The organism is Tardiphaga sp. P9-11, assembly GCF_008329525.1.
Classification (GTDB): domain Bacteria; phylum Pseudomonadota; class Alphaproteobacteria; order Rhizobiales; family Xanthobacteraceae; genus Tardiphaga.
This window is the reverse complement of the sequence record NZ_NPKQ01000002.1, coordinates 114,126-226,182: the sequence shown is the minus strand read 5'-3', so window position 1 is coordinate 226,182 and position 112,057 is coordinate 114,126. Positions and strand designations below refer to the sequence as shown.

At 61.6% G+C, this 112,057-nt stretch carries 111 protein-coding genes and 3 tRNA genes (2 of these 114 only partly in view); 78 read left to right on the top strand and 36 right to left on the bottom strand.

Translation table 11 applies throughout. From position 1 onward, the window contains the following. A protein-coding gene (locus CIW50_RS07375; RefSeq protein ID WP_149530631.1) for a GumC family protein crosses the window boundary here: on the top strand, positions 1–1,735 show its 3' portion. It extends 578 nt beyond the left edge of the window; 1,735 of the gene's 2,313 nt are visible here — the last part of the coding sequence; the start codon falls outside the window, past its left edge; its stop codon occupies positions 1,733–1,735. 75 nt (positions 1,736–1,810) lie between these two features. Here the strand turns inward: CIW50_RS07375 and CIW50_RS07370 are convergent, their stop codons facing one another. Next, the gene (locus CIW50_RS07370; protein ID WP_149530630.1) at positions 1,811–2,992 is read right to left on the bottom strand and encodes a GNAT family N-acetyltransferase; all 1,182 of its coding nucleotides are present in this window, start codon (positions 2,990–2,992) and stop codon (positions 1,811–1,813) included. Between the two features lie 127 nt (positions 2,993–3,119). Here CIW50_RS07370 and CIW50_RS07365 point away from each other — a divergent pair, with 127 nt between their 5' ends. Then, positions 3,120–4,157, top strand: a complete 1,038-nt coding sequence (locus CIW50_RS07365) for a polysaccharide deacetylase family protein (protein WP_149530629.1) — start codon at positions 3,120–3,122, stop codon at positions 4,155–4,157. On the opposite strand, the gene CIW50_RS07360 is transcribed toward CIW50_RS07365, so the two are convergent. Then, positions 4,154–4,378, bottom strand: coding sequence for a DUF2842 domain-containing protein (locus CIW50_RS07360; protein ID WP_149530628.1), 225 nt, complete (start codon positions 4,376–4,378; stop codon positions 4,154–4,156). The genes CIW50_RS07365 and CIW50_RS07360 overlap by 4 nt on opposite strands. Before the next feature lie 152 nt (positions 4,379–4,530). On the opposite strand from CIW50_RS07360, the gene CIW50_RS07355 reads away from it, so the two are divergent. Beyond that, complete coding sequence (locus CIW50_RS07355; protein WP_149530627.1) at positions 4,531–5,622, top strand: COX15/CtaA family protein; 1,092 nt, start codon at positions 4,531–4,533, stop codon at positions 5,620–5,622. A 119-nt stretch (positions 5,623–5,741) separates the two neighbouring features. Further along, positions 5,742–6,551, top strand: coding sequence for an FTR1 family iron permease (locus CIW50_RS07350; protein WP_149530626.1), 810 nt, complete (start codon positions 5,742–5,744; stop codon positions 6,549–6,551). Positions 6,552–6,570: 19 nt separating this feature from the next. Here the strand turns inward: CIW50_RS07350 and CIW50_RS07345 are convergent, their stop codons facing one another. From CIW50_RS07345 to CIW50_RS07335, 3 genes are all read right to left on the bottom strand, one after another. Beyond that, entirely contained in the window at positions 6,571–7,851 is a 1,281-nt protein-coding gene (locus CIW50_RS07345; RefSeq protein ID WP_149530625.1) for an O-acetylhomoserine aminocarboxypropyltransferase, read from the bottom strand. Between the two features lie 149 nt (positions 7,852–8,000). Next, positions 8,001–8,597: a CoA-binding protein gene (locus CIW50_RS07340; protein ID WP_149530624.1), complete on the bottom strand. Its 597-nt coding sequence runs from the start codon at positions 8,595–8,597 to the stop codon at positions 8,001–8,003. Positions 8,598–8,602: 5 nt separating this feature from the next. Further along, on the bottom strand, positions 8,603–9,424 hold the full coding sequence (locus CIW50_RS07335; protein WP_246664190.1) for an enoyl-CoA hydratase: 822 nt from the start codon (positions 9,422–9,424) through the stop codon (positions 8,603–8,605). A gap of 76 nt (positions 9,425–9,500) precedes the next feature. Between CIW50_RS07335 and CIW50_RS07330 the strand changes: the two genes are divergently transcribed. From CIW50_RS07330 to CIW50_RS07305, 6 genes are all read left to right on the top strand, one after another. Further along, a complete protein-coding gene (locus CIW50_RS07330; protein ID WP_149530622.1) occupies positions 9,501–9,932 on the top strand; it encodes a PaaI family thioesterase in 432 nt (143 codons plus the stop codon). Between the two features lie 151 nt (positions 9,933–10,083). Next, complete coding sequence (gene rplM / locus CIW50_RS07325) at positions 10,084–10,548, top strand: 50S ribosomal protein L13 (RefSeq protein WP_089264586.1); 465 nt, start codon at positions 10,084–10,086, stop codon at positions 10,546–10,548. After that, on the top strand, positions 10,548–11,024 hold the full coding sequence (rpsI, locus tag CIW50_RS07320) for a 30S ribosomal protein S9 (RefSeq protein ID WP_116664178.1): 477 nt from the start codon (positions 10,548–10,550) through the stop codon (positions 11,022–11,024). Before rplM ends, rpsI begins: the two co-directional genes overlap by 1 nt. A 245-nt stretch (positions 11,025–11,269) precedes the next feature. Continuing rightward, complete coding sequence (locus CIW50_RS07315; RefSeq protein WP_149530621.1) at positions 11,270–12,520, top strand: GGDEF domain-containing protein; 1,251 nt, start codon at positions 11,270–11,272, stop codon at positions 12,518–12,520. A gap of 75 nt (positions 12,521–12,595) precedes the next feature. Beyond that, positions 12,596–12,793: a hypothetical protein gene (locus tag CIW50_RS07310; protein ID WP_246664189.1), complete on the top strand. Its 198-nt coding sequence runs from the start codon at positions 12,596–12,598 to the stop codon at positions 12,791–12,793. Between the two features lie 77 nt (positions 12,794–12,870). Continuing rightward, positions 12,871–13,167 (top strand): antibiotic biosynthesis monooxygenase family protein, encoded by a 297-nt coding sequence (locus CIW50_RS07305; RefSeq protein ID WP_092142187.1) that lies wholly within the window; start codon positions 12,871–12,873, stop codon positions 13,165–13,167. Between the two features lie 44 nt (positions 13,168–13,211). Here CIW50_RS07305 and CIW50_RS07300 read toward each other — a convergent pair whose 3' ends face one another. Next, the gene (locus CIW50_RS07300) at positions 13,212–14,357 is read right to left on the bottom strand and encodes an AI-2E family transporter (RefSeq protein ID WP_149530619.1); all 1,146 of its coding nucleotides are present in this window, start codon (positions 14,355–14,357) and stop codon (positions 13,212–13,214) included. Positions 14,358–14,477: 120 nt separating this feature from the next. Here CIW50_RS07300 and CIW50_RS07295 point away from each other — a divergent pair, with 120 nt between their 5' ends. After that, positions 14,478–15,164 carry a hypothetical protein gene (locus CIW50_RS07295; protein WP_149530618.1) on the top strand — a complete coding sequence of 229 codons (687 nt, stop codon included), beginning with the start codon at positions 14,478–14,480 and terminating at the stop codon, positions 15,162–15,164. Positions 15,165–15,243: 79 nt separating this feature from the next. Here CIW50_RS07295 and glnA read toward each other — a convergent pair whose 3' ends face one another. Together glnA and CIW50_RS07285 are read right to left on the bottom strand one after the other, a co-directional pair. Next, entirely contained in the window at positions 15,244–16,653 is a 1,410-nt protein-coding gene (glnA, locus tag CIW50_RS07290; RefSeq protein ID WP_149530617.1) for a type I glutamate--ammonia ligase, read from the bottom strand. Positions 16,654–16,841: 188 nt separating this feature from the next. Next, positions 16,842–17,180 (bottom strand): P-II family nitrogen regulator, encoded by a 339-nt coding sequence (locus CIW50_RS07285; protein WP_143573288.1) that lies wholly within the window; start codon positions 17,178–17,180, stop codon positions 16,842–16,844. Here CIW50_RS07285 and CIW50_RS28955 point away from each other — a divergent pair. Both CIW50_RS28955 and CIW50_RS07280 read left to right on the top strand, forming a co-directional pair. After that, the gene (locus CIW50_RS28955) at positions 17,158–17,460 is read left to right on the top strand and encodes a hypothetical protein (RefSeq protein WP_172980254.1); all 303 of its coding nucleotides are present in this window, start codon (positions 17,158–17,160) and stop codon (positions 17,458–17,460) included. The genes CIW50_RS07285 and CIW50_RS28955 overlap by 23 nt on opposite strands. Positions 17,461–17,623: 163 nt before the next feature. Beyond that, entirely contained in the window at positions 17,624–19,120 is a 1,497-nt protein-coding gene (locus tag CIW50_RS07280) for an NAD(P)H-hydrate dehydratase (RefSeq protein WP_149530616.1), read from the top strand. Positions 19,121–19,135: 15 nt separating this feature from the next. Here the strand turns inward: CIW50_RS07280 and CIW50_RS07275 are convergent, their stop codons facing one another. Further along, positions 19,136–20,452: a multicopper oxidase family protein gene (locus CIW50_RS07275; protein ID WP_149530615.1), complete on the bottom strand. Its 1,317-nt coding sequence runs from the start codon at positions 20,450–20,452 to the stop codon at positions 19,136–19,138. A gap of 666 nt (positions 20,453–21,118) precedes the next feature. Continuing rightward, a tRNA-Leu gene (locus tag CIW50_RS07270) sits at positions 21,119–21,203 on the bottom strand. A 421-nt stretch (positions 21,204–21,624) separates the two neighbouring features. On the opposite strand from CIW50_RS07270, the gene tig reads away from it, so the two are divergent. The 7 genes from tig to CIW50_RS07235 all read left to right on the top strand — a co-directional run bounded on the left by tig (position 21,625) and on the right by CIW50_RS07235 (position 29,345). Beyond that, positions 21,625–22,983 (top strand): trigger factor, encoded by a 1,359-nt coding sequence (gene tig, locus CIW50_RS07265; RefSeq protein WP_149530614.1) that lies wholly within the window; start codon positions 21,625–21,627, stop codon positions 22,981–22,983. A gap of 310 nt (positions 22,984–23,293) precedes the next feature. Further along, positions 23,294–23,929 (top strand): ATP-dependent Clp protease proteolytic subunit, encoded by a 636-nt coding sequence (locus tag CIW50_RS07260; RefSeq protein WP_149530613.1) that lies wholly within the window; start codon positions 23,294–23,296, stop codon positions 23,927–23,929. Positions 23,930–24,374: 445 nt separating this feature from the next. Continuing rightward, entirely contained in the window at positions 24,375–25,649 is a 1,275-nt protein-coding gene (gene clpX / locus CIW50_RS07255; RefSeq protein ID WP_149530612.1) for an ATP-dependent Clp protease ATP-binding subunit ClpX, read from the top strand. A 307-nt stretch (positions 25,650–25,956) separates the two neighbouring features. Continuing rightward, positions 25,957–28,383, top strand: a complete 2,427-nt coding sequence (gene lon / locus CIW50_RS07250) for an endopeptidase La (RefSeq protein WP_149530611.1) — start codon at positions 25,957–25,959, stop codon at positions 28,381–28,383. Between the two features lie 127 nt (positions 28,384–28,510). Beyond that, positions 28,511–28,765, top strand: a complete 255-nt coding sequence (locus CIW50_RS07245; protein WP_149530610.1) for a hypothetical protein — start codon at positions 28,511–28,513, stop codon at positions 28,763–28,765. 21 nt (positions 28,766–28,786) lie between these two features. Next, positions 28,787–29,203 carry a GFA family protein gene (locus CIW50_RS07240; RefSeq protein WP_149530609.1) on the top strand — a complete coding sequence of 139 codons (417 nt, stop codon included), beginning with the start codon at positions 28,787–28,789 and terminating at the stop codon, positions 29,201–29,203. 65 nt (positions 29,204–29,268) lie between these two features. Continuing rightward, a tRNA-Val gene (locus CIW50_RS07235) sits at positions 29,269–29,345 on the top strand. Positions 29,346–29,377: 32 nt separating this feature from the next. On the opposite strand, the gene CIW50_RS07230 is transcribed toward CIW50_RS07235, so the two are convergent. The 7 genes from CIW50_RS07230 to CIW50_RS07200 form a co-directional block, all read right to left on the bottom strand. Then, positions 29,378–29,563 carry a hypothetical protein gene (locus tag CIW50_RS07230; protein WP_089264572.1) on the bottom strand — a complete coding sequence of 62 codons (186 nt, stop codon included), beginning with the start codon at positions 29,561–29,563 and terminating at the stop codon, positions 29,378–29,380. After that, entirely contained in the window at positions 29,563–30,177 is a 615-nt protein-coding gene (locus tag CIW50_RS07225) for an acyl-homoserine-lactone synthase (RefSeq protein WP_172980253.1), read from the bottom strand. Before CIW50_RS07225 ends, CIW50_RS07230 begins: the two co-directional genes overlap by 1 nt. Before the next feature lie 82 nt (positions 30,178–30,259). Next, positions 30,260–30,994 (bottom strand): helix-turn-helix transcriptional regulator, encoded by a 735-nt coding sequence (locus tag CIW50_RS07220; RefSeq protein WP_149530607.1) that lies wholly within the window; start codon positions 30,992–30,994, stop codon positions 30,260–30,262. A 230-nt stretch (positions 30,995–31,224) separates the two neighbouring features. Further along, the gene (locus tag CIW50_RS07215; RefSeq protein ID WP_149530606.1) at positions 31,225–32,907 is read right to left on the bottom strand and encodes a saccharopine dehydrogenase family protein; all 1,683 of its coding nucleotides are present in this window, start codon (positions 32,905–32,907) and stop codon (positions 31,225–31,227) included. Continuing rightward, positions 32,894–34,147, bottom strand: coding sequence for an FAD-dependent oxidoreductase (locus CIW50_RS07210; RefSeq protein ID WP_149530605.1), 1,254 nt, complete (start codon positions 34,145–34,147; stop codon positions 32,894–32,896). Before CIW50_RS07210 ends, CIW50_RS07215 begins: the two co-directional genes overlap by 14 nt. Before the next feature lie 53 nt (positions 34,148–34,200). Beyond that, on the bottom strand, positions 34,201–35,460 hold the full coding sequence (gene pepT / locus CIW50_RS07205) for a peptidase T (RefSeq protein ID WP_149530604.1): 1,260 nt from the start codon (positions 35,458–35,460) through the stop codon (positions 34,201–34,203). Between the two features lie 96 nt (positions 35,461–35,556). After that, on the bottom strand, positions 35,557–35,877 hold the full coding sequence (locus tag CIW50_RS07200; protein WP_149530603.1) for an HU family DNA-binding protein: 321 nt from the start codon (positions 35,875–35,877) through the stop codon (positions 35,557–35,559). Positions 35,878–36,132: 255 nt separating this feature from the next. Between CIW50_RS07200 and CIW50_RS07195 the strand changes: the two genes are divergently transcribed. Next, positions 36,133–36,209, top strand: a tRNA-Asp gene (locus tag CIW50_RS07195). A gap of 109 nt (positions 36,210–36,318) precedes the next feature. Here CIW50_RS07195 and CIW50_RS29480 read toward each other — a convergent pair. After that, the gene (locus CIW50_RS29480) at positions 36,319–36,579 is read right to left on the bottom strand and encodes a DUF3072 domain-containing protein (RefSeq protein ID WP_246664188.1); all 261 of its coding nucleotides are present in this window, start codon (positions 36,577–36,579) and stop codon (positions 36,319–36,321) included. A 73-nt stretch (positions 36,580–36,652) separates the two neighbouring features. Here CIW50_RS29480 and CIW50_RS07185 point away from each other — a divergent pair, with 73 nt between their 5' ends. The 26 genes from CIW50_RS07185 (at position 36,653) to CIW50_RS07060 (ending at position 60,607) form a co-directional block, all read left to right on the top strand. Then, positions 36,653–36,844, top strand: a complete 192-nt coding sequence (locus tag CIW50_RS07185; RefSeq protein WP_172980252.1) for a hypothetical protein — start codon at positions 36,653–36,655, stop codon at positions 36,842–36,844. After that, positions 36,832–37,041: a hypothetical protein gene (locus tag CIW50_RS07180; RefSeq protein WP_149530601.1), complete on the top strand. Its 210-nt coding sequence runs from the start codon at positions 36,832–36,834 to the stop codon at positions 37,039–37,041. Before CIW50_RS07185 ends, CIW50_RS07180 begins: the two co-directional genes overlap by 13 nt. Before the next feature lie 231 nt (positions 37,042–37,272). After that, on the top strand, positions 37,273–37,638 hold the full coding sequence (locus tag CIW50_RS07175; protein ID WP_092142237.1) for an NADH-quinone oxidoreductase subunit A: 366 nt from the start codon (positions 37,273–37,275) through the stop codon (positions 37,636–37,638). Beyond that, positions 37,629–38,216: a NuoB/complex I 20 kDa subunit family protein gene (locus CIW50_RS07170; RefSeq protein ID WP_089264564.1), complete on the top strand. Its 588-nt coding sequence runs from the start codon at positions 37,629–37,631 to the stop codon at positions 38,214–38,216. The genes CIW50_RS07175 and CIW50_RS07170 overlap by 10 nt, the downstream gene beginning before the upstream one ends. A 41-nt stretch (positions 38,217–38,257) precedes the next feature. Then, positions 38,258–38,872, top strand: a complete 615-nt coding sequence (locus tag CIW50_RS07165; RefSeq protein ID WP_149530600.1) for an NADH-quinone oxidoreductase subunit C — start codon at positions 38,258–38,260, stop codon at positions 38,870–38,872. After that, entirely contained in the window at positions 38,869–40,062 is a 1,194-nt protein-coding gene (locus tag CIW50_RS07160; protein WP_149530599.1) for an NADH-quinone oxidoreductase subunit D, read from the top strand. Before CIW50_RS07165 ends, CIW50_RS07160 begins: the two co-directional genes overlap by 4 nt. Next, positions 40,059–41,024, top strand: a complete 966-nt coding sequence (locus CIW50_RS07155; RefSeq protein ID WP_246664187.1) for an FkbM family methyltransferase — start codon at positions 40,059–40,061, stop codon at positions 41,022–41,024. Before CIW50_RS07160 ends, CIW50_RS07155 begins: the two co-directional genes overlap by 4 nt. Before the next feature lie 10 nt (positions 41,025–41,034). Continuing rightward, positions 41,035–41,823: an NADH-quinone oxidoreductase subunit NuoE gene (gene nuoE, locus CIW50_RS07150; RefSeq protein WP_149530598.1), complete on the top strand. Its 789-nt coding sequence runs from the start codon at positions 41,035–41,037 to the stop codon at positions 41,821–41,823. Next, positions 41,820–42,035, top strand: coding sequence for a hypothetical protein (locus tag CIW50_RS07145; protein ID WP_149530597.1), 216 nt, complete (start codon positions 41,820–41,822; stop codon positions 42,033–42,035). Before nuoE ends, CIW50_RS07145 begins: the two co-directional genes overlap by 4 nt. An 11-nt stretch (positions 42,036–42,046) precedes the next feature. After that, positions 42,047–43,372: an NADH-quinone oxidoreductase subunit NuoF gene (gene nuoF / locus CIW50_RS07140; protein WP_068730888.1), complete on the top strand. Its 1,326-nt coding sequence runs from the start codon at positions 42,047–42,049 to the stop codon at positions 43,370–43,372. 11 nt (positions 43,373–43,383) lie between these two features. Further along, a complete protein-coding gene (gene nuoG / locus CIW50_RS07135; protein WP_149531541.1) occupies positions 43,384–45,453 on the top strand; it encodes an NADH-quinone oxidoreductase subunit NuoG in 2,070 nt (689 codons plus the stop codon). Between the two features lie 4 nt (positions 45,454–45,457). After that, on the top strand, positions 45,458–46,483 hold the full coding sequence (nuoH, locus tag CIW50_RS07130) for an NADH-quinone oxidoreductase subunit NuoH (protein WP_089264558.1): 1,026 nt from the start codon (positions 45,458–45,460) through the stop codon (positions 46,481–46,483). Between the two features lie 7 nt (positions 46,484–46,490). Next, a complete protein-coding gene (gene nuoI, locus CIW50_RS07125; RefSeq protein WP_089264557.1) occupies positions 46,491–46,979 on the top strand; it encodes an NADH-quinone oxidoreductase subunit NuoI in 489 nt (162 codons plus the stop codon). Positions 46,980–46,988: 9 nt separating this feature from the next. Next, complete coding sequence (locus tag CIW50_RS07120; protein ID WP_068730884.1) at positions 46,989–47,627, top strand: NADH-quinone oxidoreductase subunit J; 639 nt, start codon at positions 46,989–46,991, stop codon at positions 47,625–47,627. Next, positions 47,624–47,932 carry an NADH-quinone oxidoreductase subunit NuoK gene (gene nuoK, locus CIW50_RS07115; RefSeq protein WP_149530596.1) on the top strand — a complete coding sequence of 103 codons (309 nt, stop codon included), beginning with the start codon at positions 47,624–47,626 and terminating at the stop codon, positions 47,930–47,932. The genes CIW50_RS07120 and nuoK overlap by 4 nt, the downstream gene beginning before the upstream one ends. Positions 47,933–47,939: 7 nt before the next feature. After that, the gene (gene nuoL / locus CIW50_RS07110) at positions 47,940–50,018 is read left to right on the top strand and encodes an NADH-quinone oxidoreductase subunit L (protein ID WP_149530595.1); all 2,079 of its coding nucleotides are present in this window, start codon (positions 47,940–47,942) and stop codon (positions 50,016–50,018) included. A 14-nt stretch (positions 50,019–50,032) separates the two neighbouring features. Next, positions 50,033–51,538, top strand: a complete 1,506-nt coding sequence (locus tag CIW50_RS07105; protein ID WP_502707388.1) for an NADH-quinone oxidoreductase subunit M — start codon at positions 50,033–50,035, stop codon at positions 51,536–51,538. Positions 51,539–51,563: 25 nt separating this feature from the next. Next, complete coding sequence (gene nuoN, locus CIW50_RS07100) at positions 51,564–53,000, top strand: NADH-quinone oxidoreductase subunit NuoN (RefSeq protein ID WP_149530593.1); 1,437 nt, start codon at positions 51,564–51,566, stop codon at positions 52,998–53,000. Continuing rightward, the gene (locus CIW50_RS07095; protein ID WP_149530592.1) at positions 53,001–53,819 is read left to right on the top strand and encodes a biotin--[acetyl-CoA-carboxylase] ligase; all 819 of its coding nucleotides are present in this window, start codon (positions 53,001–53,003) and stop codon (positions 53,817–53,819) included. It begins immediately after the preceding gene. Next, positions 53,816–55,480, top strand: a complete 1,665-nt coding sequence (locus tag CIW50_RS07090) for a ribonuclease J (protein ID WP_149530591.1) — start codon at positions 53,816–53,818, stop codon at positions 55,478–55,480. The genes CIW50_RS07095 and CIW50_RS07090 overlap by 4 nt, the downstream gene beginning before the upstream one ends. 30 nt (positions 55,481–55,510) lie before the next feature. Continuing rightward, complete coding sequence (gene mce, locus CIW50_RS07085; protein ID WP_149530590.1) at positions 55,511–55,915, top strand: methylmalonyl-CoA epimerase; 405 nt, start codon at positions 55,511–55,513, stop codon at positions 55,913–55,915. A gap of 7 nt (positions 55,916–55,922) precedes the next feature. After that, positions 55,923–56,198, top strand: coding sequence for a DUF1467 family protein (locus tag CIW50_RS07080; RefSeq protein ID WP_149530589.1), 276 nt, complete (start codon positions 55,923–55,925; stop codon positions 56,196–56,198). A 55-nt stretch (positions 56,199–56,253) separates the two neighbouring features. Further along, positions 56,254–56,634, top strand: coding sequence for a hypothetical protein (locus tag CIW50_RS07075; protein ID WP_149530588.1), 381 nt, complete (start codon positions 56,254–56,256; stop codon positions 56,632–56,634). 588 nt (positions 56,635–57,222) lie between these two features. Next, a complete protein-coding gene (gene proS, locus CIW50_RS07070) occupies positions 57,223–58,542 on the top strand; it encodes a proline--tRNA ligase (protein WP_149530587.1) in 1,320 nt (439 codons plus the stop codon). Between the two features lie 76 nt (positions 58,543–58,618). After that, positions 58,619–59,899: a lipoprotein-releasing ABC transporter permease subunit gene (locus CIW50_RS07065; RefSeq protein ID WP_149530586.1), complete on the top strand. Its 1,281-nt coding sequence runs from the start codon at positions 58,619–58,621 to the stop codon at positions 59,897–59,899. A 9-nt stretch (positions 59,900–59,908) separates the two neighbouring features. Continuing rightward, positions 59,909–60,607, top strand: coding sequence for an ABC transporter ATP-binding protein (locus CIW50_RS07060; protein ID WP_116664266.1), 699 nt, complete (start codon positions 59,909–59,911; stop codon positions 60,605–60,607). A 59-nt stretch (positions 60,608–60,666) separates the two neighbouring features. On the opposite strand, the gene CIW50_RS07055 is transcribed toward CIW50_RS07060, so the two are convergent. Further along, on the bottom strand, positions 60,667–60,966 hold the full coding sequence (locus CIW50_RS07055) for a DUF3551 domain-containing protein (protein WP_149530585.1): 300 nt from the start codon (positions 60,964–60,966) through the stop codon (positions 60,667–60,669). Positions 60,967–61,598: 632 nt separating this feature from the next. Here CIW50_RS07055 and dnaE point away from each other — a divergent pair. The 12 genes from dnaE (at position 61,599) to fabZ (ending at position 77,131) form a co-directional block, all read left to right on the top strand. Next, positions 61,599–65,081, top strand: a complete 3,483-nt coding sequence (dnaE, locus tag CIW50_RS07050) for a DNA polymerase III subunit alpha (RefSeq protein ID WP_149530584.1) — start codon at positions 61,599–61,601, stop codon at positions 65,079–65,081. Positions 65,082–65,283: 202 nt separating this feature from the next. Next, a complete protein-coding gene (locus CIW50_RS07045; RefSeq protein ID WP_149530583.1) occupies positions 65,284–66,276 on the top strand; it encodes a 30S ribosomal protein S2 in 993 nt (330 codons plus the stop codon). A gap of 198 nt (positions 66,277–66,474) precedes the next feature. Next, on the top strand, positions 66,475–67,398 hold the full coding sequence (tsf, locus tag CIW50_RS07040; RefSeq protein WP_149530582.1) for a translation elongation factor Ts: 924 nt from the start codon (positions 66,475–66,477) through the stop codon (positions 67,396–67,398). Between the two features lie 84 nt (positions 67,399–67,482). Beyond that, positions 67,483–68,199, top strand: coding sequence for a UMP kinase (pyrH, locus tag CIW50_RS07035; protein WP_149530581.1), 717 nt, complete (start codon positions 67,483–67,485; stop codon positions 68,197–68,199). Between the two features lie 71 nt (positions 68,200–68,270). Continuing rightward, the gene (frr, locus tag CIW50_RS07030; RefSeq protein ID WP_502707474.1) at positions 68,271–68,828 is read left to right on the top strand and encodes a ribosome recycling factor; all 558 of its coding nucleotides are present in this window, start codon (positions 68,271–68,273) and stop codon (positions 68,826–68,828) included. Positions 68,829–68,919: 91 nt separating this feature from the next. Further along, positions 68,920–69,675, top strand: a complete 756-nt coding sequence (locus CIW50_RS07025) for an isoprenyl transferase (protein WP_149530579.1) — start codon at positions 68,920–68,922, stop codon at positions 69,673–69,675. A 77-nt stretch (positions 69,676–69,752) separates the two neighbouring features. Further along, a complete protein-coding gene (locus CIW50_RS07020; RefSeq protein WP_149531540.1) occupies positions 69,753–70,403 on the top strand; it encodes a phosphatidate cytidylyltransferase in 651 nt (216 codons plus the stop codon). Positions 70,404–70,407: 4 nt separating this feature from the next. Further along, positions 70,408–71,631: a 1-deoxy-D-xylulose-5-phosphate reductoisomerase gene (dxr, locus tag CIW50_RS07015; protein WP_149530578.1), complete on the top strand. Its 1,224-nt coding sequence runs from the start codon at positions 70,408–70,410 to the stop codon at positions 71,629–71,631. Positions 71,632–71,674: 43 nt separating this feature from the next. Further along, positions 71,675–72,826 carry an RIP metalloprotease RseP gene (gene rseP, locus CIW50_RS07010; RefSeq protein ID WP_149530577.1) on the top strand — a complete coding sequence of 384 codons (1,152 nt, stop codon included), beginning with the start codon at positions 71,675–71,677 and terminating at the stop codon, positions 72,824–72,826. Positions 72,827–72,999: 173 nt separating this feature from the next. After that, the gene (bamA, locus tag CIW50_RS07005) at positions 73,000–75,537 is read left to right on the top strand and encodes an outer membrane protein assembly factor BamA (RefSeq protein ID WP_149530576.1); all 2,538 of its coding nucleotides are present in this window, start codon (positions 73,000–73,002) and stop codon (positions 75,535–75,537) included. Between the two features lie 32 nt (positions 75,538–75,569). Beyond that, the gene (gene lpxD, locus CIW50_RS07000) at positions 75,570–76,655 is read left to right on the top strand and encodes a UDP-3-O-(3-hydroxymyristoyl)glucosamine N-acyltransferase (protein WP_149530575.1); all 1,086 of its coding nucleotides are present in this window, start codon (positions 75,570–75,572) and stop codon (positions 76,653–76,655) included. Beyond that, positions 76,652–77,131, top strand: a complete 480-nt coding sequence (gene fabZ, locus CIW50_RS06995) for a 3-hydroxyacyl-ACP dehydratase FabZ (protein WP_149530574.1) — start codon at positions 76,652–76,654, stop codon at positions 77,129–77,131. The genes lpxD and fabZ overlap by 4 nt, the downstream gene beginning before the upstream one ends. Positions 77,132–77,160: 29 nt before the next feature. On the opposite strand, the gene CIW50_RS06990 is transcribed toward fabZ, so the two are convergent. From CIW50_RS06990 to CIW50_RS06975, 4 genes are all read right to left on the bottom strand, one after another. Next, entirely contained in the window at positions 77,161–77,985 is an 825-nt protein-coding gene (locus CIW50_RS06990) for a hypothetical protein (RefSeq protein WP_149530573.1), read from the bottom strand. A gap of 151 nt (positions 77,986–78,136) precedes the next feature. Continuing rightward, the gene (locus tag CIW50_RS06985; protein WP_149530572.1) at positions 78,137–78,901 is read right to left on the bottom strand and encodes a RhiA family protein; all 765 of its coding nucleotides are present in this window, start codon (positions 78,899–78,901) and stop codon (positions 78,137–78,139) included. Between the two features lie 8 nt (positions 78,902–78,909). Next, on the bottom strand, positions 78,910–79,152 hold the full coding sequence (locus CIW50_RS06980; RefSeq protein WP_246664186.1) for a response regulator transcription factor: 243 nt from the start codon (positions 79,150–79,152) through the stop codon (positions 78,910–78,912). After that, positions 79,149–79,421: a response regulator transcription factor gene (locus tag CIW50_RS06975; protein ID WP_149530570.1), complete on the bottom strand. Its 273-nt coding sequence runs from the start codon at positions 79,419–79,421 to the stop codon at positions 79,149–79,151. The genes CIW50_RS06980 and CIW50_RS06975 overlap by 4 nt, the downstream gene beginning before the upstream one ends. A 156-nt stretch (positions 79,422–79,577) precedes the next feature. Between CIW50_RS06975 and lpxA the strand changes: the two genes are divergently transcribed. The 3 genes from lpxA to lpxB are packed head-to-tail and all read left to right on the top strand — an operon-like array spanning position 79,578 to position 82,437. Then, positions 79,578–80,381 (top strand): acyl-ACP--UDP-N-acetylglucosamine O-acyltransferase, encoded by an 804-nt coding sequence (lpxA, locus tag CIW50_RS06970; RefSeq protein WP_149530569.1) that lies wholly within the window; start codon positions 79,578–79,580, stop codon positions 80,379–80,381. Positions 80,382–80,404: 23 nt separating this feature from the next. After that, positions 80,405–81,286, top strand: coding sequence for an LpxI family protein (locus tag CIW50_RS06965; RefSeq protein WP_149530568.1), 882 nt, complete (start codon positions 80,405–80,407; stop codon positions 81,284–81,286). Further along, a complete protein-coding gene (gene lpxB / locus CIW50_RS06960; RefSeq protein WP_149530567.1) occupies positions 81,283–82,437 on the top strand; it encodes a lipid-A-disaccharide synthase in 1,155 nt (384 codons plus the stop codon). The genes CIW50_RS06965 and lpxB overlap by 4 nt, the downstream gene beginning before the upstream one ends. A gap of 90 nt (positions 82,438–82,527) precedes the next feature. Here lpxB and gltA read toward each other — a convergent pair whose 3' ends face one another. After that, complete coding sequence (gene gltA, locus CIW50_RS06955; protein WP_149530566.1) at positions 82,528–83,832, bottom strand: citrate synthase; 1,305 nt, start codon at positions 83,830–83,832, stop codon at positions 82,528–82,530. Positions 83,833–83,986: 154 nt separating this feature from the next. Next, positions 83,987–85,411, bottom strand: a complete 1,425-nt coding sequence (gene gltX, locus CIW50_RS06950; protein ID WP_149530565.1) for a glutamate--tRNA ligase — start codon at positions 85,409–85,411, stop codon at positions 83,987–83,989. 199 nt (positions 85,412–85,610) lie between these two features. Here gltX and CIW50_RS06945 point away from each other — a divergent pair, with 199 nt between their 5' ends. Beyond that, positions 85,611–87,281: a glutamine--tRNA ligase/YqeY domain fusion protein gene (locus CIW50_RS06945; RefSeq protein ID WP_149530564.1), complete on the top strand. Its 1,671-nt coding sequence runs from the start codon at positions 85,611–85,613 to the stop codon at positions 87,279–87,281. Positions 87,282–87,378: 97 nt separating this feature from the next. Then, positions 87,379–89,661 carry a ComEC/Rec2 family competence protein gene (locus CIW50_RS06940; protein WP_149530563.1) on the top strand — a complete coding sequence of 761 codons (2,283 nt, stop codon included), beginning with the start codon at positions 87,379–87,381 and terminating at the stop codon, positions 89,659–89,661. Positions 89,662–89,679: 18 nt separating this feature from the next. On the opposite strand, the gene lexA is transcribed toward CIW50_RS06940, so the two are convergent. The 4 genes from lexA to CIW50_RS06920 form a co-directional block, all read right to left on the bottom strand. Further along, entirely contained in the window at positions 89,680–90,402 is a 723-nt protein-coding gene (gene lexA / locus CIW50_RS06935) for a transcriptional repressor LexA (protein ID WP_149530562.1), read from the bottom strand. Between the two features lie 312 nt (positions 90,403–90,714). Then, positions 90,715–91,290 (bottom strand): GNAT family N-acetyltransferase, encoded by a 576-nt coding sequence (locus CIW50_RS06930; RefSeq protein WP_283808827.1) that lies wholly within the window; start codon positions 91,288–91,290, stop codon positions 90,715–90,717. 21 nt (positions 91,291–91,311) lie between these two features. Beyond that, positions 91,312–93,669, bottom strand: a complete 2,358-nt coding sequence (locus CIW50_RS06925) for an Orn/Lys/Arg family decarboxylase (protein ID WP_149530561.1) — start codon at positions 93,667–93,669, stop codon at positions 91,312–91,314. A 158-nt stretch (positions 93,670–93,827) separates the two neighbouring features. Further along, positions 93,828–95,036, bottom strand: coding sequence for a molybdopterin molybdotransferase MoeA (locus tag CIW50_RS06920; RefSeq protein WP_149530560.1), 1,209 nt, complete (start codon positions 95,034–95,036; stop codon positions 93,828–93,830). Between the two features lie 109 nt (positions 95,037–95,145). Here CIW50_RS06920 and CIW50_RS06915 point away from each other — a divergent pair, with 109 nt between their 5' ends. The 3 genes from CIW50_RS06915 to CIW50_RS06905 all read left to right on the top strand — a co-directional run bounded on the left by CIW50_RS06915 (position 95,146) and on the right by CIW50_RS06905 (position 96,405). After that, complete coding sequence (locus CIW50_RS06915; RefSeq protein ID WP_149530559.1) at positions 95,146–95,430, top strand: hypothetical protein; 285 nt, start codon at positions 95,146–95,148, stop codon at positions 95,428–95,430. Positions 95,431–95,493: 63 nt separating this feature from the next. After that, positions 95,494–95,676 (top strand): CbtB domain-containing protein, encoded by a 183-nt coding sequence (locus CIW50_RS06910; protein ID WP_089264725.1) that lies wholly within the window; start codon positions 95,494–95,496, stop codon positions 95,674–95,676. Positions 95,677–95,679: 3 nt separating this feature from the next. Then, the gene (locus CIW50_RS06905) at positions 95,680–96,405 is read left to right on the top strand and encodes a CbtA family protein (RefSeq protein WP_149530558.1); all 726 of its coding nucleotides are present in this window, start codon (positions 95,680–95,682) and stop codon (positions 96,403–96,405) included. Here the strand turns inward: CIW50_RS06905 and CIW50_RS06900 are convergent. Together CIW50_RS06900 and CIW50_RS06895 are read right to left on the bottom strand one after the other, a co-directional pair. Further along, a complete protein-coding gene (locus CIW50_RS06900) occupies positions 96,402–97,022 on the bottom strand; it encodes an HAD-IA family hydrolase (RefSeq protein WP_149530557.1) in 621 nt (206 codons plus the stop codon). The two genes, CIW50_RS06905 and CIW50_RS06900, sit on opposite strands and share 4 nt — an antisense overlap. Positions 97,023–97,267: 245 nt before the next feature. Continuing rightward, a complete protein-coding gene (locus tag CIW50_RS06895) occupies positions 97,268–97,816 on the bottom strand; it encodes a MarR family winged helix-turn-helix transcriptional regulator (RefSeq protein ID WP_149530556.1) in 549 nt (182 codons plus the stop codon). Between the two features lie 226 nt (positions 97,817–98,042). Between CIW50_RS06895 and CIW50_RS06890 the strand changes: the two genes are divergently transcribed. From CIW50_RS06890 to CIW50_RS06875, 5 genes are all read left to right on the top strand, one after another. After that, the gene (locus CIW50_RS06890; RefSeq protein ID WP_246664236.1) at positions 98,043–99,191 is read left to right on the top strand and encodes a cytochrome P450; all 1,149 of its coding nucleotides are present in this window, start codon (positions 98,043–98,045) and stop codon (positions 99,189–99,191) included. 7 nt (positions 99,192–99,198) lie between these two features. Beyond that, the gene (locus CIW50_RS06885; protein ID WP_149530554.1) at positions 99,199–99,522 is read left to right on the top strand and encodes a 2Fe-2S iron-sulfur cluster-binding protein; all 324 of its coding nucleotides are present in this window, start codon (positions 99,199–99,201) and stop codon (positions 99,520–99,522) included. Positions 99,523–99,588: 66 nt separating this feature from the next. Beyond that, positions 99,589–100,803, top strand: coding sequence for an ABC transporter substrate-binding protein (locus tag CIW50_RS06880; protein ID WP_149530553.1), 1,215 nt, complete (start codon positions 99,589–99,591; stop codon positions 100,801–100,803). 175 nt (positions 100,804–100,978) lie between these two features. Further along, a complete protein-coding gene (locus CIW50_RS28950) occupies positions 100,979–101,152 on the top strand; it encodes a hypothetical protein (protein WP_172980251.1) in 174 nt (57 codons plus the stop codon). A 452-nt stretch (positions 101,153–101,604) separates the two neighbouring features. Next, entirely contained in the window at positions 101,605–101,760 is a 156-nt protein-coding gene (locus CIW50_RS06875) for a Flp family type IVb pilin (RefSeq protein WP_149530552.1), read from the top strand. 7 nt (positions 101,761–101,767) lie between these two features. Here CIW50_RS06875 and moaC read toward each other — a convergent pair whose 3' ends face one another. The 4 genes from moaC to CIW50_RS06855 form a co-directional block, all read right to left on the bottom strand. Then, positions 101,768–102,292: a cyclic pyranopterin monophosphate synthase MoaC gene (gene moaC / locus CIW50_RS06870; protein ID WP_149530551.1), complete on the bottom strand. Its 525-nt coding sequence runs from the start codon at positions 102,290–102,292 to the stop codon at positions 101,768–101,770. Positions 102,293–102,294: 2 nt separating this feature from the next. Then, entirely contained in the window at positions 102,295–103,101 is an 807-nt protein-coding gene (gene trpC, locus CIW50_RS06865) for an indole-3-glycerol phosphate synthase TrpC (protein WP_149530550.1), read from the bottom strand. A 7-nt stretch (positions 103,102–103,108) separates the two neighbouring features. Further along, positions 103,109–104,128: an anthranilate phosphoribosyltransferase gene (gene trpD / locus CIW50_RS06860; protein WP_149530549.1), complete on the bottom strand. Its 1,020-nt coding sequence runs from the start codon at positions 104,126–104,128 to the stop codon at positions 103,109–103,111. Between the two features lie 114 nt (positions 104,129–104,242). Next, complete coding sequence (locus CIW50_RS06855) at positions 104,243–106,156, bottom strand: peptidylprolyl isomerase (protein WP_149530548.1); 1,914 nt, start codon at positions 106,154–106,156, stop codon at positions 104,243–104,245. Between the two features lie 234 nt (positions 106,157–106,390). Here CIW50_RS06855 and CIW50_RS06850 point away from each other — a divergent pair, with 234 nt between their 5' ends. From CIW50_RS06850 to pyrG, 5 genes are all read left to right on the top strand, one after another. Further along, complete coding sequence (locus tag CIW50_RS06850; protein ID WP_149530547.1) at positions 106,391–106,720, top strand: PepSY domain-containing protein; 330 nt, start codon at positions 106,391–106,393, stop codon at positions 106,718–106,720. A 16-nt stretch (positions 106,721–106,736) separates the two neighbouring features. Continuing rightward, complete coding sequence (locus CIW50_RS06845) at positions 106,737–107,324, top strand: general stress protein (protein WP_149530546.1); 588 nt, start codon at positions 106,737–106,739, stop codon at positions 107,322–107,324. A 55-nt stretch (positions 107,325–107,379) separates the two neighbouring features. Further along, on the top strand, positions 107,380–108,153 hold the full coding sequence (tpiA, locus tag CIW50_RS06840) for a triose-phosphate isomerase (RefSeq protein WP_149530545.1): 774 nt from the start codon (positions 107,380–107,382) through the stop codon (positions 108,151–108,153). Between the two features lie 153 nt (positions 108,154–108,306). Continuing rightward, positions 108,307–108,687, top strand: a complete 381-nt coding sequence (gene secG / locus CIW50_RS06835; RefSeq protein ID WP_149530544.1) for a preprotein translocase subunit SecG — start codon at positions 108,307–108,309, stop codon at positions 108,685–108,687. Positions 108,688–108,853: 166 nt separating this feature from the next. After that, entirely contained in the window at positions 108,854–110,485 is a 1,632-nt protein-coding gene (gene pyrG, locus CIW50_RS06830; protein WP_149530543.1) for a CTP synthase, read from the top strand. Positions 110,486–110,561: 76 nt separating this feature from the next. Here the strand turns inward: pyrG and CIW50_RS06825 are convergent, their stop codons facing one another. Next, positions 110,562–111,755: a serine hydrolase domain-containing protein gene (locus CIW50_RS06825; RefSeq protein WP_197738353.1), complete on the bottom strand. Its 1,194-nt coding sequence runs from the start codon at positions 111,753–111,755 to the stop codon at positions 110,562–110,564. A gap of 255 nt (positions 111,756–112,010) precedes the next feature. Between CIW50_RS06825 and CIW50_RS06820 the strand changes: the two genes are divergently transcribed. Continuing rightward, positions 112,011–112,057, top strand: partial view of a histone deacetylase family protein gene (locus CIW50_RS06820; protein ID WP_149530541.1) — the 5' portion only. The gene runs 1,000 nt beyond the window's last position; only the first 47 of its 1,047 coding nucleotides appear in the window; its start codon is at positions 112,011–112,013; the stop codon falls past the right edge of the window.

Below are 112,057 nucleotides of genomic sequence, written 5' to 3'. Positions count from 1 at the left end.
CGAGCGTCTGACAGCCTATGCGGTCGATAAGTCGCGCGTCATTGTCGTCGAATTCCAGTCGCGCGATCCCGAGCTTGCGGCCCGCGTCGCAAATTCAGTCGCTGATGGCTATCTGGTGATGCAGCAGAACGCACGGCAGAATCAGGCCAGATCGGCAGGGCAGTGGCTGTCCGGCGAGATCGACGACCTGCGCAAGAAGGTCAATGATGCTGAATCGCGCGCCGAGGATTTTCGCTCCAAGTCGAGCCTGTTCATCGGCACCAACAACACGTCGCTGTCGAACCAGCAGCTCGGCGAGATCAACAGCCAGCTCAACAATGCGCGGTCGCTGAAGTCTGACGCTGAATCCAAGGCGCGGCTGATCAAGGACATGTTGCAGACCGGCAAGCCGATCGAATTCTCGGAAGTGCTGAATTCCGACCTGATCCGCCGGCTCTCCGAACAGCGCGTCACGTTGCGCGCGCAGCTCGCCGAGCAGTCCTCGACGCTGCTCGACAATCACCCGCGCATCAAGGAGCTGCGGGCGCAGCTCGGCGATCTCGACAAACAATTGCGCGACGAGGCCGCCAAGCTGTCGCGCATCTTCGAGAACGATGCCCGCATTGCCAGCGGTCGTGTCGATGGCCTCACCAACAATCTTGAGCAGCTCAAGCGCCAGGCTTCCTCCAGCAACGGTCAGGACGTGCAGCTGCGCGCGCTGGAACGCGAAGCCAAGGCGCAGCGCGATCTCCTGGAATCTTATCTGGCGAAATATCGCGAGGCGACAACGCGCGAGAACATCGAGGCGGCGCCGACCGATGGTCGCATCATCTCCCGCGCCATCGTCTCCAACACGCCGGCCTATCCGAAGAAGCTGCCGATCGTGCTGATCGCGACACTGGCGACGCTGATGCTCACGGCCGGCGGCATCGTAACCAGCGAGCTGCTGCGCATGACCGCGCCGCGTGGCGCGGCGCCGTTGATGCCGACCGCGCAGGCCCGCGTGACCGAACCGGTGTTCAAGCCGTTCGTGCATGACGTACCTGCGCCCGAGCCGAAGGCGGTTACCGCGCCCCCCATCGTGCCTGAGTCGGCTCCCGTTGCCGCGCCGCAGCCTGTGGTGCGCGACAGCCATCCCGAACTGGCTGCTGGTGTCAGCGAAATCGAGCAGCTTGCGCAGGAGTTTCGTGCGGCTGGCAAATCGGCGCGGAAGATCACGATTCTCGGCACGGGCCATGATGACAACATCGCGCTGACCGCGCTGACGCTGTCACGCATCCTGTCGCGCGACGCGAAGGTGGTGCTGGTTGATCTGGCCTCATCGTCGCCGACGCTGGAAGCCGTGTCGAACGATCCGCGTGCACCCGGATTGGCCGAGCTGATGCTGGGCGAGGCGTCGTTCGGGCAGGTCATCACCAGGGACCGGATGTCGGGCCTTCATATGGTGGCCGCGGGCCGTGCCGGTGCAGATCGTTCGCTGTTGCAGTCTCCGCGTCTGACCATGGCGCTTGATGCGCTGCTGCGCGTCTATGATCACGTGCTGCTGGATGCTGGCACGGCCGCCGATCTGCCGGCGGGACTTCTGACCGATCAGGCCCGCGCCGTGGTGGTGCCGGAAGTCACCATGAGCATGGAAGCGCGCGAGTTGATGGCCGAACAGCTCAAGGCCGTCGGCTTCGCCGATGTGAAGATGTTGCGCTCAGCGCCGCCGGCCAACGATCCGATTGGACCGGGCGGTCACGTGTTTGCGGCGTGATGCTTGCTTACCTCGCCCCGCCTAGCGAAGCTTCGCTTCGCCGGGCGGGGAGAGGTAAAGAAGGAGCCGTGTTCTCTAGCGCTGAAACGCGTGGCGCAGCATCTGCGCCATCTGCAGCAGAGCGGGGGTCTGCTTCACCAGCCGCTTGGCATGGGCGAAGGACGACAGCCCCATGGCGCCGAGCTTGCCGCGTGTGGTGAGCGGCACAAAACTGTCGAAGATCGGCTCGTCATCCTTGCAGAACATCCGCTTGTAGTCGTCGCCGCCGATGCCGAGATCCAGCGAGGTCACGCCGCGCTCGGCATAGGCATCGATGATGGTGCGCATCAGAATCAGGCCGGGGCTGTATTTGGCATTCTCCGACATAGTGTAAGTGTTGAACATCATCGAGAAGCGGCTGTCATCGGCGACACCGGCGAACATCGCGATCACTTCCTCGTCGCATGCGAGCGCGTGGACATCGATGGTGTAACCATCCGCGCGGGGCGTCGCGCAGGCCTGGCGGATGAAGGCCTCGACACCGGGCTCGGCGAATACGTTGGGCAGGTTCTGTTCGGCCATGCGCAGCGGCTTGATGGCGAAGAAGGCGTCGAGCACGCGCGTGACCTCGGCCTCCGTCTTCGCGTGCATGTAGCGATAGCCGGCAAGATTTCGGTACTTGCCTTCCTTGGTCTTCAGGCGCTTGCGGAACGAATTGCTGATGCGATCTGTCGCCGCTTCGCCGGGCACCATCTTCAGCACCGGGCAATCATTGGTCGAGGCCTGGCTTGGCAGCAGCGCGAGCGGATTGTCGATGCCAATCCAGCTTTTGGGCTGACGTACCAGCGCGAGGACGTCGACGGTTTCGCTGTGCTGCTGGATGCCGTGCAGCAGCGCGTCGATATCTGCCTTTGTCGCCTGCGCTGCGAAGTCGCGCCGGAACAGCGGCATGTTGAAGGTGACGTGCTTGCCGCCGAGATAGCCGGCAACGCGCATGCCGTTCTCGCGGCTGACGGCGAGCGGCAGCAGCAGCAATGGCTGTTGCGCAGCGTCATAGGCGACGACGATGAACGGCCGCAGGCCTTCCTGTGCGCCGATATGGGTCTGCCAGGCCGACTGGAAATCGAAGCGCTGATAGGGCGTGGAGAGCTGTTCGGACGTCTCAAGGCTGCGCCAGATGGCTTCGGCGGCGCTGAAATCGCTGATCACATCGACGCGTGCGATGCGGCTCGCAGCTGCCATCGCCACAGGTGTTTCCATCACAGCAGCCATGGTCATCGCGAGCCTGTTTCAGATTTTGTTTAGATTTTCAGGTTTGGGGCGACCTTTGCAAAGAAATGTCAACAAACAGTAATGACAATAGGTGACTGGCGAGGGGCATGATGCCGCTTTGGGGGAATCTGCGGTGTCATACAGGACTGGTTGGCGCGCGGCTCTTGCCTTCGAACTGACCTATCTCAGCGGCACGCACCGTCTGCTGGAAGGCACGTATGGTGGCGCCGGTATCATTCTCAAATTCGAACGCGTGCGGCCGCCGCGGCAGGACGCATTTCAGCCGTTGAAATCCCACGAGATCACGCCGGGTTTTCTCGACCGCGCCATTCGGGCGCTGAAGCGTTGGCCGGTCGATATCGTCGGCATCGACGAGGCCTGTCGCCGTGCCAGTGCGCCGCGAGAAGGATTGCGCTTCGTCGCGCTGACGTTCGATGGCGGCACGCGCGACTTCATCGATTTCGCCTATCCGCTTCTGGCCGCGCATGAGGTGCCGTTCACGCTCTATCTGCCGAGCGCATTTGCCGATGGGCTTGGCGCCATGTGGTGGCTGGCGCTGGAGCAGGCGATCGCGACGCATGACCGCATCAGCCTGATGATCGATCACCGGCAGCGGCATTTCGAAACGGCTTCATCCGTCGACAAGTATCGCGCCTATTACTACCTCGACAGTTGGATGCGGATACTGCCGCCGCATGAACTGGCTGTCGCGACCGACGATCTCTGCAAGCGCTACTCGGTCGATCTCGCGTCGCTGTCACGCCATGCGGCGTTGAGTTGGGACGACGTGGCGACTTTCGTGTCGAACCCACGAGCGACCGTCGGCAGCAGCACCGTGAATTATCCGGCGCTTGCTAATCTCGGCGATAACGCGGCGTTGCGCGAGATCGCCATGGGGCGGGCCGTGACGCAGGCGGCACTGCCTTACGCGCCGCGCCATTTCGCTTTTCCGTTCGGCGATGAGAGATCGTTCGACCAGCGTCACATCGCGATGGCGGGGGAGGCTGGCTTCGCCAGCGCCGTGACGTCGATCCCTGGTGTCATCAGGCCCGACAGTGGATCGGATATCCATGCGCTGCCGCGGCTGGCCTGGGACGGCCGGCGGACGTCGCTGCGCGCCTTGCGGGTGATGGTGTCGGGCTTGATGCTCGGCGCGGGGGCGCGGCGCTAGCCGGCCTCGGGATCCACGGGATCGGCTTTGCCCATCCAGCTGATGATCGGCATCGCTGGCAGCACCCAGCCGAGACCGGCGATCACGTAAAAGGCGGCCTGCAGCCAGCCATTATTGGCCAGCCACGGCGTCTGCGCCACGGTCATGCCGAGCAGCGACCACATCACCACGAGGATCAGCAAAAAGATGGTTCCGAAGAATTTGCGCGTGCGGATGGTCATGACGGAAATGTGCGGTCCAAAGTCGGTTTGGCATCGGGTTGGGCAAAGTACCCAACTTTGCAGGCCTTTGCGGGCGGACTATAAGGGGCTCGAAATTTCATTCAAAGCGCTGATTTTGGCGCTGATTTCGCGGCTGTTCCCGAGACCTTTCAATGACCGCTCCGTCCCAAACCCGCCACAAGGAATTACGCCCGGTGCGCTGGTGGCTGATTGCCGTCGCCGCGATGATCGTGGCGATGGTATTGGTCGGCGGCGCGACGCGGCTGACCGAGTCCGGCCTGTCGATCGTGGAGTGGAAGCCGGTCACCGGCGCGATCCCGCCGCTGGATGAAACGCACTGGATCGCGGCCTTCGAGGCCTACAAGCAGATCCCGCAATATCGCGAACTCAACGCGGGCATGACGCTTCATGAGTTCAAGACCATCTTCTGGTGGGAATGGAGCCATCGCCTGCTCGGTCGCGTGATCGGCATGGTGTTCCTGCTGCCGTTCCTCTGGTTTCTATGGCGCGGCATCCTCACCTCGGAGCTGAAGAAGCGGCTGTGGGTGATCTTCGGGCTTGGCGGCCTGCAGGGCGCGGTGGGCTGGTGGATGGTGGCGTCAGGCCTGACCAAGCGCGTCGAGGTCTCGCAATATCGTCTCGCTGCGCATCTGATGCTGGCGCTGATCATCTTCGCCGCTATCGTCTGGACGCTGCGGCGGCTGAGCGATCGCGCGCCGGTCCTCGCAGCCAGCCGGCTGCGCGTGACGAGTTGGGTGCTGCTGGGGCTGACCTTCCTGCAGCTCTATTTCGGTGCGCTGGTCGCGGGACTTCGCGCCGGCCGTGTTTTCAACACCTGGCCGGAGATCGATGGCGCGCTGATCCCGTCTGCGTCGCGGCTGTTCTTCGAGGACCCGTGGTGGCGCAACATGTTCGACAACACGCTGACGGTTCAGTTCCAGCATCGCATGACCGCCTATGCGCTGTTCGCACTGGCGATCTGGCATGTGGTTGACGCGATCCGCGCGCGGGCAGGGACCGCTGTCGTTAACGGCGCGCTGTGGCTGGCGGCATCGATCGCGGTGCAGGCAGCACTCGGCATTCTCACGCTGCTGCATCAGGTGCCGATCGATCTGGCGCTGAGCCATCAGGCGGTGGCGATCGTGGTTTTGACGCTGGCAATCCTGCAAGTGGAGCGGATGAAGCCGCACGGGGCGGCGTTGACGGAACGTCAACTCGATCTCGCTGTCGGCAAGGCCGCCTGACGGCCGGGCGTCATTGACTAGAACGATTGTAACGGAGTTGACGCAGTCGTGTGGCTGTGCCGCTTTCGCTCATGCGCAGCGCGCAATAGATACGGCACACCGCCACACGGGATTGGGTCATGTCGTCCGTACTCATTCAGGCTGCCGTTATTCTGCTACGCGAGGGCCTCGAGGCCATGCTCGTGATCGCGGCACTGGCCGGCTACCTCAGAAAATCCGGCGGCAGCCACCGCGTGACCGCGCTCTATCTGGGCGCGCTGGCGGCGATCCTCGCCAGCCTGATCGCGGCCTGGGCGTTCGCGGTGTTCAATTCCGGCGACCACAGCGACGTTTTCGAGGGCATCGTCATCCTGTTTGCCGCGGGCCTGATGCTCTATGTTAGCGGCTGGCTGATGGTGAAGCAGGATCCGCGCGGCTGGCAGGACTATCTGGGGGCGAAAGCGGATCACGCGCTTGCGCAGGATACCGGCCTTGCCGTCGCGATGCTGGCGTTTCTCGCAGTGTTTCGTGAAGGCGCCGAGACCGTGCTGTTCATCAACACGCTTGCCACCACCGAAGGCGGCTGGAGCGTCGGGCTGTTCGGCGGTCTGGCGGCGGCGACAGCGGGTCTGGTTGTGCTGTTCTATTTCATCAATATGATCGCCCAGCGTATCCCGCTGCGGCCGTTGTTCATCATCACCTCGGCCTTCCTGTTCGTGATGGGCATCAAGTTCATCGGCGAAGCCATCCAGGAATTCCAGGAGCAGGCGATGATCCCGGTCACCGACGCGCCGGGCGGCGCATTCCTCACGGCAATCGGTTTCAATCCGACGCTGGAAGCGCTGTCGATCCAGTTGCTGGTGGTGCTATTCGCGCTGGCGACCTATTCGGTGTTCCAGCGTAATGCGCGTTTGATTCGCGAAGCGAAGGCGATGCGCGCCAAAGCGTGAGCGCGCATCGCAGTCCGGCTTACGCGTTCAGCGCCTGTTCGAGATCCGCGATCAGATCTTCCTTGTCCTCGATGCCAACAGACAGACGCACCACGTCCGGTCCGGCGCCGGAGCGCGTCTTGGCTTCGTCGTCGAGCTGGCTGTGCGTGGTCGAAGCCGGGTGGATCACCAGCGAACGGGTGTCGCCGACATTGGCGAGATGCGAGAACAGTTTCAGATTCGACACCAGGTTGACGCCGGCGTCGTAGCCGCCCTTCAGACTGAAGGTGAACACGGCGCCCGCGCCCTTCGGCGCATATTTGCGCGCGAGAGCATGATAGCGGTTATCCGACAATCCCGAATAATTCACCGCCGCCACTTTCGGATGTGCCGAAAGCCATTCGGCGACCGCCTTGGCATTGTCGCTGTGGCGCTGCATGCGCAGCGGCAGCGTTTCGATGCCGGTCTGGATCAGGAATGCGTTGAACGGCGACAGCGCCGGGCCGAGATCGCGCAGGCCGAGTACGCGGCAGGCGATGGCGAAAGCGAAGTTGCCAAACGTCTCTTGCAGCTTGATGCCGTGATATTCCGGGCGTGGTTCTGACAGCACCGGATATTTGCCGTCCTTCGACCAGTCGAAGGTACCGGCATCCACGATGATGCCGCCGAGCGAATTGCCGTGGCCGCCGAGAAACTTGGTCAACGAATGCACGACGATGTCGGCGCCGTGATCGATCGGCTTGATCAGGTATGGCGTTGCCAGTGTGTTATCGACGATCAACGGCACGCCGGCCTTGCGGGCTACGGCCGCGACTGCCTCGATGTCGGTGATCGAGCCCGCAGGATTGGCTATGGATTCGATGAAGATCGCCTTGGTCTTGTTCGTTACCGCGCGCTCGAACGACGGGATATCATCCGGATCGGCCCACACCACGTTCCAGCCGAAGCTCCTGAAGGCATGGCTGAACTGGTTGATAGAACCGCCATAAAGTTTGCGCGAGGCGATGAATTCGTCGCCGGGCTGCAGCAGCTGCTGAAACGCCACCAGCTGCGCGGCATGGCCGGACGCGACGGCGAGCGCCGCGGTGCCGCCTTCCAGCGCTGCGACACGCTCTTCAAGCACCGCCGTGGTCGGGTTGGTGATGCGCGTGTAGATGTTGCCGAAAGATTGCAGGCCGAACAGCGAGGCGGCGTGATCCGCGTCATTGAAGACGAATGAGGTGGTCTGATAGATCGGCGTCGCGCGTGCGCCGGTGGTCGGGTCGGGCTGCGCGCCGGCATGGACGGCGAGGGTGCCGAAGCCTGGAATACGATCGTTCATCATCACTCCCTGTCGAATAGTCGGTTTGTTGGCGCCAACCTGATCGGGCGCGGCGCTGCCGTCAAGGCGAGGCGACATTGTGCGCAGACTTCGCAACAGTCATGCTGCGCTGTGTCATTTCAAAGGAAATAAAATCGCGAAACGCACCGTCAGGCGGTGTCGTTCTTGTCCTTGTTATTTTGCTGCGCAACGCGATCGGCCGCAGCGGTGCTGCCACCGCCGACACTGCTGCGATTGAGCGACAACCGCATGCCCTGGGTCGGGATCGGCGCGCGCTTGGAACTGAGCGTGCGCGAATTGACACCCATCCACTGGATCTCGGATGACAGCCGGCCATATTCGATCTTGGGGCAGCGGTTCATCACAACCTTGATGCCCGCGGCTTCAAGCCTGGCGGCGGCCTCATCATGGCGCACGCCGAGCTGCATCCAGGCCACCTTGGGCAGCGGATTGAGCGTCAGTATGATGTCGACGATCGACATGACATGCTCGGCGCTGCGGAAGATGTCGACCATGTCGATCGGGCGACCGATCTCCTGCAGCGAGGCGACGAACGGCTTGTTGAGCAGGCTCTTGCCGACCTGGCCCGGATTGATCGGAATCATGTCGTAGCCGCGCTCGGCGAGATACTTGAACACGAAATAGCTCGGCCGCACGTTTTGCGGCGAGGCGCCGACCATCGCGACGGTTTTGACGGTATTGAGGATCTCGCGGATATAGGCGTCGTTATAGCTGTCGTGGTTCATTTCAATTACCGGTCTTCCCACTTCGGCTCGCGCTTTGCGATGAACGCGCCGATCCCTTCTTCGGCGTCGCGCGCCATCATGTTCTCGGTCATTACTTCGGCGGCGAAGCGATAGGCATCCGCGAGGTTCATCTCGGCCTGGCGATAGAACGCTTCCTTGCCGATCCTGACCGTATGCGCCGACTTGCGCGCGACCTGCTGCGCCAGCGCGATGGCAGCATCGCGTTCGGTGTCGGCAGATACCACGCGGTTGACCAAGCCGATTTCGCGGGCGCGTTCGGCGGAGATGGGCTCGCCGGTCAGCAGCATTTCCATCGCCTGTTTGCGCGTGACGTTGCGCGACAGCGCCACCATGGGCGTCGAACAGAACAGGCCGATGTCGACGCCGGGCGTCGCGAATGTTGCATGGTCGGAGGCGATGGCGAGATCGCAACTCGCCACGAGCTGGCAGCCTGCGGCTGTGGCGACGCCTTGCACGGCGGCGATCACCGGCTTCGGCAGCCGCACGACGGCCTGCATCATGGAGCTGCAGATCGCCATCATATGTGCGAAGTAGGCGCGACCGCGGTCAGCATCGGCGCGGCGGGCAGTCAGTTCTTTCAGGTCATGCCCGGCGGAGAATACCGAGCCGTTGGCGGCGATCACCACGGCGCGCACGGCATTGTCTTGGGCAATGTCATCGAGGGCAGCGTGCAACTCGCCGATCAGGCCCTCGGAGAGGCTGTTGCGGGCGGCGGGACGATTCAGCGTCAATACGCCGATGTTGCCGACCGTTTCACGCAGAAGAATGGATGGCTGCGCTGTTTCCGCGCGTGCTGGTTGAACCATGACTTGAGATTCCATCGCTGGGCAGGACCGTCACCATATTGTAACAGGACGGCACAAGCGAGAGCAGGGTGGAGACATGACGACTGCGAAAATGAGTGTGGCCGAACTCGAGTCGTTCCTGAAACGTGAGTTCCCGCAGGCCTTTGGCGCCGGCGATATCGCGATTGAAAGCGCTGATGGTACCACGTGCCTGCTGCGCCAGACCTATGGCGAGCGCATGCTGCGGCCGGGCGGCACGGTGTCGGGTCCGACGCTGATGGCTCTGGCCGATTTCGCCATGTATGTCGTGCTGCTGTCGGCGATCGGCCCCGTGGGCCTCGCGGTGACGACCAGCCTGAACATCAATTTCCTGCGCAAGGGTCTGCCCGGACAAGATGTCTTGGCAGCCGCCAAGCTGCTGAAGCTCGGAAAACGCCTCGCGGTGGGCGAAGTGACCCTGTTATCAGGCACTTCGGCCGATCCGATCGCCCATGTGACGTCAACCTACTCCATTCCGAACGTTGAGTAATTACAAGGGTATTATAGAACCATAATTATAATGCGATGATTTAACTGGATAATTCTGTCGTATTTGGCATTGACGGAATCCGGTTGTCTATCTAGAAACGCCCTCAGTTCGGCGGATCACCGCCGATATCCCCTTTTCATGGATATTCACAATGAAGACGTTTTCGGCAAAGCCCGCCGAGATCACGAAGAAGTGGATCGTCATCGACGCCACTGGTCTCGTGGTGGGCCGGCTGGCCACGCTGGTCGCAATGCGGCTGCGCGGCAAGCACCTCCCGACCTACACCCCGCATGTTGATTGCGGCGACCATGTCATCATCGTCAACGCGGACAAGGTGGTTTTCACCGGCCGCAAGCGCGACGACAAGGTCTACTATCACCACACCGGCTTCATCGGCGGCATCAAGGAACGTACTGCGAAGTCGATCCTCGAAGGTCGTTTCCCGGAGCGCGTTGTCGAGAAGGCTGTTGAGCGCATGATCCCACGCGGCCCGCTCGGTCGCGTCCAGTTCGGCAATCTGCGTGTTTATGCCGGTGCAGAGCACCCGCACGAGGCCCAGCAGCCGGAAGCATTCGACGTCGGCGCTTTGAACCGCAAGAACAAGAGGGCCGCATAATGTCGGATACCATGCAGTCTCTCGATCAGCTGTCGTCGCTGAAGGTGTCGGCTCCCGACGCGCCGAAGTATGTGAAGAAGATCGACAAGCAGGGCCGCGCCTATGCGACCGGCAAGCGTAAGGACGCTGTCGCCCGCGTCTGGATCAAGCCGGGCGCCGGCAAGGTCGTGGTCAACACCCGTGAAGTCGAAGTGTACTTCGCTCGTCCGGTGCTGCGCATGCTCATCCAGCAGCCGCTGGTCGCTGCAGCTCGCGCTGGCCAGTATGACGTGATCTGCACCGTTGCCGGTGGCGGTCTGTCGGGCCAGGCCGGTGCCGTGCGTCACGGCATCTCCAAGGCTCTGACCAACTTCGAGCCGGATCTGCGCGGCGTCCTCAAGAAGGGCGGCTTCCTGACCCGTGACTCGCGTGTCGTCGAGCGCAAGAAGTACGGCAAGGCGAAAGCCCGCAAGTCCTTCCAGTTCTCGAAGCGCTAATTTTTGCTTCGATAAAATTTGCCGCAAATGCGGTGAATACAATTTTGAAAAGGGCGCCTTCGGGCGCCCTTTTTGCGTTCCGATCTACCGTCGAATGCTGACAGATTGACGCAGTTTTTCGAGAAAACTTGTGCCGGCGCGCAAACGGATTTCCAATCGGTACACTCCTATGTTCGATGATGGCGAAGAGGCCAGTCCGAATCATGATGGTTCGGAAATCTCGCAACAATTGCCGGTGCTCGAATATGTCGCTCGATTCTTCCACGCTCTATCTGGTCGCGACCCTGGTCGCAGCGATGTTGGGCGGGATGCTGCTGTTCTTCGGACGACAGGAAAAGATTGCGGCCCTCAACTGGTGGGGGCTGGCTTACCTGCTCGGCGCCGTGTCGGTGGCATTGTGGACACTTGCCTCGTCGCTGCTGGGTGACGTGCTGTCGCTGGCGTTCAATGCCGTGGGCTTCGTGGCCTGCGGCATGGTGTGGAACGCTGCGCGGGTGTTCCACGGCCGCAGCCCGAGCTGGGCCGGCCTGTTTCTCGGCGCTGTCGTCTGGATCGCTGTCATCTTCAGTCTACCGGCTGAGGCGGCGTCACTGCGTATGACCGTCGGAGCCGGCATCGTCGCCCTCTATGCGATGCTGACGGCCCATGAATTGTGGAACGAGCGTCGCAAGGCCGTGCAACGCCGCTGGCCGACCATCGTGGTGCCTCTGCTGCACGGTTTCGTGCTGATGTTACCGATCCTGCTCGGCGATCTCTTGCATGGCGATCACCCCAATTTCGGCAGCAGCATCTGGGTTACGGCCTTTGCCGTCGAGCTTGTGCTCTATGCCGTGGGCACGGTGTTCCTGATCTTCATGCTGGTCTCCGAGCGGGCGGTCACGGCGCATAAGGTCGCGGCATCCTGCGACCCGCTCACCGGCCTTTTCAATCGCCGCGGCTTCTCCGAGGCTACAGCGCGGATGATCGAGCGCGAGGCGAAGGCCGGACGGCCGATCACGGTGATGATCTTCGACATCGATCACTTCAAGTCGATCAACGATCGCTTCGGCCATCCTGCCGGTGACGAGGTGCTGAAGCTGTTCGCCACGGTCATCACGCACACGCTGCGGATCACCGATCTGTCGGGTCGCATCGGCGGCGAGGAGTTTGCGGCGATGTTGCCCTGTAGCCTGGACGAGGCGATGCAAGCGGCAGAGCGCGTGCGCGAAGCCTTTGCGACCTGCGGCATCGAGGTCGATGAAGCGCCGGTGGCAACCACCGTGAGCATTGGCGTCGCCGGCGGACCGGCCGGCACTGAACTCGACGTGCTGCTCGCGGCGGCGGACACTGCGCTGTACCAGGCCAAGCGCAGCGGACGTAACCGCGTGCAGGCGGCGGAAGAAGAACCGCTGTCGCTGGAGCAGGGGCGCCGCGCTGCGGCAGTCGGACAGGCGGCTAAAGCCAAGCCAAACGTGGTACGGGCTGCCGTCACCATGACGGCGAGTGGTGTGCGGTAAAGAATCCGTTTACCATTCGATCCCTATGGTCATCGCATGATGATCTCGCGTGACTCTACCCCGAATACAGCTCTGATGTCGCTCGAAGCGGCCGCCGCTTCGGCTCGTGCCGGCTTTGGCTGCATGTTTTCGAGTTCCGCCGAATACGAGACCGCGCTGATTACCGAGCGCCGTGCGCAGGGGCGCTATGGCGCACAGCGCAGCAAGCTGCCCGTCATCGCTTTCATCGGCTGCTGCGTCATGGTCGTCGGCACGGTTTTGCTGTTCGCCTGATCACGTTTTGCGCCGCCTTCACCGACCCCCGACTTTGCGGTAAAGACACCGACCGCAAAACAAAGGGTCGGGAAACCATGATCACTGAAATCGCACAGATCGACGTCAAGCCGGGCACCGAGAAGGATTTCGAGGCCGCCGTTGCCAAGGCCAAGCCGCTGTTCCTCCGCGCCAAGGGCGGCAAGGGTTTTGAGCTGCACAAGTCGGTCGAGATGCCGTCGCGCTATCGTCTCGTCGCCAAGTGGGAAACGCTCGAAAACCACACCGTCGATTTCCGCGGTTCGCCCGATTTTGCCGAATGGCGCGCGCTGGTGGGTCCGTATTTCGAAACACCACCTTATGTCGAGCACACCGAGACTGTGCTGACCACCTGAGTTCGCTTAGCAGTAGGGCGGATCAGGCGAAGCCGTAATCCGTCCTACGCCGCCGTCGCCTTATCCGGTGTGGAGGCTTCGTCCTCTTCGCGCATGAAGTCGATGACGACCTTGACGATCGCCAGCACCGGTAGCGCCAGCGCGAGGCCCCAGACGCCGAACACCACGCCGAGCAGGATCTGGAACGCGAACAGCGTGGCGGGCGGAATATCCAGCGCCTGCCGCTGCAGGATTGGCGTCAGAATGTAGCTCTCCAGCGCATGCACACCCATGAACAGCGCAAAGGCCGACGCGGCGGCGATCCAGCCCGAGGCGAGGCTGGCAAGCACGACGATCAACCCGCCGAGCAGGGCGCCGACGGTGGGAATGAAGGCGAGCAGGCCGGCCTGAACGCCGAGAATGAAGGCGCTGGGAATTCCGATCAGCTTCAGCCCGATCCAGGTGATGGCGCCGACCACCACCATGGTGAGCATCTGCGCGATCAGCCAGCGCTGCAGTGTGTCGCTGATGCGATCGACGATGACCGTCATCGGCCCGCGATGTTTCCGCGGCGTCAGGTGCAAGAGCCCCTTGCGGTAGACGCTGGGCTGCGCGGCAAACGTTAGTCCCAAGAACAGCACGATGAAGAAGTTGCCGACCGCACCGACGGTGCCGAGCAGGATCTTCAGTGTCTGGCTGACAATAGCGCCGCCTGATGATGCGATGGCGCCGGCGCTCGGAAGACCGCTGCTGGATTTCGGCGTCGAGGTGGCTGGCGACGTGCCGGGCTCGGCGGGCGTATCCGACGTGATGCTGTTGAAATCGAAATAGCTGGTGTCGACGCCGTGCTGCTCGAGATAGGTCTTTACGTTGACGACCTGTGACTTGAGGGTGCCGGACAGCGTCTTGGCCTGATTGGCGATGGTCGCGCCACCCAGATACATCACGCCCACCAGCATCGCGGCGAGCACGATGCAGATCATTGCAAGCCGCATGGGATGCGGGCCGCCCATGAAGCGCCCGAATAATTCCGTCAGCGCATTGAGCGCCACGCCGAGCAGGACGCCTGCGAAGATCAGGAATAGCGTTCCCGAGAAGTACCAGGCGAAGCCTATGAAGATTGCAAAACTGACGGTGGCAATGCCGCCGACTGTGATCGCCCAAGTCAGATCGCTGCGCGTTGGGGCACTATTATCTGCGCTCAAGGTCAATCCTTTTCGTCAATCAATGATCCACTGTTTCTTCAAACGCAGCGGGGATCAAGACATATCGCGGGCTGTTTGACGCTGCAGCCGACATGGTGCATGGGCCATGAGGGAGACAAAACAAAAATGAACATCGTCAAATGGGTCGGGCCGCTCGGGCTGCTCGCTGCCCTGGTGATCGGCGACCAGATCCGGATCAACCGGCCGGCGCACAAATATCGCCTCGCCGTGGAGGTCGAGACGCCGGAGGGCGTGAAGTCCGCATCAGGCATCGTCTCCGTGCATCCCTATCGGGGCTACCAGCCGAGTGGCAAGGTAACGTCACGGGGCGAGGCGGTGGTCCTCGATCTCGGTGGCGGCAGGAACCTCGCCGCACTGATGCTGCACGACGACAAGGGCAGTGCCGATTTCGACGGCGCCAATTTCGTGGCGATGCGGGCCTATCAGGCCGCCGGACGCAAGATCGCGTTTCGTGACGTCAGCAGTCAGACCGGCGCTGTTCCGGTCACCGGCGAACTGATACCGGTGCTGGCCAGTTTCACAGACCTCCGGGATGCATCGACGGCGCGGCGGCTGCAACCGGACGATCTGTCGCCTCTCGGTGCTGGCACGCGGCTGCGCGGCGTCACGGTCGAGGCGGTGCCGAATGGTCTGTGGCCGATCGATTTCGGCGGAAGTCTCGGCGAGCCCGTCACGCGCGGTGTCACCGTGAAGCTGCCGTGGGCCGCCAGCGAAGGCGAGGCAGCCAGGGCGCTTGCGGCGATTGGCTTCCCGAACACGCCTGAACCGGCAATGGCTCTGGCCCGGAAATAGGTGCCAGGAGAGGCGCAAAGAAAAAAGGCGCCCCGTTGCCGGAGCGCCCTGATCGTTCGAACTGCGATCCCTGAGGGGATTACAGCGAGTAGTACATGTCGAATTCGACCGGGTGCGGCGTCATTTCGAAACGCATCACTTCGGTCATCTTCAGTTCGATATAGGAGTCGATGAAGTCGTCATCGAACACGCCGCCGTTCTTGAGGAAGCCGCGATCCTTGTCGAGGTTCTCGAGGGCTTCGCGGAGCGAACCGCACACCGTCGGGATCGACTTCAGCTCTTCCTTCGGCAGATCGTAGAGGTCCTTGTCCATCGCCGGACCCGGATCGATCTTGTTCTTGATGCCGTCGAGACCGGCCATCAGCATTGCCGCGAAAGCGAGATACGGATTGGCCATCGGATCCGGGAAGCGGACTTCGACGCGCTTGGCCTTCGGGTTGGTGGTGTAGGGGATGCGGCAGGAGGCCGAACGGTTGCGCGCGGAGTAGGCGAGCAGCACCGGGGCTTCGTATCCGGGGACCAGACGCTTGTAGGAGTTGGTCGACGGGTTGGTGAAAGCGTTGATCGCCTTGGCGTGCTTGATGATGCCGCCGATGTAATGGAGGCAGGTCTCGGAGAGGTCGGCATATTTGTTGCCGGCGAAGGTCGGCTTGCCGTCCTTCCAGATCGACTGGTGCACATGCATGCCCGAGCCGTTGTCGCCAAAAACGGGTTTCGGCATGAAGGTGGCGGTCTTGCCGTAGATGTGGGCGACCTGATGGATGCAATACTTATAGATCTGCATCTGGTCGGCCATGTAGGTTAGCGTGTCGAACTTCATGCCGAGTTCGTGCTGGGCCGACGCCACTTCGTGGTGATGCTTCTCGACCTTGACGCCCATGCGCGCCATGGCGCCGAGCATTTCCGAGCGCATGTCCTGCACCGAGTCCTGCGGCGGGACGGGGAAGTAACCGCCCTTGGTGCGGATGCGGTGGCCGAGATTGCCGCCTTCATATTCGGTGCCGGAGTTGGTCGGCAATTCGGACGAGTCGAGCTTGAAGCCGGTGTTGTACGGGTCGCTCGAGAAGCGCACGTCGTCGAACACGAAGAATTCGGCTTCAGGGCCGACGAACACGGTGTCGCCGACGCCCATGGACTTGACCATGGCTTCGGCCTTCTTGGCGATGCCGCGTGGGTCGCGGTTATAGGGCTCGCCGGTGGAGGGCTCGAGAATGTCGCAGGTGATGACCATCGTGGTCTCTGCGAAGAACGGGTCGATCGTCGCCGTTGCCGGATCGAGCATCAGCGTCATGTCGGACTCGTTGATCGCCTTCCAGCCCGCGATCGAGGAACCGTCGAACATGGTGCCTTCGGCAAACATCTCTTCATCGACCATCGAGACGTCGAAGGTCACGTGCTGCCACTTGCCGCGGGGATCGGTGAAACGCAGGTCGACGTACTTGACGTCATTGTCCTTGATGGACTGCAGGACTTCTTTGGCGGTCGTCATGGGGCTCCCTACCTTTATTTGCGGGCCGATTTCCGGGACGTAACAATCTGTCGTGACGATCAGGTCACAACGGCATGTTTTCAACAAGACAAACCGTCAACAAGAGAAGGCTGCCGAAGCAGCCTTTTTGGTGACGCCTTGAAGCGTTGAATGTCGGATAGCACCCGGCTTGGAGAGCGTCCAGTCCGTCAGATAGCGTCGAGTCCGGACTCACCGGTACGGATGCGCACGGCTTCCTCGATATTCGACACAAAGATCTTACCGTCGCCGATGCGGCCGGTTTGTGCGGCGCGACGGATGGCATCGATCGCCTTTTCGACCAGATCGTCGGAGATCACGATCTCGATCTTCACCTTGGGTAGAAAGTCGACAATGTATTCAGCGCCGCGATAAAGTTCGGCGTGGCCCTTCTGACGGCCGAAGCCCTTGGCTTCCGTAACCGTAATGCCCTGCAATCCGACTTCCTGAAGAGCCTCTTTCACCTCGTCCAGCTTGAAGGGCTTGATGATGGCTTCGATCTTTTTCACTGAACGTCTCCCCGGCACTTCCAATCAGGCCGCAAGTTATTTGCCTCAAGTGGCTTTGAACATTGCGCGTTTCGCGCACATTGTTCGATACCCAATTTCGGGCGTTATTGCGCTGCCGCCACGCCACATCGAGGAAATCTCGCCCGATGCGGTAGACGGTCGGCCACCCCTGTCTCTTAAACAGGTGTCTTTGCAACATTTGCCGGTGAGCGCGACGGACCCGAAGCTGGCTTCCCTAAAAGCAGGGTCCGTGCCAAGTTCGCTCCTCGGCTATTTTTGAAGCATTATCAGGTTATTACATCGCACCTGACGAGGTTCGCATCAAGAGTATTCGACTACTTTTGCCTACATAGTGATCAAAGTGATCGCGCGATGTGCAGTTTTACTCTGCTGCGTTCGCGTGTGACGCGAGTGCCTTCCAAAAAGGCGTAGTGAGAAGCGAGATGGATATTCTAACGACCGATGAGATGGCGCGCGCCGATCAACTCACGATTGCGGCGGGCACGCCAGGCTTCAAGCTCATGCGCGCCGCCGGACGGGCGGTGGCAGATGTGGCGGGCGAGTTGGCTGAGGAGGGGGCGATCCTGATCGTGGCCGGGCGCGGCAACAATGGCGGCGATGGTTTTGTCGCGGCGGCCGAACTCGCGGCGCAGGGGCGGGACGTTTCGGTGATCCTGCTGTGCGACCGGGCGACGCTGAAGGGCGACGCGGCGTTGGCTGCCAAGGGGTGGAAGGGCGAGGTGCTGCCTTGCGATCCCTCGCTGATCGGTCAGCCGGCTTTGATCATCGACGCGTTGTTCGGCGCCGGGCTCAATCGTCCGGTCAAGGGCGATCCGCTGATCATGATCGACGCCATCAACGCGGCCGGCGTGCCCGTACTGGCTGTTGATCTGCCGAGCGGTATCAACGGCGATTCAGGCGCCGTGATGGGCGGCGCTATCAGGGCGACCGAGACCGTGACGTTCTTCAGGCCCAAGCCGGGCCATCTGCTGGTGCCAGGCCGGGTGCATTGTGGCCGGCTGCGGGTGATCGACATCGGCATCGACGAGGATGTGCTGGGTGAAATCCGTCCACAGACCTCCGAGAATAACCCCGACCTCTGGGCCGACGCCTTTCCGGTGCCGAAGATCAACAGCCACAAATTCTCGCGCGGCCACGCCGTGGTTGTCTCCGGCGACATCGCCTCTACGGGCGCGGCCCGGCTGTCCGCCCGGGCTGCTTTGCGCGGCGGGGCAGGCCTAGTGACGGTGGCGTCGCCACGCGATGCGCTGCCCGTCAATGCCACAGCGCTGACCGCGGTGATGGTGCGCCCGGTGGATACGATTGCGGAGTTCGTGGGACTGATCGGCGGCAAGGTGTCGGCTTGTGTGATCGGGCCGGGGGCTGGTGTAGGCGAGCGGACGCGAGCTTTCGTGGAGGCGGTCCTGGCTGCGAAGCGACATGCGGTGCTCGATGCAGATGCGCTGACCAGCTTCGCCGAGGCGCCCCAACGGCTGTTCGGTCTGATCAAGGCCAGCCCGGAATCCGGTACTGTATTGACGCCTCATGAAGGTGAATTTTCACGCATCTTCAGCAAGGTGGATCAGGAACATCCAGCAGTGTCTAAACTTGAGCGCGTTCGTCTGGCGGCGAAAAAGTCCGGCGCTATCGTACTGTTGAAAGGGCCGGATACGGTCGTGGCATCGCCGGATGGCCGGGCCGCCATATCGGCCAATGCGCCGCCATGGCTGGCGACCGCCGGGTCCGGCGACGTGCTGGCCGGCATTATCGGCGCGCTGCTGGCGCAAGGCGTTCCGGCCTATGAGGCAGCTTGTATGGGCGTCTGGATGCATGGCGAGGCCGGCAGCGAGGCCGGGCCAGGGCTGATCGCCGAGGATCTGACCGAAGTGCTGCCAGCGGTGTTCCGTCGGCTCTATGACCAGCTCGGTATCCAGTACTGAGCTGCGTCGGCGGTCTCAGTCGACGCTGTACCAGCGGACCTGCCGTGGCGCGGCCCAGTCGGCCACGAAGGCCTCCATCAGCCAGCGCCCGATATGATTGGCGGCAAAGGCGATGCGCTGGGTCTGGCCGACGTCGAGCGCGAGCGTGTCGAGCCAGAACGGCTTCCAGCCGTCGTCAAGCCGATCAAGCAGGCGGACGTGATGGCCGTGAATCTGGAACACGACGGGGCTGGTGGCCCGGTTGGTCAGCGTCAGCACCACGGTCCGGCCGGGCTTGGTCCGGAAGGCCGGCGGCGTGCTGGCGGACAGATCGGCCGGCTTGACCCATTCGGGGCTGACGGCGCTCAGGGCCATATCGACGCGTAGCGCGCCCTTGAGATCGAGCTGAGCTGGCAAACCGTTGGAGGGCAACGGCGCGGCGGCCGGCAGGGGCATGGCCCGTAGCGGCGGGTCGTTGGACATTTTGATCTGGCCGATCGGCCGAGCGGCCTTGCCGTCGTGGAGCAGGATTGCCGAGGTCGATCCCGCCGGCCTGACGGCATCGACGAAGACGTCGACCCGGGTTCCGGGTGCCAGCACCACCTGATTGTTACGGGTTGGGAACGGCTCCGAGGGCTGACCGTCGATGGCCATCACGCGGACCTCATGGTCGTCGAATTTCAGAGCAACCACATTGCGTTGGCAGCCATTGATGAGACGGAGTCTGAGCCGCTCATTGACCCGGGCCGACAGCTCCAGCGTGGATTTCCGGTTGATCAGGAATAGCGCGGTCGCGTCTTTCGGATCGCTGCCGGGGGCGAGCAGACTGCCGTCCGGCTTGAGGCGGAAGTCCTCGATCAGCAGCACCTCGTCACGGTCCACCTCGACCGGATCGCTCTCCTGGACGACCAGGCTGCGGACCTGGGACGGCAGCGTCTGACCGTCGCCGAGCAGGCGCATGTCCAGATACGACGTTCCAGCGTTGTGCATCTGCAGCTTGAACGCGTCCTTGCCGCCGGCCGCGACCGGCCTGCGGTCAAGCAGTGGCCCAATACCGGACACGCCGTTAATGCCTCGGCAGTTCAGCGCGATAGGGGCAGGCAGCTGATTGGCGAGTTGAACTGTGATCTCGTCGCCGCGGTTGAAGCGCAGCGGACCCTTCTGGGCCGAATACAGCGTCCAGGCGTCGGTCGAGGCGCCGGGCTTCACTGTGAACGGGCCGGCCTTGGCTTGCAGTTCCAGCGCGGCGACGGCCTGGGCGAGGGTGGCCCGGGGCAGAATCGGAGCGATCAAGGCGCTCCCGGTGCCCGCGAGCAGGGTTCGGCGCGTGAGGGGGAGAAAGCGGTTCGTCATGTCCAAATCCCGACCATTTTGCCGCGCTAAAGTCCAGTTGGCGGGGCTGCGGCAAGTAAGCCGCTATGTGACCATTTTTTTGCTGCGAACCACGGTCCCCATGTTATAAGCCCGCCGCTCGCGACATCGCGGCCGGACATGATGTTTTAGCGGGCGTGGCGGAATTGGTAGACGCGCTGGATTTAGGTGTTAATGCCAAATTCTCCACATTTGGCAGATGAGAACGCCCCCGAAGCGAAATAGCCGAGAGCTAGGAACCACATCAGTAGATTAGTGATCCACTACGAGTGGCAGGAGCTTCTCTGGATAGTCGCCAGAGGTGACAAAACTCGGTGACAAAAGAACAAGCGCGGACTCGATAACACGATGACATCGGTCTTGGACGACTGGCACGGGCGTGACGGTAAGTGCATGGACTGCCGAACAGAGGTTACGTTCATAACGCCCGATGAGTATTACATGGTTCATGATGATCTTTGGTTGAGCGCAAATCCCACGGGCGACGGTAAACTCTGCGTAGGATGTTTCGAGGTCCGGATCGGTCGCAGGCTTGAGCCCAAGGACTTTATCGACGCTCCGGTCAATCGGCGGTTCGCCGCTATGTCCGATCGACTCAAATCTAGGGTCGTTGGATAGTCGTGCTGCCTGAAATGCACTGACTATTCATGGTGCCCGGCGAGGGACTCGAACCCCCACACCTTTCAGCGACGGTACCTAAAACCGTTGCGTCTACCAATTCCGCCAGCCGGGCACGCGGCATTCCGATACACAATTGAGCAGTGGATGTCTCGACATAATCCACTGTTCGTCGTATTGGCGTCACCGGGTGACAAATCAGGTGTGAAATGGGTGACATTTTGCACCTGATGGTGACAGTGCAGGTATCGCCGATCTAAATAAGCTCAGCGATTACGGGAGCTTAGGCGTCTCACGGTTTTGCGCCACGAGATTTAGGTTCCAGTGACGAAAGTTGTGGGGGTTCGAGTCCCTCCGCCCGCACCAAGCGCACATAGCGTTTGACCATGACGATTTCCGGACACGTTTCCGCGAAGGCAAGCCCTTCACGTGAATGGGTCCGCCGAACCATCGACGCAGGCTTTCCGGCCGCGCGTCGGACGAATTTTACAATGTCGGGCCCTCGAGCCGGACCAAGCGGGAAGAAGATTGACGCCATGCAGGTGAATGAAACCCTCTCCGAGGGATTGAAGCGCGAATTCTCGGTCAACGTGCCGGCTGCCGACATCGAAGCCAAGGTCGATGCGCGCCTCGATGACATGAAGGGCAAGGTCAAGCTCAACGGCTTCCGTCCGGGCAAGGTTCCCGTCGGTCACCTGAAGCGCCTCTATGGCCGTTCGGTCGCCGCCGAGACCGTCGATGAATTGATCCGCGACACCAACACGCAGATCTTCACCGAGCGTGGCTTCAAGCTCGCCTCCGAGCCGAAGATCACGATGCCGACCGAGCAGAAGGAAGTCGAAGACATCCTGTCGGGCAAGTCAGACTTGAATTACACCGTCGCCATCGAAGTCGTGCCGCCGATCGCGCTCGCTGACTTCAAGAGCTTCACCGTTGAGAAGCCGGTGGCCGAAGTGACCGATGCGGACGTCGATGAAGCGATCAAGCGCGTCGCCGACCAGAACCGTTCCTTCACCGAGAAGGCCGCTGGTGCCAAGGCCGAGACGGGTGACCGCGTCACCGTCGGCTTCAAGGGCACCATCGACGGCGTCGCTTTCGAAGGCGGCACCGGCGAGGATATCCCGGTTGCGATCGGCTCCAACACCTTCATCCCGGGCTTCGAGGAACAGCTGATCGGCATCGCTGCCGGCGAGACCCGCACCCTCAAGGTGTCGTTCCCGGTCAACTATGCGAGCGAGACGCTGGCCGGTAAGGCCGCCGAGTTCGAGACCACTGCGGCCAAGATCGAATCGCCGGTCGATACCGTGATCGACGACGAGTTCGCCAAGACCCTCGGCCTCGAGTCTCTCGACAAGCTGAAAGAAGCCGCGCGCGAGCGTCTGGTTGCCGAATTCGCCGGTGCGACCCGCCAGCGCGTCAAGCGCCTGCTGCTCGACCGTCTCGACGAGACCCACAAGTTCGATGCGCCTCCGTCGCTGGTCGACGAAGAGTTCAAGCTGATGTGGAATTCGATCCAGCAGGAGATGGCATCGTCGGGCAAGACCTTCGCCGACGAGGACACCACGGAAGAAGCCGCTCAGGAAGAGTACCGCAAGATCGCCGACCGCCGCGTGCGCCTCGGCCTCGTGCTCTCGGAGATCGGCGAGAAGAACAAGATCACCGTCAGCGATGACGAGGTCAGCCGTGCCGTGATCGAGCGCGCCCGCTCGATGCCGGGCCGCGAGAAGGAAGTGTGGGACTTTTACCGCAGCAATCCCAACGCGCTGGCCCAGCTTCGTGCACCGATCTACGAGGACAAGGTCGTCGACTTCATCCTCGAACTGGCCAATGTGACCGAGAAGAAGGTCTCCAAGGACGACCTCTACAAGGACGAAGATGAGAAGACCGCGGCCTGAGCCGCTTCTTCTTAGAAGACGTTAAAAGAAACGCCGGTTGGGTCCTCCAGCCGGCGTTTTGACGTTAAGGATACCGCTCGAAACAGGTTCCAAAAGGGCCTCAGCGCTTTGCGGTGGCCGTCCGAATCGGCTTGAACTGAGGTTCAGGGCGGCATGTGGACCGGTGGGCTTGTTGCCGCTCGATTGGCTCATATCTGTGGGCTCTGTTTGTTGTTCCTGCATCACGGGACGTTCGTCCTTTCCCGGCAAACCGTAACCGGTTCCAGTCTTGCCGATGGACGTGTGTCTCCTCCAACCTTTCGGGTGATCAATGCGCGATCCGGTAGAAACCTACATGAACCTCGTCCCGATGGTGGTCGAACAGACCAACCGCGGTGAACGGGCTTACGATATCTTTTCGCGCCTTCTGAAGGAGCGCATCATCTTCGTGACCGGTCCGGTCGAGGATGGCATGTCGACGCTCACCGTCGCCCAGCTTCTGTTTCTCGAAGCCGAGAATCCGAAGAAGGAAATCTCGATGTACATCAACTCGCCCGGTGGCGTGGTGACGTCGGGTCTGGCGATCTACGACACGATGCAGTTCATTCGTCCGCCGGTGTCGACTCTGTGCGTCGGTCAGGCCGCGTCGATGGGCTCGCTGTTGCTGACGGCTGGCGCAAAGGACATGCGCTTCGCGCTGCCGAACGCCCGCATCATGGTTCATCAGCCGTCAGGCGGCTTCCAGGGCCAGGCCACGGACATCCTGATCCATGCCAAGGAAGTCGAGAGCCTGAAGCGCCGGCTCAACGAGATCTATGTGAAGCACACGGGACGTCCTTACGAAGACATTCACAACGCGCTCGAGCGCGATAACTTCATGACGGCAGATCAGGCGAAGGATTTCGGGCTGATCGACAAGGTCATCGACAAGCGCGCTGAAGAATCGACCCCGACGAAGCCGGCCTAAACAAGGCCGTTTCGGCGAACATATCGAGACCGAGACAGACGGCGCCCGCGTGCCGCCTGTCCCAAGCCAGCCATATCGATCAAGTTATTCCCGAATTGGTACTATGTGCCGACGCCAGCAGACGCGAGAGTTCCGCTTTCGTGCTGGTCGGGTGGTGTCATTCACGCAACGTTCCCCAATTTTCGGGGTTCTCCCGCGCAAATGCCGCAAATCACGCTATTGTCACGCTCCAGGCGATGGAGCCGATTAGCGAATTCTTGATCATCGGCTGTCAGCATGGTTCGCTGATGCGGATCGGTTAGTATCGCGGGGATTCGAGTGAGCCGTGATTCGAGCGGCATTCTGGAACGAGGTCTTTTTTGGTACGGATTTTGCTCTATCTACGGGATACGTCCCGTAACTGGGCGACCGACAGACAAAGATCGAACGGCGGACGGAGATAGGAATGAGTAAGGTCGGTACCAGCGACTCCAAGAACACGCTGTATTGTTCGTTCTGCGGCAAGAGCCAGCACGAAGTTCGCAAACTGATCGCGGGTCCTACCGTCTTCATCTGCGACGAATGCGTTGAACTCTGCATGGACATCATCCGCGAGGAGAACAAGTCCTCGCTGGTCAAGTCGCGTGACGGCATTCCGACGCCGAAGGAAATCTGCAAGGTGCTCGATGACTACGTCATCGGTCAGTTCCATGCGAAGAAGGTTCTCTCGGTCGCGGTGCATAACCACTACAAGCGCCTCAACCACCAGACCAAGCACAACGACGTTGAGCTTGCGAAGTCGAACATCCTGCTGATCGGTCCGACCGGTTCGGGCAAGACGCTGCTCGCGCAGACGCTCGCCCGTATTCTGGACGTGCCGTTCACGATGGCCGATGCAACGACGCTGACCGAAGCCGGTTACGTCGGTGAGGACGTCGAGAACATCATCCTCAAGCTGCTGCAGGCTGCCGACTACAATGTCGAGCGTGCCCAGCGCGGCATCGTCTATATCGACGAAATCGACAAGATCTCGCGCAAGTCGGACAATCCGTCGATCACCCGTGACGTGTCGGGTGAGGGCGTGCAGCAGGCTCTGCTGAAGATCATGGAAGGCACCGTTGCCTCCGTGCCTCCGCAGGGCGGCCGCAAGCATCCGCAGCAGGAATTCCTGCAGGTGGATACGACGAACATCCTGTTCATCTGCGGCGGTGCGTTCTCGGGCCTCGAGAAGATCATCTCGTCGCGCGGGCGGACCACCTCGATCGGCTTCGCAGCGCAGGTTCTGGCACCCGAAGATCGCCGCACCGGTGAGATCTTCCGCCATGTCGAACCGGAAGATCTGCTGAAGTATGGTCTGATCCCCGAATTCGTCGGCCGTCTGCCAGTGGTCGCGACACTCGAGGATCTCGACGAGACCTCGCTGAAGAAGATCCTGGTCGAGCCGAAGAACGCGCTGGTCAAGCAGTACCAGCGTCTGTTCGAGATGGAGAACATCGAGCTGACCTTCGCCGACGAGGCGTTGGGTGCGGTGGCCCGCCGGGCTATCGAACGCAAGACCGGTGCACGTGGTCTGCGGTCGATCCTGGAGAGCATCCTGCTCGAAACCATGTTCGATCTGCCTGGTCTGGAAGGTGTCGAGGAAGTCGTCATCTCTAAGGAGGTTGTGGATGGGACGGCTCGCCCGCTCTACATCTACGCCGACCGTTCGGACCGGACTGCCGAGAGCAGCGCAAGCGCCTGATCCACGCGGCTTTCGGGCCCATCGACTTAAGTTCAATAGGCGGCTGCCGGTGATCGGCAGTCGCCTATTTTCTTGCTGCGACGCTCTGTAAACCGCCCTTGTTCATGGGTATTTCCGCGACTTGACACCCCCCGGGCCCATAGCCACCTAATGCTCTCGGCGAACACAAAATCTCCCTCAAGATTCGCCATAACGATCCGGACACGTAGAGCCTGAGACGGCCGAGCAAAGACGGAAAATCGGCACCTTGTGCGGTTGCGCCATCGGGCGGACTGCTTGCAAGGGGGCACAGCAAAAGGAATGGGCCATGACTGCCTCTAAACCCCGGCCAACCATTGTTCACGGCGAAAGCCACTCCTATCCGGTATTGCCACTGCGCGATATCGTCGTCTTCCCGCACATGATCGTGCCTCTCTTCGTCGGCCGCGAGAAATCGATCCGCGCGCTCGAAGAGGTGATGAAGAACGATGCTCTCATCATGCTCGCCACGCAGAAGAACGCGTCGGACGATGATCCAGCCCCGGACTCGATTTACGAGATCGGTACGCTCGCCAGCGTGCTGCAGCTTTTGAAGCTTCCCGACGGTACCGTGAAGGTGCTGGTGGAAGGCCTCGAGCGCGCCAAGGTCGAGAAGTATTCCGATCGCACCGAATATTATGAAGCGACGGCAGTCGCGCTGGCCGATACCGATGCGAAGAGCGTCGAGGCGGAAGCACTGTCGCGTTCGGTGGTCTCGGACTTCGAGAGCTATGTTAAGCTCAACAAGAAGATCTCCGCCGAAGTCGTCGGCGTCGTGCAGGCGATCACTGATTTCGCCAAGCTCGGCGATACTGTCGCGTCTCATCTCGCCGTCAAGATCGCGGATCGCCAGGGCATTCTGGAAACGCTGTCAGTCACCGCACGCCTGGAGAAGGTGCTCGGCCTGATGGAGAGCGAGATCTCGGTGCTGCAGGTCGAGAAGCGCATCCGCTCGCGCGTCAAGCGCCAGATGGAGAAGACGCAGCGTGAGTACTATCTCAACGAACAGATGAAGGCGATCCAGAAGGAGCTCGGCGACGACGAAGGTCGCGACGAACTGGCCGATATTGAAGAGAAGATCGCCAAGACCAAGCTGTCGAAGGAGGCCCGCGAGAAGGCGCAGCATGAGCTGAAGAAGCTGCGCCAGATGTCGCCGATGTCTGCGGAAGCGACCGTCGTGCGCAACTATCTCGATTGGCTGCTGTCGATTCCGTGGGGCAAGAAGTCCAAGGTCAAGAAGGACCTCGCCGCGGCGCAGGCCGTGCTGGACGACGATCACTACGGGCTCGAGAAGGTCAAGGACCGCATCGTCGAGTATCTCGCTGTACAGACGCGGGCCAACAAGCTGAGCGGGCCGATCCTGTGCCTCGTCGGACCTCCCGGCGTCGGCAAGACCTCGCTCGGCAAGTCGATCGCCAAGGCGACCGGACGTGAGTTCGTGCGCGTGTCGCTCGGCGGCGTGCGTGACGAAGCGGAGATCCGCGGACATCGCCGGACCTATATCGGTTCGATGCCCGGCAAGGTCATCCAGTCGATGCGCAAGGCCAAGACGACGAATCCGCTCTTCCTGCTGGACGAGATCGACAAGATGGGCGCCGATTTCCGCGGCGATCCGTCGTCGGCTCTGCTTGAGGTCCTCGACCCCGAGCAGAACGGCACCTTTGCCGATCACTATCTGGAGGTGGACTACGATCTGTCGAACGTGATGTTCATCACTACGGCGAACACCCTGAATATTCCGGGCCCGCTGATGGATCGTATGGAGATCATCCGGATCGCCGGCTACACGGAGAACGAGAAGGTTGAGATCGCCCGCAAGCATCTCATCCCGATCGCGCTCTCGAAGCATGGCCTGGACGCCAAGGAATGGTCGATCGACGACGACGCGTTGCTCTTGATGATCCGCCGCTATACCCGCGAAGCGGGCGTGCGTAATCTGGAGCGCGAGCTCTCCACACTGGCCCGCAAGGCCGTGAAGGAGCTGATGCTCTCGAAGAAGAAGGTGGTGAAGGTCACCGAGAAGAATCTCGAGGAATTCCTCGGCGTGGCGAAGTATCGCTACGGCGAGATCGAGAGCGACGATCAGGTCGGTGTCGTCACCGGTCTGGCATGGACGGATGTCGGTGGTGAGTTGCTCACCATTGAAGGCGTCATGATGCCCGGCAAGGGCCGCATGACCGTCACCGGCAACCTGCGTGACGTGATGAAGGAATCGATCTCGGCGGCGGCGTCTTACGTCCGCTCGCGCGCGATCAACTTCGGGATCGAACCGCCGTTGTTTGAGCGGCGCGACATCCACGTCCACGTGCCTGAGGGTGCAACGCCGAAGGATGGACCGTCCGCAGGCGTGGCGATGGCGACGACGATCGTGTCGGTGCTCACGGGCATTCCGATCCGTCACGATGTCGCCATGACCGGCGAGATCACGCTGCGCGGCAGGATCCTGCCGATCGGTGGTCTGAAGGAGAAGTTGTTGGCAGCGGCCCGCGGCGGCATCAAGACGGTGCTGATCCCCGAGGACAATGCCAAGGACCTCACCGAGATTTCCGACGCCATCAAGGGCGGCTTGAACATCATCCCGGTCGCCCGGATGGACGAGGTGATCGCCAACGCCCTGGTGCGGGCGCCCAAGGCGATCGTCTGGGAAGAGGACACCAAGCTGCCGGTGAAGGCCGACGGCGCAGAAGAGGCCGGCAGCGGCCTCACGGCGCACTGAGGCCCACATCCTCGACAACAATCAGCGGCGCCCTTCGGGGCGCCGTTTTTGTTTGCGGGCCATCTCACTGCTTGGGCCGCTTTCGACGTTCGCCGGCCGATGCTAGAATGATCGCAGAGGCTCCCTGATGAAGACATTGATCCTCACAGCTGTGATGTCGCTCGTCGCTGCAGATGCCGTGATGAGTGAACCGCTGGACAAGCGCTTCGGACCGGACCGCGAGCGCGGCTATCGGTCATCGCGGGAATTCGACGGCAATCGTTCGGAATTCAGGAACAGGGATCGCGCGAATTTTCTCGGGACCCCGAAGCCGGACAACGATCGGCCCGTCGCGCCACGGCAGGATCTTCAGGCGTCGCCAGTGATCGGCTTGCAGCGTTGAAGAGCGAGGAGGGGCAGCGCGATGCAGATCGACGGCCAATGCCACTGCGGCTTCATCAGCTATCGCGCGACAATCGATCCGCAAAGGGTGTCGATCTGCCATTGCACGGATTGCCAGACCATGACTGGCTCGGCCTACCGTGTCACGGTGCTGACGCCGGCCGATACGATCGAGATGACGGGCGGTGCACCGAAGGTCTATGTCAAGCGCGGCGACAACGGTCTCAACCGGCTGCAGCACTTTTGCGGGAACTGCGGCTCGCCGATATTCGCCAGTGGCGAGGAGGCTGAGGATAACGAGTGGGGTATTCGCTGGGGCAGTATCCGCCAGCGCGCCGAGCTGCCGCCACGACGTCAGATCTGGTGCCGGTCAGCCGCACCCTGGATTCATGATCTTGCGGAACTGCCCGCGCGGCTGAAGGGATCGAACGATCCGTAGGGGCGAGATGATCCACGCAGAACGCCTTGCCGCGGCGAAGTCCCGGCGTTAAAGAGAGGCCGTGAGGGCGGCTAGCTCAGCTGGTTAGAGCATCTCGTTTACACCGAGAGGGTCGGGAGTTCGAATCTCTCGCCGCCTACCACCTCCCTAAATCCATGCCCTCAGGTGTTCCGCCTATCGCGCCGCCAGCACCTTGGCTAGTTGAACGCCTTCGTTCAACAGCGCCATGCGCAGCAGATCATAGGTCGTCTCGGACCCGCATGCGTTTGCCAGCCGCAGGGCTTGCAGCATCGTGACGATCAGCTCGTCGCTGTCCTTGCCGCCCTGAATGACCTGGAACTGATTGGGGGACATCGGCATCAGGCGATCCGCCGGGATGTCGGAGGCAACGCAAAAACGCTGTCTTCGATGGCAACACTCTTGCTGACGCGGGCGAAACACTTTTCACTGACATGAAACAGCACGGCGATGGTGGCCTCGCCGTCGATCATGGCTGGCAATCCCAGCGGCTCGATCTCCAGTCCGAAGCTCTGAAGAATCGGGATGCGCAAGGGATTGATGACCGAGGTGAAGCCGGACAGGCCTTCCATCAGGCCATACTCCTGGATCGCCAGCAGCAGTTCGAAATAGTGCCGGCTGCGGCGTTCGGATTTGCGCATGGCAAAGCGCGTCAGCTCCAGTACATCGCGGCGCTGGATCAGCGCGCCGTCGACCAGCTGCGCAAAATGCTCGCTGAGCATGTGGGGCAATACGGTTGGATAGAGCCGGAAGCCGCCTGCGACAGTGCCTGCGTCGTCGGCTGCGACCAGATAGACGGCAGCATCATCGTCATACTGGTCCTTCTCGTGGATGCCATCGACATCGAAGGCAGTCCAGCCGCGCTCTCCGACGAAGACCTCGTGCCGTAACCGAAATTGCCTGTCCATGAGATCGCCGAACTGCCCAGCATTACCGCTGTGAATGACCTCGATCATAAAAAGCTCCCCACGCTCGTCTGCGTGGAGGGTTCTCATGATGAGTTTGGTCGCGATATTCCGTGGGCAGGGGATTGACAATTCAGAAAGCGATCAGTCCTTGTGTGATCGCTTCGGCCACGGCCTGCGCGCGCGTATGCGCATTCAACTTGTGCATGGCAGCGGTGACAGTCTTGTTCACCGTATCCTCGGAGATACCGAGAATGACGCTCGTATCCCAGGCGGTCTTTCCGGCAGCGACCCAGCTAACGACCTCGCGCTCCCGCAAGGTGAGGGCGATCGACTTCGCACGCTGATGAGAGCGAAGCGTTGCAAAGCGGTTGAACGCATACATGGTGACGAGCTCGATGGCGCCGTGCGCGTCCTCGGTGTCCTCGACTTCGTAGCCTGCCAGTGACAAGCCGGCCTGATAGCCGTTCATGCCGTGCACGGGTGCGCAGAGGCCGAACTTCAATCCGTAATCGACGGACGCGATCTCCATGATGGTCCGTGATATCGGGCTGACCTCATCGAGCCGGATGTCAGACCAGGTGAACAGCTCGGGTTGCCGGCGGATCCGCGGCGCAACGGGATCGGAGGCATAGAAATTGGACGCGCTATATTGTTCGGCCCATGGCTTGGGCCATACTTTCAGCAACACGCGATCTTCGAACGGTTGGTTGACGCCGGTCGAGGCCAGAAAGCAGATGTGGTTGTAGCCGAACGATTTGGCCGTAACGGCCACGATATCGCCAACCGCAGACATGGAGGCGGCATTGGCAATGCTTTCGATGGCCGACAGAGCAGTTTGAAAATGCTTGCCTTTGAATGACCCCATGACGTGCCTGCTTATCAGCTGAAATGGAGCTACGGAACAGGAATTAATTCTTGAGACGATTTGTAATGTGATAATCTATAATATGTATCGGCGGAGGATATCGTCGCCGTCCCCGCGCGCAATCCGCCATTCGTTTGACGACACAACTATACACAGTTCGCCATTCTCAAACAGCGTTGGCGCTCTACACCGCGAGGCGGTTTCTGAATACCGCCGTCGAATGGCCCCTACTAACCCCGGTCTGGCGCCAGCGGCACCAGATATCCTCTGTATCTGACGATTGGGCCGATTAACGGCATTGCGATGTCCACGTCGAATTGGAAACGGCCATTGTTATCCACGGTTTCGCGAGCGATTGAGCGCGGACACAGGAATGACGGCAGGGGTATCCCGAACAGCCGAGCGCCGATCGGACTCAATGTCAGGCTTACATCCGTCGCTCGCCATTTCAGCCTGATGGCGACTGGTCCGAATACCTCGTCCAGACATTGTGTGGATGGGTCGGCGTTACGCAGATTCGAGCGCATGGTCACATCCGGATAGATCCGGGTCCAGGTTTCGGATCCGTCGTTCTCGCCGCGCATTTCTACGCGCAGTGGCATGTTCGCGCCGCCGCGTGGAAACCGAAATACACGTGAAAATATGGCGGTGATGATCCCATCAGGACTGGTTGCGTCGGCACGGCCTTCGAGCACGAGAACGCCACTCACGTCGTGGCCATTGCGGATGACGGCAGGCAAAGTGTCATAGTCGGCGCCGAGCAGTCGTTTCATCAAAGGCGGTGGCGTCGCCGTCCCGCATTGCTTTGCCGTGATGCCGTGATGGGTAAACTGAGCAGCAATGACGTCGTACGGAATGATACCGGCGCATGCCGCAGCGCCGCGCCACGATAGACTGTTATCAGCGAGCATCTTCAGCGCCGCGAGCGCCGGCAGTGTCGGGATGTAAGGGCCGGCGCCTGCGTTTGCCGATAGTGTCCAGACCCGATGTACAAGATCGCCTTTGTCGTTAACGAGGCGTGCATCGATCCGCATGCCGCCGCGGTCGGAGCCGAAGGGCTTTAGAAGATCGGCGATGGTGCGCAGCGGTCGTGCCAATGGGGTGAGCGTCTTGACGAGGCCGAGACGGACGAACAGTCCGAGCGCGGCAACGCCATAGTGCAATAGGCTGAGTTCAAGTCCGGCGCGAAAGATCGCGTCAACCGTGGGGTGGTAGCGGGCAACGAGCAGATCGAGATCTGGCGTTTCGCACAATGCGACAGGACGTTTGCCGATGCCCGGCAATGTCACCGTCTTGCCGAGGCTCCAGCCGGCATGCTCGCTCCAGCGGCCGCCACGAAACACGCGGACCGGTTGGCCGACCGTGGAGAGGATGGCCTGGACCACGCTCAATCCGCGCGGCGCCCGGTTACCGGGCGCAATGCTCACGTCGATAGACATGATCGTACGGGCATCGGCGACAAGCCAGTCGAGGACCGCGTGCGACAGCGCCGGCGTCGAACTCGCGCCGGACAGGACGGCGATATCTGCCGAACGGGCAGCCTGATCGAGATCGCTGATATGGCCTACGAAATCGCGGGCATCGGCGAGGTCGACATAGTGAAGGTGGGCACCGATGGCCGCGCGCGGCAGTCGGTCGTCGCTGGCCTGGAACGGACCTGATGCATCTGCGACGGCATAGAGGCCGGGATGGCGGCTGCGGAGGATATTCAGGAACGGTGTGTCGATGCGGCTGCGCTCGCAGGTCTCGATTGATATTTGTGTGCCGAGCTGTCGAGCGAGTTTTTCCAACCGCGCCGTGTTGCGCGCGACCGCGATCACGGCGATGCCGGATCGGATGAGGCCCGCCGCAAGCCGCTCGCCGAAAGCGCCAGTGGCTCCGACCAGCAACACGCTGCGTTCACATGGCTGCATTGGCAGCCTGGTCGAAGCCGACAGTGGAATCGCCAGCCAGATCACTGGGTAAGCGGTGCGATAGAATGCCGGTCTTGAGACCCGCAAGTGTGTGCAGCATGTGTTGGCGTAGATAAGGTAACTTCGCGGCGCGATCAAAGGTGAGGTCACGCACCAAAGCCAGCATGCCGGAATCCGACTGAAAGAACGGTGTCATCATTCGGCTTGCCAGCTGATAGAAGCGGACATGTGCGCGTCGAACCTGTGCGTAACGCGCGAGTGCCGATGGAACATCGGTGCAAGACGCAAGCGCATCGGTCAGCGCCAATGCGTCGAGCAATCCGTTGTTGGCGCCCTGGCCGAGTTGCGGCGAAGTCGCGTGCGCTGAATCGCCAATCAGGGCCAGCGCGCCCTTGAATGGCTTTCGTGCGGTGTAATGCACGTAAGTCGCCAGCGTGAGGTCATCTGGACTGGTTAAGCCAGCGATAATCGGCGCAAGCGCAGGCCACAATTTTACGATCTGTTCGCGCCATGGTTCGAAACCATCGCGCCATTGCGGATAATCTCCGGGTTTTAGGCTCCAGAATAGCGCCGCCAGCGGCGGGCCTCCGGGCAAGGCACGGCCGACCGGCAGATAGCCGATCATGATCCGTGCAGCGACGTAACGCTGCGCCAATTGGCCGTCGGCGATGCCGATATCGGGGACTGCAGCCCATACAGCGCCATAGCTGAAATCCTGCGCGGCCGCTTGCGACACCAGCGGGCGGAAACGCGACCGGGCCCCTGACGCGTCGATGACAAGATCGAAGCCCGGTCCGTTGCGGCCATCTTCGTCCCGCAGCGACGAGCGCCCGTCGGCGTGCGCCTCGATGTCAACAATAGGGCTGCCGGTTTCCAGCGCCGCGCCCGATCGCGCGAAGGCGGCCCACAATTCACTGTGCAGCGCGGCACGGTGAATGCCGATGGCGTAGAATTCCGGCGCAAGGTCGGCATAGAGTAGGTCGAAGATCGTGCCACCGCGTTCGGTGATGCCGTGCAGGCGCCCGATGCGCGCGCCCAGCGCCTCGATCGAACTGCGAAGTCCGAGCCGGTCCAGAGCCGCCAGACCAGTCGGCTGTAGCATCAGGCCCGAACCGAGCGGTCGCGATGTCTCGAACCGCTCATAAACGACCACGCGATGACCGGCACGCGTCAGCAGCGTCGCGGCTGCAAGTCCCGCGACGCCCGCACCGATGATCGCAACGTCGAGCGGAGCGCGCATGGTTTAGCGCACGAACAGTGACGACGAACTGGCGGGACAGAGACGCGCCGTCATCATGCTTTTTCTTCCCAGATCATCGCCAGATGCACGATGGTTTGCACGGCTTTTTCCATGTCCTGGACGCTGACCCATTCGGTGCGGCCATGGAAGGCGTGTTCGCCGGCGAAGATGTTGGGGCAGGGCAGTCCCATGAAAGACAGCCGTGAGCCGTCGGTGCCGCCGCGGATGCTGCTGCGGACGGGTTTGAGCCCGGCGCGCTGAATCGCTTCCACAGCGTATTCGACCATGTGCGGGTAGCGGTCGATCACCTGCTTCATGTTGCGATATTGCTGCTTGATCTCGAGCGTCGCCGTCGAATGCGGATAGGCCGTCATCACGTCATCGACGATGGATTGCAGCAGCGCTTCCTTCTCCGCGAGGCCGTCATCCGTGAAATCGCGCACGATCAGACTGAGCGTCGCTTTTTCAAGCGCGCCCGAAATGCCGATCGGATGCAGGAAGCCTTGCTTGCCGTCGGTGGTCTCCGGCGAACAGGTGTCTTTCGGCAATCGCTCGACGATTGCGGCGGCGATCTTGATGGCGTGCTCCATCTTGCCCTTGGCAAAGCCGGGATGCGCACTGACGCCTTCGATGGTGATGACGGCACCGTCGGCCGAGAACGTCTCGTCCTCGATATGGCCGGCGGTCTCGCCATCCATGGTGTAGGCGAAGTCGGCGCCCAGCTGTGTCAGGTCGACCTTGTCGACGCCGCGGCCGATCTCTTCATCGGGCGTGAACAGGATCTTGATGGTGCCGTGCCCGATCTGTGGATTGGCAACCAGGAAACGTGCCGCGTCCATGATCTCGGCAAGGCCGGCCTTGTTGTCGGCGCCCAGCAGAGTGGTGCCGTCGGTGGTGATGATGTCATGGCCGATCTGGTCCTTCAGCGCTGGATTGTCGGCGACGCGGATGACCTGCGTTGAGTCCACCGGCAGCACGATATCGCCGCCCCGATAGTTCCTAACGATCTGCGGTTTGACGTCCTTGCCGCTGCAGTCAGGCGAGGTGTCCATATGCGAGCAGAAGCAGATCACCGGCACTTTCTTGTCCGATGTCGCAGGGATCGTCGCATAGACATAGCCATGCTCGTCGAGATGCGCGTCCCTGAGCCCCAGGTCCCGCAGCTCCTGCGCAAGCACGCGGCCGAGATCCTTCTGCTTTTCGGTCGATGGGCAGGTGGGCGAGGCGGGGTCGGACTGGGTGTCGATCACCACATAGCGCAGGAAGCGCGCTGTCACGTCATGGGCGAAATCGAAGGGAGTAGTTGCTGTCAAAGGGCACCATCTGATTGCAGAAGTCCTGACAGCTTAGAAGTTTCATTCCGGGCCGTCACGAGGACGCGGCCCGGAATGAGAAGTTCAAGCGGTCGATCAGACGGCTTCCTTGAGTTCCTTGGCAGGCCGGAACGCGACCTTCTTGCTGGCCGCGATCTCGATCTGCTCGCCGGTCGCCGGGTTGCGACCCATGCGAGCGGCACGCTTGCGGACCTGAAGGATGCCAAGGCCGACGATGCGGATACGCTCGCCATTCTTGAGGTGGTTGGTGATGCGCTCCACCATGTCACCGAGGATTTCTTCGGCCTTCTTCTTCGACAGCTCGTGATCTTCAGCCAGGGCCGCGGCGAGATGCTTCAGCGTGACGGTGGGAGGAGTGGCCGCTTTCGCGGCGGTGGTGGTTGCAGCTTTTGCCATGAATCTGGCCCTTCTCGTTGGTGGTCTGTCTTAAACCTGTGACGCAGCAGGGCTTAAACGATTCGGAGCGATGCCGCCCCGCTGTTTTGCCTGCAAACAGGGGCTTATTTGCATTTCCGGCCTTAAAACGGCCTTCTCGCAAAGCCTGCAGCGACGCCCTTTTGTGATGTCCCCGGGAATGGTTCTGCAACGTCCTTGACTTCAAAAGGACGTCCCTTTATGTCCAGCCCCACTGCGGGATTGCACACGATCCACGCGGGAGTAGCTCAGTTGGTTAGAGCGCTGCCCTGTCACGGCAGAGGTCGCGGGTTCGAGTCCCGTCTCTCGCGCCATTCCATCAGGAATGGCGGGATTAACGTCCATCCGCGGTCATCCCCGCAAGTTTCCCCAAAAGAACTATAGAGTTGCAGACGTCTCGCGCGGTATTCGACATGCCTCCGCTCAGAACGAATCCGCCAACGCGATTTCCTGCTTCAGCGCCTCGATTCGCCGCGCGGCTTCAGCGCGCGTCAGGTCCTTTTCGAATTGTTTGGGCTGATAGGCCTCGATCGCCAGCGATTTCAGCGTCAGCGCCTGGCCGCGGGACATTGGGCCGGAGAGGCGATCCGGCAGGCTCTCATACGACGATACCGATGCGGTAATCGCGGGGACGACGATCTCGCTGCGGGTGTTCAAAGCCGGGGTCATCAAAGCAAGGGTCATGGGAACCTCCAAAATCCGATCTGGGTCGAAACAATGGCTTGTCAATTTGTTCTCTTTTTGTTCTATATCGCAAATGACCAAGCTCGCCAACCTGAATTTCAGAATCGCCCGGCTGCGCTACCTGATGAAGAGGGTGCAGTCGGATATCCGGCTGCTGACCAATGCCGGGCTGGACTGTGCCCGTGCCGCCATGCGCCTGCGGCGGATGCAAGCCGATCTGCTGGGGCTCATTGCGGAGCGTGAGGCGCTGGCATGTCCGGCGTGAGCGAGCCGCCGCAGCTCAGGATCATCACATTGCGGGCGCAGATCGCGGAGCTCGGCGCGGCGATCCATCTGTTGCGACAGGCGGGCATGGACAACGCCGCCGCGGAGTTGCTGCTGGTGCGGAAACGCGCCGAGTTGGAGGGCCTGATGCTGCCGGGACGGAGCGTCAGGTCCGCCCCGCCGACGGGCGATGTTTGACGGTCCCGACCGTTGAGAAGTCATGCCGGGTTTTTGAGAATCTGCGGAAGGTTCGTCGCAGTCGGCGATGCATCGGCAAGGTTGCGTTTCAATCGTCGCGCCGCGCATGGCAGGGCATAAAACTGTCAACATCCCTTGTCTTGCATGGCTTGTTGCGCTGCGCTAAGCCTCAGAACCATTCCAATGTTCGAATCTGTGGCAAAGTCAGGGCCGCAGGAGTAAGGCTCGCCGATGAACGGCATCTTGCAGAATTATCTCCCACTTGTGGTCTTTATCGGCATCGCTTCCGTCATCGGTCTGGCCTTGCTGATCGCGCCATTTCTCGTCGCCTACCAGCAGCCGGATCCGGAAAAGCTGTCCGCCTATGAATGCGGATTCAACGCTTTTGACGACGCGCGCATGAAATTCGATGTGCGGTTCTATCTGGTGGCGATTCTCTTCATCATCTTCGATCTGGAAGTCGCCTTTCTGTTTCCGTGGGCAGTGGCCTTCGGCAAGCTTGGCGCAACCGGCTTCTGGTCGATGATCGTGTTTCTCGGCGTGCTCACCATCGGTTTCGCCTACGAATGGAAGAAAGGCGCGCTCGAATGGGATTGAGCCCAGTCATAGCCTCGGCTCCCGCGATCGCGCAGGCGCCGAAAGGCATCATCGATCCGTCCACCGGCAAGCCGGTCGGCGCGAACGATCCGTATTTTCTCGAGGTCAATGCCGAGCTGTCCGACAAGGGCTTCTTCGTCGCCGCGACCGACGACCTGATCACCTGGGCGCGCACCGGCTCGCTGATGTGGATGACCTTCGGTCTCGCATGTTGCGCGGTCGAGATGATGCAGGTCTCGATGCCGCGTTACGACGTCGAGCGCTTCGGCTTCGCGCCGCGCGCGTCGCCGCGTCAGTCCGACGTGATGATCGTCGCAGGCACGCTGACCAACAAGATGGCTCCGGCGCTGCGCAAGGTCTATGACCAGATGCCCGAGCCGCGCTACGTCATCTCGATGGGCTCCTGCGCCAATGGTGGCGGCTACTATCACTACTCGTATTCGGTAGTTCGGGGCTGCGACCGTATCGTGCCGATCGACATCTATGTGCCGGGTTGCCCGCCCACTGCAGAAGCGCTGCTCTACGGCGTGTTGCTCCTGCAGAAGAAGATCCGCCGCACCGGCACGATCGAACGATAAGACTAAGAACGCTAAGACTCGCGAACGCTTAAGGCTTTGTCATGGACGATGTGAGGCTCGACACACTGGGTCAGATGATTGTCGGTGCCCTTCCGGGTGCCGCGCTCGCGCATGAGGTGGCGTTCGGCCAGCTGACGATTGCGGTGGAAACATCGAAGATCGTCGAAGTCGTGCAATTCCTGCGCGATGACCCGCGTTGCCGCTTCGTCAATTTCACTGATGCGACGGCGGTCGACTATCCCGGCCGCGAGAAGCGCTTCGACGTCGTCTATCATCTGATGTCGCCGACGCTGAACACTCGCATCCGTCTGAAAGGTCTGGCATCCGAGACGACGCAGGTGCCGTCGATCATTTCGGTGTTTCCCGGCGCCGACTGGTTCGAGCGCGAAGCCTATGACCTCTATGGCGTGATCTTTGTCGGTCATCCCGACATGCGCCGTCTGCTGACCGATTACGGTTTCGACGGCCATCCACTGCGCAAGGATTTCCCGCTCACCGGTTTCGTCGAGGTTCGCTACGACGACCAGGAGAAGCGGGTGGTGTACGAGCCGGTCCGGCTCAACCAGGAATTCCGCAAATTCGATTTCCTCTCGCCCTGGGAAGGCGCGGATTATCCCGTGCTGCCGGGTGACGAGAAGGCAGAGGTCAAGCCATGACCGAACAACCCAACGTTCGCAATTTCACGATCAACTTCGGACCGCAGCATCCGGCCGCGCACGGCGTGCTCCGCCTTGTGCTGGAGCTCGACGGTGAAGTCGTCGAGCGCGTCGACCCGCATATCGGCCTGCTTCACCGCGGCACCGAGAAGCTGATCGAACAGAAGACCTATCTGCAGGCGATCCCGTATTTCGACCGGCTCGATTACGTCGCGCCGATGAATCAGGAACACGCGTTCTGTCTCGCTGCTGAAAAGCTGCTCGGCATTACCGTGCCGCGCCGCGGCCAGTTGATCCGCGTGCTGTATTCCGAGATTGGTCGGATCCTGTCGCATCTTCTCAACATCACCACGCAGGCGATGGACGTCGGCGCGCTGACCCCGCCGCTGTGGGGGTTCGAAGAGCGCGAGAAGCTGATGGTGTTCTATGAGCGCGCCTCGGGCTCGCGTATGCATGCCGCGTTCTTCCGCGTCGGTGGTGTGCATCAGGATCTGCCGCCAAAGCTGATCAACGATATCGACGCCTGGTGCGATGCGTTCCCGCAGGTGCTCGACGATCTCGAGACGCTGCTGACGGGCAATCGCATCTTCAAGCAGCGCAATGTCGATATCGGCGTGGTCTCGCTCGAAGACGCCTGGAAGTGGGGCTTCTCCGGCGTGATGGTGCGCGGTTCCGGCGCCGCATGGGACCTGCGCAAGTCGCAGCCCTATGAATGCTACGCCGAAATGGAATTCGACGTTCCCATCGGCAAGAACGGCGACTGCTATGACCGCTACTGCATTCGCGTCGAGGAGATGCGGCAGTCGACGAAGATCATGAAGCAGTGCATCGCCAAGATGCGCGCGGCGGACGGGCAGGGCGCTGTCGCCGTCGAGGACAACAAGATTTTCCCGCCGCGTCGCGGCGAGATGAAGCGCTCGATGGAAGCGCTGATCCATCACTTCAAGCTCTACACCGAAGGTTTTCGCGTGCCGGAAGGCGAAGTCTACGCCGCCGTTGAAGCACCGAAGGGCGAGTTTGGCGTCTATCTCGTCTCCGACGGCAGCAACAAGCCCTACAAGTGCAAGATCCGCGCGCCGGGCTTTGCGCATCTGCAGGCCATGGACTTCATGTGCCGCGGCCATCTGCTCGCCGACGTCTCCGCCATTCTCGGTTCGCTCGATATCGTGTTCGGAGAGGTCGATAGGTGACGCTGACGCCTCCCATCCAGTTTGACCGCGCGTCGGGCGTTCTCCAGGGGGTAAATCTCTGGGAGCGCGCGATGGCCTGTGCGCTGGTGGTGGGCTCGAAGATCTCGTCGTCGTTCTCGCATCGTGGCTACAACATGTGCGCCAACCTGCTGCGCAAAACGCTGCCAGTGCGCGACATCGTCGTGAAGATGAATGACGATGCATTGTTCGCGTTCCCGTATGGCGATGGCTACTGGAGCAAGTTGCTCAACCGTACCTTCTCCTACGAAGATGAGCTTGAACTGCTGTTCCGGAACTCGATCGATGTCGATTACACGCTGCTCGATTGCGGCGCGAATTACGGATACTGGTCGGTGCTGGTCTCGAGCGCGCCGTTCGGCTCGCATAAGGCGATTGCGATCGAGCCGTCGTTCGACAATTTCGCCAAGCTCGCCAACAACGCCAGGATCAATGGCGACCGCTTCGAAGTCATCAAATGCGCGATCGGCTCGCAGCGTGGCACGGCGCATCTGTCGGGCACCAAGCACGAAGCTTTTAGCATCGCGGGCGATCCAAATGCCGGCGGCGAGGAAGTGCCGGTAATCTCGCTCGACAACCTGCTCGAAGACGGCAAGGTGTCGATGGCGGGAAAATACCTGATCAAGCTCGATGTCGAAGGCGTCGAGATCGAAGCCATCAAGGGTGGCGCGCGATTGCTGCAAGGCGACTCGGTCATCATGTGCGAAGAGCACGGCAATGACCCCCAGCACACCGTTTCGCGTTATATCCTGGATCATACGCCGCTCAAGCTGATCGTGCATGATCCCGCCACCAACCGTTTCGAAACCGTGACCGAACTGTCGATTCTGGATCGCATCAAGGTGTCCACACACGTTGGCTACAATGTGTTCGGCACATCGAGTGCGTTCTGGCTCGATCGTTTCAACAGCCTGAATGCGAGCGCGGCGCGCCGCACTCATTGAGAGACTAGACATGTCCGTCCGCCGTTTGGCTCCGAAAGAAGTTCAGCCCGCTTCGTTTGAATTCACGCCTGAGAATCTGGCGTGGGCGAAAGAGCAGATCACGCATTATCCACCCGGCCGTCAGGCATCGGCGGTGATCGCGATCCTGTGGCGCGCACAGGAGCAGCAGGCCGGCTGGGTCTCGGAAGCGGCGATCCGCGTCGTCGCCGACATGCTGGAAATGCCCTATATCCGCGTGCTCGAAGTCGCGACCTTCTACACCCAGTTCCAGCTGCAGCCGGTCGGCAAGAAAGCGCATATCCAGGTCTGCGGTACCACGCCTTGCATGCTACGCGGCGCCGGCGATCTGATCGACGTCTGCCAGCATCGCATCCATCACGACCCGTTCCATCTGTCTGCAGATGGTGACTTCTCGTGGGAAGAGGTCGAGTGCCTCGGCGCCTGCGTCAACGCCCCGATGGCGATGATCTGGAGCGACACCTACGAAGATCTCACCAAAGAGAGCATGAACAAGCTGATCGACGGTTTCGCCGCCGGCACGCCGCCGAAGCCGGGTTCGCAGATCGGCCGTCAGTTCGCTGCGCCCGAAGGCGGCGCGCGCGTGATGAAGAATAGTGGCGCCGCCAGTTACACCAAGGTTCTGGATATGCCGAAGGAGCCCGCGCTCGCCGATGCCGAGCCGAAGAAGCAGACCGAGGCTGCCAATGTGCAGGAGCGTCCGGCGCCGAAGCCGCCGGCTGCCGACGCGACCAAGACCAATCCGCCGAAGGGCGGCGCTCCGAAGGAGCCGAAGAAGTGACGCGCGCGCTGTCGATGAAATTTGCAACGCTGTCGGGGGACGCGGCAATGAACAAGTGGCTCTACATCGCGCTGCATACGATGGTCGCGGCTGCGTTCATTTTCTCGCTGCAGCGGTTCTTTTTGAACGCCACGCTTGAATCCAGTCTGTTGTGGGCCGTTGTGTTCGGCGGTTGCGCCGCGATGCTCGCCTACAAGCAAACCAATCGCTGATCGAGGAAGCCATGCTCGACGACAACGACCGCATCTTCCGCAATCTCTACGGCCTCGACGACTGGGGCCTCGCCGGCGCACGCCGCCGCGGCGGCTGGGATGGCACCAAGGCCATCATCGACAAGGGCCGCGACTGGATCGTCAACGAGATGAAGGCGTCGGGCCTGCGTGGCCGCGGCGGTGCAGGTTTCCCGACCGGCATGAAGTGGTCCTTCATGCCGAAGGACAATGCTGATGGCCGTCCGAGCTATCTCGTCGTCAATGCCGACGAGTCCGAGCCCGGTACGTGTAAAGACCGCGAGATCATGCGGCACGATCCGCATACGCTGGTCGAAGGCTGCCTGATCGCCGGCTGCGCTATGGGCGCCCATGTCGGTTACATCTATGTCCGCGGCGAATTCATCCGCGAGCGCGAACATCTGCAGGCGGCGATCGATCAGGCTTATGAGGCCAATCTGATAGGCAAGAACAACATTCACGGCTTCCCGTTCGATCTCTATGTCGCGCATGGCGCCGGCGCCTATATCTGCGGCGAAGAGACGGCACTGCTTGAAAGCCTTGAAGGCAAGAAGGGCCAGCCGCGCTTGAAGCCGCCATTCCCGGCCAATGTCGGTCTCTACGGCTGCCCGACCACGGTGAACAATGTCGAGTCGATCGCAGTCGCGCCGGACATCCTGCGTCGCGGCGCAGCGTGGTTCGCCTCGATCGGTCGTCCGAACAATGTCGGCACCAAGCTTTACGGCATCTCCGGTCACGTCAACACGCCTTGCGTCGTCGAAGACGCGATGAGCATTCCGTTCCGTGAGCTGATCGAGAAGCACGGCGGCGGCATTCGCGGCGGCTGGGACAATCTGCTTGCGATCATCCCGGGCGGCGCATCGTGCCCGCTGATCCCCGCTGCGGATTGCGAAGAACTTATCATGGATTTCGACGGCACCCGCGCGGTGAAGTCGTCGTTCGGCACCGCTGGCGTCATCGTCATGGACAAGTCCACCGACGTGGTCGCGGCGATTGCCCGCATCAGCTACTTCTTCAAGCATGAGAGCTGCGGCCAGTGCACGCCGTGCCGCGAAGGCACCGGCTGGATGTGGCGCGTGCTGAGCCGCATGGTCGAGGGCCGCGCCCACAAGCGCGAGATCGACATGCTGCTCGAAGTCACCAAGCAGGTTGAAGGCCACACCATCTGCGCACTCGGCGATGCCGCTGCGTGGCCGGTGCAGGGCCTGATCCGCGCCTTCCGCCCGGAGATCGAACGCCGCATCGAAGAGTTCAGCCGCAAGGCGACGCTTGACGATCAGGGCATACTCGATCCCGCGCATCTGGTCGCGGCGGAGTAGGGCGCATGGCTATGACGAAACTGATCATCGACGGCAAAGAGATCGAGGTCCCCGCGGAATACACGCTGCTGCAGGCGTGTGAAGCCGCCGGCGCCGAAATCCCGCGTTTCTGCTATCACGAGCGCCTGTCCATCGCCGGCAACTGCCGCATGTGCCTGGTCGAAGTGAAGGGCGGACCAAAGCCGGTGGCGAGCTGCGCCTGGGGCGTGCGCGATTGCCGTCCGGGCCCGAAGGGTGAGCCGCCGGAAATCTCGACGCGGTCGCCGATGGTCAAGAAGGCACGCGAAGGCGTGATGGAATTCCTGCTGATCAACCACCCGCTGGATTGCCCGATCTGCGATCAGGGCGGCGAGTGCGATTTGCAGGATCAGGCGATGGGCTACGGCGTCGACACGTCGCGCTTTGCCGAAAACAAGCGCGCCGTTGAGGACAAGTATCTCGGCGCGCTGGTGAAGACCTCGATGAATCGCTGCATCCAGTGCACGCGCTGCGTTCGCTTCGCCGCGGAAGTTTGCGGCGTGCCGGAAATGGGCGCAACCGGTCGTGGCGAAGACATGGAGATCACCTCCTATCTGGAAACAGCGCTGACCTCTGAATTGCAGGGCAACCTCGTCGACATCTGCCCGGTCGGTGCGCTGACCTCGAAGCCTTATGCTTTCGCGGCGCGTCCGTGGGAGCTCGGCAAGACCCAGTCCATCGATGTCATGGATGCCGTCGGCTCGGCGATCCGCGTCGATACCCGTGGCCGCGAAGTGATGCGCATCCTGCCGCGCGTCAACGAGGCGGTGAACGAGGAATGGATCTCCGACAAGACGCGCCACATCGTCGACGGCCTGCGCACGCAGCGCCTCGATCGTCCGTATATTCGCGACAACGGCAAGCTGCGCGCTGCGACCTGGGCAGAAGCGTTCAGTGCCATCGCTGCGAAGGTCGCTGGCAGCAAGAAGATCGGCGCCATCGCTGGCGATCTCGCTGCCGTCGAGGAAATGTTCGCGCTGAAGCAACTGCTCGCAAGCATGGGTTCGGTCAATCTGGCGACCCAGAGCGCCGGCGCGTTCGATGCGGCCACTGGCCGCGCGTCCTACATTTTCAACCCGACCATCGCCGGCATCGAGCAGGCCGATGCGCTGCTGATCGTGGGCGCCAACCCGCGCAAGGAAGCCGCCGTTCTCAACGCGCGCATCCGCAAGGCGTGGCGGACCGGTGTGCTGAAGATCGGCGTGATCGGCGAGAAGTCCGATCTGACCTATCGCTACGACTATCTTGGTGCAGGCACTGACTCGCTGGCCGAACTCGCCGCCGGCAAGAACGCCTTCGCCGATGTGCTGAAGAACGCCAAGCATCCGATCGTGCTGGTTGGCGCCGGTGTGGCCGCACGTGCCGATGGCGCCGCGGTACTCGCGGCGGCTGCCAAGCTCGCCTCGGACTTCGGCGTCATCAAGGACGGCTGGAACGGTTTTGCGGTGCTGCAGACGGCGGCTTCGACCGTCGGCGCGCTCGATATCGGCTTCGCGCCGACATCGGGCAGCCTGAGCCTCGCGCAGATGACATCGGCCGGTTCGCTCGACGTGCTGTTCTCGCTCGGCGCCGACGACGTGAAAGTCGCTGACGGCACCTTCGTGGTCTATGTCGGCACCCATGGTGACCGCGGCGCGCATCGCGCCGACGTGATCCTGCCGGGTGCGGCCTATACCGAGAAGTCCGGCATCTTCGTCAACACCGAAGGCCGTGTGCAGATGGCGGAACGCGCCGGCTTCCCGCCGGGCGATGCCCGTGAGGACTGGGCGGTGATCCGCGCGCTGTCCGATGTGCTTGGCCACAAGCTGCCTTACGACTCGCTGGCTGCCTTGCGGCAGGCGATCTTCAAGACCGCTCCGCACCTGATGCGCATCGATCAGATCGAGGCCGGCGATGCCGGCGCGATCAAGACCCTTGCGGGCAAGGGCGGCACCGTCGACAAGACACCGTTCAAGCCCTCCGTTGAGGACTTCTACCTGACCAACCCGATCGCGCGTGCGTCAGCCATCATGGCGGAATGCTCCCGCCTGGCCTCCGGCCAGATGCTGACGGCGGCGGAGTAAACCGATGGCTGAATTCTGGACAAGCACCCTGTGGCCGCTGATCATCATGGTCGCGCAGAGCCTCCTTGTGCTCGTGGTGCTCTTGATTGCGATTGCCTACATCCTGCTGGCTGACCGCAAGATCTGGGCGGCGGTGCAGATCCGCCGTGGCCCCAACGTGGTCGGGCCATTCGGCCTGCTGCAATCCTTCGCGGACTTGCTGAAATTCGTGTTGAAGGAGCCCGTGGTTCCTTCCAGCTCCAACAAGGGCGTATTCCTGCTGGCGCCGCTGGTATCCTGCGTGCTCGCGCTGGCGGCCTGGGCGGTGATCCCGATGGATCTCGGCTGGGTGATCTCCGACATCAATGTCGGCGTGCTCTATATCTTCGCGATCTCGTCGTTGTCGGTCTACGGCATCATCATGGCCGGCTGGTCGTCGAACTCGAAATATCCGTTCCTGTCGGCGCTGCGCGCCGCTGCGCAGATGGTGTCCTACGAAGTTTCGATCGGCTTCGTCATCATCACGGTCTTGCTCTGCGTCGGTTCGTTGAACCTGACGGCCATCGTCGCCGCGCAAGACTCGAAGTGGGGCATCCTCGGCTGGTACTGGATCCCGCTGTTCCCGATGTTCGTGATCTTCTACGTCTCGGCGCTGGCTGAAACCAACCGTCCACCCTTCGACCTCGTTGAAGCGGAATCGGAACTGGTCGCCGGCTTCATGACCGAGTATGGCTCGACCCCGTATCTGCTGTTCATGCTCGGTGAATACGTCGCTATCGTCACCATGTGTGCGCTGGCCACGATCCTGTTCCTTGGCGGCTGGCTGTCGCCGATCCCGTTCGCGCCATTCACCTGGGTGCCAGGCATCATCTGGTTCGCCATCAAGGTGATGTTCATGTTCTTCCTGATTGCGATGGCGAAGGCGATCGTGCCGCGCTACCGCTACGACCAGCTGATGCGTCTGGGCTGGAAGGTGTTTCTGCCGCTGTCGTTGGCGTACGTCATCATCGTCGCTGCCGTGCTGCAATTCGGGGGCCTTGCTCCGAAATGAGGTCACTATGAATATCAGGGCAACAGCTCATTCGCTTCTGCTGGCGGAGTTCGTTTCGGCGTTCGTCCTCGCCATGCGGTATTTCTTCAAGCCGAAGCCGACGCTGAACTATCCGTTCGAGAAGGGGCCGATCTCGCCGCGTTTCCGCGGTGAGCATGCGCTGCGCCGCTACCCGAACGGTGAAGAGCGCTGCATCGCCTGCAAGCTCTGCGAAGCAGTGTGCCCGGCACAGGCCATCACCATCGAGGCCGGCCCGCGCCGCAACGATGGGACGCGCCGTACCGTGCGCTACGACATCGACATGGTGAAATGCATCTATTGCGGACTGTGCCAGGAGGCCTGTCCGGTGGATGCGATCGTCGAGGGACCGAACTTCGAGTTCGCCACCGAGACGCGTGAGGAACTCTATTATGACAAGGCGAAATTGCTCGCCAACGGCGACCGCTGGGAGCGCGAGATTGCGAAGTCAATCGAACTCGACGCGCCGTACCGGTAAGGTGACCAGATGATCCTTCCCGCACTGTTCTTCTATCTGTTCGCCAGCATCTGCGTGGCTTCCGCGGTCATGGTGATTGCCTCGCGCAATCCCGTGCATTCCGTGCTGTTCCTGATCCTGGCCTTCGTCAACGCCTCGGGCCTGTTCGTGCTGATGGGCGCCGAATTCCTCGCGATGCTGCTGATCGTCGTCTATGTCGGCGCCGTGGCGGTGCTGTTCCTGTTCGTCATCATGATGCTCGACGTCGATTTCACGCAGCTGCGCGAAGGCTTCATTCAGTATCTGCCGTTCGGTCTTGTGATCGGCGCGATCTTCCTTGCCGAATTGCTGCTGGTCGCAGGTGGCTGGGTGATGAACCCGAACGTCACCAAGTCGATCACGGCGGCGATCCCGACCAATGTGAGCAATACCGAGGCGCTCGGCCTCGTGCTCTATACGAAGTACATCCATTACTTCCAGCTGGCCGGCATGGTGCTGCTGGTGGCGATGATCGGCGCGATCGTGCTGACGCTGCGTCACAAGGTCAAAGTCCGGCGCCAGGACATCAATGTTCAGAACGCGCGCAATCCGGAACTGGCTATGGAAGTACGCAAGGTCGCGACCGGGCAGGGCCTGCAGGACGCCGACGCGGGGAGCTGGGTCAAATGACGATCGGTCTCGGACACTATCTGGCGGTCGGCGCGATCCTGTTCACGCTGGGCATCCTCGGCATCTTCCTGAACCGCAAGAACATCATTGTCATCCTGATGTCGATCGAGCTGATACTGCTCGCGGTCAACATCAACATGGTGGCGTTCTCGACCTTCCTCGGCGACATCGTCGGCCAGGTGTTTGCGCTGCTGGTGCTGACCGTGGCCGCTGCGGAAGCAGCGATCGGTCTCGCCGTGCTGGTGGTCTATTTCCGCAACCGCGGCTCGATCGCGGTTGAAGACGTCAATCTGATGAAGGGCTGAGCCAGTTATGATCCAGGCTCTTGTATTCCTGCCGCTGATCGGCGCGCTGATCGCAGGCTTCATCGCCATTCTGGGTGCGCATGGGCGTAACCCGAGCGGCGACGAGATGGACCATGCGCATGACGATCACGGTCACGGCGATGCCAGCGCCCACGCGGCGCATGCCCACGACGATCATGGCAACGATGATCACGACGATCATCACCACGTTGCCGAGCCAGCCGCGTTCGGTTCGCGTGCAGCCGAACTGATCACCGCCGGTCTGCTGGTGGTGTCGGCGGTGCTGTCCTGGATGACCTTCGTCGATGTCGCCTTCATGCATCATGATACCCGCGTCGTGCTGCTGAACTGGATCAATTCGGGTGACCTGCAGCTGTCCTGGACGCTGCGCGTCGATACGCTGACCGCCGTGATGCTCGTCGTCGTCACCACGGTGTCGTCGCTCGTGCACATCTATTCGCTCGGCTATATGGAAGACGATCCGAACCGGCCGCGCTTCATGGCGTATCTGTCGCTGTTCACCTTCATGATGCTGATGCTGGTGACGGCGGATAACCTGCTGCAGCTGTTCTTCGGCTGGGAAGGCGTGGGTCTGGCCAGCTACCTGCTGATCGGTTTCTGGTTCAAGAAGCCCTCGGCCAATGCGGCGGCGATCAAGGCGTTTGTGGTCAACCGCGTCGGCGACTTCGGTTTCCTGCTCGGCATCTTCGCGCTGTTCATGCTGATCGGCTCGACCGATTTCGACACCATCTTCGCCAGCGCGCCGAGCCTGACCGGCAAGACCATCAACTTCTTCGGCTGGCATGCCGATGCGCTGACACTGACCTGTCTGCTGCTGTTCGTCGGCGCGATGGGCAAGTCAGCCCAGTTCCTGCTGCACACCTGGTTGCCGGACGCGATGGAAGGCCCGACGCCGGTGTCGGCGTTGATCCACGCGGCAACCATGGTCACCGCGGGCGTCTTCATGGTGGCGCGCATGTCGCCGGTGTTCGAGCTCGCGCCGAACGCGCAGGCTGTCGTGATGCTGGTCGGTGCGACCACCGCATTCTTCGCCGCGACCATCGGTCTGGTGCAGAACGACATCAAGCGCATCGTCGCTTACTCGACCTGTTCGCAGCTCGGCTACATGTTTGTGGCGCTGGGGACGGGGGCTTACTCGGTCGCCATGTTCCACCTGTTCACGCACGCCTTTTTCAAGGCGCTGTTGTTCCTGGGCTCGGGCTCGGTGATCTACGCGATGCATCACGAGCAGGACATCCGGAAGATGGGTGGGCTGTGGAACAAGATCCCGTTCACTTACGCGATGATGACCATCGGTACACTGGCGCTGACCGGATTCCCGTTCACGGCCGGCTACTTCTCGAAGGACGCAATCATCGAAGCGGCTTACGCCTCGCACAATCCGTTTGCCTTCTACGGCTTCCTGATGACCGTGGTCGCGGCGTTGCTGACCTCGTTCTATTCGTGGCGTCTGGTGTTCAAGACGTTCCATGGCGAGCCGCACGACAAGAAGCATTACGATGCGGCACATGAAGCGCCACTGTGGATGCTGGTCCCGCTGGCCGTGCTGGGTATCGGATCGTTCGCCGCAGGCTTCCCGTTCAAGGAGCTCTTTGCCGGTCATCACGTCGGCGAGTTCTTTCGGGAATCGCTGAAGATGAACCCGCACATCATCGAGGAGATGCACCACATCCCCGGCTGGGTCCCCTATGTGCCGACCGTGATGATGGTGCTCGGTTTCCTGATTTCGTACCTGTTCTATGTTCGCAAGCCATACCTGCCTGTCGAACTCGCGAACCAGCATCCGCTGCTCTACAAGTTCCTGCTCAACAAGTGGTACTTCGACGAGCTCTACGAGATCATCTTCGTTCGCCCGGCCAAGTGGATCGGCCACTTCCTCTGGAAGAAGGGCGACGGCATGATCATCGACGGCCTCGGGCCTGATGGTGTGTCGGCCCGCGTGCTCGATATCACGCGCGGCGCGGTCAAGCTGCAGACCGGTTACCTCTATCACTATGCCTTCGCGATGCTGATCGGCGTCGCCGGGTTGATCACCTGGTTTATCTTCGGCCTGGGGGGCCAGTAACAATGGCGTCCGTCATGACATGGCCGGTTCTTTCGGTCGTCACCTTCCTGCCGATCGTCGGCGCGATCCTGATTTATCTCAGCCGCGGCGACGACGAGGCTGCGCAGGGCAATGCCCGCTGGATCGCGCTCTGGACCACGCTGATCACTTTTGCGGTCTCGCTGATCCTGGTGATGCGCTTCGATCCGTCGAACGGCGACTTCCAGTTTGTCGAAAAGGCGCCGTGGCTGGCCGCGACCATCAACTACCACATGGGCGTGGACGGCATTTCGCTGCCCTTCGTGATCCTGACCACGGCGCTGATGCCATTCTGCATCCTGTGCAGCTGGAAGTCGGTCACCAAGCGCGTTCGCGAATACATGATCGCGTTCCTGTTCCTGGAAACGCTGATGATCGGCACCTTCTCGGCGCTGGATCTGGTGCTGTTCTATCTGTTCTTCGAAGGCGGCCTGATCCCGATGTTCCTGATCATCGGCATCTGGGGCGGCCCGCGCCGCGTCTACGCCTCGTTCAAGTTCTTCCTCTACACGTTCCTCGGCTCGGTACTGATGCTGCTGGCCATCATGGCGCTGTACTGGAATGCGGGCACGACCGACATCCCGACGCTGATGCACACCGCCGTGCCGCGTAGCTTGCAGACATGGGCGTGGCTGGCATTCTTCGCATCCTTCGCGGTCAAGATGCCGATGTGGCCAGTGCACACCTGGCTGCCTGACGCGCATGTGGAAGCGCCGACGGCAGGTTCAGTCGTACTGGCTGCGATCATGCTGAAGATGGGCGGTTACGGCTTCCTGCGCTTCTCGCTGCCGATGTTTCCGGATGCCTCTCTCTATTTCGCGCCGATGGTCTGGACGCTCTCGGTGATCGCGATCGTCTACACGTCGCTGGTCGCGCTGATGCAGGAAGACATCAAGAAGCTGATCGCCTATTCGTCGGTCGCGCATATGGGCTATGTGACCATGGGTATCTTCGCCGGCACGACGCAGGGCGTCTCGGGCGCGGTGTTCCAGATGGTGTCGCATGGCATCGTGTCGGGTGCGCTGTTCCTCTGCGTCGGCGTGGTCTACGACCGGCTGCATACCCGCGAAATCGCGGCCTATGGCGGCCTCGTCAACCGGATGCCGATCTATGCGGCGCTGTTCATGGTGTTCACCATGGCCAATGTCGGTCTGCCCGGCACCTCCGGCTTCGTCGGCGAATTCCTGACGCTGATAGGCACCTTCAAGGTCTCGATCGCGACGGCGACATTCGCCAGCTTCGGCGTGATCCTGTCGGCGGCCTATGCATTGTGGCTGTACCGCAAGGTCGTGTTTGGTGAACTGACCAAGCCTGCGCTGCAGGGCATCAAGGACATCACGTTCCGGGAAGGCCTGGTGCTGGTGCCGCTGGTCATTCTCACCATTTTGTTCGGAGTCTACCCGAAGCCGGTGCTCGACATGTCGGCGGCTTCGATCCAGCTCCTCGTTAACAATTACGCTGCTGCAACGTCTGCCGTGAAGGCAGCCGCGCTGCTGCAATGAACGCAGCAGATCAGGATAACGCGCAATGACGATTACGACCGCCGGATATTCCCTGCTGCCCGTGCTGCCGGAGCTGATGCTCGCGGTTGGCGCCATGGTGTTGCTGATGATCGGTGCGTTCAACGGACCGAAGGTCACGGGACTGGTCACCACGCTCGCCGTCTGCCTGCTGGTGGTGGTCGGTGCGGCTGAAATCATGCTGCCCGCAGGCAAGCATGTCACCTTCGGCGGCAGCTTCATCGTCGACGATTATGCGCGCTTCCTGAAGGTGCTGGCGATCATCGCATCCGCCGTGACGCTGATCCTGTCGCGTGAATTCCTCGCGGACCAGTCCCGTCGCATCTTCGAGTACGCCATCCTGGTGCTGCTCTCGACGCTCGGCATGATGGTGCTGATCTCGGCCGGCGACCTGATCATGCTGTATCTCGGCCTCGAACTGATGAGCCTTGCGCTCTATGTCGTCGCAGCCTCCAACCGCGACAATGCAAAGTCGACCGAAGCCGGCCTGAAGTATTTCGTGCTCGGCGCGCTGTCGTCCGGCATGCTGCTCTACGGCGCTTCTATGATCTACGGCTTTACCGGCACGGTGTCCTTCGCTGGCATCGCCGCCGAAGCCAAGACCGGCAATATCGGCCTGGTGTTCGGGCTGGTTTTTCTGCTTGCCGGCCTCTGTTTCAAGGTTTCGGCTGTGCCGTTCCACATGTGGACGCCCGATGTCTACGAAGGCGCACCGACGCCCGTCACGGCCTTCTTCGCCTCGGCCCCGAAGGTTGCCGCACTCGCCGTGTTCACGCGCGTCGCGTTGACGGCTTTCCCGGGCATCATGGTGCAGTGGCAGCAGGTCGTGGTGTTCGTGTCGCTGGCATCCATGGTGCTGGGCTCGTTCGCCGCTATCGGCCAGACCAACATCAAGCGCCTGATGGCCTATTCGTCGATCGGCCATATGGGCTTCGCGCTGGTCGGTCTTGCCGCCGGCACCCAGGAAGGTGCGCAGGGCGTGCTGGTCTATATCGCGATCTATGTCGCGATGACCCTCGGCACCTTTGCCATCATCTTGACCATGAAGCGCAATGGCCAGCCCGTTGAGACGATCAAGGATTTCGCTGGGCTGTCGCGCACCAATCCGATCATCGCCTTCTTCTTCGCGATGTTCCTGTTTTCGTTGGCAGGCGTTCCCCCATTGGCCGGCTTCTTCGGCAAGTTCTACGTCTTCATGGCGGCCATCAAGTCGGGCCTGTTCGTGCTCGCCGTGGTCGGTGTGCTGGCGAGCGTCGTGGGTGCGTTTTACTACCTGTCCATCGTGAAGCTGATGTATTTCGACGAGCCGGTCGGGAAGCTCGATCCGATGCGCGTTGAATTGCGCACGGTGCTGGCCGTTGCTGGTCTCTTCAACGTGCTGTTCTTCGTCTATCCGGCGCCTCTGGTCAGCGCGGCGGCATTCGCAGCGAAGTCGCTGTTCTAGATGGCATTTTCGCTCGGTCCCCGAGCCCTCGCGGCGGGCACGAAGCTCGCCGCATTCGACACAACCGGTTCGACCAATACGGAAGCCATGGACCGCGCGCGCGCAGGCGTGCGCGGTCCGATGTGGTTTGTCACAACGGAACAGACCGCGGGACGTGGGCGACGGCATCGGCCGTGGGTCGCTCCCCGTGGGAACCTCGCCAGTTCGGTGCTGGAAGTTCTTGATGTGACGCCCTCAGTTGCGGCGACGCTGGGCTTTGCGGCCGGTGTCGCCGTCGAGAAGTCGCTCCGACAGATCAGCGTCGAAGCCGCGATTCGGGCGCCGCAATCGGCCGCGAATGACTATCGGTTGAAATGGCCGAACGACGTTCTGGCAGGCGGCCATAAGCTGGTCGGCATGAATCTGGAAGCGGAAGCAGCGCCAAACGGCCAGCTTGCCGTTGTCGTCGGTATCGGCACGAATGTGGTGGCGGCCCCCGACAACATGCCTTATCCGGTTGCTTGCCTGCATGCGATGGGCGTCGGCGCCAGCGCCGAAGACCTGTTTGCGGCGCTTTCGGACACCTGGCACGAGATGCGCGGCATCTGGGATTTGGGCCGTGGGTTTGCCGAGATCCGGCGGCAGTGGCTGGAGCGTGCAGCAGGGATCGGCCAGCCGGTGTCCGTGGACAACGGCGTGCAGACGATTTCGGGAATTTTCGATACCATTGATGAGGCCGGTTGTATGATTGTCGCGACAGCGGATCGCCGGCGAATCCCTATTACCGCCGGCGACGTTCATTTCGGATCGGCCGCGTCGACAAGGACAGAATACAAATGACGCGACCCAATGAATTGACCTTCGCACCACTGGGAGGCGTCGGCCAGATTGGCATGAACCTGTCGATCTATGGCCTGGCCGGAAAGTGGCTGGCGATCGATCTCGGGGTCTATTTCGGCGACGAGGAACATCTGCCCGGCATCGATCTGGTGATGCCCGACGTGCGCTTCCTGGAAAAGGAAAAGAAGAACCTCGTCGGCCTCGTGCTCACCCATGCCCATGAGGATCACTTCGGCGCCATCATCGACCTGTGGCCCAAGTTGAAATGCCCGATCTATGCGACGCAGTTCAGCGCCGCATTGTTTGAAGCCAAATGCGCCAGCGAGCGCAATCCGCCGAAGATCCCCGTCACCGTGGTGCCATCGGGCGGCCGCATCAATCTCGGCCCGTTCGATATCGAGTTCATTCCGGTTGCGCATTCGATTCCGGAATCCCATGCGATCGCGCTGCATACGCCGCTCGGCACCGTGCTGCATACTGGTGACTGGAAGATCGATCCGACGCCGATCATCGGCAAGCCGACCGATGAGCGCCGTTTGCGTGAGCTCGGCGATCAGGGCGTGCTGGCCATTATCGGCGACTCCACCAATGCCGTGCGGGAAGGGCGTTCGCCTTCCGAAATGGAAGTCGGCAAGACCATCACCGAACTGGTGAAGGCCGCCAAGGGCCGCGTCGCGGTGACGACCTTTGCCTCTAACGTGGCGCGTCTGCGCGCTGTCGCTGATGCGGCGCTGGCTTCGGGCCGCGAGGTGGTCGTGGTTGGCCGCGCCATGGAGCGCGTGGTGCAGGTCGCGCGCGAGACCGGTTTCCTCGATGGCGTGCAGCCGTTTCGCAATGCAGATTATTACGGTCATTTCCCGCCGGACAAGGTGATCGCGCTCTGTACCGGCAGCCAGGGCGAGCCGCGCGCGGCGCTGGCGCGCATCGCCAACAACGATCATCCGATGGTGACCCTCAACAAGGGCGACACGGTGATCTTCTCGTCGCGCACCATTCCCGGCAACGAGAAGGCCGTCGGCACCATCATCAATGGTCTGGTCACGCAGGGCATCGAGGTGATCACCGATCGCAATGCGCTGGTGCATGTCTCCGGCCATCCGCGTCAGGATGAATTGCGCGACATGATCTCCTGGGTGCGTCCGCAATTGCTGATCCCGGTTCACGGCGAGGCGTTGCATCTGCATGAGCATGCCAAGCTGGCGCGCGCCTGCGGCGTGCCGCGGACCATGATCGTCAAGAACGGCGATCTGGTGCGCCTGGCGCCGGGCGATGCCGCTGTGATCGACGAATTGCCGTCCGGCCGCATGTTCAAGGACGGCAATATCCTGGTTGATTCCAAGTCCCGTGCGGTGACCGAGCGGCGCCGGCTGTCCTTTGCCGGCTGTGCTTTCGTGGCATTGGCCGTGACCATGAAGGGCGAACTCGTCGATGATCCCGCGGTCGACCTGATCGGCATTCCCGAAAAGAACCTCAAGGGCGAGCTGATGGAGGATGTCGTGTTCGACATCGTCGTCAACGTCGTTGAGAACCTGCCCAAGGCGCGCAAGCGCGATCCCGATGCGATGGCGGAGTCGGTGCGACGCGCTGTCCGCTCGTCACTCGCCGATCAATGGGGCAAGAAGACGATGTGCTACGTTCACATCCTGCAGGTCGAAGACTAAACACAAAGAACAAAAAATACGGAGGACACCATGCTGGGCCGGCTCAATCATGTGGCGATTGCCGTCGCCGATGCGGAGAAAGCTGCGAAGATCTACCGCACCGCCTTCGGCGCTGAGATTTCCGCGACCGTGCCGCTGCCGGAGCATGGCGTGATCACGGTGTTTGCGACGCTGCCGAACACCAAGATCGAATTCATCCAGCCGCTCGGTGCGGATTCGCCGATCGCCAAATTCGTCGAACGCAATCCCGATGGCGGCATTCATCATATCTGCTACGAGGTGCCTGACATCATCGCGGCGCGCGACAACCTGATCAAGGAAGGCGCGCGCGTGCTCGGCGATGGCCAGCCGAAAATCGGCGCCCATGGCAAGCCTGTGCTGTTCCTGCATCCCAAGGATTTCTCGGGCGCCCTCGTCGAAATCGAACAGTCCTGAGGATCCGATGGCCTACACGATCTCGACGTCGCTCGCGGTCTATTTCGTCATCTGGTGGATCACGCTGTTCCTGACGCTGCCGTTCGGCGTGCGCAGCCAGCATGAGGATGGCGAGAGCACCGACGGCACCGATCCCGGTGCGCCCGTGCTGGCGCGAATGGGGCGCAAGCTGATCTGGACCACGCTGATCTCTGCGGTACTGTTCGGGGCCGGCATGTATGCGTATCGGATGGGCTATTTCAACATCGAGAGGCTCTCGAAGCTGATGGGCGTGCCGATCTAGTGCACTTGTTTTTGAGCGAGTACTGATTTGGTCCTGTGTCGTTCGGAGCAGCCATATGAAGCGCTTTCTGCTTTTTCTGTTGCTGGGACCTGCCGTCGGCTTCGCAGTTTTCGAACTGCGTGAAATTGCCAGCGGCAGGATCATCGGCGGCTTTCCCGGCTTCATCATGGGACTGCCTTTCGCCTACTGGTTCGGGCTCATCCCGTCGCTGGTGATGTGGCTCGAGGACTGGTTTCTTGAAGACAAGATGGGGTTATGGCCGAAGGTGCTGACCTCGGCGCTGACCGGTTATGTGGTGAGTATCGGGATGATGTTGATCTGGACGTCGGTGTCGATTCCGCTGCGTCAGATCCTCACATTCGGGATCGTTGGCGCGGTGCAGGGCGCGGTCTGTTCATGGTTGTCAGGCGTCAAGACGAAGAGCGGTGAGCTGTAGGACGCAACGTCATCGTCGCACAATAAAGGCCGGCATCAATGCCGGCCTTTTCATTGCGCTCTGGGCAATGGGAGTCGCGCGCGCGATGAAAAACGCCGCGCTGCTACTGTCGAAAGTTTGTTGAAAAAAAAGAGCAGGGCCGCAGCCCTGCTCGGAAAATTGTGTCGACCCTATTACCCCAAACTTTGGATTTTATCCTTGCTTAGCGGGTTGACGCTGCTTGAGCGCGTCAGGGCTCCTCCCGAGACTTGGACCACCAGACTCTGTCCTTGCGAACCGCCTGAGCTGTGAGTCGTAGCTCAACTTTTTTTGTTTGTCACCAATTTCGGCAATGTCTGTTCAAAATTGAGGCAGGCATAGAATTGGAGTCTTTTCCGCCATCTTCGGAGTGCCCTGAGGCGCTGTGAGGACCATGAATCAAGCCATTCGGCAGTCTGGGAAAGAATTCGCTAGGCGAACGGAATTAAGCCGTGATTGCTGGCTCCATGTCCTAGACTGTCCGGCGTCCGACCCGTTGCCCTTGTGTTTTGGCGGCCGATCCGGTTTCACTCGCGTTCTCCCGTGTCCCTCCGATTCCCAGGCCTAACCATGCGATTGTCGCGCTATTTTCTGCCCATTCTCAAGGAAACGCCGAAGGAAGCCGAGATCGTCTCGCACCGGCTGATGCTGCGCGCGGGCATGATCCGTCAGGAGGCCGCTGGCATCTATGCCTGGTTGCCGCTGGGCCTGCGGGTGCTGAAAAAGATCGAGCAGATCGTCCGCGAGGAGCAGAACCGGGCGGGCGCCATCGAGCTCCTGATGCCGACATTGCAGCTCGCTGATCTTTGGCGCGAAAGTGGGCGCTATGACGCCTACGGGCCGGAGATGCTGCGCATCGTGGACCGCCACAAGCGGGAGCTCCTTTACGGGCCGACCAACGAGGAAATGATCACCGAGATTTTCCGCGGCTATGTGAAGTCCTACAAGAGCCTGCCGCTGAACCTGTACCACATCCAGTGGAAATTTCGCGACGAGCAGCGTCCGCGTTTCGGCGTGATGCGCGGTCGCGAATTCCTGATGAAGGATGGCTATTCGTTCGATATCGATGAAGCTGCGGCGAAGCGCTCCTATAACCAGATGTTCGTCGCTTATCTGCGCACCTTTGCGCGGATGGGCCTGAAGGCGATCCCGATGCGCGCCGAGACCGGCCCGATCGGCGGCGATCACAGCCACGAATTCATTGTGCTCGCGGAGACCGGCGAGTCCGGCGTGTTCTGCGACAGTGACGTCCTCAATCTGCCGGTGCCGCCGGCAGATATCGATTACAATGGCGATCTCACTGGCGTTATCGATCAGTGGACCTCGATCTATGCGGCCACCGAAGACGTTCACGACGCCGCGCGCTTCGAGAGCGAAGTGCCGGCGGAGCGGCGGCTCAACACCCGTGGCATCGAAGTCGGCCAGATCTTCTATTTCGGCACCAAGTATTCCGACGCGATGAAGGCGACGGTCGCCGGCGCCGATGGTGCCGAAACGCCGATCCATGGCGGCTCGTACGGGGTTGGCGTCTCGCGGCTGCTGGGCGCGATCATCGAGGCCTGCCACGACGAGAACGGCATCAAGTGGCCCGAGGAAGTGGCGCCGTTCCGCGCCGCCATCCTCAATCTGAAGCAGGGCTCGCCTGATACCGATGCGGCCTGCGAGGCGCTCTACAAGGAGCTTTCGGCCAAGGGTGTCGATGTGCTCTATGACGACACCGATCAGCGCGCCGGCGGCAAGTTCGCCACCGCCGACCTGATCGGCGTGCCCTGGCAGATTCTCGTCGGGCCGAAGGGGCTGGCCGAAGGCAAGGTCGAGCTGAAGCGGCGCGACGACGGTTCGCGTGAGAACATCAGTGCCGCCGAGGTCGTCGCAAAGCTGACGTCCTGAGAACTTATCCACTGCGTGATCGCCGCATCGCTCACGATACGGCTAGAATAAGCCCGATTCGTATGGGAGTCGGGCGATGGATGATGCCATGAGCGAGCCAGTTCGAACCCCACCTTTCGCCGCCTTCGAATGGCTGCTGTCCGGACGCTATCTCCGTGCACGCCGTAAAGAGGGATTCATCTCCGTCATTGCCGGCTTCTCGTTCCTGGGCATCATGCTCGGCGTCGCCACGCTGATCATCGTGATGGCCGTGATGAACGGCTTCCGGAAGGAGCTGCTCGACAAGATCCTGGGTCTCAACGGGCATCTGCTGGTACAGCCACTGGAAAGTCCTCTGACCGACTGGAAGGATGTCGCCGACCGCATCAGCGGCGTGAATGGCATTCGTCTCGCGGCGCCGGTTGTGGATGGCCAAGGACTAGGATCATCCGCGTTCGGTGCTGCCGGCATCTTTATCCGGGGTATCCGCTCTGGCGATCTCAATAATCTCACGTCGATCGCCAAGAACATCAAGCAGGGCACGCTCGAGGGCTTCGATGACGGGCAGGGTGTCGCGATCGGTCGGCGGCTGGCTGATCAGCTCTCGATTCACGCTGGCGACATGATCACGTTGATCTCGCCAAAGGGGGCGGTGACCCCGATGGGTACGACGCCGCGCATCAAGCCCTACAAGGTTGCTGCCGTCTTCGAGATCGGCATGTCCGAATATGACTCGACCTTCGTGTTCATGCCATTGGCCGAGGCGCAGACATACTTCAATCGCCCCTCTGACGTGACCTCCATCGAGGTCTACACCAACAATCCCGACAGGATCGACGAGTATCGCAAGCTCGTGACCGAGGCGGCCGGGCGGCCGATCTTCATCGTCGATTGGCGGCAGCGCAATTCGACCTTCTTCAATGCGCTGCAGGTCGAGCGCAACGTCATGTTCCTGATCCTGACGCTGATCGTGCTGGTGGCGGCGCTGAATATCGTCTCCGGCCTGATCATGCTGGTGAAGGACAAGGGGAGCGATATCGCCATCCTCCGCACCATGGGTGCCTCTCAGGGCTCGATCATGCGCGTCTTCCTGATCACGGGTGCCGCGATAGGCGTGGTCGGCACGCTGGTCGGGTTCATTGTCGGGCTTCTGGTCTGCTTCAATATCGAGTCGATCCGGCAATTCATCTCGTGGATGACATCCACGGAGCTGTTCTCGCCGGAGCTGTATTTCCTGTCCAAGCTGCCTGCCGAGGTCGATGTGGGCGAGACCAGCGCAGTCGTGATCATGGCGCTGACGCTGTCGTTCCTTGCCACCCTGTATCCGTCGTGGCGTGCCGCGCGCCTCGATCCCGTCGATGCGCTAAGATACGAGTGAGTGACTGACATGGCGCAAGGGGCAGATGATGTACCGGTGGTCTATCTCCACGATATCAAGCGGCAATACACCCAGGGCGAAACCGTTCTGACCATCCTCGACAATGCGAAGCTGGCCTTGTGGGCGGGGCAGTCGGTGGCGCTTGTGGCACCGTCCGGCTCGGGCAAATCGACGCTGCTGCATATTGCCGGTCTGCTCGAGAGCCCGGATGACGGCGAGGTGTATGTCGGCGGCACCGCGACCTCGGGCCTGTCGGACACCGAGCGTACCCAGATCCGCCGCACCGATATCGGTTTCGTCTACCAGTCGCATCGGTTGCTGCCGGAATTCACCGCGCTGGAAAACGTCATGCTGCCGCAGATGATCCGCGGCTTGAAACGCTCCGAGACGGTCGCCCGCGCCAAGGAAATCTTGGCCTATCTGGGTCTGGCCGAACGCATCACCCATCGCCCTGCGGAGCTGTCGGGCGGCGAGCAGCAGCGCGTTGCGATTGCCCGCGCGGTGGCCAATGCACCGCGCGTGTTGTTCGCTGACGAGCCGACGGGAAATCTCGATCCGCACACCGCCGATCACGTCTTCAAGGCGCTGATGCAGCTGGTGAAGGCGACCAAGGTGGCGATGCTGATCGCGACACACAACATGGAACTGGCTGGCCGCATGGACCGGCGGGTGTCGCTGGAAAACGGCAAAGTCGTCGAACTCGACTGACCCTGCCGCTTGTCTCATTTGAGAGAGAAAATGCGAAGCGCCGCGAACGGCGCCGTCGCTCAGTAGCTGCTCTTACGCTTGCGCTTCGCGCGCGGCTTCTGCGGCGCGTAGGTTTGTGCATAGGCCAGCGCCGGATTGGCGAAGCAGGTCAGGCCTATGCCCGATGCCGTCGCTGCGCACTGCGCATAGGTGCGGTAGCTGCAGTCGTCGTCATCATAGAGTGAGCGCATGCAGAATGGATAACCGCTCGGCGTATTGAACGAGAACGGGCCGGGATCGGTGCGCTGTGCTGCGGCGGGCGTGACGGTGAGGGCCGAAAGGGCGCCGAGGGCGACCAGAGCAAGCAGGGCTGCGCGCATCGAATTCTCCTGCCGACTCAGATAGCCGGCTGCATGTGATCTCTGACCGGCACAAAGCCGGTCTGACCGGTATTCGTCAACTCACAAAGCCGGATTCCGCTCCGCATCTGGCGCCGGAAACATGTCGTAACGGGACCTGGTCGGCGCGTGCGACGCAATACCGCGCAACCGATCGCGGCGAGGGAAGGCGTCGGCTGGCCGGGCGCAAAGAGTGCCGGCCTGCCGTTTTAACCATCCCGAATATGAAGCGTGATGCGCCCGGATCGCCTGCTTGACTAAAGGAACAAAATGAGAACAATGTTCTTCATATGTTCCAGAGATCACGGAGGCCACCATGCTGAAGACCTTTGTTGAAGAAGCCGCTGCACTGGCATCGATCGTTCTGTTCGTCGGCATGATTGCGGTCTGGGCGCAGCTGATCCCCCAGCTGTGATCCTGCTCCGGGACGCTGGCTGCGAAGCCGGCGCCGGGACTGATAAGCATTCCCCCGGGAATGCGGGGACGTTTCCGGACCTGAGCGGGTTTCACGTGGACTCCTCCAGGAGCAGGCATCACGATGATGTTGCGAGTCGGCCCAAACGGGCCGCCGCAATCCTCATCAATGACTGCCAAGTTCCGGATTGCCCCACGCCATGAGTCAGAAGCCTGCCGCCGCGTCGAATGCCGGATTCGTACACCTCCACGTGCATTCGGCCTATTCGCTGCTGAAGGGCTCCATCAAGATCCAGAAGCTCGTCGACCTGGCCAAGGCCGACCACCAGCCGGCGCTGGCGCTGACCGACAGCGACAACATGTTCGGCGCGCTGGAATTCTCCGAGAAGCTGGTGGGCTACGGCATCCAGCCGATCACCGGCTGCGAGATCGCCATCGATTTCGGCGACCAGGATCCCAATGCCCGCAATGCGCTGAACGCGGTGATGCCGCGCATTGTGCTGCTGGCTGCCAAGGAGCGCGGCTACAACAGTCTGATGAAGCTCAATTCCCGTGCGTTCCTGGAGACGCCGGCGAACCAGACCCCGCATATCAAGCTGGAATGGCTGCTAGGCGAGACCGAGGACCTGATCGCGCTGACCGGGGGGCCCGATGGCCCGCTGAACCAGGCGCTGGTCGCGGATCACTCGGCGCTGGCGACAACCCGCTGCGACCAGCTGGCCGATTTGTTCGGCGATCGTTTGTATATCGAATTGCAGCGCCACGGTGTCGAGAAGGAGCGCCGCGCCGAAGCGGGGCTGATCGATCTTGCTTACGCCAAGGGCATTCCCCTCGTGGCGACCAACGAGCCGTATTTCGCTGCTGCCGACGACTACGAAGCCCATGACGCACTGCTGTGCATTGCTGGCGGCAGGATCATCGCCGAGACCGATCGCGAGCAACTGACTGCGGACCATCGCTTCAAGACCCGCGCGGAAATGGCTGTCCTGTTCGCGGATATACCAGAGGCTTTGGCATCGACGGTCGAGATCGCCGAACGCTGTTCCTACCGGCCACGGACGCGCAAGCCGATCCTGCCGCGCTTCACGGTAGGCGCCGGCAGCAATGCCGAAGCTGCGGCGCAGGAGGAGGCCGACGAACTGAAGCGACAAGCCCTGGAGGGGCTGCGCAAGCGCCTCGACGTTCACGGCATGGCGCAGGGCCTGAGCCAGGAAGACTACGACAAGCGCCTCGATTTCGAGCTGAACGTCATCACCCGCATGAATTATGCGGGCTACTTCCTGATCGTGTCCGACTTTATCAAATGGGCCAAGCTTCAGGGCATTCCGGTGGGACCGGGGCGTGGTTCGGGCGCGGGCTCGCTGGTTGCCTATGTGCTGACCATCACCGACCTCGATCCGCTGCAATTTGGGCTGCTGTTCGAACGCTTCCTCAATCCGGAACGCGTGTCGATGCCCGACTTTGATATCGACTTCTGCCAGGATCGTCGTGGCGAGGTGATCAACTATGTGCAGCAGCGCTACGGCCGCGATCAGGTGGCGCAGATCATCACCTTCGGAACGCTGCAGGCGCGCGGCGTGCTGCGCGACGTCGGCCGTGTGCTGCAGATGCCCTATGGCCAGGTCGACAAGCTGACCAAGCTGGTGCCGCAGAATCCGGCGGCGCCGGTGACGCTGGCGCAGGCAATCGAGTCCGAGCCCAAACTACAGGCGTTCCGCGACGAGGATCCGATCGTCGCCAAGGCTTTCGACATCGCGCAGCGCCTCGAAGGCCTGACGCGCCACGCCTCGACCCACGCCGCAGGCATCGTGATCGGCGATCGGCCGCTGTCGCAACTGGTGCCGATGTATCGCGACCCGAAGTCGGACATGCCGGTGACCCAGTTCAACATGAAATGGGTCGAGCCTGCGGGCCTGGTGAAGTTCGACTTCCTCGGCCTCAAGACGCTCACGGTGCTCGATGTCGCCGTGAAACTGTTGAAGCAGCGTGACATCCATGTCGATCTTCCGACGCTGCCCATCACCGACGCCAAAAGCTACGAGATGCTGGCGCGCGGCGATGTGGTCGGGGTGTTCCAGGTGGAAAGCCAGGGCATGCGGCGCGCGCTGATCGATATGCGGCCCGACCGCCTCGAGGATATCATCGCGCTGGTCGCGCTGTATCGTCCTGGCCCGATGGCAAACATCCCGACCTATTGCGCGCGCAAACACGGCGACGAAGAGCCGGAATATCTGCATCCGATCATCGAGCCGATCCTGAAGGAAACCTTCGGCGTCATCATCTATCAGGAACAGGTGATGCAGGTCGCGCAGGTCATGGCCGGCTATTCGCTGGGTGACGCTGACCTGCTGCGCCGCGCGATGGGTAAGAAGATCCGCGCCGAAATGGAAAAGCAGCGCGAGATCTTCGTCGCGGGCTCGGTCAAAAATGGCGTGCCGAAGGCCCAGGCCGACACGATCTTCGATCTGCTCGCCAAGTTCGCCGACTACGGCTTCAACAAGAGCCACGCTGCAGCCTATGCGCTGGTGTCGTATCACACCGCCTATATGAAGGCGCATTATCCGGTGGAGTTCATCGCGGCGTCGATGACGCTCGACATGGGTAATACCGACAAGCTGTCCGAATTCCGCGCCGAGGCACAGCGGCTGGGCATCAAGGTGGAGGCTCCGAACATCAATCGTTCAGGCGTGACTTTTGAGGTGTCCGAGAACACGATTTACTACGCGCTCGCAGCGCTCAAGGGGGTCGGTGCCGGCGCGGTCGAACAGATCGTCGAGGAGCGTAACAAGAACGGGCTGTTCACCTCGCTCGCCGACTTTGCCTCACGTGTCAGTCCGCGCGCCGTCAACAAACGCATCATCGAAACACTCGCTGCGGCCGGTGCCTTCGATACGCTCGATTCGCATCGCGCCCGCGTGCACGGCGGAGCGGATGCTATTTTGGCCGCCTGCCAAAGCGCCCACGTGGATACGACAATCGGTCAGGGGAACATGTTCGGTGGCGCGGCCGACGCTCCGACGATCATGCTGCCGCAGATCGACAACTGGTTGGCGGCCGACAAGCTGCGCAAGGAATATGATGCGATCGGTTTCTTCCTGTCCGGCCATCCGCTCGACGATTACGCCACCGCGCTGAAGCGGCTGCGGGTGCAGAGCTGGGCCGAGTTCTGCCGCGCCGTCAAAACTGGTGCGACCGCAGGCAGGGTGGCGGCTACGGTGGTGTCGCGGATGGAGCGGCGCACCAAGACCGGCAACAAGATGGGTATCATGGGCCTGTCCGACCCGACCGGGCATTTCGAGGCGGTGCTATTCTCGGAGGGGCTCGCCCAATACCGTGACGTGCTGGAACCGGGTACCGCGGTGCTGTTGCAACTCGGTGCCGAGCTGCAGGGCGAGGACGTTCGTGCCCGGGTGCTCCATGCCGAGCCTTTGGACGCTGCCGCAGCCAAGACGCAAAAGGGTCTCAGGGTGACCATGAAGGATACCAAATCACTGGATTCATTGGTAAAGCGTCTTCAACCCCAGCCCGGCAATGTGGCAGGCGGCGGCGATGTCTCGCTGGTGCTGCGGCTGGATCTGCAGACCGAAGTCGAGTTCAAGCTTGAGGGCCGCTTCATGGTCTCGCCGCAGATCGCCGGCGCTATCAAGGCGGTTTCGGGCGTCGAAATGGTCGAAACGCTGTAAGCCGGCCGCACGCGCGGTAAACCGGCGGAAGCTGCCGGATTTTCTTGCTTATCTCGGGAATCCGGCTATATACCGCGCCATCTCACACGGAAGCATGGCTTAATCGCCGTCCGGTGGCATCCGGGCCTCAGGCAGGAATCGTCCTGTCCGAACGCCTTGTTGCTCACACGCTTCCGGAGGAAACAACCGGAGAATTGATACTATGGCACTACCCGAATTTTCTATGCGTCAACTGCTCGAAGCTGGCGTCCACTTTGGTCACCAGTCGCACCGCTGGAATCCGAAGATGGCGGATTACATTTTCGGCGCACGCAACAACATCCACATCATCGACCTCGCGCAGACCGTGCCTTTGCTGCACACCGCGCTGAAGGCTGTAAGCGATACTGTCGCCAAGGGCGGCCGTATCCTGTTCGTCGGCACCAAGCGCCAGGCCCAGGACGTCGTTGCTGAAGCTGCAAAGCGTTCGGCGATGTACTTCGTCAATTCGCGTTGGCTCGGCGGCACGCTGACCAACTGGAAGACCATCTCCGGCTCGATCAAGCGTCTGCGTCATCTCGACGAAGTGCTGAACTCCGGCGACGCATCGGCTTACACGAAGAAGGAGCGTTTGACGCTGCAGCGCGAGCGCGACAAGCTCGACCGTTCGCTTGGCGGCATCAAGGACATGGGCGGTCTGCCCGACCTGATCTTCGTGATCGACACCAACAAGGAAGACATTGCGATCCAGGAAGCTCAGCGTCTGGGCATCCCGGTGGCGGCGATCGTCGACACCAACTCGGATCCGAAGGGCATCACCTATGTGGTCCCGGGTAACGACGACGCCGGTCGCGCGCTGTCGCTGTACTGCGACCTGATCGCACGCGCCGTTATCGACGGTATCTCGCGCGCCCAGGGCGACTCGGGCTTCGACATCGGTGCCTCGGCTGCGCCGATCGCTGAAGCTGTTCCGGCTCCGGAAGCTGGCTTCCAGGGCCTGGCCGGTCCGCGCGGTACCGCCGACGATCTCAAGAAGCTCACCGGCGTGTCCGGCGCGATCGAGAAGAAGTTCAACGACCTCGGCATCTTCCACTTCTGGCAGCTGGCCGAACTCGATCACGACAACGCGCACAAGATCGGCGAAGAAGTTGGTCTTCCGGCCCGTGCCGATGGCTGGGTTGCCCAGGCCAAGGCAATGACGGCGGAAGCCGAGTAACGCGCAGGCGCGATCCCGGAACCGGTTTTTCGGTTCCGGCCATGATCGTGCCGTAGCGAAGGCCAAGAAAATCGTGCGGCCGTCATTCCGGCCGCACTTTCCATCTCTACACTTCACTCGATGATAGTTCCTGCGGCGTTATGCGATTCATCAGCACCGGCTGGCTCGCAGGCGCCCTGACAGGCAAAGGGTTCAACGATGGCAACAATTACTGCAGCGATGGTCAAGGACCTCCGCGAGACCACCGGCGTCGGCATGATGGATTGCAAAAACGCGCTGGCCGCCAATGACGGCGACATGCAGGCGTCTATCGACTGGCTGCGTGCGAAGGGCCTGTCCAAGGCCGCCAAGAAGTCCGACCGCATTGCCGCCGAAGGCCTGATCGGCCTTGTTACCGCCGGCACCAAGGGCGTTGTCGTCGAGGTCAATTCCGAGACCGACTTCGTGGCGCGCAACGATCAGTTCCAGGGGCTGGTCAAGATGATCGCCCAGGTTGCGCTCAAGGTTGGCGCCGATGTTGACGCCATCAAGGCGCACAAGATCGGCGACGCCACTGTCGAGACAGCGATCACCGAAGCCATCGCTACCATCGGCGAGAACATGACGCTGCGTCGCGCCGCTACGCTGGAAGTCAGCGCCGGTGTGGTGTCAAGCTACGTCCACAATGCGGTCATCGATGGCCTCGGCAAGATGGGCATCATCGTCGCGCTGGAATCCACCGGCAAGGCCGATGAACTGGCCACCCTCGGCAAGCAGATCGCGATGCATGTCGCCGCTGCCAATCCGCAGGCGCTGGACTCCGCGTCGCTCGATCCCGTGGTTGTGGCGCGCGAAAAGGAAGTCATGGCCGACAAGTATCGTCAGCAGGGCAAGCCGGACGCGATGATCGAGAAGATCGTCGAGAACGGCCTGAAGACCTACTACAAGGAAGTCTGCCTGCTCGATCAAGCCTTCATCCACGACACCGGCAAGTCGGTGGCGCAGGCTGTGAAGGAAGCTGAAGGCAAGGTCGGCGCGCCGATCAAGCTGACCGGCTTCGTGCGTTACGCGCTCGGCGAAGGCATCGAGAAGGCCACGTCGGACTTCGCAGCCGAAGTTGCTGCCGCCAGCGGCCAGAAGTAAGACTGCAAGTTACCGAAAAATACGAAAAGACCTCCCGGCAACTCGATGCCGGGAGTTGCCGCCTCGAAAGGAAGCGATCGCATCATGGGTGAGCCGCTCTATCGTCGCGTCGTGATTAAGGTGTCGGGCGAGTCTTTCGCCGGGGGCCAGTCATTCGGCATCGATCAGCCGACCATCGACCGCATCGCCGGCGATCTCATTGCAGCCCAGAAACTTGGCGTTGAAGTCGCGGTCGTCGTCGGCGGCGGGAACATCTTTCGCGGCGTTGAAGTCTCCTCGCGTGGCGTGTCGCGTCCGACCGGCGACACAATGGGCATGCTCGCCACCGTCATGAATTGCCTGGCACTGGAAGCTGCGATCGAGCGCCACGCCGTGCCGGCGCGTACGCTGTCGGCGATGGTCATGCCGCAGGTCTGCGAACTCTTCACACGTGCTGCCGCACACAAATACCTGTCCGAGGGCCGCATCGTGCTGCTGGCCGGCGGTACCGGCAATCCGTATTTCACCACCGATACGACCGCGGTGTTGCGCGCTGCCGAGATCGGCGCGTCGGCTGTGCTGAAGGCAACCAATGTGGACGGCGTCTACAGCGCCGACCCGAAGAAGGATCCGAAGGCGACGCGCTTCGAGCGCCTCAGCCATTCGCAGGCGGTGGAAGGTAATTACAAGGTCATGGATGCGACGGCTTTCGCGCTTGCCCGCGAGACTTCGCTGCCTATCATCGTGTTCTCGATCGCCGAACCGGGGTCGATCGGCGCCATTTTGACTGGTACTGGTCGCGGCACCATCGTCGCGGGCTGATTTTGGACGGGTTCGGAGCGCCATAACCCGCTTCGCACCAGTAGGATACAAGGGAGAGCTGCATGGCCACCATGGCCCCATTCGACATCAACGACATCAAACGCCGTATGCAGGGCTCGACCCAGTCGCTGAAGCACGAACTTGGTGGTTTGCGCACTGGACGTGCTGCAGCCTCGATGCTGGAGCCGGTGCAGGTGGAGGCCTATGGCAGCCACATGCCGCTGAACCAGGTTGCAACCGTCAGCGTCCCCGAGCCGCGCCTGCTGTCGGTTCAGGTCTGGGACAAGTCCATGGTCAAGGCGGTGGAGAAGGCGATTGTCGATTCAAACCTCGGCCTTAGCCCGGCAACCGAAGGTCAGATTCTGCGCTTGCGTATTCCCGAACTGAACACCGAGCGCCGCAAGGAACTCGTGAAGGTCGCGCACAAATACGCCGAAGCGGCCAAGGTCGCCGTGCGTCATGTTCGCCGCGACGGTCTCGACATCATCAAGAAGCTCGAGAAGGCCCACGAGATTTCCGAAGACGACCAGAAGCGCCACGATACCGAAGTGCAGAAGGTCACCGACAGCATAATCGCTGAGATCGATCAGTTGCTGGCGGCTAAGGAAAAGGAAATCATGACGGTTTAAAGCGTCAGGAGCCGCTTTTAAGCTGTTGAAAAGCGTATGGTCCGCAAATTGGTCACATATGTGCCGGACCATAGGCTGGGGATTTTAATCGATGTCGAATGCCGCCGCGCCCGCAAATGATGGATCGGACCGATCCACGCCTTTGCATGTCGCGATCATCATGGACGGCAATGGACGCTGGGCTGCAGCGCGGGGGCTTCCGCGCGCCGAGGGCCATCGCCGCGGCGTCGAGGCACTTCGGCGTGTGGTGCGGGCGTCCAACGAACTCGGCATCCAGTATCTGACCATCTTCTCGTTCAGCTCGGAGAACTGGTCGCGGCCTGCGTCCGAGATCAGCGATCTGTTTGGTCTGCTGCGTCGCTTCATCCGCAACGACCTTGCCACGCTACATCGCGATGGCGTGCGCGTACGTGTGATCGGAGAGCGTCTGGGTTTGGATTCAGACATCTCGTCCCTGCTGAAAGAAGCCGAGGACCTGACGCGTAACAATACGCAGCTCAATCTCGTGGTCGCCTTCAATTACGGCTCGCGGCACGAGATCGCGACGGCAGCGCAGCGCCTCGCGCGCGAGGTTGCCGAGGGCAAGCGGACGCCTGAAAGCATCAATGTCGATACGCTTGGTCAGTATCTTGATGCGCCGGATATTCCGGATCCCGATCTGATCATCCGCACCTCGGGCGAACAGCGGCTGTCGAACTTCCTGATGTGGCAGGCCGCCTATAGCGAGTTCGTATTCGTTCCGATCCACTGGCCTGATTTCGACAAGGCCGCGCTGGAAAGTGCCATTGCCGAATATGCCCGCCGCGAGCGGCGCTTCGGCGGTCTTGCCGCGAAAACCGGTTCGTGACCGGCGTGACCCAAGACAACAGGATTGACGACAACACGCCGAAGCAGGCGGACGACCGGGGGCTGCGCAATCTGCTGATGCGCGTTCTGGCCGCGCTGGTGCTGATCCCCGTGGCTATTTTTGCAGCCTATACCGGTGGCTGGCTGTGGTTCGGCCTCGTGGCACTGGTGTCGGTGGGCCTGTTTCTGGAATGGCGGAGCATTGTCGGCAATCGTGTCGGCTGGATCGGGCTCGGTTTCGTCTATGCCTTGGCTGCGTTTGCTGCGTCCATTGTCGTGCGCCTGGATCCCGTCTGGGGCTTTTCGGCGCTGATATTCATTCTGTTGGTGGTCTGGATGACCGACATCGGCGGTTATTTCGCCGGACGCGGCATCGGTGGTCCGAAACTGTGGCCGCGCGTCAGTCCGAAGAAGACGTGGGCTGGTGCCATCGGCGGATTTATTCTTAGTCTCGCTGTTGCTGTTGGCTTTGCCACGAATGGTCTCGGCAAACTGATCCCGCTGCTCGTGATCGCAGCTGTGCTGACGGTGTTGTCGCAACTTGGCGATCTCTTCGAGTCCGCGGTCAAACGCAAGTTCGGCGTAAAGGATTCCGGTCGGATCATTCCTGGCCACGGTGGTCTGCTGGACCGCCTCGATGGCTATGTTTTTGCCGTCGTTGCGGCCGCAGTGATCGGTCTTTTACGCGGCGGTGCAGATGGCGCCGGCCGCGGTCTTATGGTTTGGTGATTTAATGAGCGCTGTTCCCCTGCGAAATAACAAGCCCGCTGCGTCCAGTTTGCGCACCATCACTGTCCTCGGCGCGACCGGCTCGATCGGCGACAGCACCATGGATCTGCTGCGGGCGTCGCCCGAGCGGTACCAGGTGGAGGCTTTGACGGCTAACGGGAACGTCGAAGGCGTGGTCAAGCTGGCCAAGGAATTCAATGCGCGCTTCGTGGCAGTCGCCGATGAATCCAAGCTAGGCGAACTCCGCGCAGCCCTTGCCGGTACCGGCATCGCCAGCGGGGCAGGGGATAGCGCCATCGTCGAGGCTGCGGAGCGTCCGGCTGACTGGCTGATGGCTGCCGTGTCAGGCGCCGCCGGCTTGAAGCCCGCCCTTGCTGCCGTCGACCGCGGCGCAACCGTTGCACTGGCCAACAAAGAATGCCTTGTTTGCGCCGGCGATTTCTTCATGGATCGCGCTGCCAAGGCCGGTGCCTGCATCCTGCCGGCGGACAGTGAGCACAATGCGCTGTTCCAGGCGCTGGCTTCCGGCAGTCGCGAGGAACTGACCCGCGTCATCATTACCGCCTCGGGCGGACCGTTCCGCACCTGGGCTGCCGCTGACATCGAGCAGGCGACACTGGCGCAGGCGCTCAAACATCCTAACTGGTCGATGGGGCAGAAAATTACCATCGACTCCGCGTCGATGATGAACAAGGGCCTCGAAGTGATCGAGGCGTCCTATCTGTTCGCGCTGGCGCCGGACGAAATCGACGTGCTGGTGCATCCGCAGTCGATCATCCACGGCATGGTGGAGTTCCGGGATTATTCGGTGATGGCGCAGCTGGGTTCGCCCGACATGCGCACGCCGATCGCGCATTGCCTGGGCTGGCCAGACCGCATCCCGGGCCGGGCCGCACCGCTCGATCTCGCCAAAATTGGATCGCTGACCTTCGAGGCACCAGATTACGCGCGGTTCCCCGGTCTGAAGCTGGCCTATGACGCGCTGCGTACCGGCAGCGGCGCGACCACGGTTTACAATGCGGCCAATGAGATCGCCGTGGCCGCCTTCATCGCCCAGAAGATCCGCTTTGGCGCCATTGCGCGGCTGGTCGAAGCAACCATGAATGAATGGGTGCGGGTAGGGAATTTGGCGCCGTTGTCATCGGCGGATGACGCCATCGCTGTTGACCATAAAGCGAGAAAAATGGCTGCCACCCTCTTGCCTCAAATTGCCGCAAAGGCATCCTAGAGCATTGGGGACGGGGCCTTTGGCTTCGCGTTAGGGGATCGGGATGCTTGAGTTTTTCCAACATAGTTTCAATACGTTAAGCCACGGCTTTATCGGCTATATCATCCCCTTTCTGTTTGTCCTGACGATCGTGGTGTTCTTCCACGAACTCGGCCACTTCCTGGTTGCCCGCTGGAACGGCGTTAAGGTCCTGACATTCTCGCTCGGCTTCGGTCCCGAACTGGTTGGCTTCAACGATCGCCACGGCACACGCTGGAAGATTTCGGCGATCCCGCTCGGTGGCTACGTCAAGTTTTTTGGCGACGAGAGCGAGGCCTCGACCCCCTCCAGCACTGCACTCGAAGGCATGACGGCGGATGAGCGCAAGGGCAGCTTCCATCACAAGCGGGTTGGCCAGCGTGCGGCCATCGTGGCTGCTGGTCCAATCGCCAATTTCATCCTTGCGATCGTTATTTTCACCTGTCTGTTTACGTTCTTTGGCAAGCCGAGCACGACGGCCAAGGTCGACAGTATTCAGGCTGGCAGCGCGGCCGAGAAGGCGGGGTTCCAGTCGGGCGACATCATCAAGGCCATCGATGGCAAGGTGATTGGCAGCTTTTCCGACATGCAGCGCATCGTCGGCACCAAGGCCGGCGAGCAGCTCGCTTTCAGCGTCAGGCGGGGCGAGGCCACCGTCGAGCTGAAGGCCACGCCAGAGCTTCGTGAAGTCAAAGATAGCTTCGGCAATGTCCATCGTCTCGGTGTCCTCGGCATTACCCGCGCGACCGCGGTTGGTGAGGCGACCACCGAGCGGGTCAATCCAGCGACCGCTTTCGTGCTGGGCGTCAAGGAAACCTGGTTCGTCGTGGACCGCACCATCGCCTATATCGGCGGTGTATTCACCGGACGCGAGGCCGCCGACCAGATCGGTGGTCCAATGCGAATCGCACAGATCTCGGGGCAGGTGGCGACAATCGGCCTGACCGCCCTGATTCACCTGGCGGCGGTTCTGTCGATCTCGATTGGCCTACTCAACCTGTTTCCGGTTCCGCTTCTCGATGGCGGTCATCTTTTGTTCTATGCCGTCGAGGCCGTTCGCGGGCGCCCGTTATCGGAGCGCGCACAGGAGATGGGCTTCCGCATTGGCCTCGGTTTAGTGCTGATGTTGATGGTATTTGCGACCTATAACGACATTCTTCACCTGGCTTCGTCATGATCGAGGCTGGGGGTAACGTGGCCGATGGGCAACGTCTTGGAATGAAATTAGAATTGCAGCGCGAAAGGTCGTTTGCCAGTCAGGTAAAATTGGCTACAAGCTGGGCAAGTAAAGGGATTCTGTCAGACCGTAGGGGTGCGGGCTGGCGATGGAATGATAAGGGCGCTTTGCGCATGATTTTTGGTTTGCGGGGTTTCCGGGGCGGCCTTCTTGCTGCTTCGCTATTGGTCGCCATGCCGGTCGCCGTTACAGCGACCGCTGCGCTCGTTTCTTCGACTGCCGTGGCTCAGACCGCCGCTTCGATTGTTGTTGAAGGCAATCGCCGCGTGGATGTGGAGACCATCCGCTCTTATTTCCGTCCCGGCCCGAGCGGCCGACTGGATCAGGGCACCATCGATGACGGCCTCAAGTCGCTCATCGAGACGGGGCTTTTCCAAGACGTGAAGATCAATCAGGCCGGTGGCCGTCTGGTCGTCAGCGTCGTTGAAAACCCGGTCATTGGCCGTATTGCCTTCGAGGGCAATAAGAAGGTCAAGGACGACCAGCTGAACGCAGAAGTGCAGTCGAAGCCGCGCGGGACGCTGTCGCGCCCGATGGTGCAGGCCGATGCCCAGCGCATTTCCGAAATCTATCGCCGCTCTGGCCGTTACGATGTCAGCGTCGTTCCGGAATTCATCGAGCAGCCGAATAACCGCGTCGACCTGATCTTCACGATCAACGAAGGCGCGAAGACCGGCGTGAAGTCGATCCAGTTCATCGGGAACAACTATTACTCGTCCTACCGCCTCAAGGATGTCATCAAGACTCGTGAATCGAACCTCCTGAGCTTCCTGGCTTCGGGTGATATCTATGATCCGGACCGCATCGAAGCCGATCGCGATCTGATCCGTCGCTATTATTTGAAGAACGGCTTCGCCGACGTTCAGGTCGTTGCCGCGCTCACTGAATACGATCCGCAGCAGAAGGGCTTCCTGGTCACCTTCAAGATCGAAGAAGGCCAGCAGTACCGCGTGTCGTCGGTCGACTTCTCATCCACCATTCCGCAGTTCGATCCGAACTCGCTGCGTAGCTTCTCGCGCGTTGGCGTCGGCTCGCTTTACAACGCGGAAGCGCTGGAGAAGTCGGTCGAGGAAATGCAGATCGAAATGTCCCGCCGCGGCTACGCTTTTGCCGTCGTGCGTCCGCGAGGCGATCGCAATTTCGAATCTCACACCGTTACCATCGGCTTCTCGGTGGAAGAGGGGCCGCGCGTCTATATCGAGCGCATCAATGTGCGCGGCAACACGCGTACCCGTGACTATGTCATCCGCCGCGAATTCGATCTCGCTGAAGGCGACGCTTATAACCGCGCGCTGGTTGATCGTGCCGAACGCCGCTTGAAGAACCTCGACTTCTTCAAGAGTGTGAAGGTGACGACCGAGCCCGGTTCATCCAGCGATCGCGTGATCCTGGTGGTCGATCTGGAAGAGAAATCCACCGGCGACTTTTCGGTCTCGGGCGGCTACTCGACCACCGACGGTGCGCTCGGCGAAGTCAGCGTCTCGGAACGTAACTTCCTTGGTCGTGGCCTGTTTGCGAAGGCATCGGTTCAGTATGGCCAGTATGCCCGTGGCTACTCGCTGTCCTTCGTCGAACCTTACCTGCTCGACTATCGCGTGGCCCTCGGCCTCGATTTCTATCAGCGCGAGCAGCTATCCAACAGCTACATCTCGTACAACACCAAGACGCTCGGTTTCAGCCCGCGTCTCGGCTTCCAGCTGCGTGAAGATCTCGCGCTGCAGCTCCGCTACTCGATCTATCAGCAGCAGATTTCGCTGCCGACGACATTGGCGAACTGTAACAACCTTCCAGGCAGCCCGACGGCAACCAACACGCCCGGCTATCTGAATTCATTGTTTGGCCCTGGCTTTGTCGATCCCGCCAATTCCGGCACGTGGGGCTGTTACGCAGATGGCGAGTCGTCGCTGCCGGTTCGCCGCGAGCTGGCCAGTGGCAAGACGCTGACCTCGGCGCTCGGCTACACGCTGAACTACAACACCCTCGACAACAACAAGAACCCGACGGACGGTCTGTTCCTGGAGTTCAAGCAGGACTACGCTGGCGTCGGTGGCGACGTGACCTACCTGAAGACCACGATCGATGCGAAGTACTACACCCCGCTGGTGGCCGACATCGTTGGTTTGCTCCGCGTCCAGGGTGGTATGCTGAACAAGGTTGGCGAAGATATCCGCATGCTGGATCACTTCCAGATGGGTCCGAACCTGGTGCGTGGTTTCGCGCAGAACGGTATCGGTCCGCGTGATATCAGCTACGTTGCGCTGGGATCCTACGGTGACGCGCTCGGCGGCACCAAGTATTGGGGTGCTTCGGCTGAATTGCAGATGCCGTTCTGGTTCTTGCCGAAGGAAGTTGGCATCAAGGGCGCTGTCTATGCCGATGCCGGCGGCCTCTGGGACTATCAGGGACCGACGAGCTGGGCTCAGACTGGCGAAGTCAACGCCGCCGGTTGTGTGGCTGCGTCTCGCACCTCGGTCGGTAACTGCGCTGGCATGACCTATGACGACGGCAATGTCGTGCGGTCGTCGGTCGGTGTGGGCCTGATCTGGCAGTCGCCGTTTGGTCCACTGCGCTTTGATTACGCAGTGCCGATCACCAAGGGCGCCTATGATCGCGTGCAGCAGTTCAAGTTCGGCGGCGGAACTTCGTTCTGAGTTTGATCTCCGGCCGGACCGCGACGGGTGGAATGGCTCTGCCGACGTTCTTCAAGCAATCGCCGTCGTTGACGCTGGCTGAAATAGCCGCGTCAACGAAGGCGCGACTGGTCGACCCGACACGGGCCGACCAGATCGTGACCGGCGTAGCCTCGCTCGACGAGGCGGGCCCCCATCACCTGACCTTCTTCGAGAATCTCCGCTACATCGATCAGCTCACCCACACCAAGGCCGGTGCTTGCCTGGTGAGCGAGAGCTTCAAGGGCGATATTCCGGCTCACGTAACGGTGCTGCGCGCCAAGCGGCCATTTGCGGCCTTCGTGGAATTGGCCTGCGAGCTGAATCCGGACGCGCTACGTCCGACTTCCGGCTTCGACATTTCGGGGATCGCGGCCTCCGCCGTCATCCATCCTTCGGCTCAGCTCGAGGACGACGTCACTGTGGATCCGCTGGCCGTAATAGGTCCCGATGTCGAGATCGGATCCGGGACCATCATCGGCTCGGGCGCCGTGATCGCGGCCGGGGTCAAGATCGGCCGCGACTGCAATATCGGCGCCGGTAGCACGCTGCAGTTCACGCTGATCGGCAATAATGTACTCGTTCATCCCGGCTGCAAGTTCGGTCAGGACGGCTTCGGCTTCGTGTTCGGCCGGGACAAGCACATCAAGGTCCCACAGACCGGTCGCGTCCTGATCCAGAACGATGTCGAGATCGGCGCCGGCACCACCATCGACCGCGGCAGCCTACGTGACACCGTGATCGGCGAGGGGACCAAAATCGACAATCAGGTCCAGATCGGTCACAACGTGACGATCGGACGGCACTGTGTGATCGCTGCGAAATGTGGCCTTGCGGGCAGCCTGACCATCGGCGACAACGTCGCGCTGGGCGCCATGGTAGGTCTCAACAATCACATTACGATTGGCGATGGTGCGCAGGTCGCGGCAATGGCCGGCGTGAAGGACAGCATCCCGCCACGTGCGCGGTGGGGTGGCATCTTTGCCCGCCCGACCAAGCAATGGTTCCGCGAGATCCTTGCGGTGGAGAGACTCGCCCGCGAGAGCATGCCGGGAACGGATGCGGCGACGCTGGATACGAAGGACGAGGGGCGGGAATGACCCAGGATACAGTAAGCGGTGCCGAGTCACCGATTGTCATTGAGACGGTCGATATCAACACCATCCTCAAGACCCTGCCGCACCGCTATCCGTTCCTGCTGATCGATCGCGTCGTGAACATCCGCAAGGACTTCAGCGGCATCGGCATCAAGAACGTCACCATCAACGAGCCGGCATTCCTGGGACATTTCCCGGACCGCCCCGTTTATCCGGGTGTGCTGATGATCGAAGGCATGGCACAGACAGCCGGCGTGATCGGTATCGCGTCGGTCGAGGGCACCGCCAAGCCGCGCGCCGTGTATTTCCTCACCATCGATAAATGCAAATTCCGCAAGCCGGTGATGCCAGGCGATACGATCGAGTATCACCTGCATCTGATCGGCAAGAAAAAGGCCATGTGGTGGTTCCACGGCGACGCCAAGGTCAATGGCGTCACTGTTGCCGAGGCTGATGTCGGCGCAATGCTAACGGACTGAGGCTATACCGCTCAGCCCGTGTTATTCGTCTAGCGCTGCCGAACGCGCATCGTGACGATACCACCGTGTACCGCCAATTCTACTGAGCTCGGCGGAGTGGCGCCTGGGCGAAGCGTATAGACGAGGCTCACAGTCGATTGGCTCTGCGTCCCGATCTCGTGGACCGCTGGTGCGTCAGGCGGATGCGATCTTTTACCCGCCGGATCGATGAGAGACAGGTTCATCGATGAGCCATCGAGGCCCGGTAAGCCAGCGGGGCGCGTGATCACCATGTGCAATTCAAGAGCGCCGGTGTCGAGATTGAGCGAGGTATGCGCACCAATGAGTTTCTCGGTTGCCGACAAACCAACCAAGGCCGGTGTTGGAGGAGTCTCTGCCACGGTCGTAGTTCCTTCTACCGTCCATCCTTTAGTTGCAAGGACGGCGCCGCCGGCTGACGTGTCGATCAGTTTTCCCTGGAATGAAAAGTAGACGACGTATCTGGTCCCTCGCACCACGTTCTTGAATCCGGGCGCATCATACATCGAGAACTGGCATCCGTCCGCACGTGCAGGGTCGTAACGATCATACGGGTGCTGTGGACAGCTTCGATGTCCGTACGCCGTACAGCTGCCCGACGGGCAGCCATCTTCCTGATATGCCGCTGGTAGCAGCACCACAGCTCCGCACAATACGAGGGCGACCACGCTGCCATTGGCCGTGTTCTGGCCCATAACATACTGGCGATATTCGCCAGCCGAGCAGGTGCCGGTGAATGTGGCGGAACAGTTGAACGGGGCGTCGAAATTGGCGCCGTGAATTGCCGGTGCGAGATTCCCTGCCGGCGTGACAAAGGATGAATAGGCTACAGCCATGTGGACCTCTTGTGATGTCAGCGTTTGAATTGGAGGGATGATTATGCGGTGCCGCCGCCCGCTGCGGCGGCACCGATCGCGACGCACATGGTGCAGATCCCGATCAGGATTTGGTGCGTGCCAGAACGCAGGCCTTCACCGACGCCGACGATCAGTAGTACTGAGGCGAGAATGAGCCGTCGGGGTTCTGCGTGACCACAGCGCTGGTTTGCGCGCGACCCGTGAAGTTGACGTTGCCGGCCTTGGTCGAGGCTGCGGTGTAGTCGATGATCTGACCGGGCGTGTATGCGCCATCGGCGACATAGAAGTTGATCACAGGTGTCACGTTGAACGTGTCGTTCGGCTCCGCGATGAAGGTCGCGACCGGTGACGGGATGCTCGGAACGTTGCCGGGACGCGCCAGACCGAACAAGTATCCGTTGGATGCGGTGAAATCGTTGTTGGCGATAATCCTGTAAGAGCCGCTCATGGCGCCGCCCGGCGTAACCGTTCCGAAACCGATGGGGGTCGTTCCGGCAAAGGTGACGCTATCCTGCAGAGTGACATCGACCGCAGCAGCGCCGCTCTGGCCCATGGTTGTCCCTGGAGCGACGGGCATGGTTGCAGTTGCCCAGTAGGCGAAAGTCTCGTCGGTGTACTCGACCGTGTCCGTCCCACCCGGCAGGATGCCGTTAAATGTCACCCACGCGTTACTGTAAACGACGGGCTGTCCGCCGGTCGATGTCACGGCGGGTGGTTGCATGAAGAGAACATAGTTCTTCGCGAACCCAGAGTTGTTCAGAACCTTGATCGTGTACTTGGCCATGTTGCTGCTCCTGGCTGAATGGTGACTGGTCGGCGACAACAAGCGGCCTTGCGAGGCGAGGAAGTATTGCGGCTTGCGTGCTGTCGTGACGATGTCGCGGATAACAACCATAGCGTGCGTCAACCGATGGTTGTGCGATATAGCTCCGATGGCGTATTGACGAAACCGAGGCGTCTCGCCGCGTCGATCAGCTCGGCAAGGCTGTGGACGTTCAGGCTGCGCATCGCGTTCTCGCGATGCTTGCGGACGGTGAGGGGGCTGATCCCGAGTTTGCGGGCGATCTGCTTGCTGGTGAGGCCAACAGCAATGAGCCGCGCGACGTCGATTTCGCGCGGTCGGAGGATGGGTCGGCTGTCGATCAAAAAGACCGGTCGTGTCTTTCTCGCTGATCGGCGCGTTGCGATGCCTCGCCGACATGCGATGTATTAGTGAAAGAGGCCTTTGCGAAAGATGTTTTGGCGAAGGCGGTGAGTTGCGCCGTGGTTCCCAGCCGCATCTTGTGCAGGATGCTTGCGCGATGTTTGCGGACGGTGAACTCGGAAATGGCGAGGGCACGGGCGATCTGTTTGCAGCTCATTGACTGGCCAACCAGCGACAATACTTCCTCCTCCCGATTGGTCAGACGCGCCATGAAAGGTCATTCCACACTGATACAAAAGGAACGTATCATGAACATTTGGAGTTCAGCAAGGTTCCAGTGGCGCTTGTCCGCGCGGTACTGGACAGTCCACGTGACGCGGGTTACGCAGCGGAAAATCCTAGAAATTTGCAGGAACTGGACTTCTCGATGAGCAAGATCGATCCAACCGCCCGCGTCGCCGACGGTGCTGTCATTGGCGAGGGCGCCGAAATCGGGCCCTTCTGCATCATCGGACCGCATGTCACGATCGGTGCAGGCACGAAGCTGCTGTCGCATGTCAACGTGACGGCGCAGACGACCATCGGCGAGAACTGCACGATCTATCCGTTCGCGTCATTAGGCACGCCCCCGCAGTCGCTCAGCTACAAGGGCGAACTGACCAGGCTGACCATCGGCAATGGCTGTACCATCCGCGAGTCCGTGACCATGAATGCGGGTACTGTCGCTGGCGGCGGCATCACGTCGGTGGGCGATCGCGGTTACTTCATGAACTGTGCCCATGTCGGCCATGATTGCCACGTCGGCAATGACGTGATCTTCGCGACCTCGGCGACGCTTGGCGGCCATTGCGAGATCGGCGATTTCGTTTTCATGGGCGGGCTGTCGGCCGTGCACCAGTTCACCCGCATTGGCTCCCAGGTCATGGTCGGCGGCATCTGCGGCGTGCGCGGTGATATCATCCCGTTCGGACTCGTGAATGGCCAGTATGCGGCGCTGGAAGGCCTCAACATCATCGGCATGAAGCGCCGCAAATTCACGAAGGAGCGCGTCGCCGCCGTGCGCTCGTTCTACCAGAAGCTTTTCCATGGCTCCGGCGTCTTCGCTGAGCGGCTTGAGCGTGTGCTGCCTTTGGCAAATGACGATCCGGCGATTGCAGAAATTCTGACATTTATCGCGGGCGCCAAGCACCGCGCACTGTGTCTGCCCGAGGATAGCAAGAACAACTCTTGAGTTCGGGTATCGCGGGGCGAACCATGACCGACCAGGCTCAAGCGCAGGATCTGCAAGAACATCCGCCGATAGGCTCGCCGTTCGGGATCATCGCCGGCGGCGGTTCGCTGCCCTTCGCCGTCGCAGCCTCGTTGCAGGCTCGCGGCATCAAGCCGGTGTTGTTCGCACTGAAAGGGTTCTGCGATCCGGCGCTGGTGGCGCGATTTCAGCACCACTGGATTTCCATCGGCCAGTTTGGCCGTTTGCTGAAGCTGATGCGCAGCGAAAACTGCCGGGACCTCACTTTCATCGGCACGCTTGTGCGGCCGGCAATCTCCGAGATCAGGCTGGACTGGGCAACGCTTCGCGTGATGCCGAAGGTGTTTCGCGCGTTTCGCGGCGGTGACGATCACTTGCTGACGAGTGTCAGCCGTCTGTTCGAGCATGAAGGTTTTCGTCTGCTGGGGATCAAGGACGTTGCGCCGGATGTGCTGATGCCGGCGGGCAGCGTGACACGTGCCGTACCGGATCAAGACGCTGAAGCCGATATCGCGCGCGGGCGCGAAGTCCTGCGCGCCTTGAGCCCGTTCGATATCGGCCAGGCGACCGTGGTGATCGACGGCCATGTGGTGGGGATCGAGGATATCGAAGGTACCGATGGATTGCTGGCCCGCGTGGCGCTTCTGCGTGAGCAGGGGCGTATTCGTGCCAAGGCAGGGCGGGGCGTCCTGGTGAAGGCGCCAAAGAGCGGACAGGACTTGCGCTTCGATCTGCCGACATTGGGGCCGCGTACGATCGAGCGCGCTGCGGCCGCGAAGCTCGCCGGCATTGCCATCGTCGCAGGCAATACGATTGTCGCCGAACCGCAGCAGATGATTGTCGCCGCCGATGCCGCAGGTCTTTTCGTGACGGGACTTCCGACGTGACGAAGACGATCTATCTCATCGCCACTGAAGAATCCGGCGACCGTCTCGGCTCCGCGCTGATGAAGGTGCTGCGCCAGCGACTCGGCGATGACGTGCGCTTTCAGGGCGTCGGCGGTTCGTCGATGGCGCGCGAAGGGCTGCAGTCGCTGTTTCCCATCGAGGAGCTTTCGATCATCGGTCTCGCGGCCGTCGTGCGGAAGCTGCCGTCTATCCTGAAGCTTATCAAGCGGGCGACTGAAGATGTGCTGCGGGCCAAACCCGACGTGCTGATCATCATCGATAGTCCGGATTTTACCCATCGCGTCGCCAAGCGCGTGCGCCAGCGCGATCCTTCCATTCCCATCGTCAATTACGTATCGCCCACGGTGTGGGCGTGGCGGCCGGGACGCGCGAAGGCGATGCGCGCCTATGTCGACCATGTGCTGGCGTTGTTGCCGTTCGAGCCCGAGGCGCACCGGCGGCTAGGCGGACCGCCATGCACCTATGTCGGTCATCCCCTGATCGAGCAGATCGATGCGCTCCGTCCCAATGCGGAAGAGCAGGCGCGTCGCGAAGCGAAGCCGCCGGTGCTGCTGGTATTGCCGGGCAGCCGTCGCAGCGAGATCCGTCATCATATGGCAACGTTCGGCGCGACGCTCGATCTGCTGCACAAGCAGGGCACGAAATTCGAACTGATCCTGCCAACCATGCCGCATCTCGTCGAGGTGATCGCCGAAGCGCTGAACGCGTGGCCGGTGCAGCCGCGGATCGTTGTGAGTGAAACAGAGAAGCGCGCCGCGTTCCGCATCGCACATGCAGCGTTCGCCAAGTCCGGAACCGTCACGCTGGAACTTGCGCTTTCGGGCGTGCCAATGGTCACCGCCTACAAGGCCGGAAGCGTCGAAGCCTGGATCATCCGTCGCCGCATCACCTCGTCGTCGGTCATTCTCGCCAATCTGGTGATCGGCGAGAACGTGATCCCGGAATTCATTCAGGAAGACTGCACGCCGGAGAAGCTTGGGGCTTCGTTGCAGGAGGTGCTCGCGGATACGCCGATGCGGCGGCGTCAGGCTGAAGCGTTGGCGCGGCTCGATGGGATCATGGCGACCGGCGAGACGTCGCCGAGCGTCGGTGCGGCGAATGTTGTGCTAGCCACGATGCGGAAGAGTTGAAGGCCTCAATTCAAGAGATTGCAGCGAAACAAAAAACGGCGGATCGCAAGACCCGCCGTTCTGATTTTCACACTCTGCGAAACCGAGGCCTTAGCTGCGCTTGGCGATGTCCACGTAATCGCGGCGGGCTGCGCCGGTATAGAGCTGGCGCGGACGGCCGATCTTCTGCTGCGGATCGCCAATCATTTCGCTCCACTGGCTGATCCAGCCAACGGTGCGGGCAACTGCGAACAGCACGGTGAACATCGAGGTCGGGAAGCCCATCGCCTTCAGCGTGATGCCCGAATAGAAATCGACGTTCGGGTACAGCTTGCGGTCGATGAAGTACTGGTCCGACAGCGCGATCTTCTCGAGCTCCATGGCAACGGCGAGCATCTCGTCGCCGCCGTGGCCGGTTTCCTTGAGAACCTCGTGGCAGGTCTCCTGCATGATCTTAGCGCGCGGATCGTAGTTCTTGTAGACGCGGTGACCGAAGCCCATCAGGCGGACGCTGGAATTCTTGTCCTTCACCTTGGCGATGAAATCCGGAATCTTATCGACGGTGCCGATCTCGGCGAGCATCTGCAATGCGGCTTCGTTGGCACCGCCATGTGCCGGTCCCCACAGGCAGGCGATGCCGGCGGCGATACAAGCGAACGGATTGGCGCCCGACGAGCCGGCGATGCGGACGGTCGAGGTCGATGCGTTCTGCTCGTGATCGGCATGAAGCGTAAAGATCTTATCCAGCGCCTTGGCGAGCACCGGATTGACCTTGAAGTCCTCGCACGGCACGGCGAAGCACATCTTCATGAAGTTCGCTGCAAAGTCGAGCGAGTTGGTCGGATACACGAAAGGCTGGCCGATCGTGTACTTGTAAGCCATCGCGGCGAGCGTCGGTATCTTGGCGATCATGCGGATCGACGCGATTTCGCGCTGCTTCGGATCGTTGATATCAGTTGAGTCGTGGTAGAAAGCGGCGAGGGCGCCAACAGATGCGACCATCACAGCCATCGGATGTGCGTCGCGACGGAAGCCCTGGAAAAAGCGGCTCATCTGATCGTGAACCATTGTGTGGTTCGTGACCATTGTGTCGAAGGCGGCCTTCTGTTTGGCGGTCGGGAGTTCCCCGTACAGCAGCAGGTAACAGGTCTCGAGGAAATCGCCCTTAGCGGCGAGCTGCTCGATTGGGTAGCCGCGGTATTCGAGGATACCGGCATCGCCATCGATATAGGTGATCTTGGACTGGCAGCTGCCCGTCGAGGTGAAGCCCGGATCGTAGGTAAACATCCCGGACTGGGCGTAGAGCTTACCGATGTCGATGACATCAGGGCCGATCGTCCCGCTGTGAATCGGAAGGTCGAAGCTCTTGCCGTCGACTGTCAGCGTTGCGGATTTGGTATTGGTTTTTGCGTCCATCGCGTGGTCCCCGATGAGATCGTTGAGGGGCCGGCAAACCACCGACATTTCAGGAGAAATGGGGAGGCTAGCCGGGAATTCCAGAGCATTCGCCAGAATGCGTAGCGTATTGCTGTGTGCGCTGCAAGGCGGGCAAAAGCAGCCTACAGCTATGCTAAATAGATGCCTGATCGGCGAGCCGGTCCAGGCATTCCTGCCTTCCCAATACCGCCAGAACATCGAAAATGCCGGGCGACGTGGTCTTGCCCGTTAGCGCCACGCGTAGTGGCTGCGCGACACCGCCAAGCTTGATGCCGGCTTCTTCCGCAAAGGCACGGGTAGCGGCTTCGGCATTTGCTGCGGTCCAGTCGGTGACGGCTTCCAGTGCCGTGCGCAACTTGCCGATCAACACGCGGGTTTCCGGCGTCAGTACGGCCTGCGCCTTCGGCTCCATCGCCAGCGGGCGATCGGCAAAGATGAAGTTGGCGCCGTCGATCAGTTCGATCAGCGTCTTGGCGCGCTCCTTCAGGCCGGGCATGGCGCGCAACAGCTGGGCGCGCGTGGTTTCGTTGAGCTTCGCCTTCAGTTCGGCGCCGCCGGGCACGTAATTCAGCACGTCCTCGAACATGGTCACGAGGGATTGATCGTCGGTGTGACGGATGTAGTGACCGTTGAGATTTTCGAGCTTGGCGAAATCGAAGCGCGCGGCGGAACGGCCGATCCCCGATAGGTCGAAGGCGTCGATCATCTCCTGGGTCGAGAAGATTTCCTGATCGCCATGGCTCCAGCCGAGCCGCACCAGGTAATTCCGCAGGGCAGCCGGCACATAGCCCAGCGCGCGATAGGCCTCGACGCCGAGCGCGCCGTGGCGCTTTGAGAGTTTCGAGCCATCAGGTCCGTGGATCAGCGGAATATGCGACATGCTGGGCACGGTCCAGCCGAGCGCGTCGTAGATCTGCTTCTGACGGGCGGCGTTGATCAGATGGTCGTCACCGCGGATGACATGGGTCACGCCCATGTCATGGTCGTCCACCACCACGGCCAGCATGTAGGTCGGATTGCCGTCGCCACGCAGCAGCACGAGGTCGTCAAGATTTTCGTTCTGCCAGACTACGCGGCCTTGCACCTGATCCTCGATCACGGTCTCGCCGGTGAGTGGCGCCTTCAGGCGGATCGTCGGTTTGACGTCGGGGCGCGGATCGGACGGATCGCGGTCGCGCCACAATCCGTTATAGAGCTTGGACTTTCCCTCGGCGCGGGCGGTCTCGCGCATTTGCTGCAGTTCTTCGGCCGAGGCGTAGCAATAATAGGCCTTGCCCTCGGCGAGTAGCTGCTCGGCGACTTCACGGTGCCGGCCGGCTCGGGCGAATTGGTAGACGGTGTCACCGTCCCACTCGATGCCCAGCCATTTGAGCCCATCTATGATGGCGTCGATCGCAGCATCCGTTGAGCGCTCGCGGTCGGTATCCTCGATCCGCAGCAGCATCTTGCCGCCGGTCTTCTTGGCATAGAGCCAGTTGAACAGCGCGGTGCGTCCTCCGCCGATATGGAGGAAGCCGGTCGGCGAAGGGGCGAAACGGGTAACGACGGGAGCGGTCATATCAGCGGGTTCGATCGAGTTCGGTGTGAGTGTTGGCGGGCGTTTATCACAACGACAGGGCGCTGTCTCACGGCGAATAAACGCGGATTTGGGGCCGGAACCGCATCGGAAAAGGCCCTTTCGCGGGACCCGGCCCCTGATCCGGCCTTGGCGCGGCCTTCCGGATTTGGCACATAGGGCGCAGCTTGAAAGGCAGAAAATGACAGACGAATCGGTATCCGACGCAGGCCGTGACTTCATCCGCGACATCGTTGCGGCGGACCTGCAATCCGGCAAGCATCCGAGTGTGGTGACGCGCTTTCCGCCGGAGCCCAATGGCTACCTGCATCTCGGCCATGCCAAGTCGATCTGCCTGAACTTCGGCGTTGCCGAGGAGTTCGGCGGCCACTGCAACCTGCGTTTCGACGACACCAATCCGACCAAGGAAGAGCAGGAATATATCGACGCCATCCAGCGCGACGTCCGCTGGCTCGGGTTCGATTGGGGCGAAGGCAATCTACATTACGCCTCGGACTATTTCGAGCAGCTGTATGGTTGGGCACAGGACCTGATCCGCGCCGGCAAGGCCTATGTCGACGATCAGTCGCAGGAAGAGATCCGCGTCAAGCGCGGCACCCTGACCGAGCCTGGCCAGAACAGCCCCTTCCGCAATCGATCGGTCGACGAGAATCTCGATCTGTTCACGCGTATGCGTGCTGGCGAATTCCCGAACGGCGCCCGCGTGCTGCGCGCCAAGATCGATATGTCGTCGGGCAACATCAACCTGCGCGATCCCGTGATCTATCGTATCCTGCATGCGCACCACCCGCGCACGGGCACCGCTTGGAGCATTTATCCGAGCTACGATTTTGCGCACGGTCAGTCGGACGCCATCGAACACGTGACGCATTCGATCTGTACACTCGAATTCGAGGATCACCGGCCGCTTTACGACTGGTGTCTGGATAACCTGCCGGTGCCATCGCGGCCGCATCAGTATGAATTCGCGCGGCTCAACATGACTTACACGCTGTTGTCGAAGCGCGTGCTGACCGAACTTGTCCGCGGCGGCCATGTCACCGGCTGGGACGATCCACGGATGCCGACGCTGGCTGGCCTGCAGCGCCGTGGCATTCCCGCTGAAGCGCTCCGCGAATTCGTCAAGCGCATCGGCGTCGCCAAGGCCAATTCGACCGTCGATATCTCGATGTTCGACTTCGCCGTACGCGAGACGCTGAACCGCACGGCGCAGCGCCGCATGGCCGTACTGAAGCCACTGAAGGTCGTGATCGAGAACTATCCGGAAGGGCAGAGCGAGCAGCTCGAAGCCATCAATCATCCTGACGATGAGGCGCTCGGCAGCCGGCAGATTCCGTTCGGCCGTGAACTCTACATCGAGCATGACGATTTCATGGAAGAGCCGCCAAAGAAGTTCTTCCGCATGGCACCGGGCCGCGAGGTGCGCTTGCGCTACGGCTATTTCATCACCTGCAAGGACGTCATCAAGAACGCCGCTGGCGAGGTGGTCGAACTGCGCTGCACCTATGATCCGGAAACCCGGGGCGGCAATGCGCCGGACGGTCGCAAGGTCAAGGCGACGATCCATTGGGTGAGCGCCGCAGATGCCGTGCCGGCGGAAGTGCGCGTCTACAATCAGCTGTTTGCCGATCCGCAGCCCAATGCGACCGAATTCGCATCACAGCTCAATCCAGACTCGCTGGAGACGCTGACTGGCGCCATGCTGGAGCCGGCGCTGGCGAGCGACAACACAAGCGATGTCGTGCAGTTCGAGCGCCAGGGTTATTTCTGTCGGGACAAGGATTCAGCGCCGGGCAAGCTGGTCTTCAACCGCACCGTCGGTCTGCGCGACAGCTACGCCAAGCTGGCCTGAGCAACCCTACGGATTAGTTTTCGTATTCTGCATCCGTTCCGCTAGTCGCCGCTTGCCCTTCCGATAGCATTCGGGAGGGCAAGCGTGCGGGCGTTCGATGGCGCGGGGCGGGGATCAGCAACAGCGGCGGGGCCGATCCGGCACGGCGACCACATGGCCGTCGCCGGCCACGGCAGGCGTCGCTGTCCCGTCAGCGACGTCGTCAACATCGGGCTTCGGGACGCTCTGGACGTGGGTGCGGGCCGAAGCTGGTCCCGGTCGCTTGCTGCCTTGGGTGCCGATCGCTTTTGGTACCGGCATTGCGCTGTATTTTGCCGCTGAGCATGAGCCGGTGGCCAGGGTTGCCGGCGCAACGGCCGGCCTTCTTTGCGTGGCTGCGTTTTTGCTGCGGCGGCAGCGATGGTTTCCCTTGATCTTGCTCGTTGCGGCCATCGCGGCCGGCTTTGCAGTGGCGGCCATAAAGACCGCACGTATCGCACATGAGGTTCTGACCAAGCCGCTCTATTCCGTTGCGCTCACCGGCTTCGTTGAAACCCATGAGGAACGCGAGCGCACTGATCGCTTCGTGCTGCGCGTCGCCACGATGGACAGTCCGCGCGCCGCGCCAAAGCTCACGCGTGTGCGGTTATCGGTGAAGAAGGGCACGGCGCCTGCCGTCGGTAGCTTCGTCGAATTGAAGGCGAGGCTGCAGCCGCCGCTGTCTCCGTTGCGGCCGGGAAGTTATGATTTCAGTCGCGATCTTTATTTTCAGGGTATTGGGGCATCCGGCTTCGTGATGGGCGGCATCAAGGCGATGGATCCGCCGACGCAGCCGAGTATGGCGCTACGCTATTCGGTGACCATGCAGGGGCTACGCGACGCCATCGATGCGCGAATCCGCACCGTGCTCTCGGGCGATAGCCGCGCCATTGCCACGGCACTGCTCACAGGCCGCCGCGATGCGATTTCGGCTGACGTCAATGATGCGATGTTCATCTCCGGCCTCGGTCATGTGTTGTCGATTTCCGGCTATCACATGGCCGTTGTCGCCGGTGTGGTGTTCTTTGCGATCCGCGCGCTGCTGGCACTGATCCCCATGCTGACGGTGACGTTCCCGATCAAGAAAGTCGCAGCTGCTGCGGCATTGCTCGCGGCACTATTTTATCTGCTGCTGTCGGGCGCCGAGGTTGCTACGCAGCGTTCGTTCTTCATGACGGCCGTCGTGCTGATCGCTGTGATGGTCGATCGCCGGGCGGTGACGTTCCGCACGCTGGCGGTGGCGGCAATGGTTGTGCTGATCGTTGCGCCGGAAGCGCTAGTGCATCCGAGTTTTCAGATGTCATTCGCGGCGACGCTGGGGCTCGTCGCATTGGTGCAGATCGGCATGCCCGCGCTGTTTGCGTCGCTCGATCATTCCGCGACGGCGCGCGTGGCGCTGTGGGGCGGACGTGAGATCGCGACGCTCGTGCTGGCCTCGCTCGTCGCCGGGCTTGCCACGACGCCCTACGCGGCGTTTCATTTTCATCGCGTCACGCCTTATGGCGTCGTCGCCAATCTCCTGGCGATGCCGGTGGTCTCGGCACTGGTGATGCCCGCGGGCATTCTCGGCTTGGTGGCCATGCCGTTCGGCTTTGACGGTGTGTTCTGGCGGCTGATGGATGTCGGCATCCAGTGGATGATCGTGGTGACGCAATGGGTGGCAGCCTTGCCCGGCGCCATTAGCCGGATGCCGGCCTTCGGCACCGGACCGCTGATATCAGCGAGTATCGGCATCATCGTGCTCGGATTGCTGCGCACGCCCTTGCGCCTTGCGGGCGTTGGCGTGCTTGCGCTCTCGATCGTCTGGGCATTGCTAGTCAGGCAGCCCGATGTGCTGATCTCGGGCGATGGTCACAGCGTTGCGGTACGGGGCAGGGACGGGCACCTGCATGTGATGCGCAGCGCCAAGGATACGTTTCTGCTGAAAGAGTGGCTTGCCGGCGATGCCGATGCACGCTTGCCGACCGATGCTTCAGTCAGCCACGGCGTGTCCTGCGACCGCGACGGATGCATCGTGCCGCTGGCCGATGGCGCTTTAGTAGCGCTGGTTTTACAGCCGGATGCCTTCACAGATGATTGCGAGAAAGCGGCGCTGATCGTCACGACGCGACAACCGCCTGAGGATTGTAGGGCGCTGGTGATCAATCAGGATCGCCTGCAACGAAATGGCGCGATGACCCTGCGTCGCACCACGAATGGTTTTGCAATCGATGCCGTGCGGCCGCTTGGCCTTGACCGCCCGTGGTCGCGCGCCATTCCCGATGAGCCCCAGCCCAACATCATCCAGACCGGGCGTACGCCGCAAAACCGGCCGGTGGATGCGACGCCGGCGGAAACCGATCTTCAACCCGAAGATCAGTAATCCGCCGAGGCAACGGCCTCAGTAGCGTCGATACAGACCGATCAGTTTGCCCTGAATGCGCACCCGGTTCGGCGGCAGGATGCGGACTTCGTAGGCGTCGTTCGCCGGCTCCAGCGCGATCGACGCGCCGCGGCGGCGGAAGCGCTTCAACGTGGCTTCCTCGTCGTCGATCAGGGCCACCACGATGTCACCCGTGTCGGCGCTCTCGTTGCGCTGGATCAGCACGGTGTCGCCATCGAGAATGCCGGCGTCCTGCATGGAATCGCCGCGCACCTCGAGCGCGTAATGTTCGCCGGAGCCGAGCATGTCGGCCGGCATGCTGATCGTGTGGCTGCGGGTCTGCAGCGCCTCGATCGGTGTACCTGCCGCGATCCGGCCCATCACCGGGATGGCAACCGTGCGGCCATTGTCATCATCGCCGCTGTTGCTGCCGATGCTGGCGGCCGGCCGCACCCTGCCGAGGGTACCTTCGATCACGCTGGGCGTGAAGCCGCGACGGCCAGTGCCGCCTGTGACTGGCGCGCCAAGTTCGGGCAGCTTGATCACTTCAATCGCGCGGGCGCGGTTCGGCAGGCGACGAATGAAGCCGCGTTCTTCCAGGGCCGTGATCAGGCGGTGGATGCCGGACTTGGAGCGCAGGTCGAGCGCATCCTTCATCTCGTCGAAGGAGGGCGGGACGCCGGCTTCCTTCAATCGCTGATCGATGAATCGCAGGAGTTCGTATTGTTTGCGCGTGAGCATCTGAAGCCATCCTCAGTTGACGGTGTCGGCCGCCGCGTGCGTTTCAAAGGGCCTTCGAACGATCGGCCTCAATCCAGAGACACTCGTTCGAAGATCGGTTGCGCGAGTTCGGGCACTCTCAAACTACTCAAAGCCACAGAATCTCGAAACAAATCATGAACGAACACTATATGTTCCATATGTGTTCTGCAATGCTTAATTTCTCGTCAAGAAGACGTATGTGGAGCTGAGCAAGGCAATGACCGAGGAAGTCGTTCCCGACCTTCCGTGAGCGCGTCAAACAGTGAAAATGCCAGAGCAGACCGCGTGCAATTACGCGGAAAGCGGCCGGCCGGAGAGTGGCAAAGGCGGTGGAGTCGTGGAGCCGGTGGCCAGCGAGCGCTGGACCATGATCGTGTCGGCCCAGCGGCCGGAGCGATAAGCGACGCCGGGCAGCAAGCCAACGCGGGCAAAGCCGAAGCTCTCATGAAGGCCGAGAGAAGCTGTGTTGTCGGCATCGATATAGCCGATGATCTGTCGGAAGCCGGCTGCCGCGCAGACGTCGATCAACTCGCGCATCAACAGGCGGCCGATACCGCGGCCGACATGTCCGTGGTGGATATAGATCGAGTGCTTGACCGTGTAGCGATAGGCCGGTCGCTTGCGGAACAGCACCACATAGGCATAGCCCACCACCTCGCCGCCTTGCGTGGCGACGAGATGCGGAAACCGTTTGCTGCGCAGGTTCTTGCGCCGGTCTCTGAGATCGTCGGGCTGCGGCGTGTCGGCGTCGCTGACGCCTTCCTCGACGCCCTGCCTGATGTGCCGGCGATAGATCGCCAGCATGGCATCGACGTCAGTGTCGCGCGAGGGTCGTATGACGACCGGCTGTTCGAGTTCCGTTTGCAAATCTGGCTCCTTACGTGCTCCCTATTCGGAGACCACGTAAGTGTAAAGCCGGATCCGGCCATTGGCGTCGACCTTGCGGTAGATGCCCTGAATCTCGACGTCGAAACCCGGGAAGGTGTTGAAGCAGGTCTCGAACATCCTGAGATAATCGATCATCGGCTTGGATCGTTCGGTGAGCCGCTCGCCCGGTACGATCGTGGCGATGCCCGGCGGATAGACCACGAACGGCGTCGTGGCGACACGCCCGAATATCTCGTCGATGGGGAGGTAGTCGACGTCGTTACGCACCAGACAGCGCGCGGCATCGTGGGGCGACATGGCGATCTCCGGCAGATGGTCGGCGGAGAATTGCCTGGTCTGGAGGTCGCTCACATTGGCCTCGCGAAAGAACCGGTGCATGTCGCCGCACAGATCCCGCAGGCGGACGCCCGCATAACGCGCCGGCCTGCGCCGCGCGAATTCCGGGATGACGTCTTCCAGCAGCGCGTTGTCGTCATGAAATTTCTTGAAGGCGACAAGGCCAGAGATCAGCGTGCCGGCCTTGCTGGCCTCCACGCCGGGCGTCAGCAGGAAGAGCAGCGAGTTGAGGTCGTTCTTCTCGGGGACGATGCGGTTCTCGCGCAGGAACTGAGCGACCACCGGAGCAGGGATGCCATGATCGGCATAGGCGCCGGTGGTGCGATCGAAGCCCGGCGTCAGCACCGTCAGCTTGTTCGGATCGGTCATGGCGAAACCGGCGACCATGCCGGGGAAGCCATGCCAAGCGGCGTCGGGCGCGAGCTGCCAATAGGACGGATTGGTGGCCAGCTGGTCAGTGCCGATACTTTCCCAGGGCACATTGTGAACAGCGCCTTCGCTGGCTGCGTCGGGAATCGCGACGCGCTCGGGCACGAAGGGTTCGAAGAACCAGCGGCGCTCGGTGCGGGTTTCCTTCTCCTCGAACTCGCGGCGCACCGCGCGCATCTTCTTGCGCAGTTCGATGCCGAGGCGGATCGTGTCGTCCCACAACACTTCGCCGGAGCGGCCCTTCATCATCTGCGCGCCGACATCCAATGATGCGAACAGCGGATAGAATGGCGAGGTCGAGGCGTGCTGCATGAAGCTTTCGTTGAAGCGCCGATGCTCGACGCGGCGCTTCTGCCCGCGGATATGCCGATCCTTCATGTGGATCTGCGACGCCTGCGAAAAGCTGGCGAGCTGCTTGTGGGTCGACTGCGTGGCGATGATGCCCGGCGAGTCCGGGCCTAATTCCTTGAGCCCCATGGCGAAGCGGCCTGCATAGAGCGGGTGGAATTTCATGAAGCCTGCCCAGGCTTCATCAAACAGGATGTAATCGCAGAGATGACCGATGCGCGCGATGATCATCTCGGCGCTGTAGATGGTGCCGTCATAGGTGCATTGTTCAACCACGGCGACGCGGAACGGCCGCGGGCGTTTCCAGGCATCGGGATCCGTGACCAGCGGATTGATACGGATGCGCTCGCGCAGTGCGTTCTCGTCGAGTGCGTCCCAGTTCATCGGGCCGATCAGGCCCCAGGGATTGCGCGTCGTCGGCACATAGATCGGCACACCGCCTGAAATCATCAATGCGCCGTGCAGGGCAGCCTTGTGGTTGTTGCGATCGAACAACACCAGATCGCCATCGGTGACCAAAGCCGATAGCGCGACCTTGTTGGAGGTCGAGGTGCCGTTGAGCACGAAATAGGTTTTCTCCGCGCCAAAGATTTGCGCGGCTTCCTTCTGCGCCTGCAAAGCAGGGCCCTCATGGGTCAGCAGATCGCCGAGATCGAGCACCGAATTGTCGAGGTCGTCGCGAAACACGGCTTCGCCGAGATGTTCCATGAACACACGGCCGATCGGGCTGCGGCTGTAGAACACGCCGCCATTGTGCCCGGGGCAGGTCCAGAGCTGGTTGCCTTCCTCGGCATAGTCGACCAGGGCGCCGAAAAACGGTGTCTTCAGCGTTTCCGCATATTGCTTCAACCGGCTGATCAGATTCTTGGCGATGAACGGTGGCGTTTCTTCGGACAGGAAGACATAGCCGTCGATGAAATCGAGCACCTCGACCGGGACGTCTTCAAACCGCTTGCGACGTATCAGCAGGATGATGGGGAAATCGAGACCCCGTTTGCGCATCAGGTTGATCAGCGCCGCGGTCTTGCCTTCCAGGCCCTTCTTGCCCCAGTCGACCACCATGCAGCCGATCGCCGCGTCGGTCTGGACTGCGATCGTAGCGTCTTCGAGCTTGCGCGCTTTGACGACCTCGAAGCCGGAACGCTCGATCTCATCGACGATCTGATTGAGGCGAATGCCCTCGAGATCGTCGGCGTCGAATGTTGGCATCGCAAACAGGAAATTGAAGCGTTTGAAATAGTCCATCTGTCCACCGATCTTGTTTCGCTGCGATGTCTCGCTGCGTTACGTGACAATTCAGTGACTGAAGCCGTGTTAAGGTATCTCAGTCAGAAAAAAGCTCAGAGAACATGCTGCGCGGTCGAGTTTCCGGTGGCCCGGCATCCCATCGCGTATCCCGGCCTTTAAACAGGCAGTCGCATGATTGCGCAGGAATCGCCAGCGGCGGCGGCGGGAGCGAATGGCTTGCGGATCAGAAGTCCTTCGGCAACAGCCAGGTTTCCCAGCAGCGACGAGTCCTGTTTCATCACCGGTGTCGCCACCACGGTGCCGTCGCCGCGGGTTTCCAGACGCGTGCGCAGGTAATCCTCGCGCTGGTCGTTGGCGGCGAGGTCGCGGCCGAGCACCGCGGGTTCGAGCGCGTGAGCGATCTCGTTTCGGCCGGATAGCGCGCGCAGCAGCGGCACCATGAACAGGAATCCGCAGACATAGGACGAGACGGGATTGCCGGGCAGGCCTATGACCCGCATGCCCTGGCGGCGTCCGTGCATCATCGGCTTGCCGGGCCGCATGGCGATGCGCCAGAACGCCATCTCGACGCCGGCATTGATCAGGGATTGCTGCACCAGGTCGTGGTCGCCGACCGACGCGCCGCCTGTGGTGATCAGCACATCGGCCTTCAGATCGATCGCGCGTTGAATGGCTGATGTGGTCGCCTCCAGCGTGTCGACGGCAATACCGAGATCGATCACCTCGGCGCCTTCGGCACGGGCCAGCGCACGCAGCGCGAAGCCATTGGAGAGCACGATCTGGCCGGGGCCGGGGACCGCGCCGGGCATTACCAGTTCGTCGCCGGTGGCGAGCACGGCAACAACCGGCCGTCGCCGCACGGGCAGTGACGGATGGTTCATGCCGGCAGCAAGGGCCAGATCGCGATCGGTGAGGCGGGTGCCGGCGCGCAGCAGAACGTCGCCTTCGTTGAAGTCGACGCCCGCCGGACGGATATGCTTACCGGAGATCGCGGCCTCGCTGATCCCGACGATATCGCCATCGCGCGTGGTGTCTTCCTGGATCACGACGGCGTCGGCGCCAGCGGGCAGCACGCCGCCGGTGAAGATTCGCAGGGCTTCGCCGGTCTGCAGCGGGCGGTCGAACGGCTTGCCTGCGGCGATCTCGCCGATCACGCGGAGCTTGGTGCCCAGTGTGGCATCGGCGGCGCGCACGGCATAGCCGTCCATCGCTGACATGGGCTCCGGTGGCTGGGTGCGCAGCGAAGCGATGTCGCGGGCGAGCACGCGGTGGAACGCGTCCTCCAGTGGCACCATCTCCTCAGGCAGCGCGTCGGCGCCCGCGAGAATCGCGGCCATGGCATCGGTAACCGGCATCAGGGCCATCGCGGGGGATCTCCGGCAGTGTGGGCGCCCGTCATAGCGGAGAGCGGGAGCGGACGCAAAACCACAGCCGCTTTGGCAGGGCAGGGAAACGCGATAGACATCGGCGATCATGACCGACAACCTCGCAGCAACCGACGATGAAGCGCCTGTCTGGCGGGTGGATGTCGATGCACTGACATTCCGGCCGTCCGGCCATCGCGGGCTGTGCATGGTGCACCGTCACGCGTTCCGGACGCTGCTCCGGCGCTACCCGTCGCCGGAGGACTGCGCGGCCTATTTCCGCGACCACAGAGAAGTGTTTCAGGCGGCGGCCAGCGCCAAGCTCGTGCGTGCGTCGGTGGCGGCGGATGCGAATTTTCATCTAACCAGCCGCGATGTCGCCCGCGCGATGTAAAATTAACGGTCGCGCCGCCGGTGCAACTCGGCTAAATTGGCGGTCTATTTCGCGAGGATTCCGATGCAACAGACCCAGACCGCCCAGATCTCCGCCGTCACCACTGACGTAAATGTCGTCGTGCAGGCCGTTCTGGCCATGGCGCTCGGTCTGTTCATCGTCGGTGTGGTCGGCTTCTCGCATATCAGCGCCGTCCACAATGCGGCCCATGACACGCGCCACGCCAACGCATTTCCCTGCCACTGAGACATGTCCGTCTTCAGGTCGATCGTTTTCTCGGCAGCATTGGCTGGCGTGATCACTGGCGCTGCCATCACCGGCGCGCAGATGGTCGGGACCATTCCCCTGATCCAGAAAAGCGAAGTCTATGAGCGCAAGGCGGAAGCTCCGGCAGCTGTTGCGCCGACGGATGCCACGCAGCCCGCCCATACCCACGACCATGGCGCCGCCGCCCATAGCCATGAGGCCGAATGGGAGCCCGCCGAGGGCTTCCAGCGCAATGCCTTCACCACCGGCGCCAATATCCTGACTGCCATCGGTTTCGCACTGTTGCTGGCCGGCATCTTCGCGCTGCGTGGCCGGACCGTGAGTTGGCGGGAAGGGCTGTTCTGGGGTCTCGGCGGTTTCGTCGTCTTCACGGCTGCGCCTGGCCTCGGCCTGCCGCCGGAGCTGCCTGGAATGCCTGTCGCGGACCTTTCACTGCGCCAGACCTGGTGGGTCAGCACCGCCTGCGCCACTGCAGCGGGGCTTGGCCTGCTGGTGTTCCGCAAGGCGTCATGGGCCGCCATTCTCGGCCTTGGCCTGATCGTGCTGCCGCACCTGATTGGAGCCCCTCAGGCGCCCGCTGGCCATACGGATGTCCCGGAAGCCCTGTCGCACAGTTTCGTCGTTGCAGCGACGCTGACTAGCCTGCTGTTCTGGGCATTGCTCGGCGTGCTCACCAGCATCGCCTTCCAGCGCATCTCGCGGACTTAAAGCCCGAGTGCCTTGAGCGCCTCGGCGACGGATGTCGGCGAGGTCACATGCACCGCCTGCAATCCGCAAGCACGGGCAGCCTCGATATTATCGGCAAGGTCGTCGAAGAACACGATGCGCTCGGCGGGGACACCGATTTCCGCGATGACGTGCTCATAGGATTTTGCATCGGGCTTGCGAAGTCCGATCGAGGACGACAGAAACACCGTTCGGAAGTGGCTGAGCAGATCGGCATGGTGCTCCGAGAAATGTGTGACATGCGCGACATTGGTGTTTGAAAACGCGTAAAGCGGCCAGCGTTTCGAGGCATGCGCGAGGAGTTCGGCGATACCCGGCATCTCTCCGACGAAGATCGCATTCCAGCCTTCGAGAAATTGTGCCGGCGTCAGATCGATACCGAGTGTGTCGTGTAGATACGCAAAGAATGCGTCGTCGGAAATCTCGCCGCGCTCGTGTCGCATATAGACGTCGCCGCGTGCAAACCGACTCACGATGTCGTCCGGTGCACAATGCGCATAGTCCGACCAGACCTTCAGCACGCGCGTGAAATCGATATCCAGGACAACGCGGCCGAGATCGAACAGCAGGGCGTCGGCGGAATTTGGCGTAAGCGACATCTGTATCTTTTGGCTCAACGATTGAACATGTTGCGGCGCAGGTTAGCGGATGGTGGCAGAAAATCCTTGCTCCCGCGTGACAAGCCGTCTCGATATTTTTGTTGCCTAGGCAACTAATTCGTGAGAGCCTTTCCAAAGAGGGCGCATACGAGAGCAGTCAACTGCCGCGCCCCGCAGGGAGAGGAACGATGGTGGACCGCTTGTGCGGCACAGTGCTTGATGCTGCGTGCGCGATCCGTGCCGGCTCAGCCGGTCACAGCGCCGAGATTGCTGTGAATGCGTCGCAGCAAGTCGATCAGCACTTCGCGTTCGCTTTCCTCAAGACAGGACAGCAGCTTTCGCTCGCGTTCCAGCGCGGTCACGATAACGGCGTCATGGGTCGTGCGCCCCTTCGCGGTCAGCGTAATCGAATGGGTGCGCGCGTCGTCCGGGTCGGCATTGATGGCGACCAGGCCGCGTTCTTCCAGCAGGGCGAGCGTGCGGCTGACCGGGCCCTTGTCAAAACCGATGACGTGACAGATGCGCGAGGCGGGAATGCCGGGTTCGATCGCCAGCAGCGACATGATGCGCCATTCCGTGACATTCACGCCAAAGCGCTTCTGATAGAGCGCGGTCGCGTTGCGCGAGAGCTTGTTCGCAATGAACGTCACGAAGGCCGGCACGTAGCGCTCAAGATCGAGCAACTGTCCGCCTTTGGCAGCGGGTGTACGCGCAGCGACGGCCCTGACATTGACCTTTGTCGCTTTCACCTTGGCGGGCTTTCGAACCGTTTTGCCCGATCCATTCTTGCTCATGCACCACGATCCTGCCTGCGTGATGCCGTCGAAATCGACGAGATCACGTGGTCCTGAGAAATAGAGATACGCAGCCACAATTGCCAACAAGAAAATACGGGAGGTTCACATGGTTGCCACGGTTACAACGGCTCCGCCCCACACCACGCAGGTACTGTCCTTCGGCGCCGTGCCGAACGACGCATCGTCTCAGCCCGTCGTCCACCTCGATGTCGATCCCTTCGCCATGGACTTCTTCGCCGATCCGCACCCCACCCACGAGGTTCTGCGTGACGCCGGCCCCGTGGTGTATCTCGACAAATGGAATGTCTACGCGGTCGCGCGCTATGCGGAAGTTCATGCAGTCCTGAACGATCCCGCGACGTTCTGCTCGAGTCGCGGCGTGGGGCTCAGCGACTTCGCCAAGGAGAAGCCGTGGCGCCCGCAGAGCCTCATCCTCGAAGCCGACCCGCCGGCGCATACGCGTACGCGCACGGTCCTCAACAAGGTGTTGTCGCCGGCAGTGATGAAGCAGTTGCGGGACGGGTTTGCTGCGGCGGCTGACGCCAAGGTCGATGAACTCCTGGAGCGCGGCAGTTTCGACGCGGTCGCGGATCTTGCCGAAGCCTATCCGCTATCGGTGTTCCCCGATGCGATGGGGCTGCAGAAGGAGGGCCGCGAAAACCTGCTGCCTTATGCCGGTCTCGTCTTCAATGCCTTCGGTCCGCCGAACAAATTGCGTCAGGACGCCATCGAGCGTTCGGCGCCGCATCAGGCCTATGTGCAGTCGCAATGCCAGCGCGAGAATCTCGCGCCCGGCGGCTTCGGCGCCTGCATCCATGCGCGTGTCGACACCGGCGATATCACCGCTGACGAGGCGCCGCTGCTGGTGCGCTCATTGCTGTCGGCAGGACTGGACACGACGGTGAACGGTATCGGCGCGGCCGTTTATTGCCTGGCGCGCTACCCAGAGGAATTCGCGCGGCTGCGCAGCGATCTGTCGCTGGCGCGCAACGCCTTCGAGGAGGCCGTGCGTTATGAAAGCCCTGTGCAGACCTTCTTCCGCACCACGACGCGCGACGTCGAGATCAGCGGCTGCCATGTCGGTGAGGGCGAGAAGGTGCTGATGTTCCTGGCCGCCGCCAACCGCGATCCGCGCCGCTGGGCCGATCCCGAACGCTATGACATCACCCGCAAGACATCGGGCCATGTCGGCTTCGGCTCCGGCATCCACATGTGCGTCGGGCAGCTCGTGGCCCGGCTTGAAGGCGAGGTCATGCTGTCCGCACTGGCGCGCAAGGTCGCGTCGATCGAGATCACCGGCGAGGTCAAGCGCCGTTACAACAACACGCTGCGCGGGCTGGAGAGCCTGCCGGTCACCTTCACGCCTGCCTGAGGATTCCATGCCGAGTATTACGTTCATTCATCACGACAGCCGTGCCGAGACAGTCAGCGCCAATGACGGCGACAGCGCCATGTATACGGCGCTGCTCCATGGCATCGACGGCATTACGGGCGAATGCGGCGGCGGCGCGGTTTGCGCCACCTGCCACGTCTATGTCGACGACAACTGGCTGGGCAAAGTCGGCGCAGTCGGTGCCGACGAGGATGAGTTGCTGGAAGGCGTCGTCAGCGAGCGGCTGCCGAACAGCCGGCTGTCGTGCCAGATCAAGATCACCGAGGCGCTGGATGGCCTCGTGCTCCGGCTACCGGAGCGACAGGTGTAACTCGCAAGCAAGACCGCGACCGGCAACGTCCGGACCCGCGTAATCAAGGTAGAGGGGAGAGACGAAATGAAGGGTTTGAAGATAGTTTTGGCAGCTGCGGCATCCTGCGTGATGGCGACGGCCGTGCACGCACAGGTGTCAGACGATGTGGTGCGGGTCGGTGTGCTCAACGACATTTCCGGCGTGTTCCAGGACACCAACGGCATGGGCTCGGTGGAAGCCGCGCGCATGGCGGCCGAGGATTTCAACGGCGGCGGCAAGAACATCAAGGTCGAGATCGTCTATGCCGACCACCAGAACAAGGCGGATGTCGGCTCTGCCATCGCGCGCAAATGGCTCGATGTCGAGAAGGTCGACGCCATCGTCGACGTGCCGAATTCGTCCGTAGGGCTCGCCATCAACAATATCGCCCGCAACACCAGGATGACGTTCCTGGCATCGTCCACGGCGACCTCGGACCTCACGGGCAAGGAGTGCTCGCCGAATACCATCCAGTGGGTCAACGACGCATGGGCCACCGGCAACACCACCGCGGCGGCGATGATGCAGCGAGGCGGTGACGACTGGTACTTTCTCACGGTGAACTATGCGCTGGGGCAGGGCATCGAGGCCGAAGCTACCAATTACATCACGAAGAACGGCGGCAAGGTGCTGGGGTCATCGAAGCACCCGCTCGGCACCTCCGATTTCGCCTCGCTCTTGCTGCAGGCGCAGAGCTCCAAGGCCAAGGTGATCGGCTTGGCTAATGCCGGCGCCGATGCCATCAATGCGGTGAAGCAGGCCGGCGAGTTCGGCATGCAGGATGGCCCGCAGAAGCTGGTCGCGTTCCTGATCTTCATCAACGACGTTCACGGCATGGGCCTGAAAACCGCGCAGGGCTTGCTGCTGACGGAATCCTTCTACTGGGACATGGATGACGACACCCGCGCCTTTGGCAAACGCTTTGCGGCGCGGCCGGGCATGAATGGCAAGATGCCGAGCGCCAATCAGGCGGGCGTCTATGCCTCCACGCTGGCCTATCTCAATGCGGTGGCCGCCAAGGGTAGCGATGATGCCGGCGTGGTCGTGCCGCAGATGAAGACCTTCAAGGGCAAGGACAGACTGTTCGGTGAGGTCACAATCCGCGCCGATGGCCGTGTCATCCACCCGATCTACCTGTTCGAGATCAAGAAGCCGGCAGAGTCGAAGGGGCCGTATGATTACTACAAGCTGCTCTCGACCATCCCTGCCGAAAAGGCGTTCCGGCCGATGGCCGAGGGTGGTTGTCCGATGATCAAGTAGCCTATCGCGCATCGATACCGGCAACATCAGTCGTTCCGGTATCGGTGTGGGGCCAGTTGCGGGCATCGGTAGATAATTTGCTGCTCCGCAGAAAATACATGCGGGCTATTTCAAACCTAAAAGGCTGTTTAACGTACCTAACGACATCGAAACCCTTTGATTTAAAGGATCTGGAATGTCGATCGTGGTTGGACTGATGGTGCTGCTGCTGCCCGCTGCGTGGCTGCTGGTCAAACGATACGAGCGGCATCTCGATGCGCAGATCGGGCCGTGGATTGTCGACGAGATGAAGCCGCAGCGCAGCCCGCAACGTCTCCTGCGCAAGCACCGCGATGACAGCGTTCGCTGAAATCCACCCCTATTTAGGTTACCGCAAAACTCACAATCGGCGCGTCTGGTCGGGTAGGGTCTGCGTCTGCGCCGGCTGGTGTTTCAGTTCGCGGCTGGACGCAGCCTCGAAGAGTTCGTGTGGATGCCGATGTGCTCGGAACGCGATGAAACGTCTCGACTAGCCCCGCACAAGATAGAACGTCGGCGCCCGAAGGTCTGCTGGATCGCCACGCGGGCCGCCCGTCTGGCTTGATTTGAGCGCGACTACACAGGCAATTGTTGCCGGGCAGGCAACTACCGTGCACTTAATTCCTAACGCAGAAAAAGACTTAACCATCTAAGATATTGACATTGCACGCAGTAGTTTTGGCTCGCTGATTGCAGGTCCGTCACTGTGAATCGGGTGCTCGTAACGCGTGTTGCGAGGCAATTAATGTCAGTTATTGCGTGAGGAATGAGACAGTGCTCGGAATGTTAAAACGCTTTATTGCCGACGAAACAGGTGCCACGGCCATCGAGTATGGCCTCATAGCCGCAGGCATCTCGCTGGCGATCATTGCTGGCGTAAATGGGCTCGGGACGAAGTTGAATACCAAATTCACCGCGATCAACACATCGTTGAAGTAAGACTACGTCAGCTGATCGCGGCGTTGTCCGTCACCAGATAGTGCCCGGACTTGCCGCCCTTTTTCTCGACGAGGTGGATGCCTTCGATACGGACACCCCGTTCCACGGCCTTGATCATGTCGTAGATCGTCAGGCATGCGACCGAGACGGCCGTCAGCGCTTCCATCTCGACTCCAGTGGGGCCCGTGACCTTCACCGACGCACGTACGCGGCAGCCCGGCAGTTTCTTGTCGGGCGTGATGTCCAGGGTGACCTTCGACAGCGCTAGCGGATGACACAGCGGGATCAGATCCGATGTGCGCTTCGCCGCCATGATGCCTGCGATGCGCGCCGTGCCGAGCACGTCGCCCTTCTTGGCATTGCCGGAGACGATCATGTCGAGCGTCGCCTTGCTCATGATCACCAGACCTTCGGCCACCGCGATACGTTCTGTCGCCGGTTTCTCCGACACGTCGACCATGCGGGCCTCGCCCGAGGAATCGATGTGGGTGAGGGCGGCAGCTTGCTTCGATTTCTTGGTCTTGCCGGCCATGATCACTGCGTTCCGTTCGCGCGCTTGAGCAGCGTTTGCGTTGCCGCTGTTACGTCCGCCTGCCGCATCAGGCTTTCGCCGACCAGGAAGGTGGAAATGCCGACGCGTTCGAGGCGTGTGAGGTCGTCCGGCGTGAAGATACCGCTCTCGCCGACCTTGAGTCGATCCCGGGGGATCATAGGCGCAAGCGTTTCACTGGCGGTCAGCGTGGTCTCGAAGGTGCGCAGGTTGCGGTTGTTGATGCCGATCATCGGCGAGCGCAGGTTCAGTGCCCGCTCCAGCTCCGGTTGGTCGTGGATTTCGATCAGCACATCCATGCCGTGGTCGATAGCGGCGTCCTCGATATCGCGCGCCTGCGCGTCATCGAGTGCAGCCATGATGATCAGGATGCAATCGGCACCATGGGCACGGGCCTCGACCACCTGATAGGTGTCGAACATGAAGTCCTTGCGCAACACCGGCAGTTTGGTCGCGGCGCGCGCCGCGACCATGAAGTCGAGATGCCCTTCGAACGACGGCGTATCGGTCAGGACCGAGAGACACGCGGCGCCGCCAGCCTCATAGGCCTTGGCCAGCGTCGGCGGGTCGAAGTCCTCGCGAATGAGCCCCTTGGACGGCGAGGCCTTCTTGATTTCGGCGATCAACGCAAACTCGTTCTTGTCGAGCTTCTTGTGGATCGCGGTCATGAAGCCGCGCGGCGCCGACGCAGCCTTGGCCAGCGCTTCGATGGAAGCGATGGGATGGGCGCGTTTCGCCGCCGCGATTTCTTCGCGCTTGTAAGCTTCGATCTTGGTCAGGATGTCGGACATCGTCGTCTCACACCTTGGCGTTGGAGACGGAGACCAGTCGCTTCAGCTTCTCCAGCGCCGCGCCGCTGTCGAGCGATTTCTGCCCGAGTGCCACGCCTTCCTTCATGTCCTTGACCTTACCAGCCACGATCAATGCCGCGGCTGCATTGAGTAGCGCGACGTCACGGAAGGCGCTCGGCTTGCCGTCGAGCACAGCCTGCAGTGAGGCGGCGTTTTCCTGGGCGTCGCCACCTTTCAAGGAATCCGGACCGGTGCGCGACAGACCCGCGTCCTCGGGCGAAATCTCGAAGCTGCGGATATTGCCGTTCTCCAGCGCCGCCACGAAGGTCGGGCCGGTAAGGGTGATCTCATCAAGGCCGTCGGAGCCGTGCACCACCCAGGCGGATTCGGAGCCGAGGTTTTTCAGCACCTGCGCCAGCGGCAGCACCCACTGCCGCGAGAACACGCCGACCATCTGCCGGGTGACGCCGGCGGGATTGGACAGCGGCCCAAGCAGATTGAAAATCGTGCGGGTCGCGAGCTCGACGCGGGTCGGGCCAACATTCTTCATGGCCGGATGATGCGCCGGCGCAAACATGAAGCCGATGCCGGTTTCCACCAGGCAGCGGCTGACATCCTCGGGCGTGAGGTCGATCTTGACGCCAAGGGCCGCCAACACGTCTGCGGCGCCGGAGCGCGACGACAACGCGCGATTACCGTGCTTGGCAACCGGCACGCCGCAACCGGCGACAATGAACGAGGCGCAGGTCGAGACGTTCACGGAGCCGGAGCCATCGCCCCCGGTACCGACCACATCGACAGCGCCGGCCGGTGCCTCGACCCGCAGCATTTTACTGCGCATCACTTCGACCGCGCCGGTGATCTCATCCACGGTCTCGCCGCGCACGCGCAGCGCCATTAGCAGGCCGCCCATCTGCGACGGGGTGGCTTCGCCCGACATCATGCTATCGAAGGCCGCCGAGGCTTCCTCACGCGAGAGGGAGGCGCCGGTCGCGACCTTGGCGATGATTGCCCTGAGATTGTCCATCGAATGCTTTCAGAGTGATGCACGCGTCATCTGAACAATTGCGACGAAGCCATCCAGTCTTCGCTTGTTGCTTCTGGATGGCTTCGCCGTGCTCGTATTGATGACGTGAGTTTCCTAATTGGTGTTGCTGTTCGCGGCGCCGGTGGCGATCGCAACGGCTTCCGCGTTGATCTTGGTGCCGATCTGCGTCTCGAGCCTGGTGACATATTGCGCGACCTGTTCGTCGGTCAGTCCGCGCTGCAACGTCTCCTTCAGCTTCTTGGCATCTTCGGATGCCATGTCGACCGTCGGTGCAGTGATATCGATGATCCGGTAGACGATCCATTCCGAGGGTGTGGCGCCCTGGGCTTGTCCGGCCGAATCCTTGACGCCGCGGAACACCGACTGGATCACGCCGGCTGACAGAGCCGGATCGCTAGCGTCACGCTTGAACGGCGCGGAGGTCACAACCTTGAGTCCGGCTGCGGCAGCTTCGTCGGCGAGCTTGGCGCCGCCTTCAAGCTTCTTCGCCACGTCGACGGCCTTGTCGCGCAGGCGCGTGGTGATCTGCTCGTCGCGCCAACGTGCTTCGACCTGCGGCTTCACTTCGTCGAGCGTGCGGTCACGCGCCGGCGTTACGCCGAGCACGTCATACCAGATGTAACCGCCACCAGCCTGCAATGCGTCGTTGTCGACGCCGACATCGCTGTTGAAGGCCTGGGTCACGACGTCCACACCCGTGGGCAGGCCCGCAACGGGCTGGCCGTCCGGCGCACGGCCGGAGCGATCGACCGCCTCGATGGTGACGGCGGTGAGGCCGAGCTTCTTGGCGGTATCGACGACATTGGCACCGCCACCGCGTTCGTCCTCGATCTTGTTGTGCATGTCCGATACGACGGCACGGGCACGCTCGATGGCAATGTCGCGCTTCAGGTTGGCGGCAACGCTGTCATAGCTCGGCGTCGTTCCGGCCTGGACCTTGCCGACCTTGATCAGCGTCACGCCGAACCGTCCGGTGATCGGCTGGCTGATGCCGTCCGGCGCCAGCGAGAAGGCGGCATCTGCGACGGACGGATCCATGATTCCCGCTTTGGCAACCATGCCGAGATCGATGTCGGACGCCGACAGGCCGCGCTCCTTGGCGAGGTCCTCGAACTTGAACGTATCGTTCAGCTTGGCGCGGCCGGCTTCAGCATCGGCCACGTTCGGGAAGACGATCTGCGAGATCTGGCGCTGCTCCGGTGTAGAGAGCTTGTCCTTGCGCTCCTCAAACACCTTCCTGGCATCGTCGTCGGACACCGTTGACCATTTGGCCATTTCATCGGGCGTCAAGGCGAGGAAGGCAATCTTGCGATATTCGGGGGCGCGGAACTGGGTCTTGCGCTCGTCGAAATAGGCGGCGAGAGCCTCGGGAGAGGGCGCATCGATGGTTCCGGCCTGCGCGGCCTCGAACTTCACATAGTCGATGGTCCGCGTTTCGTTCTGATAACGGCTCAGCGCCTCGATCATGGTTTTCGGTGGCTCGACGCCTGACGTGACGGTGCCGGCAATCTGGCGGCGCAGAGAGACCTTGCGCTGTTCGGCGATGTAGCGCTGTTCAGTGAAGCCAAGCGAGCGGATCAACTGCTGGAAGCGCGGCGCATCGAAGCCGCCGGTCGGGCTCTGGAAGTTCGGATCCGCAATGATCTGCCGCATGACTTCGGCATCCGCCACGCCCAGGCCCTTGCGACGCGCGTCCTCGTCGAGGGCGGCTTCGGCGACGACCTGCTGCAGCACCTGGCGGTCGAGACCAAAGGCACGGGCCTGATCCGAGGTCAGCGGACGGCCGAACTGGCGGCCGATCTGCTGCAGCTTGTCGTTATAGAGCTGGCGGAACTGCTCGGTCGTGATCTCGGTCGAGCCGATGGTGGCGAGCTTGGACTGTCCATAGCCCTTGAACGCGTCGGCGATGCCCCAGATGCCGAAGCTGACGATCAGCACGCCCATCACGACGGCCATAATCGTCTTGCCAATCCAGTTGGATGAGGCTTTGCGCATTCCTCGAAGCATAGGGTCTTCTTATCTGTCAGGAGGGGAATCGGCTCGCACCAGCAGCCCATGGGGCCGGAGGGCGTCGCCAAATAGGAGGCGCATCATAAAGTGGCAAAAGCCCGGTCGCAACCGGTTGGGACGGGGCGGATTGAAGCGGTTTCCGAAGCCGCCGCGAGGCATTTCCGGTACATGGAACTTTCCAGCCCGCTGCCGCTTTGTTGAGCGGGGGGTTCGAGCCTGCGGGGAGAGATCATGCGGATCGGCTGGCGATCGGGAGTTGCCGCCTGTGGCATCTGGATGGCGTTAACCCCCGTAGGTGCGCAGCAGAATCCGGTGATGGAGAATCCAGGTGTGACAGAGCCCGCGACCTCCCAGCCGAGGACCGGAACGCCACCGCTTCTGGGAGCCAATAGTTTTACTGAAGGTCAGGCCCGCAAATTGTTGGAGTCACAGGGCTATGCCGATGTGTCGCCGCTCGTGAATGACAGCCAGGGCATCTGGCGCGGGACGGCCATGAGGGGGGCGAAGACGGTTCGCGTCAGCGTCGATTACAAGGGCAACATCTCGACGAATCCGGAATGACCGCGAGGACAGCGCGATGAGCAAGGTGACGATCTCCCGGCTGTTCGACGACTACGGTGACGCACAGAAGGCCGTGGTCAGTCTTCATGAAGCGGGCGTGGCCGAAGACGACATCAGCATTATCGCCAACAATGCCGACAAATGGTACGCGCCCGACTATGCCGCAGGAGCCGGCAAGGGCGCCGCGATCGGCGCTGGTTTTGGCGGGCTCGGTGGGCTGCTGGCCGGCCTTGGTCTGCTGGCGATTCCCGGCCTCGGACCGGTGGTCGCAGCCGGATGGCTAGCCGCTGCAGCAGCGGGCGCGGTGGCCGCCGGCGCCGCTGGTGGCGTGATCGGAATACTGGCCGAAGCGGGCGTCGCCGCGAACGATGCCGAGGTTTATGCCGAGAGCATCCGCCGCGGCGGCAGCCTCGTCAGCGCCAGGGTCGAGGAGGCCGAGAAAGACCGGCTGGAGACGGTGCTGCATCCGTCCTCCGTCGATATCGCCAAGCGGCGGAGCGATCTTGCATTGTCGGGCTGGAGCAGGTTCGATCCCACGGCGCCGGACATGACCGCCGACGAGATCAAGGTCGAACGGGGCCTGCGCGGCGTCAGGCCAGCTTGAGCTGGCGGATTGCGTCTGTTAGCTCAAAGAACCTCACACAACACAGGATATTTTCATGACTGATGCCGTTCGGCCGCTGATCGCCGGCAACTGGAAAATGAACGGCCTCAAGGCGTCGATGAGCGAGTTCGAGGCGATGCTGCGCTGCGCGCCTGAGGTTCTGGATAAGGCTGACCTGCTGATCTGTCCGCCGGTGACGTTGCTGGCGACTTTTGCGTCGAAAGCATCGAGCTTCGGTCAGGAAGGGAGCCACGTCGTCTCAGTTGGGGCGCAGGATTGCCACAAGAAAGTCTCAGGCGCGCATACCGGCGATATCGCGGCGGAAATGCTGGCTGACGCCGGCGCAAGCGCTGTTATCGTTGGACATTCCGAGCGCCGCGCCGATCACGGCGAGACCGACGCTGAGGTTCGCGAAAAGGCGCTGGCTGCCTGGCGCGCCAAGCTGACCGCCATCGTCTGCATCGGCGAGACCCAGGCCGAGCGCGATACCGGCAAGACCCTCGAGGTCTGCGGCACGCAGCTCACGGGCTCGCTGCCTGACGACGCCACTTCGGGCAACCTCGTGGTGGCCTATGAACCGGTCTGGGCGATCGGCACGGGACTGACCCCGACGGCACAGGATGTCGAGCAAGTTCATAAGTTTATCCGGGATCGTTTGACTGAACGCTTTAAGAATGAGGGGGCCTCGATCCGGATACTCTATGGCGGCTCGGTCAAGCCATCCAACGCCAGGGAGCTGATGGCGGTTCCTAACGTGAACGGTGCACTGGTGGGCGGTGCCAGCCTGAAGGCGGCCGATTTTCTTGCGATCGCGGCGGGCTGTCCCTAACTCCAACCGAATGCTGCAATTTGCGGTCCGGACCGGTCGGCGCGGGGGTGACAATCCCCCGGTCGATCGTGTAGACACCGCTGGATTCAAACCCCGCAAGCTCTCAGACTGCAGCCGGCGATCGGCGCTGCGTGCTTGCGATGGAAGGACACGATGCAAAGCGTCATTATCGTTATCCACCTCATGATCGTCGCGGCCCTGATCGGGACCGTGCTGCTGCAGAAGTCCGAAGGCGGCGGCCTGGGCGTTGGCGGCGGCGGTGGCGGCGGCTTCATGTCCAGCCGCGGTACGGCGAACCTGCTGACCCGCACCACGGGCTTTCTGGCGGTTGGCTTCTTCCTGACCAGCCTGTTCCTGTCGTGGCTCGCGACCTATGAGCGCAAGCCGACCTCGATCCTTCCGGGCTCGACTGCGCCGATCTCGCAGCCGGGCTCGCCGCTGGCTCCGCCGACCTCGGGCGGCCTGCTGGATACGCTGAAGAAATCCGACGAACAGCAGGCTCCTGCAGCCCCGGCACCGCCACGCTCGCAATAAAGCAGAGGCGCCATGCAGGACGGGGACTACCGTCCTGCGTCAGCAGATCCCATCAAGGGTCTGCAATCATTTCGTTTTTCAAGTCACCCACAGCCCCACCGATTCTCGGCTAACGGCTGCGATTCGCTTTGGCGAATCGGTTTCGGAGCCTTAAAGGTTAAGTCCCATGGCGCGGTACATTTTCATCACCGGCGGCGTGGTCTCCTCGCTCGGTAAAGGTCTGGCTTCAGCGGCGTTAGGCGCGCTGTTGCAGGCGCGTGGCTACAAGGTCCGGCTTCGCAAGCTCGACCCCTATCTCAACCTCGATCCCGGGACGATGTCGCCGTATCAGCACGGCGAAGTGTTCGTGACCGACGACGGTGCCGAGACCGATCTCGATCTCGGCCATTACGAGCGTTTCACCGGACGGCCTGCCACCAAGCAGGACAACATCACCACCGGCCGGATCTATCAGGACATCCTCACCAAGGAACGCCGCGGCGACTATCTCGGCGCCACCATCCAGGTGATCCCGCACGTCACCAACGCCATCAAGGATTTCGTCCTCAGCGACAACGACGGCTACGATTTCGTACTGGTCGAAATCGGCGGCACCGTCGGCGACATCGAGGGCCTGCCGTTCTTCGAGGCGATCCGTCAGCTCCGCAACGACCTGCCGCGCGGCGACACCGTGTTCGTGCACCTGACGCTGCTCCCCTACATCCCGAGCGCCGGCGAATTGAAGACCAAGCCGACCCAGCACTCCGTCAAGGAGTTGCGTTCGATCGGCATCCAGCCTGACATCCTGCTGTGCCGTTGTGACCGCGATATCCCGAAGGAAGAGCGCCGCAAGCTGGGCCTGTTTTGTAACGTCCGCGAGAGCGCCGTGATTGAGGCGCGCGACGTCGACAACATCTATGCCGTGCCCGAGGCCTATCACGTCGCCGGGCTGGACGACGAAGTGCTTGCCGCATTCGGCATGACGCCGAAGGCGCTGCCCGAGCTGAAGACCTGGAACACCATCAACGAGCGCGTCCGTCATCCGGAAGGCGCGGTGACCATCGCCATCGTCGGCAAATATACCGGCATGAAGGACGCCTATAAGTCGCTGACTGAAGCGCTGTCCCATGGCGGTATCGCCAACAAGGTGAAGGTCAATCTCGACTGGATCGAGAGCGAGGTTTTCGAGAACGAAGACCCGGCGCCGTTCCTCGAACACGTCAACGGCATCCTCGTGCCCGGCGGCTTCGGCCAGCGCGGCGCCGAGGGCAAGATCCGCGCAGCACAGTTCGCGCGCGAGCGTAACGTGCCGTATTTCGGCATCTGCTTCGGCATGCAGATGGCGGTCATCGAGGCGGCGCGTAACCTTGTCGGCATCAAGAACGCCAATTCCACGGAGTTCGGTGAGACCAAGGAGCCGGTGGTCGGTCTGATGACCGAATGGCTGCGTGGCAACGAGCTCGAGAAGCGCCACAATGCCGGCGATCTCGGCGGCACCATGCGGCTCGGCGCCTATCCGGCGGCGCTGACCAAGGGCAGCAAGGTCTCGGAAGTTTATGGTGGCGCCACGGAGATCTCCGAGCGACATCGCCATCGCTACGAGGTTAACACCGCCTACAAGGACCGTCTGGAAAAGCACGGGTTGATGTTCTCGGGTCTGTCGCCGGATGGCGTGCTGCCGGAAATCGTCGAATACCAGAACCATCCGTGGTTTATCGGCGTGCAGTATCATCCCGAACTGAAGTCACGCCCGTTCGAACCGCACCCGCTGTTCGCGTCCTTCATCAAGGCGGCGGCGGCGCAGAGCCGGCTGGTGTAATCGCGAAGAACGGATGATGCTTCGCTCATCCGTTCTTCAGCAATCCGGAAAACGGTGTTCGCCGATCCGATGTCCACTATCGGCCGAAGTGATCGCTCACGGTTTCAGCGAAGCGAAGCGTCAGTTCGGTGAGGGGCGCGTCCAGCGGAGCCGCCTGTGACGATACCTTTGCGATGACCAGTTCTTTCGCGGGCTCGACAAAGACGTTCTGACCGTGGATGCCCAGTCCAAGTGCCATCGCGCGGTCCCTCAGGACATACCACTTACTGCGATAGTGCATCGATCGACCGCCGAAGTAGGGTGCCAGATCACCATCCGACCAGGCCGCCGGGTCACCGTTTGCAAGGATGTCATCGATCCACCCGGACGGGATGATGGACGCCCCGTTTCGGCGGCCGCCTTGAAGGATCAATTGGCCCACGCGCGCAAGATCCATCACCGTGGTGCAGATGCCACCCGCGCAACGCGGAGCGCCAAAGCGATCGACGGTGATATAGGCGGAGCGTTGCGCGCCCATCGGCTGCCACAGATGCGCGCTCATCAGATCCGCGAAGCGCGTGCCGGTCGCCCGTTCCAGTATCCAGCCCAGCAAGTCGGAATTTGTCGATACGTAATGGAAGGGGCCGCCATCCGGACCACTGCGATCTTTCAGGCTGGTCAAAAAGCTGCGCAAGTCGCTCGGGCTCTCGCCCGGGCCCAGAGGATTCCAGCCAGTTGATTTGCGATACTCGACGATAGGGCCGGAGGTTGCGAGGTAGTTCTCGTCGAACTGAAGACCGACGCGCATATCCAGCACATGACGCACCGTAGTCTCGGAATACACCGAGCCGCGAAGCTCCGGAATGATCGACACGATTGTCTGCTCCGGGTCGAGGGCGCCTTTCGCGACAAGAATGCCTGCCACAAGCCCTGTCAGAGACTTCGACACCGACATCAGAATATGTGGCGTGTTCGCTCCCATGCCGTTGGCATAGTGCTCGAAGATCACTTTGCCTCGGTGCAGGATCACCAATCCGTCGGTAGCCGTATCGCTGAGCAGTTTGTCGAATGAATATCGTGCGCCGAGATGCTCGACCGACAGTGATGAAAGGTCGCTCGGGCGAGATTCCAGTTGCCAGATATCGCCGGGTGCGTTGGGGATATCGGCAGAGGGGACGATCTCCCGGACATGATGAAACGCCCATTTGTTGTAAAGGCCGGTGCGCCAGTTGGCCAAACTGACCTGGTCTGTGGGAAGGGACGGGAAACCGGACATCAGCGCAGACGGCATTCGTATTATCTCCAGAGAACGGATCATCGCGCGAATTCTGACCGTTTACATCGGAGGCGTCGAGAGGCGCTGATCGCGCGGCGTCGGATGGGTTTTCCGGCAGGCGGAAGCAGGTCGTTGGCTTCGCATGGCCGATGCGAGAAGGCGGCTGTTGCGCTCGCGACGTGATGGAGCATTGATTGGCGCAAACCAATCATGCGAGTAACCGTGAAGACTCTGGTCTGCTGACCAGTCGAACGGACGGAAGGATGATCCATGCGTGCTTTCTATCACCCGGAACAGGCGCTTCATTCGCCGCAGCA

Excerpts from the sequence above, each read along its gene's own strand:
- CIW50_RS07345 (WP_149530625.1), bottom strand. The coding sequence starts at position 7,851 with ATGAACGATCGTATTCCAGGCTTCGGCACCCTCGCCGTCCATGCCGGC.
- CIW50_RS07060 (WP_116664266.1), top strand. The coding sequence starts at position 59,909 with ATGGCGCAAGGGGCAGATGATGTACCGGTGGTCTATCTCCACGATATC.
- rplM (WP_089264586.1), top strand. The coding sequence starts at position 10,084 with ATGAAGACGTTTTCGGCAAAGCCCGCCGAGATCACGAAGAAGTGGATC.
- CIW50_RS07210 (WP_149530605.1), bottom strand. The coding sequence starts at position 34,147 with ATGCGCGCTCCGCTCGACGTTGCGATCATCGGTGCGGGCGTCGCGGGA.
- CIW50_RS06855 (WP_149530548.1), bottom strand. The coding sequence starts at position 106,156 with ATGCTTCGAGGAATGCGCAAAGCCTCATCCAACTGGATTGGCAAGACG.
- lpxA (WP_149530569.1), top strand. The coding sequence starts at position 79,578 with ATGAGCAAGATCGATCCAACCGCCCGCGTCGCCGACGGTGCTGTCATT.
- nuoI (WP_089264557.1), top strand. The coding sequence starts at position 46,491 with ATGAATATCAGGGCAACAGCTCATTCGCTTCTGCTGGCGGAGTTCGTT.
- clpX (WP_149530612.1), top strand. The coding sequence starts at position 24,375 with ATGAGTAAGGTCGGTACCAGCGACTCCAAGAACACGCTGTATTGTTCG.
- CIW50_RS06965 (WP_149530568.1), top strand. The coding sequence starts at position 80,405 with ATGACCGACCAGGCTCAAGCGCAGGATCTGCAAGAACATCCGCCGATA.
- CIW50_RS06925 (WP_149530561.1), bottom strand. The coding sequence starts at position 93,669 with ATGGACTATTTCAAACGCTTCAATTTCCTGTTTGCGATGCCAACATTC.
- CIW50_RS07170 (WP_089264564.1), top strand. The coding sequence starts at position 37,629 with ATGGGATTGAGCCCAGTCATAGCCTCGGCTCCCGCGATCGCGCAGGCG.
- CIW50_RS07260 (WP_149530613.1), top strand. The coding sequence starts at position 23,294 with ATGCGCGATCCGGTAGAAACCTACATGAACCTCGTCCCGATGGTGGTC.
- CIW50_RS07215 (WP_149530606.1), bottom strand. The coding sequence starts at position 32,907 with ATGCAGCCATGTGAACGCAGCGTGTTGCTGGTCGGAGCCACTGGCGCT.
- lon (WP_149530611.1), top strand. The coding sequence starts at position 25,957 with ATGACTGCCTCTAAACCCCGGCCAACCATTGTTCACGGCGAAAGCCAC.
- CIW50_RS07185 (WP_172980252.1), top strand. The coding sequence starts at position 36,653 with ATGACCAAGCTCGCCAACCTGAATTTCAGAATCGCCCGGCTGCGCTAC.
- tpiA (WP_149530545.1), top strand. The coding sequence starts at position 107,380 with ATGACTGATGCCGTTCGGCCGCTGATCGCCGGCAACTGGAAAATGAAC.
- CIW50_RS07165 (WP_149530600.1), top strand. The coding sequence starts at position 38,258 with ATGGACGATGTGAGGCTCGACACACTGGGTCAGATGATTGTCGGTGCC.
- dnaE (WP_149530584.1), top strand. The coding sequence starts at position 61,599 with ATGAGTCAGAAGCCTGCCGCCGCGTCGAATGCCGGATTCGTACACCTC.
- CIW50_RS06850 (WP_149530547.1), top strand. The coding sequence starts at position 106,391 with ATGCGGATCGGCTGGCGATCGGGAGTTGCCGCCTGTGGCATCTGGATG.
- CIW50_RS07295 (WP_149530618.1), top strand. The coding sequence starts at position 14,478 with ATGAACATCGTCAAATGGGTCGGGCCGCTCGGGCTGCTCGCTGCCCTG.
- CIW50_RS28955 (WP_172980254.1), top strand. The coding sequence starts at position 17,158 with ATGATGGCTTCGATCTTTTTCACTGAACGTCTCCCCGGCACTTCCAAT.
- CIW50_RS07315 (WP_149530621.1), top strand. The coding sequence starts at position 11,270 with ATGTCGCTCGATTCTTCCACGCTCTATCTGGTCGCGACCCTGGTCGCA.
- trpD (WP_149530549.1), bottom strand. The coding sequence starts at position 104,128 with ATGGACAATCTCAGGGCAATCATCGCCAAGGTCGCGACCGGCGCCTCC.
- CIW50_RS06900 (WP_149530557.1), bottom strand. The coding sequence starts at position 97,022 with ATGTCGCTTACGCCAAATTCCGCCGACGCCCTGCTGTTCGATCTCGGC.
- CIW50_RS06945 (WP_149530564.1), top strand. The coding sequence starts at position 85,611 with ATGACAGACGAATCGGTATCCGACGCAGGCCGTGACTTCATCCGCGAC.
- CIW50_RS07330 (WP_149530622.1), top strand. The coding sequence starts at position 9,501 with ATGACGACTGCGAAAATGAGTGTGGCCGAACTCGAGTCGTTCCTGAAA.
- CIW50_RS07025 (WP_149530579.1), top strand. The coding sequence starts at position 68,920 with ATGTCGAATGCCGCCGCGCCCGCAAATGATGGATCGGACCGATCCACG.
- tig (WP_149530614.1), top strand. The coding sequence starts at position 21,625 with ATGCAGGTGAATGAAACCCTCTCCGAGGGATTGAAGCGCGAATTCTCG.
- tsf (WP_149530582.1), top strand. The coding sequence starts at position 66,475 with ATGGCAACAATTACTGCAGCGATGGTCAAGGACCTCCGCGAGACCACC.
- moaC (WP_149530551.1), bottom strand. The coding sequence starts at position 102,292 with ATGGCCGGCAAGACCAAGAAATCGAAGCAAGCTGCCGCCCTCACCCAC.
- CIW50_RS07180 (WP_149530601.1), top strand. The coding sequence starts at position 36,832 with ATGTCCGGCGTGAGCGAGCCGCCGCAGCTCAGGATCATCACATTGCGG.
- CIW50_RS07340 (WP_149530624.1), bottom strand. The coding sequence starts at position 8,597 with ATGAACCACGACAGCTATAACGACGCCTATATCCGCGAGATCCTCAAT.
- pyrG (WP_149530543.1), top strand. The coding sequence starts at position 108,854 with ATGGCGCGGTACATTTTCATCACCGGCGGCGTGGTCTCCTCGCTCGGT.
- CIW50_RS07225 (WP_172980253.1), bottom strand. The coding sequence starts at position 30,177 with ATGATCGAGGTCATTCACAGCGGTAATGCTGGGCAGTTCGGCGATCTC.
- CIW50_RS06875 (WP_149530552.1), top strand. The coding sequence starts at position 101,605 with ATGTTAAAACGCTTTATTGCCGACGAAACAGGTGCCACGGCCATCGAG.
- CIW50_RS07355 (WP_149530627.1), top strand. The coding sequence starts at position 4,531 with ATGACCGCTCCGTCCCAAACCCGCCACAAGGAATTACGCCCGGTGCGC.
- CIW50_RS07230 (WP_089264572.1), bottom strand. The coding sequence starts at position 29,563 with ATGCCGATGTCCCCCAATCAGTTCCAGGTCATTCAGGGCGGCAAGGAC.
- dxr (WP_149530578.1), top strand. The coding sequence starts at position 70,408 with ATGAGCGCTGTTCCCCTGCGAAATAACAAGCCCGCTGCGTCCAGTTTG.
- CIW50_RS06825 (WP_197738353.1), bottom strand. The coding sequence starts at position 111,755 with ATGCCGTCTGCGCTGATGTCCGGTTTCCCGTCCCTTCCCACAGACCAG.
- CIW50_RS07275 (WP_149530615.1), bottom strand. The coding sequence starts at position 20,452 with ATGACGAACCGCTTTCTCCCCCTCACGCGCCGAACCCTGCTCGCGGGC.
- CIW50_RS07335 (WP_246664190.1), bottom strand. The coding sequence starts at position 9,424 with ATGGTTCAACCAGCACGCGCGGAAACAGCGCAGCCATCCATTCTTCTG.
- CIW50_RS06845 (WP_149530546.1), top strand. The coding sequence starts at position 106,737 with ATGAGCAAGGTGACGATCTCCCGGCTGTTCGACGACTACGGTGACGCA.
- glnA (WP_149530617.1), bottom strand. The coding sequence starts at position 16,653 with ATGACGACCGCCAAAGAAGTCCTGCAGTCCATCAAGGACAATGACGTC.
- CIW50_RS07200 (WP_149530603.1), bottom strand. The coding sequence starts at position 35,877 with ATGGCAAAAGCTGCAACCACCACCGCCGCGAAAGCGGCCACTCCTCCC.
- frr (WP_502707474.1), top strand. The coding sequence starts at position 68,271 with ATGGCCCCATTCGACATCAACGACATCAAACGCCGTATGCAGGGCTCG.
- CIW50_RS07350 (WP_149530626.1), top strand. The coding sequence starts at position 5,742 with ATGTCGTCCGTACTCATTCAGGCTGCCGTTATTCTGCTACGCGAGGGC.
- CIW50_RS07245 (WP_149530610.1), top strand. The coding sequence starts at position 28,511 with ATGAAGACATTGATCCTCACAGCTGTGATGTCGCTCGTCGCTGCAGAT.
- CIW50_RS06940 (WP_149530563.1), top strand. The coding sequence starts at position 87,379 with ATGGCGCGGGGCGGGGATCAGCAACAGCGGCGGGGCCGATCCGGCACG.
- secG (WP_149530544.1), top strand. The coding sequence starts at position 108,307 with ATGCAAAGCGTCATTATCGTTATCCACCTCATGATCGTCGCGGCCCTG.
- rpsI (WP_116664178.1), top strand. The coding sequence starts at position 10,548 with ATGTCGGATACCATGCAGTCTCTCGATCAGCTGTCGTCGCTGAAGGTG.
- fabZ (WP_149530574.1), top strand. The coding sequence starts at position 76,652 with ATGACCCAGGATACAGTAAGCGGTGCCGAGTCACCGATTGTCATTGAG.
- CIW50_RS06885 (WP_149530554.1), top strand. The coding sequence starts at position 99,199 with ATGCCGAGTATTACGTTCATTCATCACGACAGCCGTGCCGAGACAGTC.
- CIW50_RS06920 (WP_149530560.1), bottom strand. The coding sequence starts at position 95,036 with ATGGCCCTGATGCCGGTTACCGATGCCATGGCCGCGATTCTCGCGGGC.
- nuoL (WP_149530595.1), top strand. The coding sequence starts at position 47,940 with ATGATCCAGGCTCTTGTATTCCTGCCGCTGATCGGCGCGCTGATCGCA.
- CIW50_RS07090 (WP_149530591.1), top strand. The coding sequence starts at position 53,816 with ATGACGCGACCCAATGAATTGACCTTCGCACCACTGGGAGGCGTCGGC.
- nuoH (WP_089264558.1), top strand. The coding sequence starts at position 45,458 with ATGGCTGAATTCTGGACAAGCACCCTGTGGCCGCTGATCATCATGGTC.
- mce (WP_149530590.1), top strand. The coding sequence starts at position 55,511 with ATGCTGGGCCGGCTCAATCATGTGGCGATTGCCGTCGCCGATGCGGAG.
- nuoG (WP_149531541.1), top strand. The coding sequence starts at position 43,384 with ATGACGAAACTGATCATCGACGGCAAAGAGATCGAGGTCCCCGCGGAA.
- nuoE (WP_149530598.1), top strand. The coding sequence starts at position 41,035 with ATGTCCGTCCGCCGTTTGGCTCCGAAAGAAGTTCAGCCCGCTTCGTTT.
- CIW50_RS07045 (WP_149530583.1), top strand. The coding sequence starts at position 65,284 with ATGGCACTACCCGAATTTTCTATGCGTCAACTGCTCGAAGCTGGCGTC.
- nuoN (WP_149530593.1), top strand. The coding sequence starts at position 51,564 with ATGACGATTACGACCGCCGGATATTCCCTGCTGCCCGTGCTGCCGGAG.
- CIW50_RS06880 (WP_149530553.1), top strand. The coding sequence starts at position 99,589 with ATGAAGGGTTTGAAGATAGTTTTGGCAGCTGCGGCATCCTGCGTGATG.
- nuoK (WP_149530596.1), top strand. The coding sequence starts at position 47,624 with ATGACGATCGGTCTCGGACACTATCTGGCGGTCGGCGCGATCCTGTTC.
- CIW50_RS07080 (WP_149530589.1), top strand. The coding sequence starts at position 55,923 with ATGGCCTACACGATCTCGACGTCGCTCGCGGTCTATTTCGTCATCTGG.
- CIW50_RS07160 (WP_149530599.1), top strand. The coding sequence starts at position 38,869 with ATGACCGAACAACCCAACGTTCGCAATTTCACGATCAACTTCGGACCG.
- CIW50_RS28950 (WP_172980251.1), top strand. The coding sequence starts at position 100,979 with ATGTCGATCGTGGTTGGACTGATGGTGCTGCTGCTGCCCGCTGCGTGG.
- CIW50_RS06915 (WP_149530559.1), top strand. The coding sequence starts at position 95,146 with ATGACCGACAACCTCGCAGCAACCGACGATGAAGCGCCTGTCTGGCGG.
- CIW50_RS07305 (WP_092142187.1), top strand. The coding sequence starts at position 12,871 with ATGATCACTGAAATCGCACAGATCGACGTCAAGCCGGGCACCGAGAAG.
- gltX (WP_149530565.1), bottom strand. The coding sequence starts at position 85,411 with ATGACCGCTCCCGTCGTTACCCGTTTCGCCCCTTCGCCGACCGGCTTC.
- CIW50_RS06890 (WP_246664236.1), top strand. The coding sequence starts at position 98,043 with ATGGACTTCTTCGCCGATCCGCACCCCACCCACGAGGTTCTGCGTGAC.
- CIW50_RS07310 (WP_246664189.1), top strand. The coding sequence starts at position 12,596 with ATGTCGCTCGAAGCGGCCGCCGCTTCGGCTCGTGCCGGCTTTGGCTGC.
- CIW50_RS07120 (WP_068730884.1), top strand. The coding sequence starts at position 46,989 with ATGATCCTTCCCGCACTGTTCTTCTATCTGTTCGCCAGCATCTGCGTG.
- CIW50_RS07175 (WP_092142237.1), top strand. The coding sequence starts at position 37,273 with ATGAACGGCATCTTGCAGAATTATCTCCCACTTGTGGTCTTTATCGGC.
- CIW50_RS07095 (WP_149530592.1), top strand. The coding sequence starts at position 53,001 with ATGGCATTTTCGCTCGGTCCCCGAGCCCTCGCGGCGGGCACGAAGCTC.
- proS (WP_149530587.1), top strand. The coding sequence starts at position 57,223 with ATGCGATTGTCGCGCTATTTTCTGCCCATTCTCAAGGAAACGCCGAAG.
- CIW50_RS07360 (WP_149530628.1), bottom strand. The coding sequence starts at position 4,378 with ATGACCATCCGCACGCGCAAATTCTTCGGAACCATCTTTTTGCTGATC.
- CIW50_RS07105 (WP_502707388.1), top strand. The coding sequence starts at position 50,033 with ATGACATGGCCGGTTCTTTCGGTCGTCACCTTCCTGCCGATCGTCGGC.
- nuoF (WP_068730888.1), top strand. The coding sequence starts at position 42,047 with ATGCTCGACGACAACGACCGCATCTTCCGCAATCTCTACGGCCTCGAC.
- lpxD (WP_149530575.1), top strand. The coding sequence starts at position 75,570 with ATGGCTCTGCCGACGTTCTTCAAGCAATCGCCGTCGTTGACGCTGGCT.
- CIW50_RS07220 (WP_149530607.1), bottom strand. The coding sequence starts at position 30,994 with ATGGGGTCATTCAAAGGCAAGCATTTTCAAACTGCTCTGTCGGCCATC.
- CIW50_RS07075 (WP_149530588.1), top strand. The coding sequence starts at position 56,254 with ATGAAGCGCTTTCTGCTTTTTCTGTTGCTGGGACCTGCCGTCGGCTTC.
- CIW50_RS06975 (WP_149530570.1), bottom strand. The coding sequence starts at position 79,421 with ATGGCGCGTCTGACCAATCGGGAGGAGGAAGTATTGTCGCTGGTTGGC.
- CIW50_RS07370 (WP_149530630.1), bottom strand. The coding sequence starts at position 2,992 with ATGACCATGGCTGCTGTGATGGAAACACCTGTGGCGATGGCAGCTGCG.
- CIW50_RS29480 (WP_246664188.1), bottom strand. The coding sequence starts at position 36,579 with ATGACCCTTGCTTTGATGACCCCGGCTTTGAACACCCGCAGCGAGATC.
- bamA (WP_149530576.1), top strand. The coding sequence starts at position 73,000 with ATGATTTTTGGTTTGCGGGGTTTCCGGGGCGGCCTTCTTGCTGCTTCG.
- CIW50_RS06985 (WP_149530572.1), bottom strand. The coding sequence starts at position 78,901 with ATGGTTGTTATCCGCGACATCGTCACGACAGCACGCAAGCCGCAATAC.
- pyrH (WP_149530581.1), top strand. The coding sequence starts at position 67,483 with ATGGGTGAGCCGCTCTATCGTCGCGTCGTGATTAAGGTGTCGGGCGAG.
- CIW50_RS06905 (WP_149530558.1), top strand. The coding sequence starts at position 95,680 with ATGTCCGTCTTCAGGTCGATCGTTTTCTCGGCAGCATTGGCTGGCGTG.
- CIW50_RS06910 (WP_089264725.1), top strand. The coding sequence starts at position 95,494 with ATGCAACAGACCCAGACCGCCCAGATCTCCGCCGTCACCACTGACGTA.
- CIW50_RS07280 (WP_149530616.1), top strand. The coding sequence starts at position 17,624 with ATGGATATTCTAACGACCGATGAGATGGCGCGCGCCGATCAACTCACG.
- CIW50_RS07020 (WP_149531540.1), top strand. The coding sequence starts at position 69,753 with ATGCGCGTTCTGGCCGCGCTGGTGCTGATCCCCGTGGCTATTTTTGCA.
- CIW50_RS06895 (WP_149530556.1), bottom strand. The coding sequence starts at position 97,816 with ATGAGCAAGAATGGATCGGGCAAAACGGTTCGAAAGCCCGCCAAGGTG.
- CIW50_RS07055 (WP_149530585.1), bottom strand. The coding sequence starts at position 60,966 with ATGCGCGCAGCCCTGCTTGCTCTGGTCGCCCTCGGCGCCCTTTCGGCC.
- CIW50_RS07065 (WP_149530586.1), top strand. The coding sequence starts at position 58,619 with ATGGATGATGCCATGAGCGAGCCAGTTCGAACCCCACCTTTCGCCGCC.
- lexA (WP_149530562.1), bottom strand. The coding sequence starts at position 90,402 with ATGCTCACGCGCAAACAATACGAACTCCTGCGATTCATCGATCAGCGA.
- gltA (WP_149530566.1), bottom strand. The coding sequence starts at position 83,832 with ATGGACGCAAAAACCAATACCAAATCCGCAACGCTGACAGTCGACGGC.
- CIW50_RS06990 (WP_149530573.1), bottom strand. The coding sequence starts at position 77,985 with ATGGCTGTAGCCTATTCATCCTTTGTCACGCCGGCAGGGAATCTCGCA.
- trpC (WP_149530550.1), bottom strand. The coding sequence starts at position 103,101 with ATGTCCGACATCCTGACCAAGATCGAAGCTTACAAGCGCGAAGAAATC.
- rseP (WP_149530577.1), top strand. The coding sequence starts at position 71,675 with ATGCTTGAGTTTTTCCAACATAGTTTCAATACGTTAAGCCACGGCTTT.
- CIW50_RS07240 (WP_149530609.1), top strand. The coding sequence starts at position 28,787 with ATGCAGATCGACGGCCAATGCCACTGCGGCTTCATCAGCTATCGCGCG.